This is a genomic window from Roseibium sp. MB-4, from assembly GCF_053005265.1.
Map to the genome: position 1 here is coordinate 1 of NZ_JBRKQB010000006.1, position 81,362 is coordinate 81,362.

The 81,362-nt window shown below is 56.4% G+C and carries 60 protein-coding genes; 39 read left to right on the forward strand and 21 right to left on the reverse strand.

Annotation, left to right across the window (positions count from 1 at the left end):
* Nucleotides 1-47 precede the first annotated feature (47 nt).
* From ACVDG4_RS23295 to ACVDG4_RS23305, 3 genes are all read right to left on the reverse strand, one after another.
* Nucleotides 48-599, reverse strand: a complete 552-nt coding sequence (locus tag ACVDG4_RS23295) for a TRAP transporter small permease subunit (protein ID WP_447236841.1) — start codon at nucleotides 597-599, stop codon at nucleotides 48-50.
* A 172-nt stretch (nucleotides 600-771) separates the two neighbouring features.
* The gene (locus ACVDG4_RS23300; RefSeq protein WP_447236842.1) at nucleotides 772-1,794 is read right to left on the reverse strand and encodes a TRAP transporter substrate-binding protein; all 1,023 of its coding nucleotides are present in this window, start codon (nucleotides 1,792-1,794) and stop codon (nucleotides 772-774) included.
* Between the two features lie 30 nt (nucleotides 1,795-1,824).
* On the reverse strand, nucleotides 1,825-2,391 hold the full coding sequence (locus ACVDG4_RS23305) for a gluconokinase (RefSeq protein WP_209002834.1): 567 nt from the start codon (nucleotides 2,389-2,391) through the stop codon (nucleotides 1,825-1,827).
* Nucleotides 2,392-2,502: 111 nt separating this feature from the next.
* Between ACVDG4_RS23305 and gntR the strand changes: the two genes are divergently transcribed.
* Nucleotides 2,503-3,516, forward strand: a complete 1,014-nt coding sequence (gene gntR / locus ACVDG4_RS23310) for an HTH-type transcriptional regulator GntR (RefSeq protein WP_447236843.1) — start codon at nucleotides 2,503-2,505, stop codon at nucleotides 3,514-3,516.
* A 164-nt stretch (nucleotides 3,517-3,680) separates the two neighbouring features.
* Here gntR and tviB read toward each other — a convergent pair whose 3' ends face one another.
* The 3 genes from tviB to pyrC all read right to left on the reverse strand — a co-directional run bounded on the left by tviB (nucleotide 3,681) and on the right by pyrC (nucleotide 7,302).
* Entirely contained in the window at nucleotides 3,681-4,964 is a 1,284-nt protein-coding gene (tviB, locus tag ACVDG4_RS23315; protein ID WP_447236844.1) for a Vi polysaccharide biosynthesis UDP-N-acetylglucosamine C-6 dehydrogenase TviB, read from the reverse strand.
* A gap of 7 nt (nucleotides 4,965-4,971) precedes the next feature.
* Nucleotides 4,972-5,985 carry an NAD-dependent epimerase/dehydratase family protein gene (locus ACVDG4_RS23320; protein ID WP_447236845.1) on the reverse strand — a complete coding sequence of 338 codons (1,014 nt, stop codon included), beginning with the start codon at nucleotides 5,983-5,985 and terminating at the stop codon, nucleotides 4,972-4,974.
* Between the two features lie 249 nt (nucleotides 5,986-6,234).
* Nucleotides 6,235-7,302 carry a dihydroorotase gene (pyrC, locus tag ACVDG4_RS23325; protein ID WP_447236846.1) on the reverse strand — a complete coding sequence of 356 codons (1,068 nt, stop codon included), beginning with the start codon at nucleotides 7,300-7,302 and terminating at the stop codon, nucleotides 6,235-6,237.
* A 367-nt stretch (nucleotides 7,303-7,669) separates the two neighbouring features.
* On the opposite strand from pyrC, the gene ACVDG4_RS23330 reads away from it, so the two are divergent.
* Entirely contained in the window at nucleotides 7,670-7,924 is a 255-nt protein-coding gene (locus tag ACVDG4_RS23330) for a type II toxin-antitoxin system CcdA family antitoxin (protein ID WP_447236847.1), read from the forward strand.
* A 111-nt stretch (nucleotides 7,925-8,035) separates the two neighbouring features.
* On the forward strand, nucleotides 8,036-8,200 hold the full coding sequence (locus tag ACVDG4_RS23335; RefSeq protein WP_447236896.1) for a CcdB family protein: 165 nt from the start codon (nucleotides 8,036-8,038) through the stop codon (nucleotides 8,198-8,200).
* A 107-nt stretch (nucleotides 8,201-8,307) separates the two neighbouring features.
* Here ACVDG4_RS23335 and ACVDG4_RS23340 read toward each other — a convergent pair whose 3' ends face one another.
* Nucleotides 8,308-9,195, reverse strand: a complete 888-nt coding sequence (locus ACVDG4_RS23340) for an MBL fold metallo-hydrolase (RefSeq protein ID WP_447236848.1) — start codon at nucleotides 9,193-9,195, stop codon at nucleotides 8,308-8,310.
* 394 nt (nucleotides 9,196-9,589) lie between these two features.
* Between ACVDG4_RS23340 and ACVDG4_RS23345 the strand changes: the two genes are divergently transcribed.
* The gene (locus tag ACVDG4_RS23345) at nucleotides 9,590-12,085 is read left to right on the forward strand and encodes a S8 family serine peptidase (protein WP_447236849.1); all 2,496 of its coding nucleotides are present in this window, start codon (nucleotides 9,590-9,592) and stop codon (nucleotides 12,083-12,085) included.
* A 283-nt stretch (nucleotides 12,086-12,368) separates the two neighbouring features.
* On the forward strand, nucleotides 12,369-14,219 hold the full coding sequence (locus ACVDG4_RS23350; protein WP_447236850.1) for a putative bifunctional diguanylate cyclase/phosphodiesterase: 1,851 nt from the start codon (nucleotides 12,369-12,371) through the stop codon (nucleotides 14,217-14,219).
* A 32-nt stretch (nucleotides 14,220-14,251) separates the two neighbouring features.
* On the opposite strand, the gene ACVDG4_RS23355 is transcribed toward ACVDG4_RS23350, so the two are convergent.
* Nucleotides 14,252-15,079 (reverse strand): methyltransferase domain-containing protein, encoded by an 828-nt coding sequence (locus tag ACVDG4_RS23355; RefSeq protein ID WP_447236851.1) that lies wholly within the window; start codon nucleotides 15,077-15,079, stop codon nucleotides 14,252-14,254.
* A 293-nt stretch (nucleotides 15,080-15,372) separates the two neighbouring features.
* Here ACVDG4_RS23355 and ACVDG4_RS23360 point away from each other — a divergent pair, with 293 nt between their 5' ends.
* The 4 genes from ACVDG4_RS23360 to ACVDG4_RS23375 all read left to right on the forward strand — a co-directional run bounded on the left by ACVDG4_RS23360 (nucleotide 15,373) and on the right by ACVDG4_RS23375 (nucleotide 19,572).
* On the forward strand, nucleotides 15,373-17,013 hold the full coding sequence (locus tag ACVDG4_RS23360) for a hypothetical protein (protein ID WP_447236852.1): 1,641 nt from the start codon (nucleotides 15,373-15,375) through the stop codon (nucleotides 17,011-17,013).
* A 189-nt stretch (nucleotides 17,014-17,202) separates the two neighbouring features.
* A complete protein-coding gene (locus ACVDG4_RS23365) occupies nucleotides 17,203-18,081 on the forward strand; it encodes an AraC family transcriptional regulator (protein ID WP_447236853.1) in 879 nt (292 codons plus the stop codon).
* A 132-nt stretch (nucleotides 18,082-18,213) separates the two neighbouring features.
* A complete protein-coding gene (locus ACVDG4_RS23370; RefSeq protein ID WP_447236854.1) occupies nucleotides 18,214-19,155 on the forward strand; it encodes an alpha/beta hydrolase in 942 nt (313 codons plus the stop codon).
* A 48-nt stretch (nucleotides 19,156-19,203) separates the two neighbouring features.
* Nucleotides 19,204-19,572, forward strand: coding sequence for a nuclear transport factor 2 family protein (locus ACVDG4_RS23375; RefSeq protein WP_447236855.1), 369 nt, complete (start codon nucleotides 19,204-19,206; stop codon nucleotides 19,570-19,572).
* 231 nt (nucleotides 19,573-19,803) lie between these two features.
* Here the strand turns inward: ACVDG4_RS23375 and ACVDG4_RS23380 are convergent, their stop codons facing one another.
* Entirely contained in the window at nucleotides 19,804-20,280 is a 477-nt protein-coding gene (locus ACVDG4_RS23380; protein ID WP_447236856.1) for an Lrp/AsnC family transcriptional regulator, read from the reverse strand.
* A 140-nt stretch (nucleotides 20,281-20,420) separates the two neighbouring features.
* Between ACVDG4_RS23380 and ACVDG4_RS23385 the strand changes: the two genes are divergently transcribed.
* A complete protein-coding gene (locus tag ACVDG4_RS23385) occupies nucleotides 20,421-21,380 on the forward strand; it encodes a pyridoxal-phosphate dependent enzyme (protein ID WP_447236857.1) in 960 nt (319 codons plus the stop codon).
* A 20-nt stretch (nucleotides 21,381-21,400) separates the two neighbouring features.
* Here the strand turns inward: ACVDG4_RS23385 and ACVDG4_RS23390 are convergent, their stop codons facing one another.
* Genes ACVDG4_RS23390 through ACVDG4_RS23400 form a run of 3 tightly spaced genes read right to left on the reverse strand, consistent with a single transcriptional unit; the run spans nucleotide 21,401 to nucleotide 25,079 of the window.
* Nucleotides 21,401-22,237, reverse strand: coding sequence for a glycosyltransferase family protein (locus tag ACVDG4_RS23390; RefSeq protein WP_447236858.1), 837 nt, complete (start codon nucleotides 22,235-22,237; stop codon nucleotides 21,401-21,403).
* Nucleotides 22,238-23,152 carry a glycosyltransferase family 2 protein gene (locus tag ACVDG4_RS23395; protein WP_447236859.1) on the reverse strand — a complete coding sequence of 305 codons (915 nt, stop codon included), beginning with the start codon at nucleotides 23,150-23,152 and terminating at the stop codon, nucleotides 22,238-22,240.
* A gap of 4 nt (nucleotides 23,153-23,156) precedes the next feature.
* Nucleotides 23,157-25,079, reverse strand: coding sequence for a hypothetical protein (locus tag ACVDG4_RS23400; RefSeq protein WP_447236860.1), 1,923 nt, complete (start codon nucleotides 25,077-25,079; stop codon nucleotides 23,157-23,159).
* A 194-nt stretch (nucleotides 25,080-25,273) separates the two neighbouring features.
* Here ACVDG4_RS23400 and ACVDG4_RS23405 point away from each other — a divergent pair, with 194 nt between their 5' ends.
* The 5 genes from ACVDG4_RS23405 (at nucleotide 25,274) to ACVDG4_RS23425 (ending at nucleotide 32,504) form a co-directional block, all read left to right on the forward strand.
* Complete coding sequence (locus tag ACVDG4_RS23405) at nucleotides 25,274-25,585, forward strand: helix-turn-helix domain-containing protein (RefSeq protein ID WP_447236861.1); 312 nt, start codon at nucleotides 25,274-25,276, stop codon at nucleotides 25,583-25,585.
* A gap of 551 nt (nucleotides 25,586-26,136) precedes the next feature.
* Nucleotides 26,137-28,557, forward strand: a complete 2,421-nt coding sequence (locus ACVDG4_RS23410; RefSeq protein ID WP_447236862.1) for a beta strand repeat-containing protein — start codon at nucleotides 26,137-26,139, stop codon at nucleotides 28,555-28,557.
* 192 nt (nucleotides 28,558-28,749) lie between these two features.
* Nucleotides 28,750-28,953: a DUF6447 family protein gene (locus ACVDG4_RS23415; RefSeq protein WP_447236863.1), complete on the forward strand. Its 204-nt coding sequence runs from the start codon at nucleotides 28,750-28,752 to the stop codon at nucleotides 28,951-28,953.
* Nucleotides 28,954-29,220: 267 nt separating this feature from the next.
* Nucleotides 29,221-30,507, forward strand: a complete 1,287-nt coding sequence (locus tag ACVDG4_RS23420) for a ChaN family lipoprotein (RefSeq protein WP_447236864.1) — start codon at nucleotides 29,221-29,223, stop codon at nucleotides 30,505-30,507.
* Complete coding sequence (locus ACVDG4_RS23425) at nucleotides 30,504-32,504, forward strand: M1 family metallopeptidase (RefSeq protein ID WP_447236865.1); 2,001 nt, start codon at nucleotides 30,504-30,506, stop codon at nucleotides 32,502-32,504. Before ACVDG4_RS23420 ends, ACVDG4_RS23425 begins: the two co-directional genes overlap by 4 nt.
* Nucleotides 32,505-32,584: 80 nt before the next feature.
* Here the strand turns inward: ACVDG4_RS23425 and ACVDG4_RS23430 are convergent, their stop codons facing one another.
* Both ACVDG4_RS23430 and ACVDG4_RS23435 read right to left on the reverse strand, forming a co-directional pair.
* Nucleotides 32,585-33,883, reverse strand: a complete 1,299-nt coding sequence (locus tag ACVDG4_RS23430) for an HlyD family type I secretion periplasmic adaptor subunit (protein WP_447236866.1) — start codon at nucleotides 33,881-33,883, stop codon at nucleotides 32,585-32,587.
* 12 nt (nucleotides 33,884-33,895) lie between these two features.
* Nucleotides 33,896-35,647 (reverse strand): type I secretion system permease/ATPase, encoded by a 1,752-nt coding sequence (locus ACVDG4_RS23435; protein WP_447236867.1) that lies wholly within the window; start codon nucleotides 35,645-35,647, stop codon nucleotides 33,896-33,898.
* Nucleotides 35,648-36,091: 444 nt separating this feature from the next.
* On the opposite strand from ACVDG4_RS23435, the gene ACVDG4_RS23440 reads away from it, so the two are divergent.
* From ACVDG4_RS23440 to ACVDG4_RS23495, 12 genes are all read left to right on the forward strand, one after another.
* Nucleotides 36,092-37,120: a hypothetical protein gene (locus ACVDG4_RS23440; RefSeq protein ID WP_447236868.1), complete on the forward strand. Its 1,029-nt coding sequence runs from the start codon at nucleotides 36,092-36,094 to the stop codon at nucleotides 37,118-37,120.
* Between the two features lie 250 nt (nucleotides 37,121-37,370).
* The gene (gene rfbC, locus ACVDG4_RS23445) at nucleotides 37,371-37,949 is read left to right on the forward strand and encodes a dTDP-4-dehydrorhamnose 3,5-epimerase (RefSeq protein ID WP_447236869.1); all 579 of its coding nucleotides are present in this window, start codon (nucleotides 37,371-37,373) and stop codon (nucleotides 37,947-37,949) included.
* Nucleotides 37,950-37,953: 4 nt separating this feature from the next.
* Nucleotides 37,954-38,850 (forward strand): dTDP-4-dehydrorhamnose reductase, encoded by an 897-nt coding sequence (gene rfbD, locus ACVDG4_RS23450; protein ID WP_447236870.1) that lies wholly within the window; start codon nucleotides 37,954-37,956, stop codon nucleotides 38,848-38,850.
* On the forward strand, nucleotides 38,850-39,731 hold the full coding sequence (gene rfbA / locus ACVDG4_RS23455; protein ID WP_447236871.1) for a glucose-1-phosphate thymidylyltransferase RfbA: 882 nt from the start codon (nucleotides 38,850-38,852) through the stop codon (nucleotides 39,729-39,731). Before rfbD ends, rfbA begins: the two co-directional genes overlap by 1 nt.
* Before the next feature lie 36 nt (nucleotides 39,732-39,767).
* Nucleotides 39,768-40,820, forward strand: coding sequence for a dTDP-glucose 4,6-dehydratase (gene rfbB, locus ACVDG4_RS23460; protein ID WP_447236872.1), 1,053 nt, complete (start codon nucleotides 39,768-39,770; stop codon nucleotides 40,818-40,820).
* A 211-nt stretch (nucleotides 40,821-41,031) separates the two neighbouring features.
* A complete protein-coding gene (locus ACVDG4_RS23465) occupies nucleotides 41,032-41,856 on the forward strand; it encodes an ABC transporter permease (protein WP_447236873.1) in 825 nt (274 codons plus the stop codon).
* Nucleotides 41,846-43,252 (forward strand): ABC transporter ATP-binding protein, encoded by a 1,407-nt coding sequence (locus tag ACVDG4_RS23470; protein ID WP_447236874.1) that lies wholly within the window; start codon nucleotides 41,846-41,848, stop codon nucleotides 43,250-43,252. The genes ACVDG4_RS23465 and ACVDG4_RS23470 overlap by 11 nt, the downstream gene beginning before the upstream one ends.
* Nucleotides 43,253-43,330: 78 nt before the next feature.
* Nucleotides 43,331-46,999, forward strand: a complete 3,669-nt coding sequence (locus ACVDG4_RS23475; RefSeq protein WP_447236875.1) for a rhamnan synthesis F family protein — start codon at nucleotides 43,331-43,333, stop codon at nucleotides 46,997-46,999.
* Nucleotides 46,996-47,982 (forward strand): NAD-dependent epimerase/dehydratase family protein, encoded by a 987-nt coding sequence (locus ACVDG4_RS23480; protein ID WP_447236876.1) that lies wholly within the window; start codon nucleotides 46,996-46,998, stop codon nucleotides 47,980-47,982. Before ACVDG4_RS23475 ends, ACVDG4_RS23480 begins: the two co-directional genes overlap by 4 nt.
* Entirely contained in the window at nucleotides 47,979-50,165 is a 2,187-nt protein-coding gene (locus ACVDG4_RS23485; protein ID WP_447236877.1) for a glycosyltransferase, read from the forward strand. The genes ACVDG4_RS23480 and ACVDG4_RS23485 overlap by 4 nt, the downstream gene beginning before the upstream one ends.
* Nucleotides 50,166-50,232: 67 nt before the next feature.
* Nucleotides 50,233-50,781, forward strand: coding sequence for an NUDIX domain-containing protein (locus ACVDG4_RS23490; protein WP_447236878.1), 549 nt, complete (start codon nucleotides 50,233-50,235; stop codon nucleotides 50,779-50,781).
* Nucleotides 50,782-51,122: 341 nt separating this feature from the next.
* Nucleotides 51,123-52,877, forward strand: a complete 1,755-nt coding sequence (locus ACVDG4_RS23495; protein ID WP_447236879.1) for a hypothetical protein — start codon at nucleotides 51,123-51,125, stop codon at nucleotides 52,875-52,877.
* Between the two features lie 221 nt (nucleotides 52,878-53,098).
* Here the strand turns inward: ACVDG4_RS23495 and ACVDG4_RS23500 are convergent, their stop codons facing one another.
* The gene (locus tag ACVDG4_RS23500; protein WP_447236880.1) at nucleotides 53,099-55,561 is read right to left on the reverse strand and encodes a hypothetical protein; all 2,463 of its coding nucleotides are present in this window, start codon (nucleotides 55,559-55,561) and stop codon (nucleotides 53,099-53,101) included.
* 517 nt (nucleotides 55,562-56,078) lie between these two features.
* Complete coding sequence (locus tag ACVDG4_RS23505; RefSeq protein ID WP_447236881.1) at nucleotides 56,079-57,962, reverse strand: nucleoside-diphosphate sugar epimerase/dehydratase; 1,884 nt, start codon at nucleotides 57,960-57,962, stop codon at nucleotides 56,079-56,081.
* A 163-nt stretch (nucleotides 57,963-58,125) separates the two neighbouring features.
* On the opposite strand from ACVDG4_RS23505, the gene ACVDG4_RS23510 reads away from it, so the two are divergent.
* From ACVDG4_RS23510 to repC, 5 genes are all read left to right on the forward strand, one after another.
* Entirely contained in the window at nucleotides 58,126-59,346 is a 1,221-nt protein-coding gene (locus ACVDG4_RS23510) for an O-antigen ligase family protein (protein WP_447236882.1), read from the forward strand.
* A gap of 79 nt (nucleotides 59,347-59,425) precedes the next feature.
* The gene (locus ACVDG4_RS23515; protein WP_447236883.1) at nucleotides 59,426-60,634 is read left to right on the forward strand and encodes a sugar transferase; all 1,209 of its coding nucleotides are present in this window, start codon (nucleotides 59,426-59,428) and stop codon (nucleotides 60,632-60,634) included.
* 563 nt (nucleotides 60,635-61,197) lie between these two features.
* Entirely contained in the window at nucleotides 61,198-62,412 is a 1,215-nt protein-coding gene (gene repA, locus ACVDG4_RS23520; protein ID WP_447236897.1) for a plasmid partitioning protein RepA, read from the forward strand.
* 85 nt (nucleotides 62,413-62,497) lie between these two features.
* Nucleotides 62,498-63,580: a plasmid partitioning protein RepB gene (gene repB, locus ACVDG4_RS23525; protein ID WP_447236884.1), complete on the forward strand. Its 1,083-nt coding sequence runs from the start codon at nucleotides 62,498-62,500 to the stop codon at nucleotides 63,578-63,580.
* A gap of 239 nt (nucleotides 63,581-63,819) precedes the next feature.
* Nucleotides 63,820-65,181 (forward strand): plasmid replication protein RepC, encoded by a 1,362-nt coding sequence (gene repC, locus ACVDG4_RS23530; protein ID WP_447236885.1) that lies wholly within the window; start codon nucleotides 63,820-63,822, stop codon nucleotides 65,179-65,181.
* Between the two features lie 94 nt (nucleotides 65,182-65,275).
* Here the strand turns inward: repC and ACVDG4_RS23535 are convergent, their stop codons facing one another.
* Nucleotides 65,276-65,632, reverse strand: coding sequence for a cupin domain-containing protein (locus tag ACVDG4_RS23535; RefSeq protein WP_447236886.1), 357 nt, complete (start codon nucleotides 65,630-65,632; stop codon nucleotides 65,276-65,278).
* 313 nt (nucleotides 65,633-65,945) lie between these two features.
* Between ACVDG4_RS23535 and ACVDG4_RS23540 the strand changes: the two genes are divergently transcribed.
* Entirely contained in the window at nucleotides 65,946-66,431 is a 486-nt protein-coding gene (locus ACVDG4_RS23540) for a nucleotidyltransferase family protein (protein ID WP_447236887.1), read from the forward strand.
* A gap of 6 nt (nucleotides 66,432-66,437) precedes the next feature.
* Entirely contained in the window at nucleotides 66,438-66,782 is a 345-nt protein-coding gene (locus tag ACVDG4_RS23545) for a HepT-like ribonuclease domain-containing protein (RefSeq protein ID WP_447236888.1), read from the forward strand.
* A gap of 59 nt (nucleotides 66,783-66,841) precedes the next feature.
* Here the strand turns inward: ACVDG4_RS23545 and ACVDG4_RS23550 are convergent, their stop codons facing one another.
* The 3 genes from ACVDG4_RS23550 to ACVDG4_RS23560 form a co-directional block, all read right to left on the reverse strand.
* Nucleotides 66,842-67,618, reverse strand: coding sequence for a substrate-binding periplasmic protein (locus tag ACVDG4_RS23550; RefSeq protein WP_420340767.1), 777 nt, complete (start codon nucleotides 67,616-67,618; stop codon nucleotides 66,842-66,844).
* Nucleotides 67,619-67,646: 28 nt separating this feature from the next.
* Nucleotides 67,647-70,076: an EAL domain-containing protein gene (locus ACVDG4_RS23555; protein ID WP_447236889.1), complete on the reverse strand. Its 2,430-nt coding sequence runs from the start codon at nucleotides 70,074-70,076 to the stop codon at nucleotides 67,647-67,649.
* Between the two features lie 412 nt (nucleotides 70,077-70,488).
* Entirely contained in the window at nucleotides 70,489-71,397 is a 909-nt protein-coding gene (locus ACVDG4_RS23560; RefSeq protein ID WP_447236890.1) for a LysR family transcriptional regulator, read from the reverse strand.
* Between the two features lie 104 nt (nucleotides 71,398-71,501).
* Between ACVDG4_RS23560 and ACVDG4_RS23565 the strand changes: the two genes are divergently transcribed.
* The 5 genes from ACVDG4_RS23565 to ACVDG4_RS23585 all read left to right on the forward strand — a co-directional run bounded on the left by ACVDG4_RS23565 (nucleotide 71,502) and on the right by ACVDG4_RS23585 (nucleotide 79,766).
* On the forward strand, nucleotides 71,502-72,269 hold the full coding sequence (locus tag ACVDG4_RS23565; protein ID WP_447236891.1) for an aldo/keto reductase: 768 nt from the start codon (nucleotides 71,502-71,504) through the stop codon (nucleotides 72,267-72,269).
* A gap of 201 nt (nucleotides 72,270-72,470) precedes the next feature.
* On the forward strand, nucleotides 72,471-73,793 hold the full coding sequence (locus ACVDG4_RS23570) for an MFS transporter (protein ID WP_447236892.1): 1,323 nt from the start codon (nucleotides 72,471-72,473) through the stop codon (nucleotides 73,791-73,793).
* Between the two features lie 151 nt (nucleotides 73,794-73,944).
* Entirely contained in the window at nucleotides 73,945-74,856 is a 912-nt protein-coding gene (locus ACVDG4_RS23575; RefSeq protein WP_447236893.1) for a LysR family transcriptional regulator, read from the forward strand.
* 501 nt (nucleotides 74,857-75,357) lie between these two features.
* Complete coding sequence (locus tag ACVDG4_RS23580) at nucleotides 75,358-76,554, forward strand: efflux RND transporter periplasmic adaptor subunit (protein WP_447236894.1); 1,197 nt, start codon at nucleotides 75,358-75,360, stop codon at nucleotides 76,552-76,554.
* Between the two features lie 32 nt (nucleotides 76,555-76,586).
* Nucleotides 76,587-79,766: an efflux RND transporter permease subunit gene (locus ACVDG4_RS23585; RefSeq protein ID WP_447236895.1), complete on the forward strand. Its 3,180-nt coding sequence runs from the start codon at nucleotides 76,587-76,589 to the stop codon at nucleotides 79,764-79,766.
* Between the two features lie 200 nt (nucleotides 79,767-79,966).
* Here ACVDG4_RS23585 and ACVDG4_RS23590 read toward each other — a convergent pair whose 3' ends face one another.
* The gene (locus tag ACVDG4_RS23590) at nucleotides 79,967-81,229 is read right to left on the reverse strand and encodes a TRAP transporter large permease (RefSeq protein ID WP_447236898.1); all 1,263 of its coding nucleotides are present in this window, start codon (nucleotides 81,227-81,229) and stop codon (nucleotides 79,967-79,969) included.
* Between the last annotated feature and the right edge of the window lie 133 nt (nucleotides 81,230-81,362).

Here is an 81,362-nt window from a genome sequence, read left to right on the forward strand (position 1 = left end):
CGTGCCGGTCTCAATTCCAAGACCTTGCAGGGAGCCAAAAAAATCGATCACTTGCGCCCCCTGGCGTAATTCACGGCAAGAATGAGAAATTGTACGGCCATCACGGCAAGCACGATGAGCAGGAAAACCTTGATCAGGCCGGGATAGACGGGGTCCCATGCACTTCCCGACCGCTCCAGCCGGAAACTGCCGTCGGGCCGGAACGCGGCCCTTTGGACCATCAGCCAGGCCGCCCAAGCGAAAACACCGCTGGAGAGCATGCAGATAACTGAGATGACGATGTCGAGTATCCGGCGTGCCCGGTCCGGCAAGGCATCGTAAATCAGCACAACACGGATGTGCCGGTCGCGCGCACTGCAATATAGACCGCCATAGAGAAACGCAGCGCCGCACAGAAAGATGGTTGTCTCATGCGCCCAAATGGTCGGGGCATTGAAGACGTAACGGAGCACCACTTCATTCAGCAAGATAAGCATGGACAATACGATGCCAAAGGCAAAGACCAGCCCGGTCTTGTCGATCCACCGACCCAAGATACCTGCTTCAGGTATGGCTCCGGGGTCCGGTTTTTCGTGCGATTTTTCCTCTGTGTCTGCCACGCTTGCCTCCCAGCTTTTTTGAGCAAATCGCGTTAAAAAGAGTCAGGTTTCGCTGCCACTCGGCTTTGCCTCGTACGCCAAACCTGAAGTAGCTTGAATTGAATGGAACGCGACACGCTATCGTATTGAGCGGCCGCCCGGAGGCGGCCGCTTGTTTTGATTGGGTTGGAGCTTATTGCATCAAGCCGTTTTCTTTCAGATACCCGGTCAACACGTCGTAGACCTTCTGGGCATTGTCAGAGCGAGCCGCGACTTTTGCCCACTCACCGGTTGCGATGGTCCGGAACTTTGCGCGCTCTTCCGCGGACCAGTCGGTTACAGTGATTTCGCCGCCAGCTTTCGCTTCCTCGACAGCTTTCAAATCCCGTTCCGCAAGTGCTGCCACCTGAGCAGTCGCAAAGTCGGCAACGCTTTCTTCAAGAACAGTTTTCAGATCTTCCGGAAGAGCATCCCATTTGGCCTTGTTCATGGAGATTTCGACCAATGGCATGGAATGGAAGCCCGGGTAGACCGGGTATGGGGCGACCTTGTGCATGCCCTGGGCATGGTTGGTCGAAAACACGGTGTAATCGGCCGCGTCGATCACGCCTTTGTCGAGGGCTGTGAAGACCTCGGAACCTGGAAGGTTCACCGGAGCAGCGCCTGCGGCTGCAAACACCTGTTGCACGAGCCCTTCCGGCGCCCGCATCTTGATGCCTTTGAGATCATCGACGCCATTCAGTGGCACTTTGGAAACAAATGCCTCCAGTCCCGGCGTGGTCGCACCGATGAAATGCAGGCCATAAGGACCCACCAGTTCATTCATCAGCTCGTTGCCGCCGCCTTGTGCCATGAAGGTGAACATCTCATCTGGAGAAGACCAGGCGCCGACCGGGTTTGCAATCAAACCAAAGGCGGGGTCCTTGCCAGCGAAGTAGGACGTGTCAGTGATATGGCCATCCAGAATGCCGGCTGCGATCGCGTCTTGTGTTTCGCTATGTGAAACGATGGATTCGACCGGCAGAAGTTCAATTTCGACCCGCCCGCCGGTGAGTTCCTTGACGGTCTCCGTCCAGCCTTGCTGAAGTTCAAAGTTCGGGTTGCCGGCCGGGTCTGAGGATTGGAACCGGAACGAGAAATCGGCCGCAAACGCGGCAGAGGTCAGTGCGCTGATAGCCACTGCGGTCAGTGCGGATTTTGTGAGATTCTTAAACATAATTCCTCCCATTGGTCTCTATCGCCTTGGTCAGTTGGCGACAGTGGTTTGAGGCGGCGCTATACGCCGCAGTCCTTCCAAGGCGCCATCAACAAGCTGATCGACGGGCCGTGAAATCTGAAGAGTGAAGCCGGTTTCGTCGTCATCAAGCGGCTCCAGAATGGCCAGCTGGCTATCGAGGAGCGTTTCGCCGGCAAAATGGCCCTGGCGATTGATGAGACGGTCCGCGATGAGGGCTCTGGATCCGTCCAAATGAACGAACCTGCACCCTGGCAACGAGTTTCGAAGGCGGTCACGGTAGGCGCGTTTCAGGCTGGAGCAGGCAACCACCGCACCGCCGGTGCAATAGAGTTGGAGCAGGGCCGCCATCGCGACGGCATCCAGCCAAGGCATTCGGTCGGCGTCCGTGAGCGCTTCGCCATTTGCCATTTTTTGCTTGTTCTCCAGAGTGTGAAAGTCGTCTGCTTCGACCATTCCAACGCCCAGGCGATCTGACAGGTTTAGCGCCAAGCGGCTTTTGCCCGCTCCACACACGCCCATCACGACAATCACACTTTCTTTTCCGCCCTTTGGCGACGCGCTCTGCATCTTTGTCATACCGCCTGTTTTCTGAGTTCATTCAATTGATAGCGCTAACATTTGTCAACAGGCGTTTTGTAAGTTAGTCTTGTCATGAAGCGTATTAGTGATCTTAAAAGGTTGTAATATTTGAAGAAAAACAAATTAAATATTTCAGATGTTGCGCGTGAAGCGGGCGTTAGCGCTATGACAGTTTCGCGGGCATTGCGGAATCCTGACAAGGTGTCGGAGAAAACGCGTTTGAGGATAAAAGCGGTTGTCGATCGCTTGGGATATGTGCCTGACCCCGCCGCAAGTGCTCTCGCTGCCGGCAAAACAAACGTCATCGGCGTCATCGTTCCTTCTGTGACCAACAACGTCTTTTCAGATGTGATGCGGGGGATTTATGAGGCCGCAGAAGGGTCCAAGTGGCAGATCCAGCTCGGGAATTCCCGCTACTCCCCTTTGGAAGAGGAAACACTTGTCCGGACGTTTTTGAGCCAGAAACCTGCAGGGCTAATCTTGTCCGGTCTTGATCAGTCTTCCGAAACGTCAAAGCTCTTGATGGGAGCTGACTGCCGTATCGTCCAAATCATGGAATGTGGCCCAGATCCTTATGACATGATGGTCGGATTTTCCCATGTGGATGCGTCAAGAGCAGCCACCCGGCATCTTTTGGAACAAGGATATGACCGTCCCGGGTACATCGCCGCGCGCCTCGATCCACGAAGTCAGCGCCGGCTGAAGGGCTTTAAGACCGAAGCGGAACTGGCTGGGGTTTACTCGGCAAACCGGGTGGTAACGACCCCGCGGCCCTCGACCGTGACCCTTGGATGCGAGCTCGTCGCGGATTTGCTCTCCAAGGCGCCAGATACAAATGCTGTGTTGTGCAACAATGACGACTTGGCACTTGGAGCTCTCTTTGAATGCCAGAGAAGGGGCGTGCGCATTCCTGAGGAATTCGGGATCTGTGGGTTCAATGATTTGGAGATGGTTGCCGCCGCCAATCCGTCCATTACCAGTGTGAGAACCTTCCGGTTGGACATGGGACGGATCGCATTTGAGAACCTCGTCGAAGCCCTGCAGGGAGCAGAGCCGCAGCAAAAAACAATCGATCTAGGTTTTGATGTGATCCCGCGGGGCAGTACTGAAAGGACTGCTTAGATTCGCGGCTATTGTTTCAACCAGTCACTCACCTGTCTGCTGGTCTTTTCTGAAGTGGGGCTCTGGTCGGAAAAACTGGCGTCACCGATCGATACCGCGACCGTCGCAATGGAGCGCGCATCTGTACCGACCCCATCTGCTGTGCCTCGGCAGCGCTTCAGAATTCAAAGCCGCAGGTCGGTTTCTTCGGCTGGGAACATGCATTTCAGGTCGTAGACCAGCGCACCGGGTTTGCCGAAGGCGCGGATCTTGTCGATGCCGAGGTCCTTGAAGGCCTGGTGGGCGACGGCAACAATGATGGCGTCGTAGGCGCCTTCCGCCGGGTGTTCCACGGGCTGGATGCCGTATTCGTCATGCGCAGCCGCTCCATCAACCCAGGGGTCATGGACATCCACGCTGACATTGTAGTCTTTCAGTTCTTCAAGAATTCCGGCAACGCCGGTGTTGCGAAGATCCGGACAGTTTTCCTTGAACGCGAGACCCATGACAAGAATTCTGGAACCGGTGACGGGCAAGGCCTTGCGGGTCATGGCCTTGACCATCTCGGAGACCACATAGGCGCCCATGCCATCATTCAGGCGCCGTCCGGCCAGGATGATCTCCGGGTGATAGCCGGTCGCCTGGGCTTTGTGCGTCAGGTAATAGGGGTCAACGCCAATGCAATGCCCGCCGACGAGGCCGGGACGGAAGGGCAGGAAATTCCACTTTGTTCCAGCCGCTTTCAGGACGGCTTCGGTATCGATATCCAGTCGGTTGAAGATGATGGCCAGCTCGTTGATGAGCGCGATGTTGAGATCCCGCTGCGTGTTCTCAATCACCTTGGCGGCTTCCGCGACTCGGATCGAGGGGGCCTTGTGGGTTCCGGCCGTGACAATCCCGGCATAGAGCTGATCGACGAAGTCGGCTGCCTCCAGTGTTGAGCCGGATGTGACCTTGCAGATCTGCGGCAAGCGGTGGGACTTGTCCCCCGGATTGATCCGCTCCGGGCTGTATCCTGCAAAGAAGTCTTCGTTGAACGTGAGACCGGACACACGCTCCAGCACCGGCACACAGTCTTCTTCCGTTGCGCCGGGATAAACGGTGCTTTCGTAGATCACCAGGTCGCCGGGCTTTAGAACCTTGCCGATGGTCTCGCTGGCACGGAGGAGGGGGCCGAGATCGGGCTGCTTATAAGCATCGATCGGCGTTGGCACCGTGACGATGTAGGTGTCGCACTCTGCCAGTTCCTGAGGATCGGAGGTAAAGCGCAGGTGTGTCGCAGCGATGAGGTCATCTTTCGAGACTTCGAGCGTCGTGTCGGTGCCTGCACTCAGCTGGACAATGCGCTCCGGATTGATATCAAACCCCATGACCGCGTGTGTCTTGCCGAATTCGGCGGCGAGCGGCAGGCCGACATAACCAAGGCCAATGACAGCAATTTTCGCCTGTTCCGGGGTCCGGTTCCTCATCTCAGCTTTAGACCTTGTAATAGTCGCGGTACCACTGCACGAACTTCGCAACGCCTTCGCGGAACGGTGTCTCGGGCTTGTAGCCGGTCAGGTCTTGCAGCAGCGTGGCATCGGCCCAGGTCGCCGGCACATCGCCTGTCTGCATCGGCATCAGGTTGCGAATGGCGTTCTTGCCGAGTTCATCTTCAATCGCTTCAATGAAATCGAGCAGGCGGACCTTGTCCGAGTTGCCGATGTTCACCACCCGATAGGGCGCAACGGGACTCAAATTGTCCGTTTTCGAGGCCGCCCCCTCGCTCCCTGGAACCGCATCCATCAGACCGCGTATGCCGCGCACCAGATCGGCCACATAGGTGAAGTCGCGGTACATCTCGCCGTGATTGTAGATGTCGATCGGCGTGCCTTCGAGGATCCCCTTGGTGAACTTGAAAAGCGCCATATCTGGGCGGCCCCAGGGGCCATAAACCGTGAAGAACCGGAACATGGTGATCGGGATTTGATGAATATGCGCCCAGGCATGCCCCATCGCCTCGTTCGCCTTTTTGGTCGCTGCGTAAATGGTCAGCGGCGTATCGGTTTTCTGGTTTTCATCGAACGGCATTTCAGTGTTCGCGCCATAAACCGAGCTGGTCGAGGCCATCAGCAGATGCTGAACATTGGCCGCGCGCGCAGCCTCCATGACGTTCAATGTGCCGACGACGTTGGCATCAACATAAGCGCGCGGGTTTTCCAGGCTGTAGCGCACCCCGGCCTGGGCCGCGAGGTGAACGATCACATCCGGTTTGAAATCCGTAATGCTTTCCGCAACAGACGTTGTGTCTTCGAGCTGCGCGATGGTTGAGGAGAATGTGCCGTGCTGATGGAGGATCTCGTGGCGGCGTTCCTTCAGCCGGACATCGTAGTAGTCCGTCAGGCCGTCAAAGCCGGCAACTTCCCAGCCTTCCTGTAACAACAGCTCGGCCAGATGAAAGCCGATAAAGCCGGCAGACCCAGTGATAAAGGCGCGTTTCTTTTGAAGCATGCTGTCTCTTTAAAGGTCTGCGTCCGGCGGGCAGGGCCGTGGGCGGTAAGAAGGGTGCCCGCCTTAGGTATTCACAGGATGCGGCGCTGTCCAGATCATTCCTCGGTACTGGCGGTGGAAATTCGGTTGCTGCCCCTTCTGGCCGGTAAAGGAGGGTGGCCTAAACACCAAAAAAGGACCCGGAGTGTCTGTCCGGATCCTTCCTTTTTCTGCGCTTAAAAACCCGTCGATTGTTTGGGCCGGCTAGCCTTAAGCAGCAGCCGCTGCGGCGACCGGTTCATGTTGCCAGTGAAGCGGGTAGCCGGGATCAAAGACGGTGACTGTGCCTTCCGGAAATTGGATCTTGTCTGGGAAGCTGACCGGATCTGCGCTTTTGAAAAGGCGGATGCGCCGCTCGTTTGGCGGCAGCTTGTAGAACGCCGGACCGTTCAGTGAGGCAAAGCCCTCCAGCTTGTCGAGCGCGCCGTCTTCTTCAAACACATGCGCCAGGCAGTTGATTGTATTGATTGACGAGAAAATGCCGGCGCAGCCGCAGGCGCTTTCCTTTGCCGTGTCGGTGTGCGGGGCAGAGTCGGTGCCAAGGAAGAACCGCGGGTCGCCGGACGTTGCCGCTTCGCGCAGGGCAAGACGGTGTTTTTCGCGCTTTGCCACCGGCAGGCAGTAATAATGCGGCTTGATCCCGCCGGCCAGAATGGCGTTGCGGTTAATGATCAGGTGGTGGGTGGTGATGGTCGCTGCGGTGCGCGCCTTTGCGGCCTTCACGAAGTCAATCGCATGGGACGTTGTGGCGTGTTCCAAAACGATGCGGAGCTCGGGAAACTTCTCTCGGATTGGCGACAGCACGCGTTCCAGGAAAACGGCTTCCCGGTCGAAGATGTCGATGTCTGAATCCGTGATCTCGCCGTGGACCAGCAGGGGGACATCTACCTCGCTCATGGTTTCCAGAACCGGGTAGATCTTTTCAAAGTCCCGGACGCCGTTTTCAGAATTCGTTGTCGCCCCGGACGGATAAAGCTTCAGCGCCGTGATCAACCCGCTTTCTGCGCCTTTGCGCACATCGGCCGGATCGGTGGCCTCGGTAAGGTACAGCGTCATCAGCGGATCGAAGCTGTGATCTGCCGGAAGCACGTTCAGGATGCGCTCCCGGTAGGCCTGCGCATGTTCGGTGCGCACGACCGGTGGTACCAGGTTGGGCATGATGATCGCACGCGCAAAATTCGCGCTTGTGTGCGGCAATACCGCTTCCAGCATGGCGCCATCGCGCAAGTGAAGATGCCAGTCGTCAGGTTGGCGGATTGTCAGCTCGGTCTGGGTCACTGAAGCGCCTCCGTGAGGTCGTTATTGTTGTCTGTCCGGCCGGCAGCAATGCCTTGGAGGCATCAAGGTCCGGCGCTTGTGCGGTACTGCGTCTTCTAAACACCATAACAGGCTGGCGGCACAAGGTGGCCGGTTCGAAATTTCATGCTCGATGGGATTGCGACGGGCCAATTGGATTTCAAAAGTGAGCCCTTTAGTGAGCATCGGGGTGGGTACTATATTGGTTTCTCGCCGATGAGGCGTGTTAGCCGTGGTCGCTGCTCCAAAAAAATTCCATAATCAGTTTTGAGCCGGTCCGCACTTGATAGACGTTTGTTGCACTACACATCCGTGATACACTTCTGTGGTACAAAGTGGAGTTCTTTATATGGGAACGTCGGCTCGAAGGAGCACATCTTTAAGGCTGAATGCTGAAACGCTTGATCAGGCAAAGGAACTTGGGATCAACGTGACAGCGGTCGCGGAAGATGCGCTGGAAAAAGCGGTCTCGGCGATGAAGCGTGAGATCTGGCTTGAAGAGAATGCAGACGGGTTTGACGCACAGCGTGAGTGGCACGAGCAGAATGGACACCCGCTGGCTGACATAATCGCGGGTCCAGCCGGTGCGGCATGGAAGAACTGAGCCGCTTTGATGTCGCGGAATACAAATTGTGTTCATGGTTGTTATCGAAAGCGACCTCCTACCGCCTGACCCGACGTGGTCTCTGTTCCTTTGCTCCCCGACTATCCAACGGTGAAATATCTCAACCCAGTACTGGAGCATGAAAGTAAGCGATTGGTTCTTGCAACCCGCCTGATTGCAGCCGTGCGACGGTCGAATTTGCGACGAGCCGGAAATCTCAAGGGTCAAGGTGAACTGATCACGCGTGCGATCGATGTTCTCATGTCCGGTATCTAACCCTGACGCTCGGTGTTTTAACGTTCCGATCAAAAACATTCCATAAGATAGATTATCGGCGCCGAGATGTTTGCAACGTTATTTGCCGTCCGGACATTGCACTGACATCACAAGAAATCGGTGTCGGCCCGATGCGCAGCGGCAACGGCATCGAGATTGGATTTATGAAACTCGCGGTAGAAGCTTTTCGTGTCTTCCGACATATCCGCAGGTAGAGAAACAAAGTCTTCAAGTTGAAAGCCCGAACGCTCGTGAAGCCCTTCAAGAGCTGCAGATGAAGCCGGCACTCGCCCAACAGCATCCCGTAGCTTGGTGAAGTAATCGATGTTGGCGGCGGCGACTTCCGGGTCAGCTGTTTGTCCATGGGCGAGAACCACATGGTTCGGATGCAAGTCGCGGATTTGCTTCAAGGACGTGCAGAGTTTGCGAAGATTGTCCGGCGATTGGTTCCAGACTTCCGGAATAGGATATTCGACAGCATCCACCGCAAGGCAGGTCCGTACTTCCGGTATCCAGACAGCAACATGGTCAGGCGTATGACCTGGCGTGTGCAAGAGCTCGAGCGTCAAGTCGCCCCCGTGAAGAGACATTGTGTTTCCCGAGAACGTTATCGTTGGTGGAACGATCTCGACATTCTTGAAACGGGGTTCCTCCGCCCGTTTTTCCGCCAGCATGTGTTTGGCGTCTGGATCACTCAAGCGTGCGACTGCAGCACTGTGCGCTATGATCGGTGTGTGAGGATCAAGCGCGGAATTGCCCCAAAAATGATCCCAGTCCATGTGCGAGTTGATCGTAATGAGTGGGCGATCGCCTATATGGGCAGACACAAGCTCCAATGCCCTGGCACATAAGGCGGGTGTTGCCAAAGTGTCCACGAGCACGTTGAATCTCTCCGTCACGACAAAAACGCAGTCGACCTCATCACCGGCTCGAATGACAATAATCCGCTCATCGAGACCCGGGTAGGTCGCAAGCTCAAGATCTGTTGTTGTCATGACCGTATCCACCTTTCGAGTTGAACAATTTGGACGGCGTTAACCAAAGGCAGCTTGGTCTACAAACTATACTGGTCCGCAGCTTCATCGAACCATGGAATTAGGCTTCAGGTGAAAAAAACCAGGGCCCGCCAACGCTCTTTGATAGGGGCACATTTATTCGTCTAGCTTCTCATTCTGGATGAAGAACGCGCGGCATACCTCAGGGGTAGTTTAAAATATTTCATGCAACTCGGAGAGAAATATTTCCTGTTCGCAACGCGAAAACTACAGGATCTGATCTCATTGTTTTCATCGAATAAATTCTTTTCCAGTTGAGCACATGAAGACTATTGACTGGATGCCACTTGTTCGAATTCTATCGCAATAAGGCTTTTGCATATTGGGGGGCAAAATGGCGATTCCAACAGATCCGCTATTCATAAATCAATGGTACTTGCGCAACACAACTGCGGGCGAATTCGATCTCAATATTGTCGATGTCTGGGACGATTATACGGGCACTGGCATTACGATCGCCGTGATCGATGATGGTGTTGAGGCCACCCACCCGGACTTGTCCGGCAATTACTCAACGGTCAAAGACTACGACCTGGCAAATTCCTCTGAGACGATCACGCTTGGGCCGTCTACTCAAATCGATCTCTTTGATGGTGATTTTCACGGGACGGCAGCAGCCGGGATACTTGGCGCAACGGCCAACAATAGCATCGGCGTTGCCGGTACTGCCTACGGCAGCACGATTTTCGGCATCAAACATGGTCAAAGCATAGCCGATGCAATCAACTTGATCTCTGGCCAGCTCTCGATTGGCGGTGTCGACCGGTCTGCCGAAGTCGTGAACATGAGCCTGGGCACACTCGATTCAACCAACTTCTTTGATCAGGAGATTTCGTCCATCGCAGAGACCAATGCGATGGTGTTTGGCGTTCAAAACGGGCGGGACAGCAAAGGGACTATCTACGTCAAATCTGCTGGCAATGAACGTCAGGTCGACGTCAACGGAATACCGGTTGTCACAGAAACCAATGCTGCAGCCTGGAATGCCACCATGCATTCCATTTCGGTCGCGGCCGTCCAGCGCACGGGAGCCGTTGACGATTATTCAACACCGGGATCATCGCTGTTGGTTTCTGCATTTGGCTCCCCAAGCCCCGGCCAGATCCAGACGACGGATGTGACCGGGAGTGGCGTGAACGGCGGATACACCGACGGGTCAGACTACACGACGGACTTCAACGGGACGTCAGCGGCCGCACCCCAAGTATCTGGTGTGGTTGCCCTGATGCTGCAGGCCAATGGAAATCTCGGTTGGCGGGATGTGCAAACCATTCTGGCGAATACGGCCCGCCATGTCGGGACTGATATTGGCGGCGGTGTCTCCGGGTTTGAACGAAATGCATGGACCTTTAATGGTGCGGACACCTGGAACGGGGGCGGGTTCCATTTTTCGCGTGATTACGGATTTGGTCTCGTCGATGCAAAGGCTGCCGTCAGGCTCGCCGAAACATGGGGAACGGTCTCTGCCACATCGCAAAACCAGGCCTCCACGAATATCGACCTTTTGAATTCCAACATCACCCTCACCGGAAACGGTGCCGTCGACTCACTTCAAGGAACGGCGTCGACCGTGGTCGAGATCGAGCATGTTCAGCTCAAGGTAAATTTCCTCCAGTGGTATGACTTGAACGATCTGGAGTTGCGGATTGTCGGACCGGATGGAACGACCAGCGTGGTGCTTGATAATGTCAGTGCCGATAACGATGAAACGGACACCAACAACACCGGCCAGTGGGACTATTTTTATACCAACGCGTTTCGCGGCATGACCAGCGAAGGCACCTGGACGGTGCAACTGATTGATCAGGACAGCGCGGTCACCTCCCCCATTAATATCGACAATGTGGAGCTGACCTTTCACGGATCCTCGGCCAGCGACGATGATGTCTACATCGTGACAAACGAGTTCTCCGACTTCGCGCCTCTGTCGAGCCACAGCACATCGTTCAACGATACAGCTGGAACCGACACACTCAATGCAGCGGCCGTCGACAGTGCAAGCATCGTCAATCTTCTTGCCGGCACAGGCACGCTGGACGGTATCGCGGTGTCCTTCAGCGGTATCGAGAACGTCTTCACCGGAGACGGCAATGATCAAGTGACCGGGAACGCCATCGCAAACGCGCTGAACTCGGGAAGAGGCGATGATACGCTGAACGGCGCCGGCGGCAACGACACCCTTGATGGGGGGGCCGGGACGGATACTGCCGCCTACACCGGCGGCCAGTCGGAGTATGTGATCTTCACTGGCTCTCAAGGGCAAACCGTGGTGCTGGACACCACAGCCAACCGTGACGGCAAGGACAGCTTGAGCAACATTGAAGCATTCGATTTTGGCGGGCAGTCCGTGACCCTTGCGAACGCCCTTGTGACACCGACAGACAGCGATAACAGCGCGTTTGAGGTCTACCGGTTCTTCAACACGTCGACCGGCTCCCATTTCTTCACCACCAGCCTGGATGAACGGAACGCAGTTATCGAAAACCTGGACGCGCTCAGCTTTGAAGGAAATGCTTTCGATTCAAACGTTACCCAGGCAAACGGAATGGCCGTTTACCGCTTTTTCAACCTGTCCAACGACGTGCATTTTTACACGATCAGTGCCGAAGAGGCGGCCGGATTGCGAACGAATGCCGCTTTTCGTGATGAAGGAGTTGCGTACTATGCGGCGTCCGACGATAGCTCCGGCGGCACTGCACTTTTCCGCTTTTTCAACACGCAGACCGGGAGCCATTTTTATACGACCTCGGAGGCGGAACGGGACAACATCATCGCGACCCTTGGGCAATACAACTTCGAGGGCGTCGCCTACTACGTCGACATCGCCTGATTGGTCTCTGACAAGAAGCGCGGGGATCGTCCCCGCGCTTGCAATAGAACCTGCTCGCTGTTGGTGAAGCCTGACATGATCTTCTGATGACGCCATAGGGATCGTTCTCCTATCAGCCTGATTTACATTAGAAATTCTCCCACCCATAACCACGAAATTACAACTTTTGTCTGATCTGATGAATTTGGCATATTCTGCAAGTTGAAGTGAGGCCATTTCTTTTGGCTGACCTGTAGGAAATGACAATTGCCTATTTAACCGGCAGTCTTCTAAGAGCCTGAAGATGGAAGGCTCATCCCCGATACCGCCTCAAATACTTGCCCAGATCAATGACAAGTCAGTCGAAGGACTTGCGCTCGCGCTTGCGTCCGATGCCGACGGCGCGGTCATGCATTTCCAATGGTGCAACAGCGCGTTCTGCAAGATCACCGGATATGACGCGGCCGAGGTTATTGGTCAGCGCGGCACGATCCTGATCGGCTCCAGTATGGATCAGGGCAATCACCTGATCATCATCGAAAAGCTGATGAACTGGGAGCATTTTTCGGTCAAGGCGCTTAACAACCGGAAAAACGGCGAGCAATACTGGCAGCGGATGAGCTGGACGCCCCTTTCCGATACGTCCACCGGCGACCGGTGGTGGCTGTGTTCGCTGATCGAGCTGGAGGACCAGGCCGGCCAGGAAGACACCGTCCGGCATCTGGAGCGGCCGGTCTCCGGTCGCGAAGCGCTGACAACCTATGTCGAAAAAATCGGGCATCTGGAGCGAGAAAACAACCGGCTGTTCCAGCTGGCCAAGAAGGTTGCCAAAGAGGCGAAGGAAGATGCGCTGACGGGTCTTTCCAACCGGCGGCATTTCGAGGTCGAGTTCAAGTCCTGGGTGTCCAACCTGAAAGGCGGCGGATCGGACTTTGCGGTGTTTTACATCGATCTGGACCGCTTCAAATCCGTCAACGACACGTTTGGGCATGATGCCGGCGACCGCCTTCTGATTTCCGTCGCCGAGATGCTTCGTAGGCTCACCAACGAGACGGATCTTGTCGCCCGCATCGGCGGGGATGAGTTCGTGGTCTTGCGTCCGCTCGGAGAGAGCGCACTGGACATCAGCAGTCTGGCGGATGCCATTGTTCAGGAAATGCATGCGCCGTTCGTGTTTGAAGGCAAATCCACTTTCTGCAGCGCCAGTGTCGGCGTTGCGATCGCAAACGCCAACATGGACGCGCCCGAGCGGGTGGTGAACGATGCGGACACGGCTCTTTACCACGCCAAAACCAACGGCAAGGGCCGCTGGTCTTTCTTCACAAAGGAGATGCATGCCGAGGCGATTGCCGCCAAGCGCCTTGTGTCCGATCTCCTGATTGCCTGCGAAAACCGCGAATTCGTGCCGTTCTTCCAGCCGCTCATCGACGCTGCGACCGGCACTATCGCCTCGGCCGAAGTGCTTGTCAGGTGGGCGCATCCGAGAATGGGCCTCTTACCGCCCGCTGCGTTTTTGGAAACGGCAGACAAGATGGGCATCTTGAAGCGGATTGACGAAATCGTCTTTGCGACGCTTCCTAAAAAACTGGCGCTGATTGATGGTGCTGGGGTCGATCTTCCAAGGGTTTCGATCAATGTTTCTGCCGGACGTTTGGCGGACCCGAACCTTATTCATGACATCAAACGCGTCGGCATTCCTCCCAAACGGCTCACGATCGAAATCCTGGAATCGGTTTATCTCGACCGGCTTGGCGATGTTGTGAACTGGACGCTCAGCGAGCTGAAAGAGCTGGGAGTGACCATCGCGCTCGATGACTTTGGCACTGGTCATGCCTCCGTGCAGGGACTTTTGAAAATCAATCCGGCGGTCCTCAAAATCGACCGGCAGTTCATACTGCCGATCGTGGAAGACCAGACCGCCCGCGAATTGATGGCCTCCATCATCGGCATCGGCAAGAGCCTTGGCATGAGCATTGTGGCAGAGGGCGTTGAAACGGAAGCGCATGCGCGCCTTGCCCGTGACATGGGCTGCGACCTCCTGCAAGGCTACCATTTTGGCCGGCCCATGCCCGCAACCGAGTTTCAGGATCTGCTGATTGAAACCAAGGGCCAGTTCTGGTCACCAGAGCCGGAGATTACGGGCAAGGTGTCTTGAGCGGTTAATAACGCGGCTGGAGGACCAGAACACTAAGCGCGCACGGCCGAGACAATGACTGAAGGTGTGGGCACCAGATGCCCGCCGTTGTCCGCTGTGCCTTCGTCTTGCACCCGGCGTGAAAGCGCGGCCCTGATCGCGGCTCGCCGGTCTTCCGGTTGTCCGCCCAAGAGGGACGCGGCGCGGACGGCTCCCTTGTCGAAGGCATCGAAGAGTTTGCCGGGAGAAGAGACAAACACCCGGCTTTGAAGCTCAAGCATCGCGATGCCGGTAAAGCCGGAGGCCATCAAAAGGGGCTCTGCGATCTCCTTGTCGGCGAACATATGCGCATCCGGTCCGTCCGGCAGGGTGACCGCCGGATCGCCAAGACGTCCAACGGCTTCAAAAAGCCAGCCAAAGGCACCGTTCGAGCCCTTTCCGCGCCAAATCGAAAAGGCAAGCCGTCCGCCGGGTTTCAAAACCCTGGCAACTTCCCGCAATCCTTTTTCCGGATCTGGAAAATGCGGCACGCCAAAGCCGATCGACACGGCATCAAAACTCTGGTCCGGGAAGGTCATGGCCATAACATCGCCTTCCACGAAAGTGGCGCCTGGCGCCATTCTTTGGGCGAGGTCAAGCATGGCCGGCGAGAAATCAAGCGCTGTCACCTCGGCTCCGCGTTTCAGAAGCTCGGCCGCAACAACCCCATGTCCCGTGCACAGATCCAGGGCCGTCAAGTCGGGGTCTGGAGCGACCGTTTCCGCGAGCACCTCAGCTGCCTGCCGGCTCGCAAGATCAAACCCTTCTGCGTAGCCTTGCGCGATGCCCGGATCCTGCCAGCCATCCCGCTCCATGCGTTCGAATGCATCCGTATTCGCCATTCGCCCCCTCCCTGGCTTGACTGAGCCTGCATGACGGCCAGCTGTATTGGGGTGTCGCAACGGAAGCTTATCGCTTTATGACACACGGCGGGAGTAAATATGTGAGACGCTGAAAACCCGATTTGATCGACGTCGTCTGTTCCACATGGTTTTCTTAGAGCTTCGTGAAAGCAAAGCTCCGATCCAACAAAATGTTGACCAATATTATTTAGCTGACTGCAAACAAACAGATTGTTCCGCTGCGGAATATGTGCCTCACTGAGGCCGGGACAGAGGAATAAATGGGGAAGTTCATGTCTGCAGCGGCTGATGGCGTTTTTGATATTTTTCGTTTTTTTAATACTCAGACCGGCACACATTTCTACACCGCCAGCGAAACAGAACGGAATACGGTTCAGACCACCCTGCCCCAATTCAATTTTGAAGGTAATTTGTTTGATTCCAATGCTTTGGAGGCAAACACGACCGGAGAAATACCTGTTTTCCGGTTCTTCAATACCCAAACGGGCACCCATTTCTATACGGCCAGCACCACAGAGCGTGACAGCATAATAGCCAACCTGCCTCAGTTTAATTTCGAAGGAACAGTATATCAGGCCTATTCAGACGCAGATATTGAGCGCGCACCGCTATACCGTTTTTTTAACACCCAAACAGGAACGCATTTCTACACAGCAAGTGAGACCGAACGCGCCAACGTGATTGCAAACTTGCCTCAGTTTAACTTTGAAGGGATCGCGTATTATGTTGGCGGTATCAATGCGGGCGTTCAGCTCGATCTTTCCAATGTCAACGCGACCTTCAGCGGCAACACTCTGACGGCGAACACGCAAACGACCAGCTCGTTTAAAATAGGGGGCGGCACTGCTGCACCCCAGGCTCCTGCGTCCCCCGGGCAGACCGATGGGTTTTCGCAGTCCACCCCGTTCTACAGCGTTACCGGGATCGACAGTTCCGATTACTTCGAGTTGATCACGACAAATGGTGGCGTTGCTGGCAGCGCGGGCAGTGGTAATGGCGGTGACGCCAATGCCGCGTTCCGGTTTGAGGTTGGAACCGATACATCCGCTGATGTCCTGAACCTCAGTTTGAAAGGCGGCGTCACAATCACCGGCGGCTCCGGTGGGGGCGCAACTTCCGGAACTGGTGGTGCAGGATCTTTCGCAGCCTTTATCTCCGGGTTCGAGACCGTAAACATTGCGTCGAATGGGACAACCGCCAACAGTTTTGCGGGTGGGTCCGGTGGTTTTTCCACGAACGGGTCGGATGGCGCAAACGGCTATGCACTCGGGTTCTCGGCCGGAACGACCAGGCTGGTCATCACTGGTACGCAAGACATCAACCTTGGCAATATCTCGCATCAAGGGGGATTGGTGGTTGATGGATCGGCCTTGACCGGAAAACTCACAATGGCCGGCAACCCAGATACCCCGGTTGCCGATACATTGATTGGCGGTGCGGGTGCCGACTTGCTGGAAGGTGCAGGTGCCGCCGACACACTCACCGGGAACGGTGGAGCGGATATTTTCCAGATATTTCTTGGCGACACCACAACATCGGCGTTTGACACGATCACAGACTGGAACGCGGGTGGCACGAGTGATTTTGTACGCTCAGCGAACATCGATGAGGTTGCCGGCGCATCGATAAACACAACCGGACTTGCTGGACTCATTGTGGCTGTGAGCAGCGGTGGCAAGGCAACTTTCGCGGCTGCCGACGATACATTCGCTGAAAAACTGGCGGTGCTGGACGCTGACGACACCAATGTTGGTATCCAGGAAGTGGTATTTTTCGAACATGGTGCCGACACCTACATTTTCTACGAAAACACCTTCGGTTCCGGCGACGAGCAGTTGATAAAGCTTACCGGTGTGACCGGGCTGTCGACACTCACCGAAAGCGGCTCGCTCGGCGACTTCTCGCTTGTCTAGTCAGAGCACCCGGCCCTTGCCGTAAAGCGGTTTCAGGCACTTCCGTACCGAATTGGGGAACTTGGTCTATTTTCGTGAGTCAGGAGGCAACTCGGCACAGCTGGCGAGCTGGGATGCATTTTCTCCGCTTCCTGACGCGTGGCATCATTTTCAGAACAGCGTAAACTGCCGGCCGAAGGAGGTGTGCTGGTGCCACGACGTTATGCCGAAATCTATCCGTCCCTGCCGCTTCTCAGCAGCGATGACATGGCGCATGTCTCGGCCGCCGCGCTGATGTCGGTGCGCTATTTCCGGGCCGAACCGGATACGATGCCGGAAGAAGTCTTTGCCGAACATCATGTGCTTCTGAACCTGTGCGAGACCCCGCACCGTGTGCAGAACTGGCGCGGCGGCGAACTACGCGACTTCACGTTTGAAAAGAACGAAATCGTCGTTACGCCCGCGGGTTTGCGGTCCGGGTGGCGATGGTTCGGCACCTCGGACGTCATCGTCGTGACCCTCGATCCGAAGAAGGTTGAGCGGTTCGCGCTGCATGAGCTGGGCCTTGTTCTCACCCATCAGCAGCTCGCCGATATGCCGCAGTTTCAGGATGCGGATCTCTGCGCCGCCGGTGTCATGCTGCGGGATGCGCTGGAAACCGATGATCTTTCCTCGGGCGTCATGTTTGAAGCGATGAGCCGGGTGTTTCTGGTGAAGCTGCTTCAAAAATACGGTCAGCAACAGGCCGAAGACCTGGCGCTGTCGGCGCGGTTTACCTCCGAGCATTACAAGAGGGTTCTCAGCTTCATCCGCGACAGGCTGGACCAAACGATTTCCGTGGAAGAGCTTGCGCAGGAAGCCGGCATGAGCGCGTCCCATTTTGCCCGTGTTTTCAAGGAAACGGTTGGCGAAACGCCGATGCAATATGTCCTCGCCTACCGGATCGAACAGGCGATCGGGATGATGCGGGATCCGAAACGGCCTCTTGGCGAAATCGCAATCGCATGCGGGTTTGCCGATCAGGCTCATTTCTCCCGGTCGTTCAAACAGGTGACTGGCCAAACACCGCGCCAGTACCGCGCGGCCTAGAGTCTTAGCCCTGACGTTTGGCCGAATCCTTCAAAAACAAAGCAGGCCTGTTCAAGTAATCCGGCGGGCCGAAGCGTATCTCCAATGTCATCGGGCGAAGGCGCCCAGAACATTGATTTTGGAGAGACCGATATGACCATCCGTTCCGTGACCACCGCAGCCCTGTTGATGGCCTCCACTTCCGCCATCGCGCAGGTTGAAACCCGCACCATCACCTTTGAAAACGAAGGCGCAATCCTTTCCGGCACGTTGTATCTGCCTGAAGAACATGACGGCACGGCCCTGCCGGCCGTGGTTGTCACCGGCGCCTGGACATCGGTTGAAGAACAGATGCCCTCCGTCTACGCCCATCAGATGGTTGCCCGCGGGTTCGCGGCCTTCACCTTTGACTTCCGCGGCTGGGGCAAATCAGGGGATTTGCCTGAAAATGTCCGTTTCGTTGAAAGCCCGGCGGCAAAAACCTCCGACATTCGCGCAGCCTTTGATGTTGTGGCGACGCTGCCCGAAGTCGATGCGACCCAGATCCACGGGCTCGGGATTTGTGCCTCGGCCGGATACATGGTGGATGCGGTCTCAGGGAACGGCACAGTCAAGTCCATCGGTCTTGTTGCCCCGTGGCTGCAAAATGCGGACCTTGTCGAGGCCGTGTATGGCGGTGCAAACGGTGTCGGCGCGCTGATCGAAGTCTCAAGGAATGCAGAAGCCAATGGCGGCCAGATCATCCCGGCGGCCGGCCCGGAAGGCGCTGAAGGCGTTTTGATGCCGATCGGCGGCTACTATTATGAGCAGGACCGCGGCGCGATCCCGGCATATGACAACAAGTGGAACCAGGCAGGCTGGGAAGGCTGGCTGACATATTATCCGGCCGATCATGCGGGTCGTCTCACCCATCCGCTCGCAATCGTGCATTCGGAAGCTGCGGCCATTCCTCAGGGCGTGAGGGCATTTTTGAGCGGCTTTGCAGGCAAAGCAACCTTGCAGATGCTGGAAGATGTCACCCAGTTCGACTTTTATGACAATCCGGAAGACGTGACTCGCGCCGCTGACGCGATGGCAGAGCATTTTCGCGGCTAAGGCCGGGCGGCGGCCCTAAAACACTTCACATTTTCAAGGATAAAGACCATGAAACTGACACTCCCAGCTGTTGCCGTTCTCTCCGCTCTTGCAACATCAGCGATAGCGGACGGCAAACTTCCTCCCGCAGGCAAACCGGAGGAAGCTGCGATCCGCACGCTTGTATCCTCGATCCCGCTTGCGGTTGACCGGGCGGCCTACGATCTCGCAGAAGCTGCCTTCGCGCCGGAGTTCGTCATCGACTACACCTCGCTTTGGGGCGGCGAACCAGCGACTATGACCCCGTCCGCGCTGATGGACGCCTGGCGCGGCATTGTTCCGGGTTTCGATGTCACCTGGCATGAACTCGGGCCTGTCTCCGTGACCGTCAACGGCGACATGGCAAGGGCCACAGCCTTTGTCGATGGCCGGCACTAGATTGACGGCGAGCTCTGGCGGCCGGTTGGCAATTATTACTGGGATCTGGAGCGGATCGAGGGCAGCTGGCTGGTCACCCGCATGGAATTCGACATGACCCAGGAAATCGGCGACCGCGCCCTGGCGGCGACCGCCATGGAGCGTGCCGCCTCGAAGAACTAGAACTCAAATCCCTTAAAAGTGCCGCTCTTCAACGAGCGGCGCTATTCCTATGTTGGTGTTTGGATCGAATTACTCTGAACTGTCCGTATCCAAAGGCACGTTCAGGCCAATTTTTTTGCGGCCCATGACAACGGAGGTACGGAAGCGGCGGACATTGGCATTTTGGAAGAACAGCCGATGGGTCAGTGCTTCGAATTCTGCCATGTCCTTGGCAATGCAGATCAGGCAGAAATCGGCCTCGCCGGTGACGTAATAGCATTGCTGGACTTGCGGCTCCTGCCGCGCCCGCTTGACGAAATCATCGATCTGGTCGAGCCGCTCGCGCTCCAACTCCACCATGATGATGAAGGTCATGGCTTGGCCGAGTTTAGCCCCGTCCAGAAGCGCCACCTCGCGCAGGACGAAGCCCCCTTCCCTCAGCGCTTTTAACCGCCGCTGCACTGAGGCAATCGAGACACCGCTCACGTGCGCCAGCTGTTCGAGGCCGGTACGGGCGTTGTCCTGCAAGGCGTTCAGGATCGAAATGTCCACCTGGTCGAGCTTCATGGCGTCTCTTGTGGTCTGAATACGGGAATATTTCTCATGAAACGCTAATCTTGTGAGGCGTTTCTATCAAGCGGATCAGGTATTTTTAACGGATGCAGACTTTATCGACCCGACTTGACTATAAACGCGCGGCCAGCCTGATGCCCGTTTGGGCCGATCCGGCCCCGACCCCGCTTCTGGAGCGGACCTATGCCCCGTGGACTGTCCTTATCAAGGACGAAACCGCACGCATGGGGCTCGGGGCGTTCAAGGCGCTTGGCGGGATCTATGCTGTTGCCAACCTGTGCCTCGGGACTGATGCTCCACGGGATGTGTCCCTCGAGACGATCTGCGCCGCGGCAACAGGAAAAACGTTTGTTTGTGCAAGTGCAGGAAACCATGGCATGGCTGTTGCCAGAGGTGCGAAGATTTTTGGCGCGGCTGCGCGGATCCATTTGTCAGATACAGTGCCAGAGAGTTTCGTGGCCCGGCTAGAAGCGGAAGGCGCGACGGTCATCCGCTCCGGTGCGACCTATGAAGAGAGCATTGAGGCGGCGATCAAAGATGCCGATGCAAACGGCTTCATTCACCTCGCTGACGGGTCCTGGCCAGGATACACAGAACCGCCGCGGCTGGTGATGGAAGGCTATACGGTTCTTGCGGAAGAAATGCGGGCCGTCTTTGAAGTGAGTGGTGACTGGCCGACGCATGTCTTTTTGCAGGCAGGTGTTGGCGGCATGGCTGCGGCCGTTGCCCAGATGGTCCGGAAAAACTGGGCCGTGCAGCCGGAGATCATCATCGTTGAACCGGAGGCCGCCCCGTGTCTGGATGAAGCGGTGAAGGCCGGGCGGGTGGTTGATGTGATCGGGCCTGTCTCAAACATGGGCCGTCTTGATTGCAAGACCGCGTCGATGCTGGCGTTTGAGATCCTTCAAGAGACAGCCGACACTTATATCCAGATCTCTGATGAAGAAGCGCAGACGGCTGCCGATGTGCTTGCAAAGCTTGATGTTTCAAAAACAACACCCTCCGGTGCGGCGGGATTTGCAGCCCTCCGGCAAATGGCCCTGCCGGTTTCCGCAAGGCCGCTGATCGTGGTCTCGGAAGGGGCTGTGACGTAAGCGCGTTGGCGCGCTGATCGTCAGAAAAGCTTGAAACCGTGCAGTTTGTAGAAGAGAAGCGCGGATTTGGCGAAGAGCTTGATGTGCGTCAACCCCTTGCGTGCGGCGTGGCCGCCCTCGTGGACGATCTGGATTGCCGGTACATAGGCGATACGGGTGATTTTTTCGGTTCGCAGGGCAAGATCAAAATCTTCGAAATAGAGAAAGTAGCGCGGATCAAACCCGCCAAGCTGCCGGTAGATATTCCCGCGAAACAACATGAAACACCCGCTGACGATCGGCGGATCCCAGAAAACGTCTTCGCCTGTTTCTTCGCTCATTTCATAGCGGGCAAGCCGGCCTGAAAAGAGGTTTTTCAGGAAAGCCGGCGCAAAGCCCCGCAACAGAAGATCGAACAGTGCCGGGTAACGCTTGCAAAGATATTGCCGCGTGCCGTCCGGCCAGCAGGCATGTGGTGTGATCAGGCCGCAGTCTTTGCACTCCTCCAGGAACTTCAATCCGTGTGTCAAAGCCTCTTCGGCCATTTCGATGTCCGGATTGAGCACGAGATGAAACGTGCCGGTCTCGCTGAGCACCAAATTGTGTGCGCGGCCGAAGCCAACATTTCCGTGTCCTTGCCGCAGGTCAAACGGTACTTCGTTGAGATTTGCGGCCAGTACTGGCGCGATCCCGTCCGTGTCACAGTTCTGGATGATGAAGATCTTGCAGTGGGAGGCATCCAATCGGTTCAGCGCCTTGGAAAGGCTTTGAAGCGTGGCACCGAGAACCTTGAGATCGGGCCGGTAAATCACCAGAGACACCGTCACCAGCGGGTTTTCCCCGCCCGCCGGATCCAGCGCTCCGCTCTCCCCTGTCATTTAGACCCGGCCCATCCGGCCGCGGACACCGTCCCAAATGCCGGACAGCATCATGCGCGAATGGGTCCAGCGTTTGGGTGCGGCAAGCGTGAAGAACACGAGCCGGTAGGCCATGCGGAACAAGAGGATCGGTGTCCAGATGTGCGGCAGCCAGGATTGGCGGATCAGCCAGACCGCGTTGCGCTGCTGGTAGTAATGCCGGACCGCGCTGTGGACCGGGACGCGCCGCCACAGGAACTGGATGTGATCGTCACCGAGGGCGTGTTCCATATGCGCGTCGAACACACCGTAGCTGATGTAGCCCATTTCGCGGGCCCGCAAACCCCACTCGATGTCGACATAGTCGATGAAAAGCTCATCAACCATATCGCCGACCTGATCGAACACTGTCATCGGTGTCAGGCTACCGGAGGCAATCAGGTAGTCCGTTTCGACGATCGTTTCCTTACCCGTGTTGACGCGGTGTTTCAGCCGCAGCCCCTTGCGATAAGGGAAGCAACCGGTATCGCCTTTGCGCGGATCGATATAATTCGCCCCGACCGCCGCAACGGTCTTGCCGTCTGTGCGCAGCTTCAGTTCCGCCGCGATCAGTTTGGCGACCATGTCCTTGGCCGGCAAGCTGTCCTGATCGAGCAGCAGAACGGAATCCGCATCGCGCTCGCGGGCCATTGCGATCCCGACATTTTGTGCATGGGCAATGCCGAAATTGTCGCCAAGAAGTTTGAGCGTTGCGTTGAAGTTGGTTGCCAGCGCGCTCAGGTCGGTATCAGAGCCATTGTCGACGATCACCAGGTCGTTCACCTGCGGAGCAATCCGTTCCAGCATGGCTGTGAGGGGGCCAAGATCCGGCTGGTATGTGACAACAACACCGCAGACCCGGGACAGGGCCCCGGGCACAGGAGACGTCTCAGTCATGAAATCAGGCCATGCCGTAATCTAGGAAGTCTTGATAGCTGCCGACCGTTGAAATCACGTGGCCTTCGTCCGTCACCCAACTGCGGGCATAGGTGTGGCTCGCCGAGTTGCCAATCGCCGACATGTCGATGATCACGAGCTCTGTCTGGAAATGTACAATCTCGATCGAATCGTTGTTGTGAATGAAGCTGGTGATGAAGTTGGTGACGCGCTGGTCGTAGTCCAGGATCTCGGCTCCGACCACAGAGACTGACGGAGCCTCTGGTAGAGAAGGCATATCCACGCCAGAAGATGGTGTGCCGCCAATCGTGTCCGAACCATCGGCCCCGTCTCCAAGCTCCTTCGAGCCCATATTTATTCCAGATACAGCCGCCAAGTCCGTGTCCAGATCTGGACCTTCCGAAACCACACTGGTTGCAACGTCCAGCTGGTCGAGAATTAGTTCGAAACCATCCCAGTCGAGTGTGGTTGAGACCATTTCCGAACCGAACGCGGAACCCGAGCTCAGCGTGTCCAGGACTTCAGCGACAACAAATTTGTCTTCGGTCGCCGGTTCAGAGCTTGCCTGCTGCTTGCTCTCTTCCTTGGAGGCCGCTGGCGTCGTTGAATCATCCGCCACTTTTTTCGCTGGTGCTGTTGCCTTCTCCTTCGTCTCGGACTGTACCTCGGCAGAATGTCCTGCAGACTGGTGTTTCTCGCCCGTGTCGGCTTGAACAGCAGTCCCGTCCTCCGCTGCAACCTCGGCCTGGCCATCAAACGCAACAGCCAAATCAGAGGTCAGATCCGCAAGATGGAGTTCGTAGTCGACGATCTCGGCGGTTTGCAGATCCAGCTCGCCGTTGAGATCGGCGAGGACCACTGGCCCGGCCTCCGCTGACGCGCTGATTTCAACGGCATGTTGGTCACCGTTCAGGCGGACGGTCTCAATGCCGGTCTCGGCCAGTTGGCGCAAAGCTGAATGCAGGCCCGCAATTGAAAATCCGGTTTCGCCGTCAGTCTGCTCGATCTCGGATTTGTTCTGGCCATAAAACCCGAAGCTGAAGGCGATGATGGCAAGGCTCGCCGAAACGGCCTGTGCGGCCGGAGACGCGGATGCAATCATTGCACTGAAGCTTGAGACCAGACGGTCGGAGCCGGACCGGTCCGCATCCGCAAAACTGACTGCCGTCTGTGCGGCCTGGTTGGCCACAGCGGTCTTGTCCGGGGCAAGGTCCGGAGCGGTGCCATCGATGTCTGTTGCTCCGATGTCTCCTGTGCCCGTATCGCTCTGATCCATCATCAAAAGCTGATCGACCGGAAGAATCATGTCCTCGGCAAGATCGCTGGCCGCTTCTGTCGCGCTGGCAATGTCGTCGGAGGCGAGATAGAGCGTCCAGATCAGGGCTGCGAGCAGTATCGATGGATGCAGGTGCACGCTTTTGTCGCGCAGCATCTTCGGACGGAAGCTGACAACGTTGCTGTTGTCGTCGGGCGCACGCAGGGCGGCGAGTTGCTTGACAAAGGTATCGATCAGGGTCGCGAAATCCGGCCCTTCCAGAAGCCCCGACAAGCCCGGGCTGTCGAGAAGATACCGGCCATCGGCGCGGGCAAGATGAACAAAGACATCGCCGTCTTCCCGGCAGAACACGAACCAGGGATCGTTCTCGTCGGTCACCCCGCGTCCGGTGGACAGCTTGATGCCCGCCTGAACCAGCAGCGATTCGACGCGGTAGAGATCTGCCAGTTCTTGGTTCGTCCAGTCACCTTCCGGGAAATTGTCTGCCGTTTCCGAAGGGCTGACCACAACCGTCCCGTCCACGGTGCTGCTGATCTGCGGCACTGGCATGACTTGCAGGTCCTGACAGGAAGCTGAGCCTTCAAGGTTTAGGCGGGACGTGTCGACGGTTGTTGACTGTATTTTGCCCGGGAAGGCAATGATTTCGACCATATGGCTGTCTCTATCCGTGATTTCGGCGGCACCCTACCGTTTCAGGGCCTTTTTCGTCCAGAGGAAATCACCTCTCACGGGACTGTGACCGAACAATGTCGACATAAATATCACAATTGCGCTGGATTTTGTACACCTTTTCCTGTACACATGGATGCATTGAGTAACAGAACCCTCGGGCAGGGCGGTCCATCATGCAGTTCCAGACAAACGCAAAAACAACGGACGACAAACGTCAAGAACTCCGTTTGCAGGCGGGTACATGGCTCAAGGCGGCCCGTGAAGAAGCCGGTCTGTCCCAGCGCGAGCTCGCCTCGAAAATGGGCGCTCTTTATTACACATTCATTTCGCAAATTGAGAGTGGCAAGGGCCGCTTGCCGGCAGATCGCTATGCTGTCTACGCAGAGGCGCTTGGGATCGACAGCCGTGAGTTCGCGATCAAAATGCTCGAGTTTTACGAGCCGACGACGCATCAACTCATTTTTAACCAAAAATCTGGCATTTAGTGCTTCAGCGCCGTTTGAGATAAAAGCTCCCTCAGACGGGTTGCGAATCGAATGTGCCACTGCTAATGGTGGCAAAAATTACGATGGCTCATCGAAAACGGTGGGTCTGAACGACCAGCCGGATCTCGCATCTGACATCACTCTGTCCCGCAGGATGATTAAAAACCTTTCACCTTTCAAAGAAAAATGTTAATTTCTTAGGCAATCACCCACTGCTTCCAGACATCTGGTCCTCATGGGTGGTGCTCAAAAAATCAAACACGCTTTGAGAGTGAATTGGGTCTTCTCCGGATCCGGTCCAATGCGCCTTTGCGGTAATTCTGCAACAGGCGTGTTTAATTCGGTAAGTGCTTTTAAATACTGCCGAATTTCTCCCAAAAAAATTGACTTTTCCCAAAAAAAATGCTTGTCACACATCCGGTACAGTGATAGCTGTACAGCAATCGCTGAACGGTCTGATTTGGCTGCGCAGCGATATGCGGTGGTCGGGGTTGATCACCCGGCGTACCAAGACGTGACGTCACAAAGTTAAGATCTTAGGAGAACGACAAATGTCTTTGTCATTTGACTCATCATTTTACCAGGCACAGCGCCCGGACGTGTATGACGCGTTCATCGCGACTGCCGGTTCGACTGGCCTGACCTGGGCTCAGTTCGCTCAGAACCACTACAACACATTCGGCCGTTTTGAAGGTTCCGACCCGTCGGCTTCCTTCGACACCAGCTACTACCTGGAAACATACCCGGACGTTGCTGCTGCTGGCGTCAACCCGTTTGACCACTTCCTGTCGAACGGTTCTCTGGAACAGCGCGTTCCTTACAACGACTTCCCGGCGTCTTCTTTCGTACCGGCGACCTACGCTGCTGCGAACCCGGATCTGGCCGCTGCTGGCCTCACCACTGACGGTCAGCTGTACCAGCACTGGGTCATCCATGGTCAGTTCGAAGGCCGTACAGGTGCACCGGACGTCTCCACGCCGAGCGCTGGTTCTACCTTCACGCTGACATCTGCTGTTGACACCATCACTGGTACCAACTTCGATGACACAATCAACGGTGTGATGGACAACGCAACTGCGTCCAACAACACCTTCTCGATTGTTGACACCATTGATGGCGCTGCTGGCACTGACACACTCAACGTCATCGTGAACGCTGCTGCTGCAAACGACGACGTTCCTGTTTCTGCAGTGACCAACGTTGAGCAGTTCTACGTCCGCAACATCACTGCTGTAGACGTTGACTTCAACGCTGCTGGTCAGACTGCTATCACACAGATCTGGAGTGACCGTTCTACCGGTTCTCTCGACATCGACGGCATGGCTGCTGGTGTAACTGTTGGTGTTCAGGGCGACGGCACAACTACCAACGCAAACGTCACCGCTGACTACGTTGCAACTGCTACCGCAGCTGCTCTCGCAGTCACAGGCGGCACCACAGCAGGTGCTGTTGACTTCGGCGGCGCTGGCCTCACATCTGCGACCATCACCGGCGTCGGCAACACTGCAAACACACTCGGCACGATCGACGTTGCAGGTGCAACCGCTGTGACTGTGACCTCTGCAGGTAACCTGACCACTGGCAACATCACAACGACCGGCACAAACGGTACGCTGACAGTTTCCGGCACAGGTGCAATCAACCTTGCAACGCTTGCTGCTGGTATCGACACTGTCGACGCTTCCGGCAACTCCGGCGGCTTCACCCTCATTCTCGACGGTGAAACAGACACCACTGTAACTGGTGGTACTGGCAACGACAGCTTCACCACTGGTGCTGCTCTCGGTACTGGTTCTGTCAATGCTGGCGACGGCACCGATACCCTGATCCAGGCTGCTACAGCTCACATCAACTCCACGACCCTGGGTGCGAAGTACACCAACTTCGAAACCCTTCAGGTCAACAACGGTGTCACCGTTGATCTGGACAACTACACCGGTTCTACATTGACCGCTGTTAACGTCCTTGAGACCGGTGGTGGTGCAACTGTCAACGACATGAACGCCACTCAGGGCGGCGCTGTTACCCTGCTTGGTGCAGCTAACGGTACCATCACACTCGGCATCTCCGGCGCAACAGGCGTTGGTCAGCTCGACACACTCGCAATCACCGTTTCTGACGGCGACACAACGACCAGCGAAAACATTGGTGCTTACACGCACACCTCGCTGGGTATCGAGACCCTGAACTTCACCGCGACCGATGACCTGACCATCAACTCGATGGCAGCGACCACCGGTGTGACCTCTCTGACGGTTACTGGTGCAGGCAATGCGTCCATCACAACTGGTGCAATGGCTGTTTCCGCTAACCTCGGTGTGGACTTCTCCGGTCTGACCGGTGCAAACACCTTCGACGCATCTGCTTCGACAGGTAACCCGTTTGCATTCACAGGTGGTTCTGGCGTTGACACAATTACCGATGGTGTGACAGGCGGCAACGTCTTGAACGGTGGCGCAGGCAACGACGTCATCACTCTGACCGACAAAACAGGTGGTTCTGCAACAACCACTGTTAACGGCGGTGCAGGTGCTGATGCCATCACCACCAACATGATCGGTAACACTGCTATCGACGCGATGCTGTTCCAGTACGCAGCTGGTGACTCTGTCTCCGACAGCTCCACCACCGGTATCAGCACGACGTTGACTGACACCATTGCGAACCTCGACGGTGCAACCTTGGCTGCTGCAGCTGGTGCGCAGGCTGAGTTCGATACAGAAGTTCAGGCAACTGCCGTTACCGCAGGTGCAACTGCTGTGAACTTCGGTGTAACGACCGTTACCAACGCTGGTGACTTCTTCGTCCACATCGCGAACGCAACCACCACCTACATCTATCAGGACACTGATGGCGACGGCATCATCGAATCCGGTGAATTCGCTGTGGCTCTGACAGGTATCCAGACAGATACTCTGCAGGCTGGTGACTTCACCGTCGCTGGTGGCGATCTGATCCTCGCAACCACATAATTGGTTGGATGGAAACAGTCTCCCTTTCGAGGGAAACGGAAACCCCGGCGCACCGCGCCGGGGTTTTTCTTTTGTTGGTTTGAGATGGAACTTGGCCAAGCCCATTGAACTTCTTGTCCAATGAACTTATGCCATAGTTGAGATATCCAGGCGCCGCCTCTGGGATCGGTGATCAATGTTTAGGAAAAGAAAATGAGTGAACAACCAGCAGGAAAAGTCACAATCGACGGCCGGGAGTATGCCGTGTCTGACCTCTCTCAGGATGCGCTGAACCAGCTGTCGTCCATGACGGTCGTGGATCGCAAGATCGGTGAGCTGCAGCAGCAGATTGCGATTTACCAGACAGCGCGCAACGCCTACGCCCAGGCCCTCGCCGCGGCCCTGCCGAAAGACTAAGTTTCTTAAAGCGCCCGATTGGGCACATAGTCAGTCTTAAAGACCCCTCCCTGCGAATTGCGGTGAGGGGTTTTTCTTTGCGGTCCGCCGGGCGTTTCGATGCCTGGCTCAAATCTGCACGCCCTTGTGTATCGTAACAGGTGCACTGCCTTTTCGGGGATACAGGCAACTGGTGCCACCTTTACAAAATGGCTGGCCGGTGTTGTCAGGCGCCAGAACCGCTTCTCGAATGGTGTTAAAGTGTATCCTCGACCCGGAGACCAGGTGATGATCACGTTGAGAAAACGATCCAGTCTCTTTTATCGGATTGCCATCGGAACCTTTGCCCTTGTGGTGCTTGGACTGACGGTGTTCACATCCGATCCGGGCGCGCAGGCCGAAGCTGAGCAACAAGCGGTCGATACCGCTCTTGAATCAGAGCTCTGCCGGGATGTGGGGCAGTGGGTGGTGCCGTCTTCAAAGACTGAACTCACGAACCGGGACGTGCTCGCGAAGGCAGTCGAATCGCGGGTCGTTCTGCTCGGGGAAACCCACACCTCAAAGGAAGATCATCTTTGGCAGCTGCAGACCCTGGCAGGGCTTTATGCCTTGACGCCGGAGCTGGTGATCGGGTTTGAGGCCTTTCCACGCAGCGTGCAGCCGGTACTTGATGACTGGTCCGCCGGGAAACTGTCCGAAGACGACTTTTTGCGCGAGACGAATTGGGCTGAGGTCTGGGGCTATGATGCGGATCTTTATATGCCTTTGTTTGAGTTTGCCCGGCAGAACCGCATTCCGATGGTTGCGCTCAACGTCGACCGTGGCCTGGTCTCCCGGGTTGGCCGGAACGGTTGGGACGCAGTGCCTGAGGATGAACGCGAGGGGATCACCAACCCCGCAGCGGCACGACCAGCCTATTCGGAGAGCCTTGCCTCGGTCTATCTCGCCGCCGCTGCCCATCGGCGCGATGCATCTGAAGAAGTTCAGACCGTGGAAGATGTTCTTGGAACGGAAGGCTTTCAGAACTTTGTCGATGCGCAGCTGACATGGGATCGCGCTATGGCGGAAGCTTTGGCGCTGTCTGCCGAGGCGAATCCAGCGGCTGTTGTGGTCGGGATTGTCGGGCGCGGGCATGTGGAGCGCGGCTTCGGTATCCCGCATCAGCTGGCGGATCTGGGAATATCTGCCGTAACGTCGCTTGTGCCGGTCGATCGTGACCGGGCCTGCGCCGGGTTGGAGCTGGATGTGGCAGACGCGGTTTTCCTGGTCGAGGACCGGGGGAATAATGCGCCCGTTCCGAACCGTCCACGCCTGGGAGTGGCCATTCAACCGGGGCCCGATGGCGGGCTGTTGCTGAGCGAAGTGGCCGCTGGAAGCATCGCGGAGGCCGCGGACTTGAGCGCAGGCGACATCGTCTTGAGCGCCGCCGGAGCAGAGCTGAAGACCCCGTCCGACCTGGTGGAGATCATTCAGCGCCAGGCACCGGGCACGTGGTTGCCGCTTGATATCGACCGGAACGGGGAGCGCCTGACGCTGATTGCAAAGTTTCCCTCTGATCGGGAAAGCGTTCAGTGATCCGCCCCCTTCAAATCGCGCTCGCTGTTTTCCTGTGTCTGACCGGCACAGTCGTTGCCAAAGACCGCGCGAAGCTGCCGCATTACGACATTACCGCTGAGCTTGATCCAGAAACTGGCGCGTTGAGCGTCGAGGTTACGATCACTGGAGTTGACGGCGGGCCACTTGCCCTCCGCCGGGCGGACTGGCTGACTATCGAAAAGGTCGCCGTCGCGGGGAGTGCACATGCTTTCACCCCGCAGCAACGAGGCTTTATCGTTCCACTCTCCGGTGTTGGACCACACGAATTGGTCATCAGCGCGAGCGGCACAATCCCGGCGCTGGCCTCCGGCGGCCGACGCAGTGGAGCCGGATCGGCGGTCTCAGGTGCGGACGGCGTATTCCTGTCTGGTTACAGCGGCTGGTTTCCTTGGGACGGGTCGGCACCGTTTTCCTACCGCCTGAGCGTCTCGGTACCGACGGGGACCAAGGCCGTCTCGCCCGGCAAGATATTGCAAGAAACTGAAACGGCGGGCAGCTACACTGCGGTCTTTGCGTCGGAAAAAGCCTTTGAGGCCCCGTCCCTGTTTGCAGGCCCCTATGAAATAGGTGAGCGAGACGTCGGCGGCATTCGGGTGCGGACCTACTTTCCTACGGAAATAGCTGGGTTTTCAGATGACTATCTGGACGCTGCGGGGCGCTATCTCACTCGCTTCAGCGCGGGAATCGGACCTTATCTTTATGAAGACTTTCATATCATTTCCTCGCCGCTGCCCGTCGGTTTGGCCTTTGTCAATCTGACATATATCGGCGAGATGATCGTTCCCCTGCCCTTCATGAAAGGCCGGTCGCTGGCCCACGAAGTCCTGCACAATTGGTGGGGCAACGGGGTCTATGTCGATTATCCGAGCGGCAACTGGTCGGAAGGCCTCACCACCTTCATGGCGGATTATGGGCTGGCAAAGGATCAAGGGCCTGAGGCTGCCAAAACCATGCGGCTGCAATGGCTTCGTGATTATGCGGCCTTGCCGGAAAGCCGGGATGAGCGCGTCCGGGATTTCATCGGAAAAGAGCATCAGGCCGCGCAAATCATTGGCTACAACAAGGCCGCTTTTCTGTTTCACATGCTGCAAATGGAAATCGGCCAAGAGAGGTTTGCAAAAGGGCTTCAGCAGTTCTGGTCTGACTACAGGTATGAAATGGCCAGCTGGTCAAACATGAAAAGCGTTTTTGAAACGGTCTCAGATAAGGACCTGACTGCCTTTTTCGATCAATGGCTGGATCGCGTTGGCGCCCCCGAGCTGACACTTGCCGAGGTTCAAACGGAGCAAATGGGCGACGACTACCTGACAAGGGTGACCATCCGGCAAAGCACGCCGGCCTATTCGCTCTTGGTGCCGGTGGAGCTGGAAACGCTGTCGGAAACAATACGGGAACTAAAGCGGCTTGATGGACCGGAAGCCGTCTTTGAGTTTCAGACCGGAGAACCGGTCAAAAGTGTACATGTTGATCCGGACTTTGACCTGTTCCGCCGACTGCTTCCCGGCGAGACAATGCCGATTATGCGTGACATCACGCTCGCACCCAGCGTCACAATGCTCAGCCTGTATGATGATGGGCTAGCGGATCAGGCGTTAAGTCTCGCAAATGGTCTTATGGACCGCGGATGGACTGCGGAAATTGTTGCAGAAGCACCTGATCTCACACAGGCGGGTTCACGTCCGTTGATCGTTGTGGGGGAGCCCACAGAACTGGCGGAATTTGTGGAAGACAATGCAATCGCTCCGGTTCCAGACAACGTGGCAGTAGGGGCATTGACCGCCTGGGCGGCCCGGTCGCCGGTAGGAGCCCCTGTCCTCCTCATTGCGGCGGACGATGCCGAGACCTTACGGTCTGCGCGCCGGTCTCTCCGGCACTATGGGCGGCAAAGTTATGTGGTTTTGAGCGGCGGCAAAGCCCCTCAAAGAGGTATCTGGCCCGTGGCCTCAAGCCCACTGATGAAAAAAGTGACGAAATAAGGCATCTCTGACCACAAACAAAAAACGGCGGCCAAGGGCCACCGTTTTGAGCTCTCAATGTCGTGAGCCATCCGCGCGGCTTATTCTTCGCGCAAGCTCTTCCAGATCGCATCCGTGATCGGAGAGATCATGTAATCGACCACCGTACGCTCACCGGAAGTGATCAACACATCAGCGGGCATACCGGCGCTGAGGCGGCCGCGGACATCCTCGGGTAGCGAATCTTTGCTAACCTGAACGCGGGCGAGATAATAAGGGCTCTGCCGTGTGTCTTCTGGGGTGATAGTGCCTCTAGAAACGGTCAGCACTTCGCCTTCAATGATCGGCATCAGCCGTGACGGGAAGGAGGTGAACTTCACTTCCGCAGTCAAACCCTCGGACACACTGTCGATGTCCAGCGGCTGGACGCGAGCGTTGATGATCATCTCATCCGTGTCCGGAACGATCTCAAGCAGCGTCTGGCCGCGCTGGATTACAAAACCGTTCAGCTTAATGTTCTGAGCGACACCGTCGATTGGCGCGCGGATCTTGGTCCGGTCCAAAATATCCTGAGCGACCTTGCTCTGTTCACGCAGTTCCTGGATCTGGCCGTAGATTTCCTTGTATTCGGTCGAAGCGCGCTCCCGGAATTCCTGGCGCGTTTGCAGCATCTGGAATTCGGTTTCGCCGATTGATTTTTCGACCTTAGCAATCTCGGTGTCCATGCTGGCAACGAAGGCTTTTACCTCGATGTATTCGTCTTCATAGGTGGCAAAGAGGTTCTTCTGGATCGAACCGCTTTCCAGACCTTCTCTCAGGCGATCAAGACGCCCAAGCAGAACTTTTGCGCGGGCTTCAAAGGCTTCTTTCTGTTCGCCGAGACCGAGTTTTTCGCGTTTCAACTGATCCACGCGGTTGGTCAGGATATCCTGCTGGGATTTCAAGATAGAGGTCCGGTCGTCGAATATCCGTTGCTGGTCTGCGACCGCATCGACGACTTCCGGTGTTTTGTCGGCGAGCAGCGACTCTTTGAACTCAATGTGGTCTTCCAGATTGCGTTCGGCCTTCAGCCGCGCCTCTACAGCTTCAGCGATCCGCAGGCGGATCGTGACGACCTGAAGGTTGGCGCGCGCCTCAACGTCGCGCAGTTCGATCAGCACATCGCCTGCCTTGACCACCTGGCCTTCGGCGACGTCCTTTTTCATGACGATGCCGCCTTCCAGGTGCTGGACTTCGCGGCGGTTCGCCTCGACCTCGACTTCTCCGGAGGCGATGACAGCTTTGTCGAGCTTGGCGATCGCCGCCCATGCACCGACGACGCCGAACGTCAGAAGGATCGTCGCGTAGCCCGCAATGATGAACGGCCTCGGATTCGCGCTTGCTTTCCGTTTTTGTTTCATGGTCATCACTCTTTACGCCGGCTTTTGGGCCGGAACCTTGACCTGGCCAACCGGAACAGTGGCGGGTGTTGCCGCCGGTTGCGGGGCTTGTGCATTTCCGGCTGCGGCCGGCTTGAAGAGTTCTTGAGGCGTGGTGAAAGCCTGCATCTGACCTTCGCGCATCACCAGAACCCGGTCACATATGGCAAGGAGATTTGTTTTATGTGTGACGAGCACAACTGTGATCTTCTGCTCTTTCATCGCCTTGATGGCTTCCAGAAGCGCGTTTTCACCATCGCTATCGAGGTTTGAATTCGGCTCGTCGAGAATCATAATTCGCGGCATGCCGAACATCGCCCGTGCCAGACCAACACGTTGGCGCTGACCGCCGGATAGCTGCTGTCCATTGTCCCCGACCTGGGTTTCGTACCCGTCCGGCAAGCGCAGGATCATGTCGTGCACACCGGCAAGCTGAGCGGCCTTGACAACCTCTTCGGATTCGCCGCCGGTGAAGCGGGAAATGTTTTCCGCGATCGTGCCGGCGAACAGTCGGACTTCCTGTGGCAGGTAGCCGAGATGTTGGCCAAGCTGGTCTGCGTTCCAGTGGGCAATGTCCGCGCCGTCGATCCGGACTGTACCGACAGCTGCCGGCCAAACACCAACGAGGTGGCGGATCAAGCTCGATTTACCAGATCCAGACGGCCCGATAACCGCGATAGTTTCGCCAGGGTTGATCTGAAAGTTGAGGTTCTTCAGAAATGCAGTGCGAGTGCCCGGGAGAACCGAAGACAGGTTTTCAGCATTGATGACGCCTTTTGGGTCCGGCAGCTCGGTGCGCTGCTCATCACCGGGGACAGAGTCGAACAGGCCTTTGAGGCGGGCATGGGCCTGCCGGGCGGCAACGAACGTCTTCCACTGCTGGACGCCCTGTTCGACCGGCTGAAGCGCGCGGCCCATCATGATCGACGCAGCAATCATGATGCCGGGGGAAATTTCCTGCTTGATTGCGAGATAACCACCAAGACCCAGAATGGCGGACTGGATGGTCATCCGGAAGAACTTCTGGAAGGTCAGGATCGCGCCGGCTTTGTCGCTGGCATCGGCCTGCGCGCCGAGCACGGAGCCGTGGCGGTCCCGCCAGCGGTCACCGAGGGCTTTTTCCATACCCATCGCTCGGATGACTTCGGCGTTTTGAAGAACGGCGCCAGCAAACTGGTTGGCGCCCTGGGACGCCGTGTTCGCGTCCTTCAAAGGCTTTCTGGTTGCAAACTCGTTGATGATGGCGAGTGCAAAGATGATCAGTGCCCCGCCAAGTGCGACGAAGCCAAGCCACGGATGGAAAATAAAACAAACCGCAATGAAGACCGGTGTCCACGGTGCATCGAAGAAAGCCAGGATGCCTGTGCCGGTCAAAAACTCGCGGATCTTGTCGCCGTCAGCCAGAATGAATTCGGCGCCAGCTTTCGGGTTGGAGAGGCGCAGCTTGACCGCACGGCTGAACAATGACTCGGAAAGGACGTTGTCAAACTGCTGACCGGCGCGCACGAGCATGCGCGAGCGAATGAATTCAAGAACGCCATAAATGATCAACAGGAATAGGATGATGATCGAGATCATCAGAAGCGTTGTTTCGTTACGACTTCCCAAGACCCGATCGTAGATCTGCAACATGTAGATCGGCGAAGCGAACAACAGCATGTTGATGCAAAAACTGAAGACGAAAGTTGTGAAAATAATGGCTCGAAATTTGCCGTAAGCGGCCTGGAGCGGTGTCTTCGATACCATTTGGGTTCCTAATTTTGCTTCGCTGAAGAAACGTACCATATTCGGCGCCAAATTGCCGAAATCAATTTGCCGACGTTCTTATAAGATTAAATGTGGCAATGCAATGAAAGCACCGGCGGGTTTCGTATGGTCTCAAGAATTAGTATTGGTTGTGACTGTAAAGTGACTGTCGCCGGGTCAATCAACGCGCCAGCTCTCCTGACACTGTTTAAGACGCGCCAAAACCCGGGTTGTTGCCCCTCTCTTGAGTATGTGAAAAGGGTTAACAGAAGGGTTAATGCGCGCAATCGGAAACCCTACAGCTTGAGGTATTCCACGCTTGCAATCTCGTTGCAGTTTGCTGACAGTCCTTTTGACATGGAATGCGCTTGGGTTTGTAATGCTCGCGTGACTGGGCTGTGACTGCGCCGGGGTTGTCAATTTCCGGGGGTATGGAGTCTCAACATGGCAACAAATTATTACTTGAATACGTCGGAAGACACCATCGATGGCGATGAGCTGACGCTCTACAATCTGATTATGGACTATCGGGGGACGCTCGGTTTGAGCACCATTCCCCTCTCCGCCGGGCTTACGGCGACCGCCGGACGGCATGTGCTGGATACCGTCTACAACACCGGCGCCTATGAGGGGCATTCCTGGAGCGACGCGCCTTATAGCAGCTCCGATTCAAGCACCTACACCAATATGTGGGATGCACCCACCCGTATCGGAACAAGTTACACCAGCAATGGCTATGAAATCAGCACCGGTTATGTCGGATCCTTTGTGACCAACACGATCATGACGGCTGCCAACGCTTTGGCGAATTGGCAATCATCCTCCGGGCACAATGATGTCATCACCAATCAATCGCCTTGGCTGCAGGATTGGCTTGCGATTGGTATCGGCATGCACAAGGGCGTTGCGCATGTCTGGTTCGGGCACGCCACAGATCCGGGCGGAACACCGACGATCGATACATCTGTTTCCGATTCCGGTTCGGAAACCTTTGTCACTCTGCCTGTCGATACCGCCGATGCAGATGGTAGCCCTTATCAAATCTATCGATTTTACAACACGCTGACGGGCTCGCACTTCTTCACTACCAGCATTGAAGAGCGCAATTCGGTCATCACCAACACTCCGACTATGACCTATGAGGGCAATGCATTTGATTCAAACGCGACAGAAACGGGCGGCGGTGCGGCAGTTTATCGGTTCTATAATAACTCAAACGGTATACATTTTTACACAGCTAGTGCTGACGAAGCGGCGAACATTCGCAATAACCTGCCGCAATTCGTAGATGAGGGCATTGTCTACTATGCCAGCCTGACAGCTGATGGCGGCGGCACAGCTCTTTACCGGTTTCTGAATACCCAGAACGGGTCGCATTTTTATACGACTTCGGAAACCGAACGCGACAACACCATCGCGACCCTTGGCCATTACACGTATGAGGGCGTCGCCTATTACGTTGATCTGGCTTAAGCGCCACGAGACAATTAGTGTCGGCGGCCGTTGTTGAGTAAAAACAAAATGGCGAATCCCGCATTCGGTTGACGGAAACCGCGAAATTCGTTGACCTCACCCCGTGATCATCGTATGCGATGGCCGCAAAATCCGATGATCACCGAAGGCTCATAATAGTTGGTTTATTCGGTTGGTAGACACCGGACACTAGCACATCTTGTCCCAATGGCCTTTTGAATATCCCAATTCAGGTGAGCGACCTTTAGATATGAGCGGAAACGTCACACTCATTCATCCACGCCGTTTTGGTGACGATCGTGGCTGGTTTACCGAAAGCTACAACAAGCAAAAGCTGGAGCCGCTCGGGATTGCCTGTGACTTCGTTCAGGACAATCACTCGCTGTCCGTGCCGACCGGGACACTGCGCGGCCTTCATTTCCAGACGCCACCCTTTGCGCAAGACAAGCTTGTGCGCTGCATCCGGGGCAAGATCTTTGATGTCGCCGTCGACATCCGCAAGGGCTCGCCGACCTATGGCAAATGGATTGGCGTGGAACTGTCTGCGGAAAACGGCGATCAGTTGCTGGTTCCCGCTGGTTATGCCCACGGTTTCGTGACGCTGGAAGATAACACCGAGGTGACCTACAAGGTCTCCAACTACTATGCCCCGCACAACGATGCTGGGCTGATGTGGAGTGATGCCGATATCGGCATCGACTGGCCGCTCGCTGATGGAGCCGAGCCGATCCTCAGCGGCAAGGACACGAAGCATCCAGGGCTTGCCGACTTCGACTCTCCGTTCGACTACGACGGCACTCCGATGACCCTTGTCGAGATCGAGCCGTAAGATCATGACGAGAATTTTGATCACGGGCGGAACGGGCCAGGTTGGCGGCTCTTTGGCCAAGCTGGATTGGCCGGACGGCACTGAATTGGTCTTGCCCTCCCGCTCTGAACTCGATCTCAGCTCCGCCGATCAGATCAGCGGTTATGTCCGTGCTGGCGGGTTTGATGCGATCATCAGCTCCGGTGCCTATACAGCGGTCGACAAGGCCGAAGACGATCTTTTGACCGCGTTCAAGGTCAACGGTCTGGCCGCGGCCGCCTTTGCAGAGGCTGCAAAAGAGCTCGACATTCCGCTGGTTCATATCTCCACGGACTATGTCTTTGATGGCGGCAAGACCGGCCGCTACGTCGAGACAGATCCGATTGACCCGCAAGGTGTCTATGGCGCGTCGAAAGCGGCCGGGGAACTTGCGATCCAGTCCTCAGGCTGCCGACATGTGATCCTGCGCACCGCCTGGGTGTTTTCCGCAATTGGCGCCAACTTCGTCAAGACGATGATCCGCCTGGCCGACCGGCCGCAACTCAGTGTGGTGGACGATCAGACCGGTTGCCCGACCGCAGCACCTGACATTGCCCGGGCCGCTCAGGCGATCATCCTGCGCCAGCTCAAGGAAAAAGACGCACCAAGCGGAGTCTACCATTACTGCGGCGATGAGGCTGTGACCTGGTTCGGCTTTGCCTCGGAAATCTTCCGTCTCCTAGAGGCGCGTGGCCTGGCTGTTCCAGCCGTCGCTCCGATCCCGACCAAGGACTATCCGACACCAGCCAAACGCCCGGCGAATTCCGCGTTGGACACGTCCAGGCTGACCCAAGATTTTGGCATTGAGCCCTGTCAATGGCGCGCCGCCTTGGCCAGCACCGTTGAGGAACTGATGGGCGACGAACAAGAAGGTTTATCGTGATGAAGGGTATTATTCTCGCAGGCGGGTCCGGCACCCGGCTTCATCCGGCAACGCTCGCGGTCAACAAACAGCTGATGACCATTTACGACAAGCCGATGATCTATTATCCGCTGTCGGTTCTGATGCTCGCCAAGATCCGCGAGATCTTGATCATCTCCTCGCCGGAGTTCATCGACAGCTATAAGCGCCTTTTCGGTGATGGCAGCCAGCTGGGCCTTAAGATCTCTTATAAAATCCAGCCGAGCCCGGATGGACTGGCGCAGGCCTTCACGCTCGGCGAAGAATTCATTGGCGATGATGATGTGGCGCTGATCCTCGGCGACAACATCTATTATGGTGCCGGCCTGACCACTTTGCTCGATCGCGCCACCAGCCGCACCGAAGGCGCTACAGTCTTTGCCTATGAAGTCGACGATCCGGAGCGCTACGGCGTGGCGGAACTTGATTCAGAAGGTCGGGCAATCTCGCTGGAAGAAAAGCCGGCCCAGCCGAAGTCGCGGCTCGCGGTGACGGGTCTTTATTTCTACGACAACAAGGTCGTGGACTACGCCAAGAACCTGAAGCCGTCGGCGCGCGGGGAATACGAGATCACCGATCTCAACCGGATCTACATGGAAGCGGGCAATCTCTTCGTGGAGCGTATGTCCCGTGGCTACGCCTGGCTCGACACCGGCACCCATGACAGCCTTCTGGAAGCGGGCGAGTTCGTGCGCACCATCCAGAAGCGGCAGGGTCTTAACGTCGCTTGTATTGAGGAGATCTCCTATCTCAACGGCTGGATGACAAAGGACGAGCTTTTGAAATTCGCCGAGATGTTCCAGAAGACAGCCTACGGCAAATATCTCAAGAAGGTTGCGGATGACGGAACGACTGCGCTTTAAAGCCACCATCGAGATTTAAGGGTTTCAGGTAAAATCATGACGCGTGTAATTGTCACCGGCGGTGCCGGCTTCATCGGATCCGCAGTGGTCCGCCATCTTGTCCGCAATGTCGGGGCTGAGGTCCTGACCATCGACAAGCTGACCTATGCCGGCAATCTGGATTCCTTGCGTGAGGTCGACAATGCGCCGAACCACAAGTTCCTGAAGGAAGACATCTGCGCCGGGCCGGAGATGATCCAGGCGGTGGCCGAGTTCCAGCCGGACTACATCATGCATCTTGCGGCCGAAAGCCATGTGGATCGCTCGATCACCGGCGCTGCCGAGTTCGTTCAGACCAACGTGGTCGGCACAATGGCGATGCTAGAAGCCGCGCGCGCCTACTGGAACAGCCTGGAAGGCGAAAAGAAAGACACCTTCCGCTTCCTGCACGTCTCCACCGATGAAGTCTACGGATCGCTCGGCGACGATGGCCTCTTCAAGGAAACCACCCCATACGATCCGTCCTCACCCTACTCTGCCTCCAAGGCCGCGAGTGATCATTTGGCGATCGCCTGGCATCGGACCTATGGCCTTCCGGTGGTCCTCTCCAACTGCTCCAACAATTACGGCCCGTATCACTTCCCGGAAAAACTCATTCCGCTGATGATCCTGAACGCGCTCGACGGTAAGCCGCTGCCGATCTACGGCACGGGCATGAATGTGCGCGACTGGCTCTATGTTGATGATCACGCAAAGGCGCTTTACACGATCGTCTCCAAGGGTCGTCTTGGCGAGAAATACAATGTTGGCGGGCGCAACGAGCGCACCAATCTCGACGTGGTCAAGACGATTTGCGCGATCCTCGACAAGCACAGCCCAAAGACCGCGCCGCACGAACGCCTGATCACCTACGTCGAAGACCGCCCGGGCCACGATGCGCGCTATGCGATCGATGCGACCAAACTGGAAACCGAACTTGGCTGGCGCGCGGAAGAAAACTTCGATACTGGCATTGAGAAGACCATCAAGTGGTATCTGGAAAACGACTGGTGGTGGGGCCCGCTCCGCAACAAGGTCTACTCCGGAACACGCCTTGGACTGGTGAAGTAATCCGGGCCAACAGACAGACTTTCAAGAATGGCGGATGGCAACATGCTTCCGCCATTTTGCAAATCTAGTGGCTGCGCCATAGCCGGAAACGGGTCGTGCCATCGGAACATACTTGAGATCTTCCGATTGATACCGTATTCCGCGCAGAACCCGCATAAACTACGAAAACAGTCCGAATGAAACTGATAAAAAAATCTCCAGGAACTGGTGAATGACCTTGGCAGGCAAGACCACACCAGCAAGCAAATTCAATCAATATATGAATATTGCTGCACCACTGTTCCAAAGGGACATGCTGGGCCGTTACCGCGGTTCCGTCATGGGGCTCGCGTGGACGTTCTTTGTTCCGCTCCTGATGCTGGCCATCTTCACTTTCATGTTCGGTACGGTCTTCCAAATGCGATGGGCGGCCAAGGGGGCGCCGGCAACCGACGGTACTCTTGGATTTGCGTTGACCCTTTTTATCGGATTGATCACGCACAGTTTTATTTCGGAGGTCATTACCCGGGCGCCGAGCATCATTGTCTCTAACGCCAATATGGTGAAGCGTCTGGTCTTTCCGCTTGAGATTTTTCCGGTAATGGTCGTTTCTACCGCACTGCTTCAGTACTTCGTCGGATTGTTTATTTTCCTGGCGTTTAAGCTGTTTGTGACCGGGTCAATATCAATTGGCACTCTCTGGCTGCCGGTTATCATACTCCCGTTTACAATTCTGTTGTGTGGCATTTCGTGGTTGATTGCAGGCGCATCGGTGTATCTTCGCGATATCGGCCAGCTTATGGGCCTTGCGGCGACCGTTCTGCTGTTTATGTCGCCTGTTTTCTATCCGCTCTCGATGCTGCCGGACCATCTTTGGCCGATATTTATGTTCAATCCGCTGACCTTCATCATTGAGCAGTCCCGCCACGTGGTCTTCACCGGCACGGCGCCGGATTGGACGGGGCTTGCCATTTATTATGTTGTTTCGCTTGGCGTCGCTGCCGCCGGTTTTGCCGCGTTCCAGCGCATGAGACGAGGATTTTCCGATGTCCTCTGACACCAAAAAACAAAACGTCATCGAAGTCTCCGGACTGACGAAAAAGTTCCGTCTGTACACTCGCCAGATCCACCGGCTTGCCGAGTTGGTCAGCTTTGGTAAGCGCAAGTATCATACGCGCTTCACTGCACTGGAAAGCGTGTCTTTCAACGTCGCCAAGGGGGAGGCAGTCGGCATCATCGGCCGCAACGGTTCTGGAAAATCAACGCTGTTGCAATTGATCTGCGGCACGCTGACGCCGACCGAAGGCAACGTCAATATTCATGGTCGGGTGGCCGCTCTTCTGGAGCTCGGCGCAGGTTTCAACCCCGATTTCACCGGCCGGGAAAATGTCTATCTTAACGCCGCTTTGTACGGGCTGAGCAAGGCAGAAATCGATGATCGGTTCGAAGATATTGTCGCCTTTGCTGATATTGGCCAGTTTATTGAACAGCCTGTTAAGACATATTCCAGCGGAATGTTCGTGCGTTTGGCGTTTGCAGTTATTGCCCATGTCGACGCCGACATTCTGGTGATTGATGAAGCTTTGGCGGTAGGTGACGCCGCTTTCGGCCAGAAATGCATGCGGTATTTGAGAAAATTTCGCGAAAACGGCACGATCCTCTTTGTTAGCCACGATACTGCGGCCGTCATTGGTCTTTGTGACAGGGCGATCTGGCTGGATGGCGGTGAACTCAAGGCGGAAGGCAGCGCCAAGGCGGTCTGCGAACTCTATTTCGGCGAAATGTTCCAGGATGATGCTCAACCGTCCGAGGAAGCTGACAGCGGTGCAACAGGCGATGAAAAAAACGCTTCTGCCTCGGACGACAGGCTGATTGTGCCTCCGGAAGACTGGATTGACAGCCGTAGCGGCTGGGTGAATGCCAGCAATTTGCGCAACGATCTGGAGGTTTTTGCCTTCAAGGAGAACAACGGTGGCGATTTTGGTGCGGGGGGCGCCCGGATAACCGATGTTCGGTTTACCGACCCGCAAGGCAAGCCATACCGCTGGATCATCGGTGGTGAAGAGACGATCCTGTCCTGCGAAATCAAGGCGGAAAAGGATCTGGATCAACCGATCGTTGGCTTCTATATCAAGGACCGGCTCGGCCAGGCGCTCTTTGGCGACAACACATACCTAACCACGTCTCAGGAAAACGGCACGTCAAGTGTCAGTATCAAGGCCGGCACAACCTTCTCTGCGAAGTTTCGCTTCCCGATGCCGGTCTTGCCAAAAGGATCTTACGTGATCGCCGTTGCTGTGGCGGACGGAACCCAGGAAGACCACGTGCAGCATCACTGGATGCATGATGCATTGATCTTCAAATCGCACTCAAGCCAGACCGTTAGTGGGCTTATGGGAATTCCGATGCTGGATATTTCTTTGGTCACAGCCAATGGCAATCCCGGCGATTAGTCTTTAAAAGCGCATGAGATCTTAAGCTGTGCTGTGGTTTGCACGGATTTTCAGAGCGCGTGGAACTTGAGCAACACAATGACAAAACCGGCCGGATCTTCTTCCGAAGGCAGCACAACACTTTGGCAGGCTATCTGTGCCAGCAAACGAGGACTGGACCCGGCCCTGACAATCCCGGAACGGTTGGTGTTTCCGGATTCCTGGGCCGGACATCTGCCGTTTGCTGCCTGGATTATGGCGGTGTCCGAACCGCGCCGCTTTGTTGAACTCGGTGTTCACACCGGCAATTCTTACTGCACCTTTGCACAATCAGTTATGAAGTATCAGTTGAACACCGAGTGTTTCGGCATTGATCACTGGTTCGGCGACGAGCAAGCCGGTCTTTATGGGGAAGATGTTTATGCGGATCTGAAATCCTGGCACGATCCGAGGTTCGGCCATTTCTCGCGTCTTCTACGTATGAGCTTTGCTGACGGCTTGGCCCATATTGACGACAGCAGTGTCGATCTCCTGCACATTGATGGTCTGCATACCTATGAAGCCGTGCGCGAAGATTTCGAGACCTACCTGCCGAAGATGAGCGACCGTTGTATCGTTCTTTTCCACGATACCAATGTGTACCGCGAAGATTTTGGGGTCTGGCAGTATTTCCAGGAAATCAAGGCCAAATGCCCGACTTTCGAATTCCTGCATTCCAATGGCCTTGGCGTGGCGTACACCGGCAGCCAGCCATTGGAAAAGCTTGATCCGCTGCTCGCGTTGTTGTTCAGCAGTGCCAATGATGACGACACTGTCGCAACGGTGCGGGGTTACTTCTCGCTTTTGGGCGATGCCCATATCCGTGCCATCCGCCTGGATGACAAGCAGCGCTGGGGCGAGGACATCCTCGACCGGCTGCATGAGACCAATCTTCAATTGGGTGCCATGACTCGGGACCGGGATGCTCTGTTGCAGGAGCAACAAGGTTTGAAGCCAAAGGCTCTGAAGTGGGACCGGCTCGCTATCAACACCGGCGGTTCAATCAGTCTTGATCTCCAGGAAATCAACGACGCGTTGAACTTGCTTTACAATGCCGGTAATCCGCAGGCGCTTCAGGATCGCGCCATCCTCAAACGCCAGTTTGCCAACCTCATACAGTCCGGCACCATCAACGCAAATTACAAGGAGCTTGCGCTCCGGGCGGGCAAGCGCCTTCAGTCAAAGATCTTCGGAAAACTGGTCGGGGTGCCGAACATCGAAACTGATCCGGCGATCGAAGCGATACGCGTCAGCGGGCTGTTTGATGAGACCTTCTATGCGCTGACAGATCAGGCAATATCCGCAGGGCAAGATCCACTCGAACATTATTTGCAGACTGGGGAAGATCAGCGTCAGGCCCCCTCTCTGTTCTTTGATCCAGACTATTATGCCCGTCGCAATCCGGATGTTGCCAAAACTGGATTCGGACTCCTTCGTCATTTTGTCCTGTATGGCCAGGCAGAAGGCCGCAACTGTGTGGCACCTGCAAAACGGATGACACTCCCGGCTGTGCCGAACACGGGAAGAGCCCGGATATTGCTGCTCATCGAACCAGAGCTTTCAGCGGCAGAAATGGATTTTGCGCTTAACCTTGTGAAAGAATTGAACGCGGTGAAAGACGTCATCGTTTTGCTTCAGCCAGACGACAAACAGGCAAAGACTTTCACAAATAATGAAGTTACGGTCGTCGAGCTTCCTAAAGAGGAGGACATGCAAGCTGTGGACCGGAACGAGGTTCTGGCGCGTATTGTCACGGAGTTCCATCCTGAGTTTGCGATTGTCTCATCTTTGAAAAGCCGGATAAATGTCCGAGGACTGGCAGCAGCTGGTCTGGGTGTTGTGCAGCTCGTTGATCAATTCTCATCTTCTGTTCGTCCGTTCGGAAGTGCATATGAATTCTTGCCTTGGGCGCACCGGCTTGTATTCCCATCCAAAACCGTAGCCGCGTCTTTTGAGGTCGAGCATCCTTATCTGTCGCGCCGCCAGAAGGACATTCTCGCCCTTCCGGCTCTTGAAAACCCGGATGGGCAGCAACCGGCTGCAGAACCCGCGTTGCAAGCCCGCATCCGTGCAGGGACGGAAAGCAATGATTTTATTGTCATTGGTTCTGGTGATCTTGAGCTTCAATCTGGAATTGAAACATTCCTGGCTTTAGCCGTGAAGGCAGGTACGACCACGCCGGGAGGACGACAGCTGAAGTTCGTCTGGCTCACGGACAGGCCGGCCGATGTCGGAAGTGCTTATTCTGCAATGGTTGCAGAGCAAATCCGGAGAGGTGGACTTGAAGACCGTTGCCGGATCGTAAGCGCAGGCACAGCAATTGAAACGGGTATAAAGCTGGCCGATGCTTTCGTCCTGACAGCCCCGATCGATGCGATGTCGAGAATAGCGGTCTCCGCCGCGCGTGCTGGCAAACCCGTACTTTGTTTTGAAAGCGGCAGCAGTATTGCGGATGTATTGTCTTCTGAACCAACGACTGCAGGTCTTGTCTCGCCGTATCTTGATCTCGACGCGCTAATCGCATCAATGCATCGCCTTGCCGATGACACAGATATCTATGAGTCTACTTCAAGAAGCTGCAAGGATCTGGCGCAGAGCCATTTGGATTTAGGCGCATACGCCGAAAAACTCATCCAGATCGGCGTGCAAGCAATGCAAGATGCTGAACTGATCGACAAAGATTATCAGCTGATCCGCGGCGCAGAGCCTCCTGCATTTAGGGACGATGTTTTTGGCGGTAGCAATTCCGCAGACAAATATCCTCAGGATTTTTTGCATACGTATCTCTTGCGGTCCCGCGTTTCCCGGGCTGTCGGGGCAAAGTTTATACCGACCGATCTGCGAAGACCTCTCGTCGGGTTTAATCCACTGATCTACTTCGAAGACCAAATGGGCCCTGACAACCCTCGAGATCCTCTGGCAGACTGGCTTGAGAACGGTAAGAAAAGCGGCCGCTGGACCCATAACGTTATTTCGCTTCCGGGGAAAAAACCCGAACCGGCGGAACTTAAAACCCTGTTGCATGGGCATTTTTATTATGTCGATCTGATTGATGATTTTCTGGATCGGCTTCAGAAGAACGCCAGCAAGGTCGATGTTGTCATTACGGTGCCTGATGAGCAGCGGGCAGATTACTCAATGCAGGCTTTGTCGAATGCCGACCTGGCCGGAACGGTCTCGGTAGAGGTAGTGCGGAATGCCGGGCGGGATATTGGCCCGTTCCTGAGCGGGCTCGACCAAAATCTTTTGCAACAATACGATGTAATCGGTCATGTCCACGGCAAGAAATCCCCGCATGTGGACGCGGCCATGGGAGATACATGGCGCAACTTTCTTTGGGAACATCTTATCGGTGGGCAAAATGCGGCGGCGGATGCCTGTCTTGCGGCCTTTCAAGCCGATCCAGAACTTGGTTTGGTGTTCCCTGAAGATCCGCATCTGGTCGGCTGGGACAAGAACTTTGAGATTGGTGAAGATCTTGCGAGAAAAATGGGTCGGACTCTGCCATTGCCGAATTCCTTTGAATGGCCCGTGGGAACGATGTTTTGGGCCCGCCGCGATGCGCTGAAGCCGTTGTTTGATCTTCGCCTCCGCTGGGAGGATTACCCGCTTGAGCCGTTGCCGGAAGACGGTACGCTCTTGCATGCCATCGAACGTGTCATGCCGTTTGCTGTTGAACAGGCAGGATTTGGTTACGCCACAACCCATTTGCCTGAGGTTCAGCGATGAGTGTGCACCTGATCCTCGGCGGGTGCGGGTTTATCGGCCGCCACGTTGCGCTGGCCTTGCACCAGCGCGGAGATACCGTGATCCTTGCTGATGTCGTCGAACCGTCAGACGACATGCGCACGGTGTTGCCGGCCGAATTCCGCAAGGTGGGTGAGAGCCCGGTCGACTGGATGAGGCTGGTCGACGGTGTCGATGCGATTCACCATTACGCCTGGACGACGATTCCGGCGACAGCGGATGCCGATCCGGTTACGGATCTTGATGCGAACCTACGTGAGATGGTTTCCCTTTTGGAAATCCTGCGTGCCCGCAAGGCGGCCGGGATCAATACCAAGGTGATCTTTTCCTCGTCCGGCGGAACGGTCTACGGACCGATCACCCGCACGCCAGTGGATGAAGAGCATCCGTTCAATCCGACCAACGCCTACGGCGCGTCGAAAGCGGCTGCGGAGATCTATCTTGGTTATTACCGCAAGTCGCATGATGTCGACTGCCGGATCGCGCGGATCTCAAATCCTTATGGTGCAGGCCAGAACCCGGCAAAACGCCAGGGCGCGGCCAGCACGTTTATCTTTCAGGCGCTCGATGGAAAGCCGATTTCCATCTGGGGCGATGGCAGCGTGGTGCGCGATTACATCCATATCGCGGATCTGGCCGCCGCCATGGTTGCTCTGACCGATGCACCGGAAGATGCAATCTCAGCAGCAGGCCAACCGGTGTTCAACATAGGCAGCGGGGCAGGCGTCTCCTTGAATGAGATCCTGGACGTCCTGCGCAATGACCTGGACCTGGAGCCTATCGTGACCTATCAGGACGGCCGCAGTTTCGACATTCCGGTCAGCGTCCTTGATATCTCAAAAGCACGGTCTGTTCTGAATTGGCAACCTAGCCTGACGTTCCCTGAAGGATATGCGCGCATGCTGTCTGATCTGCGCCAGTCTTCCACCCTATTTTCGACCCTGCTGGACCCAGCTGATCAATGACGAAATCCACCTCTGCCACTCCCTTGGTTTCGGTTGTGATGCCGGTCTACAATCACGCGCATTATGTGGCCGAAGCCTTGATGTCGATTGTGAAGCAGGATTGGCGTCCCCTGGAAATCATCGTCATTGACGATGGCTCGAAGGATGACAGCCTTGATGTTTTGAAACGGACGGTCGACGGGCTGGAGACCGAAGATGGCCTCACAATCCATATGAGCGGCCGGGAGAACAAGGGCGCCCATTACACAATCAATGAAGGGCTTGCGAAAGCCACGGGTGAGTATCTCGCGATCCTGAATTCGGACGACTATTTCCTCCCCGGCCGGATTCGCCGGTGTGTCGAAACGGCCATGGCACACAAGGCTAGGTTTGTCTGCACGTATGTGGACCCAATCGACGATGACGGGAAGCCCTTGCCGGCCGATCACCGTTGGCGGCATTGGTATTCCGACCTGAAAATGCAGGAGCTGGACCAAGCGCCGAACATCTCGTCACTGCTGTTGCGTTACAACATAGGTGTGTCGACCGGAAACTTTGTTTTTCACCGCTCGTTGATGGAAGACATCGGTGTTTTTGAGAATTACCGTTATGCGCACGATCTCGATTTTATGCTACGGGCGAGCGCGGTAGAAGAACCGGTGCTGATCCGTGACAGGCTCTATGCGTACCGGGTCCATGCCACAAATACGATCGGCGAAAGCGACGATCTGATCACGAACGAAGTTGCGAATATTATTTGGAAATACCTGAAAAGCGCTGCTGAAAACCCGCCGGCTAATCCGATAGCTCCGGCTATTGACCGCGATTGTTATTCACTTGCCGTCGTACCCTGGCCGCCGCACCTAGAAAAGGCAGTGGCAAGCCTGATGTACGATCCGGACATCTTAAATGCGAAGAGGGCTTCTGACAGTTCCGGTGCTGCAGCTCCTTTGTTGTCCCGGTCTCCGGGTGCAGAGCGAAAGAAACCTGTCCTAACCTTGATCAGCCATGAGCTCAGCCGGACCGGTGCTCCCGTACTTCTGAGGGACGTTGCCTCCGCACTTCATCGGATGGGAGCAGCAACCAAGGTAATCAGCCTCGGTGATGGTCCACTGATCGATGACTACGCCAAAATGAACAGTCCGGTCGTGACCGACGGACGGTTGTCCCGATTGCTGCGCCGGGCCGGCAATTTTCTTCAGCGGCTGTCAAACGATCCGCGAATTCCGAGCTTCATGAAACCTCTACTGTCGCTGTCCTCGCGTGTGGCTGGGGGTACTGGTGCCCGGCTCCGGTTGTGGCGCTACAGGTCCAAAATTTCCGGCAAGGGCCCACTCTTGATCAATTCTTTCGCCAGCTGGCCGTTGGCGCTGCCGCTTCTTGAAAAATGGTCCGGCCCGGCCTTCTGGTACATTCACGAAACCTATGAACCTTCGCTTGTTATGCGGTCTGGCAAAATGCTGGCGCGGTTGGAAGCGCGGTCCAAGGCGGGCAATCTGACGTTCCTTTTCGGCTCGGACGCAACACGCCAGAAATGGGCGGACGAGGGTTATGACGGCGAAGTCTTTTATTGGAGCGGCTTCGACAAGACATGCGGCCGCCCCGATGGGTTTGCCGAAACAGATGCTGCCGGCGGCAAGCCGGTGATCTTGTCGGTCCAGTCGACGGGCCCGCGCAAGGGCACCCGTAGCCTGATTGAAGCCTTTGCGCTTGGCCGGAAAAACGGCTGGATCCCCTTGGACGCGGAACTTCACATCATCGGGGCGCATTCGCCGGCGATGAATGCGCTGAGCCGGGATCTGCTGGTTCGCGTGCTTCAGGACGACCTGCGCGGCAGTGTTCAGTTGATCCCGAACCTGCCGCCGGATGAGCTGGCGGCGCACTATGCAGGTGCCTCAGTCTATGTGCAGTCTTCGACTATGGAATGTCTGCCGCTTGCACTGTTGAACGCCATGGCCTTTGGCATGCCGATCGTCTCCACCGATGCGGATGGGTGCCGGGAAGCGATCCTGGATGGCAAGACGGGGCGTCTTGTGCCGCCGCGCCAGCCGGAAATGCTGGCGGATGCCCTGGGCCAGCTGCTGACGGACAGACAGCTGGCCGGTCAATACGGACAGGCAGCCCGGGTCTTGTTCGATGACAAGTTTGCGCTGGAGGTCACTGCCGAAAAACTCATGCAGCGAATTACCGGGGCGGCGGCTTAAAGCCGCGTCGAACGTTGCTAGGGACCCGCCCGTCTGATGATCGCCGCTGCAGCACTTGGATTTGCACATGAGCATGATCCGCAAGCTTTCCCGCAAGACCGTCTACAAGAACCGGTGGATGCAGGTTCACGTGGACGCGGTGCGGTTTCCGGATGGATCGGACGGCATCTATGGCGTTGTCGACAAGCCGGATTTCGCGCTGATCATCCCTCGGCATGACGATGGCCGGTTTCAGCTTGTTGAGCAATACCGCTACCCGGTTGGCGGCCGGTATTGGGAGTTTCCGCAAGGATCCTGGGAGAGCGTACAGAGCGCGGATCTTGAACAGGTGGCGCTTGGCGAATTGGAAGAGGAAACCGGTTTCAAGGCCACGTCCCTGACGAAGCTTGGCCATCTCTTCGAAGCCTATGGCTTTTCCAATCAGGGATTTGACGTCTATCTCGCCGAAGGGCTGACGCTCGGCGAGGCCAGCCGCGAGAATACCGAGCAGGATATGGAAACGGCTGCATTCACCCGCGCAGAGATCACCAACATGATCCGCTCAGGCGACATCAAGGACGCCCCAACGGTCGCCGCGCTTGGTCTCTTCAGCTTGTCTGAACAATCCGGAGCATAAGCCCGTTCCGGTTGGGGCGCCTTTCGAGTGGCTCACTCAAGCGGCGTATCGCGGCTGGCCAGGCCTTGTGACCTGCCGCGGCCAATCCGGCCCATGGCCTGCATTCCTACCAGCCTGCCTCTCCGGCCCTGAGCGTGGGCCGTATCATGTTCCAAGCTTTGGGCGGCCGCTTTGCGGCGCCCGGGATGATGAGCTGCAAAAAGGGGCGAGAGCCATCTATTCACAGCCATTGCTCCTGCGAAAACTACGAATATTCCGTTAAGTAAATTCGTGATCCAAAGCACAGAATAATACCGGTATTCGTGTACTCTCCTATTGTATTCCAAACATAGGAGGAGAAAATGCCGAACACAAATACACCAACAGACGAAGACGATTATGTATCCGGCACAAAAGGTGCAGATGTTCTGACGGGTGGGGCAGGTAAAGACCAGTTCTCATTCCACACAGACTACCCGAACGACTTCAATAGAGAGACGCTCGATGATGGTGACCGGATCACCGATTACGAGTTCGAAGAAGAGATCGACATCACGGGTGTGCGGCTCGGACCGAGAAACGTCACGCTTGAATATGACGCCACCAACAATCAGACGCGGCTTAAGCTTGACCTCGACAAAGACGGGACTGTTGACCGCACGATCATTCTTGATGGAGACAAGCGCGGCCAGCTTCAGGTCGATGCCAATTGCTGCACGACCCCGACAACAACGATCAAAATCAAACAGGCCGCACAAACCAGCGTGACATATGTCGAACCGGAGGTGACCGAGGCGACGATGATCGATCTGGAAGACATCGGCTTCCATGAAGGCACGGATGGTCTCGACATCATTTTTGCACTTGCGGGCAATGATGTTGTCTTTGCCGCAGCCGGAGCCGACACGATCATCGGCGGTGATGGCGACGACACGTTGAATGGTGGCGACGGGCCGGATCTGATCGGCGGTGGCCGTGGCAACGACACACTGAATGGCGATGCCGGTGATGACGAGCTTCATGGCGGCATTGGCAACGACACCTTGAACGGCGGTGCGGACAATGACTACCTGGCCGGTGAAGAAGGAGCAGATACGCTGAACGGCGGAACCGGCAACGATACGCTGCGCGGAGGTGCCGATGCCGATACGCTGACGGGTGGTGAAGGCGACGACACTTTCGTGTTCTTGGACGGCGATATCGCCGCTGGTGAAAAGATCACCGACTACGAATACGGCGAGAAAATCGATATCGGCGGCATCTCGAATGCGAACCAAGTCAAGCTGACAGCCAACGGCACCGGGTCGACCCTTGAGATGGACCTGGATAACGACGGAACGTTCGAAACGCAGCTTGGTCTTGATGGCGTAACCGGCGGCACGATCATTGTTCTACCGAATGAAGGCGGCCTGCGGATCTTGAACCAGCAAGCTGGAACCGACGGCCACGACAAACTCTATGACACGGGCCTTGCCTCCTATGTGGTCGGCGGCGCGGGCAACGATATCTACTATGCCCAAGGGTCGGTCAACGATGTCTTTGTCGATGATTGCAACGATCTTATTGCTGTCGGCGACTTCGGTGAACGGGATCTTTTGCGGGATATTGAGTTTGTGAAGTTCGAAGACGGCCTGTTTGCAATTGCGGACTACAGCTGTGATCCAGTCTCGGACACGGGCACTTCGGAAATCTTCCGCTTCTTCAACACCGAAACTGGCACACATTTCTTCACGGCAAGTGCGGAGGAAAAGGACTATGTGATCGCCAACAATGAGGCAATGAGCTTCGAAGGCGCTGTGTTCAGCACCGACGCCAACGCCGACACAGGCATCGCCGTTTACCGGTTCTTCAACACGGACTCAGGCACGCATTTCTACACAGCGAGCGCGGATGAGCGGTTGAACCTTATCGAAAACAGCCCGTCACTCAATTATGAAGGCATTGCCTACTACGCTTTTGCGGAAGACAATGGCTCCAACACCGAGCTGTTCCGGTTCTTCAACACGGAAACCGGCGGGCACGTCTATACCGCAAACCCAGAAGAACGCGAGAGCATTAACACCAATCTCCCGCAGTTCAATGATGAAGGCGTCGCCTACTATGTCGACTTCGTCTGATAGGATTGATTAGACGAACGTTTCCTTAGCCATTCTGGCCTCCGGGCCAGATGGCTGATGATTTTCTTTAATTATGTTTCCTTTTTTCGCCCGAGCGGCAATCACCATTGTCATCTGTTAAGCCGGCCCGACTCTCCTGCATCAATAGCGCAGTTAAGCGTAGTCAAAGGACAAAGCCGTCGCCGCCTTTGCAAGCGGCAACGAGCCGGGCCTAAGCCTTCCTAGAAGCTGTATTCTACGAAGTCCGTATTGCTGAAAGCCTGGATGCCGGCGAGCGAGGTGACTGTGTCGAATGTATACAGTTGATCCCTGTTTGCGGTGGTGCTCCAGTCAGTGTCGTACCACAGTTCGCCTCTGCCGGTCGTCGAGTTGTGGACAAGGACATAGGCTGCGACAGCGGACCCGGTGTTGTTGGTCATGTCGCTCGTCGATTGGGATGTCTGCAGTTCAATCACCGTGTTGGCAGCTCCGCCGCCGATCGTGGTGATGCTCGAGACATTGGTGATGTAGTCCGCAGTGCTGAGGGTCGCACCAGCCTGTGTGGCAGTGGTGTTGCCAAAATCGATCTGGTTCAGGCCGATCTTGTCGGTACCAACGGTAAAGTCGGTGATCCGGTCCACGGAGTTGTTGTAATGCGCGTGTCGGAACTGATCCGCTCCGCCGTTCCCCGTCAAGACGTCGGCACCGCCCAGACCATAGATAATGTCTGCTCCCGAACCGCCCTGGATCGTATCGGCGCTGGCGGAACCGGCGATCCGCAAAACGCCTGTAAAGCTGCTGGCATCTGCATTCACCCCGGACGAGAAGCCGTAGACTTGCTGTCCATTGGCAAGCGACGTGCCGGCTTCTGCATTGATCGTCAATGCGTGTGACCCAGAGATATTTACATTCGCCACGTTGGTGTTTTCGATGCCGTATGAATTGTCGGTTGTCGATGTACCCTTGATCAGGTTCGCGTTTGTTTGGGTTCCCGATTCAAGCGTGCTGCTCAGATTGAGTGTCGAGACATTTGTTTCCAGGCCGATTGCTGACACATCGTTGTTGTTGTTGTTTGCTGTGATCGCCACTTCGCCATTGGTTGCGCTGGTTGCTCTGAGTTCAAGATTTGCAGTCGTGCCAGCCGCATTCCCGGTCAGGCGCAAACCTTCATCTCCGCCATATGTAATATCCGCGGAAATCGCGATTGAATCGCTGCTCTCAATACCCGACATGGTCGCCCGGTTGGTCGTCGCCGCGGTACTGAAGAGGAAGGAATTGATGCTGGTGAAGTTGGATGCTGTAAAGCTCCTCGCTCCACCAATATCTTCCAGTACCTCGAAGTTTGTCGCGGAATTGACCGTCGACGCAGTGAGCGTGTTGATATTCGTCGTCGCCAGAGTATCGGTCCCACCGTTGCCGTTGAGCGTGGTGGCCGAGCTTACAGTGTTGTTCGCAAGCAAAACGCGATCGTTCGCGCTGCCGCCGGTAAACGAGAAACCGGTTTGTGTGGATCCCGACGCATCGATGTTGAGGGCCCCGGTGAAGGTGCTTGCATTGACAGTGGTCAAGCCCGCGAAATTCTGATTCTCGGCCAGCGTAAGTGCGGCGTCACCGGATATGTTGACGGTGGTTAGTGTCATCCCGCCATTTCCGAGTGACACATTGGATTCCGCTGTGGAACTCGTGATGTTGGCAACTTCAAAGGAACTGTCTGTGTTTCCCGAAGCATCCGTGGTGCTGAACGTTGCAGCTTGCGTCGTGGACCCCGCTCCGTTGAGTTCCAGCGTAAACGCATCTGTGGTGCCTGTTCGGGTGCCGCTGAAATGTACCTGCATGAGGCCCAATGTTGTCGTCATGGCAGCGGTCGCACCGCTGTCGACATTGATGAACCGGCTGACGCTACCGCCGGTGCCCGTTGAACTTAAATCCGTAACTGTGGTCTCGCCTTGAATGTTCTGAAAGTTCCAAATGAATGCATTTGCTGACGTAGACTGGTTGGTAACAAAGAAATTCTCGACACCTGTTGATACGGAATCAACAGTATTGCCATCGGTGCTGGTGACCAAAACGGTCATGGAATCTGTACCAGTGTTCCCGGACAAAATATCAGCATTTGAGTAGGTTGTCGCATTTCCGGTCGGATCGTAACGTCCGGTATATGCATCGTCTCCCGTCGTGCCAGATGTATCTTGTGATGGGGAAGCTGCATCAGGTGTGTCGGTGTTCGTGGTTAGTACGATCGTGTTGACGACGGGCTCACCACCCGTAGGGCTGATAAAGTAGGCTTGGCCCTCGTTTGTTGCGTTTAGCGTTGTTGTTAGGATGTTGATTTCTGTTTGGTTCGACGAGTAGACGTGCCCGTTGAGCGCTGGCACGAACAACCTAAACACACCAGAGGTGTATCCGAGTTCGGCACTTTCGCCACGACTGACATACCAAGCGGCATCCAGTTGTTTGACCCAACCTGTTGTCGGCAGAACGGACTGCTCAAAATCATCTGCCGTAAACAAGTACCGGCCAGATTCCGGATTGAACCAACGTTCAACGCCAACCAATCCTGTTGCGGCAGTTGTGATCGCATCAAACGCTTTACCCTCGTTCAGCCAAGTAGGATTCTGTGCTGCAATTGCGGCGCGTTCCGCATCACCGGATGCGAAGTAATGTGATCCGGTTAACGGATTAAAAAAACGATAGATCGCAGTCATGTTGCCCCCAAGAATTCAGTATTTCCGCTTGTGTTTTGAGGAAGTGAGGGCGTCAAAACCACCATTGTTTGAACTAATTAACGTCTGAAGCCCCTAATACATTTCCGGAATTACTTTACGTTAAAAAAAGTAGGGAGTCAGAAAAATTTTCTAAAAATAGATTCAAATTAGGAATCAGATTCAAAATATTGAAAAATGCAAAAAAAAATTTCAAATATTGCGATGCGATAAAATCGTTTTTTATTCAAAGAAAAATGAAAATATTCTGGTGTTTAATCGAACAATATCAGTCTCTTGGGTCAAAATATCGTATTGCAATATTTTTGTGTTCGGTCGGAATATTTCATCTAAATAAAGTCATTATTGACTGAGTTTCTTGATAATACTTTTCATGCGTTTGACAGCAGAAAACGGGGACGGCGTCGCGGAAGTCCTAAGTCGGCAAACTAAGTTTTGGTGCTCGCTGCAATTGTCGGCAGGTGTAGGGAGGCGACGCAGTAATCGGGAAATTTGCGGACTATGCTTGTTTGCGTTCCAGCTTGTCGTTGGTCAGGGTTGGAACGATGGTTGAGAGGTGCGCAACGCTTAAGGGCACATCGCCGTTTGACGCAGCCGCCTGAAGGTCCGTGACCAGGGTGGTGATCGTCTTCAGTTCCATCTGGTTGGCGGTTGCCACGATCACGCCGTCCGCGCCAGAGGGCAGGTTTTCCTCATTGCTCTCAAACAGCTCCTCGAACAGCTTTTCGCCAGGCCGAAGGCCCGTAAAGGCAAGGTCGATGTCCTTCTCCGGCTTCAGGCCTGCGAGCGAGATCAGGATCTTGGCAAGATCGGTGATCTTGACCGGTTCGCCCATGTCGAGGACATAGATCCGGCCGCGCTGGTTGGAATTGTCGACGCTGAAGGCGGCCGCCTGCAGGACCAGCTCGGAGGCTTCCGGGATGGTCATGAAGTAGCGGCGCATGTCCGGGTGCGTGATGGTCACCGGCCCGCCCGCTTCAATCTGCTGGCGGAAGAGCGGAATGACGGAGCCGTTGGATCCCAGAACATTGCCAAAGCGCACGGTGATGAAGCGGGTGCAGGTGCCGGACACATCGAGCGCCTGACAGTAGACTTCCGCGGCCCGTTTGGTCGCCCCCATGATGCTGGTTGGCTTGACGGCCTTGTCCGTGGAAATCAGGACGAACCCTTCCGACTTCGCAGCAACGGCGGCATCTGCGACGTTCCGGGTGCCGATGATGTTGGTCTGGATGGCTTCCAGCGGATTGTCTTCGACCAGCGGCACGTGTTTCAGCGCAGCGGCGTGGAAGATGATGGCTGGTTTCTCAAACTGGATGACGTCAAAGATCCGCTGGCGGTCGCGGACATCGGCGATCACAGCGCTGCGTGAGAGCTCGGGCGCCCTGCCCTGCACTTCCTGATCGATCTTGTAGAGCGCGAATTCGGAGTTCTCCAGGAGCACGAGCCGGGCGGGATTGTATTTCAGGATCTGGCGGACGACCTCGGACCCGATGCTGCCGCCGGCGCCGGTCACCAGAATGGTGCGCCCGCTGATCAGGTCGCTCATCCGGCTGGTGTCGAGCTTGACTGGCGGACGGCCAAGCAGATCGTCGATGGTAAGTTCGGAAAAATCCGGTTCGCTGAGATCAAGCGGCCTTGGCGTGGCGCGCTTCACCGGGATGCCGAGATCTGCGGCGGATTGTGTCAGAGCCTTGGTGAAATCGGCCGGTGGCCGGGGTGTGACGGACAGGATTGCCTCAACAGGCGTACCCGAGCGCTCCAGCCGCTTGGCGAGATCGGAAAGCTCATCGACGTTGCCGAGGATCGGAATGCCGCGGATGCTGTGTCCGCTCTTGGCGGAATTGGCACAAATCAGACCGTGGACCTTGTAAAGGCCCGAGCGCTCCAGCTGGTGCGTGCGGATCGCCTGCTCCGCATCGCGCACATGACCGGCGAGGAGAACATGCTTGATGCCCTCCGGCGGTTTGCCGAGACCACCAAGACGTCCAAGCCCGCCATCCTTGTGGGCCCGGTAGGCAAGACGCGGAGCGCCAATCAGTACCACCATGACAAACCAGGTGATGACCGGCACGGACCGCGGCAGGGCTTCCAGACGGGTGATCAAAAAGAGCACCAGAACGAAGATCACGATGCTGATCAGCGAGGCGACAACAATTGCTCTGAGATCGGCGAGCGAGGCGAAGCGCCAGAGCCCCCGGCCGAGGCCCATGAACTTGAAAACGATTGCCGAGATGGCGACGAAAATTGCAATCCATGCGGCGACTGTCGGCGCTGGTGGCAAATAGTCGATGCCGTATCGCGCAACGAGAGCGGCAAACAGCGCCAGTCCAGACATGAACGCGTCATGGAGAATGGCAATCAGTCTTTTGTTCAAAAAGTTCATGCTGTTTGTACGCAACTCAACGTGGATACTCCTGCGTCGGCTAACACCATACCGGAAAGAATGCAATTTGCCTTGGTGTGGCCCGCATATTTTGCTAATCAGAACGGGCTTTCCGGTTTTACGGATTACCTGGCGCGATTAATCAAAGTTTGAAACCGGATAGATGAACGTTTCCAGATATTTAAACCTCAATACCGTTGTTGTGACAATCTTCGCAACACCGTTTTTGATGGTTCTATCGCGCAACATTGCTACGCCCATTTTTGTTTTGGTCGCCGCGTTTTTGCTGCTGAGCGCGGCGAATGATCGGGGTCTCAAAGCGGTGCTGCAGTCCGGCATAAGCACAGGCCGAAGCCCGGCCGCGCTCCTGTTTGGAGTTCTTGTGGTCTTCATGGGCCTGTCGGTTGGTTGGTCGACATCGGTTGAACGGAGCCTCGAGACAACGGTGCATTTTGCCGGAAATCTGGCACTTTTTGGTCTCTGTGTTGCTGCGCTCACAGTCTGTGCGTCCGCTCTATTGATCAGGTCCATACTTTTTCCCCTTGCGATCATCGGGACGGCTTTGTTTGTCGTTTCTGAAGTCATTTTCGGAACGCCTGTGCGCGCCCTCGTCGGGGCTTCTCCGGAAGTTTTCCGCATGAACCGTGCGGCCGTCGCGCTGGTCCTGATGCTACCGTTTGTGCTTTACGCACTGCCCCAGGCGAAAAAGGCGCCGGGTTTGCGGTTGGCAGCGCTGCTGACCGTCGGCGTGGCAGCTTTCATGTCGGACAGTGAGACGGCAAAATTGGCGTTCATCGCCGCAATTCTGCTGCTGCCAGTGTTTGTTTTCCTGAAAGACAAGGGCATCTGGTTTCTTGGGATTTTGACGCTCGGCACATTCATCCTGATGCCGGTGATCTCGCCGCATGTGATGTCGCTGATCCCGGATGTTCTGGCAAGCCGCCTCCCCTATGGCTCCGTCGGGATCCGGGCGGACATCTGGACCGCGTTTTCCAGCCTGATCAGCAACCAATTCTTCCTTGGCCACGGCGTCGATGCCAGCTATATGGCGGCGGTCGATTACAAGGACCTGGATATTGCAGCGCCGTTTTTGGGCTGGGGCCACCCGCACAATTTTGCAATCCAGGTCTGGTATGAGCTTGGGGTGATCGGTGTGGGGCTCTTTGCGGCGCTGATCTTTCTGTTTTTCCGCGCGCTCCGCGCCGTGCCCGTGGATCTGCTCCCCGCTGTACTCTCCACCGTTGCGGCGGTCTGGACAGTTGCGCTGGTGAGCCACGGCGCTTGGCAGGCCTGGTGGTGGTGTCTGGTGGGCCTGGTCAGCGTCTTGTGGCTGATCGAGCTGAAGTGCAGGCACGGGGGTGAAGCGCCCGAGAGCGATACCTGATCGACGGCAGCATAATGAATATGACTGCGGGAGCGCTGAACGGGCCCGCGGACTTGTAGGTGGCCGGAAGGGCGTTAAAGTGAAGTATGTGATCACCGGGGCATCCGGTTTTGTCGGCCGCCAGCTCCTGAAACGTTTGACGGCCAAAGGGCATCAGGTCGTTGCCATCGGACGCACACCGCCGAGCGTAAACACTTTAGATCCGCAAGTCAGTTTTGCCGGCTATGACGACTTGCCGGCGGTTGCTTCTGGGGCGGACTGCTTTTTGAACCTTGCAGCGGTCAACAACGATGCTGATGCGAGCGAAGAAAGCTTTTTCAAGGTCAATGCCGAGCTTCCACAACAGCTCGCCGCGCAAGCCAAGGCCGCTGACGTGCGGGTCTTTGTCAATTTCTCCAGCTTTCACGCCCTTTCAGACGGACCGGAGACCCCGTATGCCCGCAGCAAACGGGCGGGCGCTGACGCGCTTGAGCAGACAGCGGATGTGAAAGCGCTCAATCTTTACCTCCCAGCCGTCTATGGTGACGATTTCGCCGGCAAGCTTGCGGTCTTGAAGAAACTGCCGGGTTTTTTGCGCACAGCCGGGTTCGCGGTCGTCTCGGCTCTCGCGCCGGTGGTTCATGTCGACCGGATTGCGGCGTTTGTGGGTAAGGACCTCACAACGTTTGCCTCTGATGAGCCGGTCTTGCTGTCGGACAACAAGGACGACAACCTGGTCTACCGGTTTGGCCACAAGCTGATCGACATCGGTTTTGCGCTGGCCGTCATCCTCATTTTCTGGTGGCTCTTGCTGATCGTCTGGGTTCTGGTCAAAACCGGCTCGGCCGGTCCGGGTATTTTTGCCCAGGAGCGGGTTGGAAAGGGCGGCAAGGTTTTCACCTGCTACAAGTTCCGGACCATGGGCAAGGACACGCGCCAGGCCGGAACCCATGAGATTTCAGAAAGCGCGGTGACCCCGATCGGTGCGTTCCTGCGCAAGACCAAGATTGACGAACTCCCGCAGGTCTGGAACATCCTCAAAGGGGAACTCAGTCTGGTGGGCCCCCGCCCCTGTCTTCCCGTTCAGGAAGAACTTATCGCAGAACGCACCAAGCGAGGTGTGCTGGACATCCTGCCGGGAATCACGGGATTCGCGCAGATCCAGGGCGTTGATATGAGCCATCCGGTATGTCTTGCGCGAAAAGACGCCGAATATATTGCCCGCCGCGGACTGATATTTGACCTCAAAATCATCCTGGGGACTTTCATCGGCAAGGGCCAGGGTGACCGGACCGCAAAAAGCAATTGATTTCAATTCTCTAACGGCGATTCTACTGTTGGAAAAGGGCATTGAAACAGCGCGGAAGACACTGTGAAGTTCCTCGCGAAGGGTTACTTGGCAGATCTTACGAGGACCTCCCACGCTTTGCGTTAATCTCTTGTTAACCTTAAAAAACTTGACGTTAACAACGTTCCCCGGCTTTATCTACGCCAACGGTTCCTGAATTGACGGTTTTGCCGTAACTGGGGATCGTGGGCGCTGACAACAGTCCATGGCGTTGATCGCCGTTGCCGCATTTTGCGAATCTGCCGATACTGCGCAAAATTGACGGCTCAAGACTGTGAGGAGCACAAACGCGCAGCGGTAATCTGCGCAAGCCCCCTCCCCGCCCGGTCGTGATCCGGACAGTTTCCGGATCGATGAAGAGATGATTTTGGGCCAAGGCAGGATGCTGCGGCCAGGAGGAAAATGGAAAACCGGCTGCAGCAGTCATCCCACGGCCATGCGCTAAGGGCACAACCAGTCGAACATTTCCGTTTTTCGATAAAGCCGGCTCGCCCGGGTTTAAGGCAAGGATTGACAACACGATGATGGCTGCCGACCAACAAATTGCGCAAGACGCCGAACAGTTGTCTGTTCAGCTCGGGGAGCTGCGTGCCCGCCTCTTCCCGCCGTCGAGCTTGAAAGTAATGCGCTCGTTCACCTCAGGTGAGGCTGCAAAGCTGATCGGTGTCTCCGATGGGTATCTGCGCCAGTTGGCTCTGTCCGGCGATGGCCCCTCCCCGGCAACGGATGACCGCGGCCGCCGCAGCTACACACTTGCCGACATCAACGCCCTTAGAAGCCATCTCGCCAGCCAGCATGAGCCGGGCAGCACGAAGGCGCGCAGCTATGTCCGCCACCGGGATTCGGAGCGCGGCGAACACTGCCAGGTGATTGCGGTCACCAACTTCAAGGGTGGCAGCGGCAAGACCACGACCTCAACGCATCTTGCCCAGTATCTTGCCATTCGTGGCTACCGGGTTCTGGCGGTGGATCTTGACCCGCAGGCCTCCCTCTCCTCCCTGTTCGGCTATCAGCCGGAACTGGATCTCACCGGCAACGATACGATCTATGGGGCAATCCGTTATGATGCGGAGCGCGTGCCGCTCGAGCAGATCATCCGCAAGACCTATGTCGACGGGCTGGATCTGGTGCCGGGCAATCTGGAGCTCCAGGAGTTCGAACACACGACACCGCAGTATCTGGCAAACCGGCCGGCCGGCTCCGACCCGCAGGAGCTGTTCTTTGCCCGGGTCCAGACGGCGCTGAAGTCTGTCGAAGACAATTACGACGTTGTGGTGCTCGACTGCCCGCCGCAGCTTGGCTACCTCACCCTCGGCGCTTTGTGTGCGGCGAGTTCCGTGATCGTCACCGTGCACCCGCAAATGCTCGATGTGGCCTCCATGAGCCAGTTCCTGTTCATGACATCGGATCTCCTCTCCGTTGTCCGGGAAGCCGGCGGCACGCTCAATTTCGATTTCCTGCGCTATCTGGTCACCCGCTATGAGCCGCAGGACGGCCCACAGACCCAGATAGCAGGGTTCTTGCGTGCGCAATTTGGCGACCGGGTTCTGACCGCTCCCATGGTAAAGTCGACGGCGATTTCCGATGCGGGGCTGACAAAACAGACGCTGTACGAGGTTGGCCGGGAGAACTTCACCCGCGCCACCTATGACCGGGCGATGGAGTCGTTGACAGCTGTCAACTCCGAGATCGAAACCCTGATGCTCACAGCCTGGGGCCGTGCGGAGGCAGGGAAATGAACGTTTCTGAAAAACTTATCCACGGTCACCGGGGCGGCCTTACACTGAGGCTGCTTGATCCAATTCGTCCGGAGACACTGTGGCCATGACCAAACGCAAGGACCGCCTCAAAGCCCTGTTTGCTGGTGAGCCGGAAACCGCACCGGCGGAGAGTGCGGCTGCGCCCGCTCCGGTACAGCCGCAAGAAGCCCGGCATGAGAAGAAGGCGGTGCCTGCCGCCCCTGCCCCCGCTCCCAAGAGCGATCCTGTCAGCGAGCGCCCACGCTCGGCCTCCGGCGCTGTGAAAGCCATGGGGCTGTCGCTCGGGCAAATGGCGCAGGAGCTGAAAGAACAGTCTGGCGAGCGGGTGGTGACACTCGATCCGTCGCACATTGAGCCGTCGCCCGTCGCCGATCGTTTGACCGTAGAAGCCCACCTTGATGCGGGATTTGCGGAACTGAAAGCCAGCCTTGAAAGCCGGGGTCAACAGGTTCCGGTTCTTGTGCGCCGTCATTCCGATGCCGCCAAGCGCGCGGACGGCTGGTACCAGGCCGCATATGGCCACCGGCGGATCCGAGCTGCCAAGGAACTCGGTATCAATGTCCTGGCAATCGTCCGGGACCTTGATGATGATGCCCTGATCCTGGCGCAAGGCAAAGAGAACGCCGAGCGGCGGGATCTGTCCTTCATTGAGCGCGCTTTCTTCGCCCGCTCGCTGATCGATCATGGATTTGAGCGCTCCCTTGTTCAGGACGCGCTCGGAGTCCACAAAACGGAAATGACCCGGCTCTTGCAGGTCGCCGACAAGGTTCCCTACCCGATCGCCAAGGCTGTTGGGCCGGCGCCCAAGGCCGGCCGCCCACGCTGGCACCAGCTTGCCGAGATGTTCGACGGCGAGGCTGCAGAAGTCATTGCCCGTGACGAAATCACTTCTGAGGTGTTTCTGGCCTGTGATTCCGATCAGCGGTTCCAGCGCCTGTTCACACGGCTTGGAAAACGGAAATCGAAGCCGGTCCAAAAACAGACGATCAAAAGCCGGTCCGGCAAGCCGATCGCCGACATCAAGGGCTCGACCATCCAGCTCGCCAAGGCGGCCCCGGATGGCTTCGCGCACTATCTCGCCAAACAGCTACCGGATCTTTTGGCGGCGTTCGAGGCGGACAAGAACAAGGAGCTGCCGGACGGCTGAATTTAAGGCCGGTTGACAGCTGTCAACTTTCAGAAAGCGGAACTGCCGCGCTGAAGGATTTGGAAACAAGGAAGGGAAGGAAACAAGGCAAGAAAAAAGGCCCCCAAAGCAAATTGCTCCGGAAGCCCTCTTTGTATGTAGCAATCTGAGAGAATCACTTCCGCCCAAAATTGTCAAGACTTGAGACCCTGTTTTGCGACCGGGAACGCCTTTTCATTGCCTTTTTGAAGGTGATGGACATGACGGATCGTATTGCAACGACGCCTTTTGGCGGCGGACCCTTTTCTATTGCCTTGTTCAAGGCACATGAGAAACTTGATGCCGACCGCGCAGCTCTCAAAATTTCCGGCAACCGGACCGGCAAAACGGACAAATGGCAGTTCCTGCGCGCCCTGACAGAAGCTCGCGACGTCTATGGCCTGTCTGACCGGGCGATCACGGTTCTGGAGGCTCTCCTGAGCTTTCATCCGGAAAAGGAACTGGATGGGTCCGAAGACATCATCGTCTTTCCATCGAATGCCGAACTTTCCTTGCGCACCCGGGGCATGTCCGCGCCGACCCTGCGCCGGCATATCGCAACGTTGGTCAAAACGGGTCTTCTGCTGCGCAAAGACAGCGCGAATGGCAAGCGTTTCGCCCGCAAAGGGCCGGGCGGTGAGGTGCGTGATGCCTTTGGCTTTAACCTAGCCCCAGCCGCTCTGATGGCCCCTGAAGTCTTCGAGCACGCCGAGGCAGCACGTGCCCATGCTGCGGAAGTCCGAAAGGTCAGGGCGGAGATCACGCTGCATCTCCGGGACATTTCAAAGATGATCGAAGCCGCTTTCGAGGACGGGCAGGGCTCGCGCAGCCCAGCACTCTGGCTGGGCTTTACCGAAGAGCTCAAAGGGCTCTCCGGCCGCGTTGCGCGTCACAGCGCTCTCGGCGATCACAAGCAGCGCTGTGACGGTCTGGTGCGCTTACGGGCCCGCGTTGAAAGCGCGTTCGTGGCTGGAATGGACGAGGCGGATTTGCGCGAAAGAGACTGCGAAGAAGCATCTGCACAAACCGGGGATATCTCTCATTTAAAATCAAGAATGAGCGGCAACGACGCTCGTAATGAGCGCCACATTCAGAATTCAAACAAAGACGACTCATTTGAACATTACTCAGAAAAAAATGAAACGGATGATCGTGCAGCCGACATCAGCCAACGGCAAGACCTTAATCATGGTAGACCGGAAGCCGGGCAGGGGTACTATCAAGAGACCGAAGCGCATGAAATCCGGGGAAGCGCCAAGGGAGATCCCGAGCAAGTCTCCCTCGGAGATATGAAGCGGGCATGTCCATCGTTTGCCGATTATGCGCTCGAAGGTCTGGGTAACTGGTCCGATGCCAGAAAAGCAGCCGAGTTGATCCGGCCAATGCTCGGGATTTCGAAAGACGCCTGGCTGCGGGCGCAGCAGCATATGGGTCCGGCCGGGGCAATCGTGACGATGGCGTATCTGGTGGAACGGGCGGAGGAGATCAAATCCGCTGGCGGATATCTGCGTGTTCTCAGCGAGAAGGCGGAAGCCGGGAAATTCCGGCTCCGGCCAATGCTGGACTCTCTCATGAACCGGTGAGGGCAGGGGCGGCCAAGTGAGAGTTGACAGCTGTCAACAAACGAGCGGGTTCGGGTCCCTTTGGCGCATAAGGTACTGTGGTCAGTTTAGAAAATCAGATCCGGGGTTTGGGTGCCGGCTCGACACCGGAATCGCCGGTGTTTGGAACGCCCTTAGGCTCAATGAGCAAGACCTTGGTTTCTTCTTCGGCGCGCGGCCGGTGGACAACGCCTTTCGGCACAATGAAGAGCTCCCCGGCTTTCACCACATGCGGGTCCTGGCCTTCGATGTCCATGACCATCTCACCCTCAAGGACGAGGAAAAAGTCGTCGGTGTCCTCATGCTGGTGAAAGGGAAACTCTCCCTTGAACTTCACCACCATCACATCGTTGCTGTTGTAATCTGCGACAACGTGCGGATCCCAATGAGTGGCAAACATGGAGAGCTTGTCGGAGAGATTGATGGGTTTCATATCGGTCCGTCCTGTGAACTGCCAAGAAGGGCAGGGGCTATCTGTCTTCAACGCGCCCACGGTACTTCAATCCATCCGGACCTGTCTTGAACGTTTGTGCGGGGATTGCGGGGTTAATCTGGATGTCAGGCATGTTCTACTGTGTCCCACATCCCCGGGTTCAAGGCGGGGAATTCAGGAATGTCGATCGCTCCCACCAATTCCACGAACCACAGAGGCGAGTTGACAGCTGTCAACTTTGAAATTGCCTTGAAAAAGGGCCGACATACGTGGTAATGTGCATTTGTGCACAAATTAACAAATGGTAGTTTCCATGTCAGTGCAAAATACCTCCAAACTTGTCTCCGGCAGTGCCGAAACCGCGTTCTTGTCTGCCCGGGTGCCGGTGCCGCTGAAAAACCGGTTCAAGGCGCTGGCCGCGGAGCGCGGGGCCAAGGTGCAGGATTTGCTTCAGCAGATCGTCCAGGATTACGTGGAAGACCAGTCAGCCGGCTCGCTCGCAGCGACCGATGTCATTGCCCGGTTGAGGGGCGTGCGCGGGGACCTGGAAGGGCAGGGGATCGGCCATCTCTATCTGTTCGGCTCTCTCGCCCGGGGCGAGGCTGAGGCCGGCAGCGACATCGACTTGAGTTACGAACCGAAAGAAGGCGCGCAATTGTCTCTGTTTGATCTTGCGCGTTTGAAGGATGTTCTGGAGACCGCGCTCGACATGCCTGGCCGGGTGGATCTGGCGCCGCGCGCCCGTCTTGCTCCGCATGTGGCCGAGGCTGCTGCCAACGATGAACTCCGGATTTTCTGAAGCGCCATGCGTGATGCTCGCCACCGGCTGGAAGACATCCAGCGCGCCATTCTCGACATTCGCACGTTTGTCGCGGACCTCGATCAGGCAGCCTTCCTGAAAACGCCTCTGGAGGACCGCAAGACGTTCCGCGCCGTGACGGCCTGCCTTCAGGAAATCGGCGAGGCTGTGAAGGCGTTGCCGCCCGAAGTCACAACCCGCCATCCGGATATTCCCTGGCGGCTGATTGCCGGAATGCGCGATCACATCGCCCATGAGTACTTCCGCGTCGACGCAGATATCATCTGGGCAACGATCGAAAGCGGCGAATTGGAAGCGCTTTTGGACGCGGTTAGTGACGAACTGAAGTGACCGCTGACCGGTCACGGAACATGCTCAGAAGCCAATCCGAAGCACACAAAAGTGTGGCCTTAGGAGTCGATCCCATAACGCTGAAGGATCCGGGCATGGGTGCCGTCGTCGACCATCGTGTCAAACACCGATTGCAGGAGATCGACGAGGTCATCGGGCGTTTGGTGGTGAAGCGCGAGATAGAGTTCGCCGCGGTCGAGTTCATAGACGGTTTCATACTCATCCAGGGCGACATCACGGGTTTGCAACGCCCAACGGGTCACTCTGGTTTCATAGGAGATCGCATCTACACGGCCGGCGATGAGCTTGCGGAAATTCTGATCGTTTGACAGCACCGCTTCGATCCGGTCGTCCGGAACACCCTTTGCCTGCAAAAGCAACTGCCCGATATCGTCCTTGACCACCCCGATCCGCAAGTCTGCCAGTTCCTGAACGGTCTGGATCTTCAGATTTCTGCTCTTTTTGGCAATCAGCCCCACGACTGTCGGAACAAAGGGTCCGACCCATTTGAACAGGCTTTCACGGTCCGGTGTGCGGGTCGTCGAGAAGAGGGCATGCCCGGACCGCTGGAGGGTGAGATTGTAGCCGCGCGCCCATGGCAGGAGGGAGATGTCGGATCGGCTGTGACCGGAGGCTGTCCGGTTGAAGATCTCTTCCATGATCTCAACGCTGAGCCCCATGAGCTCGCCCCCCACTTGGTAATTGTAGGGGGGGTACTCTTCCGTCATCACCTTGAGGCCACCAAGGTCGGAACTTGCCCGGGACAAGCGGAGCGAGGGCAGGGGCGCCAACACAGCCATGCCTGCCAGAACGGTCCGTCTTGTCACTGCCTTCATCTGTTGCCCCTTGTCGGTGACATGGTTTTCAGTACGGCCGGGCTTCCAGCTCTTTCAGGTCCGGCAAGGCGTATCTGCTTGACCGGCTTTTCAAAGGCCCGTTAAGCCAAACATCAAGCGGCTTGGCCTCTCCAAAGAGGAAACCCTGACCAAACTTTACATTCCGTTGTGTCAAGCTGCCAAGTTGTTCTTCGGTTTCGATGCCCTCGGCAATCACGGTCAGATCAAGCTTCTCCGCCAGGCCGACAATGGCTTCAACAAGTGGCGCGGTCTTGCCGGACGCATCTTTGTTGGAGATATCTCCAAGCCCTTGAACAAACGACCGGTCGATCTTGACCGTATCAACATGCAGGCGGTTCATGTAGCTGAGCGATGAAAAACCGGTCCCAAAATCATCGAGTGCCAGTGCACATCCGAGTTTCCGGATGTCCTCGATCAGCCCGTCCAGATCGGCGCTGTTCTGCATCAAGGTTGTTTCGGTGATTTCGAGTACCAAGCGGTCGCCTACCAGATCATGTTGCGCTAGGTACCGGGCCAAAGTGTCCGGCAGTTCCCGTCTGAACTGGGCCGCCGACAGGTTGAGCGTCACATAGGCGTCGTGCCAATCAGGTTGCTGCTCAAGCTCTTTGAGTGCCCGCATGCCGAGCCGCAAGACCCGGTCGCCGATTTCCAGAATGCTGCCGGTCTGTTCTGCAACCGTGATGTACTCTCGAGGCGGCAAGATGCCCATGTCCGGGTGCACGAGCCGCAAAAGGCCCTCGAACCCGACGATGCTCCGCTCGTTGAGATGAACGATGGGCTGGTAGTAAAGCTCAAACCAATCATGTTTCAGAGCCTCGGAAATGAGCTCCTTGACTTCCAATTGGCGTGCGGCTTCCTGGCCGAACTGGACATCAAAGACACAATGTCCGTTCCGTCCGCTGCCCTTTTGGCGGTACATGGCGACGTCGGAGGTTTGCAACAGATCGTCCGCCGTATCCGCATTTTCCGGATAATAGGATATCCCGATACTGGCAGAAATCTGCAGTTGGCGACCGGAAAGGCTGATCGGTTGCTTCAGGACCTGGTTGATACGTGTTGCAAGGTCGACAGCGCGCGCGCGCACATCGCCACCGGACAGCAAGATGGCGAACTCATCGCCGCCAAATCGGCCGAAACAATCATCCGTTTTCAAGAGCTTGGACACTCTTTGTGTGACCAGCTTTAGCACCTGGTCACCGGCAAAGTGACCGAGATTGTCATTGACCCATTTGAAGTTATCGAGATCAAAGAACAGAACGGAGATCTCATGGTCCGCATCGGCTGCGTCGATCGCCTCGTTCATCCGGTGCGTGAAGCCGTGCCGGTTCAGCAAACCGGTCAGGAAATCCGTTCGCGCCTGATGGAGGATCTTCGCTTCTGCGGCTTTCAATTGACAGATGTCGGCCATGACGGAGAGCGACTGCCGGCCGGTCGAACTCTTGTCGAAATCTCGGATTTCGGTGATCAGAACATCCAGCGGCGATCCGTCGGCCCTGATGAAAACCGAGGTGATTTCAAAAGACATGTGCTCTGCTGAGAAGAGCCGCTTGCGGCTGTCGAGATATTCCTCGGTGCAATCGGGCTGAAGAAACTCTCTAAACTTGCGGCCTATAACGGCTTCCCGCGCGTACCCCGTGGCGCTCAGCCAATAATCGGAGACGTTCAGGATCCGGTCTTCATGGTCAATGGAGTAAAGCATCACCGGCGTGTTGTGATACAGGAACGCCAGGCGCTTGTTTGCCTTCAACAGCTTGGCTTCGTCCTTGTCGAGGCTGTCCTGCATCTCGTTAAAGGCTTCGGTGACGCTGCCGAATTCATCTGATGAGGACCAATCCACCCGTTTGCGGGTTCCCGACCGATGCGTTGTCTCGATGGCCTCATTCAGCCGGCTTAAGGGTCGGTTGATCATGACGCGGTTGGCAAGCAGGGCAACGATAAGAACAGAAATTGTCGAAACAACAAACAAAATGGCAGGGTAGGCAACCTGTTCGATGGCGGCACTCCGCAGGCGTTCCGACATGAACCAGACGTTCAGTGTGCCGACATTGTAGTCGTTCTCATCAATGACGTGGATAATGTCCTTTGAGAACAGGGTTCCGCCTTCTTGCAAGGCCGGGTTGCTGTCATCGGCGTTTGAAAAGAACGCGAGCCGGTTGTTGGTATCATCCAGAACTTCAATGCTGAAAATGTCTGGCTCAGTGGCGATGGCCGCCGTCCATTTTTTCAGATTTTCGTCGTCGAAATCCCAGATCAGCTTGCTGAGGACTTTGCTGTTGACGTCAACGAGAACCTGCTGTTTCGCGACCATTTCACGTTCAAGGGTGTCTTTGGTGACAACAAAAAACAACAGCAAAAGCGGGCCGTTCACGGCAATCAACGTTGCGAGCATAATGACGAGAAATTTTCGCTGCGTTGATCCCCAGATGTACCCGAGCATTTTCGAAATAGATCCCTGTTTCGATCTAGGAAGCCATCAACTCCTTAAAATACTAGAGCACAATGGGCTATGTATTTGAATAACTTATTAATGCCCCGGGTAACTTCAAGCCGAGTTGATTTAGAGTTGAAGGGTGGCTTGATCCTGCCTTTGGAGAGCGAGCAGGGAATGTCGCACTTTGATCAATTAGATACCGGAAAAATCACGTGTAACAGGATCCGCTGCAATTGATGCTTGAAAGCAGGCGGCGATCATGGCGCGGCCTTGTTGGGATGACGTCGGGTCTTGCAGCCAGTTTATGGATATGCACCAACTGGAGCTCGCGGCTGGATGACTTCTGATGCAGCTCTCACCGACCCTCCCAGTTGACAGCTGTCAACGGCTATCTCTCTGATTTATATTCGGTTTCAAGTCAGATCATCCCCGGGATGTTTCGCAAGCCACCTTCAAGTGCATCAACAAAAGCAGTCAGCCGCCGTGGCTGATAGCGTGCCGGGAGGTAGGCAAGGTTCACATCGAGCGTTGCCGCGCGCCATTCTGGAAACAAATCGACCAGTTCGCCTGATCCGAGTTCCCCGGCGATAAACCAACGCGGCAACACAGCTGCTCCGAGACCGGAAAGTGCTGCGTGTTTGAGCGACATTATGTTGTTCGTTGACAGTTTGGCCGTCACCTTCAAATCGCATTGGTCACCATCTGGATCTGACAGCCTGATCTTTGCCCCTTCAAAGGGTGTCAGGGTCACAAACGGGATCTTGCGCGTCTCAACTGGTCGAGCATGGCGCACCTGTTCGGCGATCGAGGGAGTGCCGACGACCATTCTTTCAACCTCTCCCAAACGCCGGACGATGAGCGTATCATCAGGAATAGGTCCAATCTTGATCCACAGGTCACAGCCGATCTCGGCAAAGCGTATCGGTTCGTCCTGCAAATGCCAGTTCACCGTGACCTCGGGATGGGATGCCTGAAAACCGATTGCAATATCGGCAAGGTGAAGCTGCCCGAGCGCCACCGGGGCCACGATCCGCAGCGGACCGCGGAGGATCTCGGTGTCGCTGGCATATTGCTCTTCCAGCGCGGACCACCCTGTCACTAACTCGCGCGCATCTTTCAGCAGCGCAAACCCCGTTTCAGTCAAAGCCAGGGAGTGGGTCGTACGGCGGGCAAGCTGGACACCAAGGCGTTCTTCGAGGTCTTTCAGTTGCCGGCTAGCGGAGCCCTGCGACATCCCCAAATCACGCGCCGCGCCACTGATAGACCCCTTTTCTGCAATGCGGATAAAGGTTTCAAGAAGCGCAAGGCGGTCTAGCGGTTTGCTCATGCGTAATATGAATAATAGATAGCGGTATAAACTGTCTACAGGATAACTCTGAATTCGATCATCTTTCTCCGCATCAGCAAAGACCTCTGCAAAGGAGACTTCAGATGACCAATAGAACCTATGAAATCGCCAGTGGCCTGACAGTAAACCGGCTCGGATACGGCGCCATGCGCCTCACCGATCAGCCAAGCAATTTCGGCCCTTATCCAAAGTGGGAGCAGGGTCTTGCGCTCCTGCGCCGTGCTGCGGATCTCGGCGTCAATTTCTTCGACAGCGCTTGGGCCTACGGCCCGGAGTTTGCCGACCGCATTGTTGGTGAAGGGCTTGAGAGCCGGCAGGTGGTGCTCGCCACCAAGGGTGGGGTGGACAAACCGGAGCCGGGCAGGATCGTGGTCGATGGCCGACGCGATACGCTGTTGCGTCAGGTGGACCGCGCGCTTGTCAACCTGCGCCGGGACCGGATTGATCTGTTCCAGCTTCACCGCGTCGACCCGCAAACACCGATTGAGACCTCCATCGCTGCACTTGCAGAGGCGCAAGCAGACGGGCGTATCGGCCAAATCGGCGTTTCCAACGTCTCCCGGGCCCAACTTGACCGCGCTCTTTCGGTTGCGCCAATCGCAAGCGTGCAGAACCGGTTCAACATGGATGAAGCCGATGCGGACGGCCTGGTCGACTATACAGCCAGCAAAGGCATCGCCTTCATTCCATATGGTCCATTGGGCGCGCATCCGATGCGCCAGGGCGCAAAAATTGCGCCAAAACAAGCGCTCGCGTGGCTCTTGAAGCGCTCCCCCAACATCGTGGTGATCCCCGGTACGACATCAACCCAACATCTGGAAGAGAACTGGGCTGCTTGGGATCTCGTTTGATCTCAGAAACCCGGGAACCGTCATGGATCAGGCCAGTCAAGTCTGGCGTTGACCGCCGGATTTCTGCTTCAGTACGGAGGCGGAACCTCCGGCGGGGTCTTGAGACAGGTGAATTCCAGTCGCGTTGATTTTCTGATCCGGTGTGCGACCATCCGCTGACGAGCAAGAAGTTGATGGTCCGGAAGAGGCAGGCGTTCCGACATGGTAGATACCGTTTCCGATTTGACGCCGTCGCGGATGCCGTCGATCCTGCCCATTCTCTCGGTGAACTTTGTCGGGACGCTCGGCTTTTCAATTGTCGTCCCCTTCATGGTGTTTCTTGTGACCGACTGGGGCGGCAACGCGCTGGTTTATGGCCTGATCGCCTCGACTTATTCTGCATTTCAACTCATTGGCGCACCGATCCTCGGCAGATGGTCGGATCAGATTGGCAGGCGCAAGGTGCTGCTGGTCAGCCAACTGGGCACACTTGTGTCCTGGATTGTGTTCCTTATTGCCTTTTATCTGCCGACCGACGCGATCGTCAGCATCGACACAGCTCTTTTGGGGCAATTCACTCTCACCTTGCCGCTGGTCGTTCTGTTTTTTGCCCGGGCGGCGGATGGTTTGACCGGTGGAAACGTTTCCGTGGCCAACGCCTACTTGGCTGATATCACCGATGAGGAACACCGGACGGCGGATTTCGGCCTCATGGCCATGTCAACAAATGCGGGATTCATTCTCGGACCGGCTCTGGCGGGGCTTTTGGGGGCGACGGTTCTTGGTGAGATGCTGCCCGTTCTTGCCGCGCTGCTCATTTCTGTCGTTGCGAGTTTGTTGATTTTCTTTGGCCTGAAAGAGAGCAGAGCCGAGACGCTGGAGAACAAACCGGGGCTTTCGAACGCGTGCAAGGTTTTTGGCCAGGAGACCAAGGAAGTCTACCGGTTGAAGGGATGCGACGAGACAGCCACCACGTCCATTCTTCAACTCCCCATGATGCCTCGGCTGATGGCGGTGAACTTTCTGGTCATGCTCGGCTTCAGCTTCTTTTACATTGCCTTTCCGGTGCACGCCGCAACACAACTTGAATGGTCGGTCACGGACACCGGCGTGTTCTTCGCTGTGCTCAGTTTTTGCATGATGATGGTTCAAGGGCCGTTGTTGTCACGGATCTCGGGGAAGACGCCGCAGGGCCTGTTGATCACTGGCGGCGGCCTCGTGCTGGCGTTCGGGTTTGTGCTGCTGTTCTGGGACAACCTTTTGAGTATCTACGTGGCCGCCCTTTGTATTGCTCTGGGAAATGGGCTGATGTGGCCGACCTTCACCGCGGTCTTGTCAAAGTTTGCCGGGGAAACCTATCAGGGTGCCGTCCAGGGGTTTGCAAGCAGTCTGGGGGCCGCGGCCAGTATTGTTGGGCTTATCGGCGGCGGGTTGCTTTATGACTGGGCGACATCCTGGGTGTTCTGGATCGCAGCAGGGATCATTGCTGCTGCCGCTCTGTTTGCTCTGGCAATTCCCGAGGCTGAACACCACTCGGATCCGTGAATTACCTCATGATTTCAAACTGACTGGCGTGATAGTGAGTAGGGTGGAGTGCATTTGCGCTTGTCTTCCGCTAGGGGGCGTCAGTTGCAATTCAGGTGACATCCTCACTAGGCTGCAGTTGCCTTAACTCTGTCTCTTCAGTGGGAGCTCAATGAAAAATCTCAACGAACTCCGAGTTTTCGTTCAAGTTGCCCAAACCGAAAACTTTGCCGGTGCGGCAAGGGTGTTGGGCATGACCACATCAGCGGTTTCAAAGGCTGTTCAGCGTCTTGAAGCGGAAATCGGTGCCAAGCTTTTCACAAGAACAACACGATCTGTCACGCTCACGGTGGAAGGGATCAGGTTCCTGAACGGTGCGAGGCAGCTTTTGAACGATGCGGACGCTCTCAAAGAGGAGTTCGCCGACAGCCTTGCGCAGCCGCGTGGCAGGCTTGTGATATCAGCGCCAGCGGTCTTTGGCCGGGTTTGGCTGACGGAGCGGGTTCTGACTTTCATGTGCCGCTATCAGGAAGTGGACGTTGAGTTGAAGTTCGAAGACCGTCAAGTTGATCTCGGCACGGAAGGGATCGACATTGCCATTCGGATCGGTGCGCTGGGGGACAGCGCCAATCTGATGGCACGGAAGCTGTTTGAGGATCGCACGTATACATGTGTGTCGCCGCTATACATTGAAAGGTTCGGGCGGCCGGAGACACTCGATGATCTCGCCCATCACCGCGGCATTCATTACCGGGTTCAAAACACCGGGCTTTTGTTTCCATTCCTTTTTGAAGACGCTGGTGAAGTTGTCCGGAGAACACTCGATCCGGTTCTGATCGGCAACAGTGTGGATGCCTTGCGTCAGGCCGCTGAGAAGGGGATTGGCATCGCGCAACTGCCGAGTTTCTTGGCGCTTGAGTCCTTTGCCTCCGGAAAACTGGTGGAAGTGCTGGAGCACAAGCGTCTCAACAATTTCCCGTATTCGATCATCTATCTGAACCGCCAACTGGTGGCGCCCCGCGTGCGCGCCTTTGTGGACTTCCTGATCGAACAACCTCCAAATTTTGAAGAGCTTGTCTCCTAGTATTGGAAATGGCGTTCGCCCAATTGCGTCTTTTTGGGAAACATTGCGCGTCCTGGTGAGCCGCTAGCCGGCTTTAGCGGTCAGCGCCATATCAGCCCAACCAGGACCAGTTTTCTAAGGATATGGCCATGTTTCTCAATCAGGACAGTTTTACAAGTATGAACGAGTACGAGGCGTTCGTTGCCCGGTTTCTGCCGGATCCGCGAATGGAAAAGCCGTCTCGTCGGTCACGTTCCAAGGCACAAGCTCTGCATTTTCGGGATCTGTTCCGACGCAAATGAATTGAGATACGGCGCGATTGTTGACCCGGGAACCAAGCGGTTTCCGGGTTTTTTGTATCTCACGACAAGGGCACATGAACTCTTGCCCGGTACTGCAGAAAGGATTGTGTCTTATCAGGAAACACTGAGCGTCTTGGCGTCCCGCTAATCAGATCAGCCATCCGTTCCCATTTCCTTTTCCATGCACGGGGTATGGCCCCGAGTGACGAAGGAGATCGGAATGCCAAAATCCAGCACACTCTTTACCGGGGTTGCCTTGGCCGTGTTCTACGGCGGCATTGCCTGGTACGCAGGAGAGCGGGTCAGCAACATGTCCTTTGTGGCACCTGTTGAAGCGTCCGCCTCAGCAACCCAAGCGCCGCCGCCTGTTGTTGACGTTGTGGCGGCAGAAACACGATCCATCACGGAATGGGACGAGTTCAGCGGCCGGTTTGAAGCCATTGACGAAGTCGCGATAAGGGCGCGGGTTTCCGGATACCTCGATGCGATTCACTTTGAGCCGGGCGACATCGTGGAAAAAGGCGACCTCCTCTTCACCATCGATCCGCGTCCGTTCGAGACGGCGCTGGCAGAAGCCGAAGCAAGGCTCGGCGAAGCGAGAGCTGCCGCAAACCTGGCGGAAAAGGAACTTCAACGCGCACGGCGTTTGACTGACAATGGTCATACGAGCCAGTCGGTTCTTGACGAACGCATTCACGAGTCTGAACGGGCTGCAGCAAGTATTGCAGCGGCCGAAGCGGCCGTTTCCCGGGCAAAACTGGATCTTGGTTTCACACAGATTCACGCCCCGGTGACAGGCCGGATCTCGGATGATTTTGTCAGCCCTGGCAACCTGATTGCCGCTGGTGCGAACGCGCAAAGTCTGACCGAGATCGTCTCCCTCAACCCGATCCATTTCGTGTTCGATGCGACAGAGCAGCAATACCTTGAGTACATGCGCGCCGCCTCTGCATCGAGCTTGAGGGAAATGGCCGGACAGACGCCGGTTGCTGTGCGGCTTGTTGACGAACCGGAGTTCACTCATTCGGGTGAAATCGACTTCATCGACAACCGCATTGACCGGTCCACAGGGACCATCCGCGGGCGTGCCGTGTTTGAAAATTCCGACGGAGTTTTGACACCCGGCATGTTTGGCCGGCTGCGCCTGGCAACAGCCGAGGATGCAATCCGGGTCCTTATCCCGGAGCGCGCCATCGGTTCCGACCAGACCACGAAGTTCGTCTGGGTGGTTGATGACGTGGGCACTGTTTCCCGCAGGAGCATCACGCTCGGTGATCGCTACGCGGGCGCACGTGTCGTTGAAGGACTTTCAGCAGGTGAACAAGTGGTCGTCTCCGGTCTGCACATGGTGGGACCGGGCGCACAGGTGACTGCCCGTTCGAGTGAAGAACCGACGGTTCAGGTGGCGAAACGCTAGCAGCGTTTCGTCATTCAGGTGAGGACAAGACAATGAAACTTCCGCAATTTTTCATCGACCGGCCGATTTTCGCCGTTGTGCTGTCGGCTTTCATCACAATTGTTGGCGCGCTCAGCTATTTTACGCTGCCGATTGCCCAGTACCCGGAGGTGGCGCCGCCGACCGTGCAGGTCCGGGCCCAATATCCTGGTGCATCAGCTGAAACCATTGCCCAGACTGTGGCAACGCCTCTTGAACAACAGATCAACGGCGTGGAAGGCATGCTGTATCTGTCGTCGCAGGCAACCGGTGACGGCAATCTGACAGTGACCGTGACCTTTGAACTCGGCACCGATCTCGATGCCGCGCAGGTTCTGGTGCAGAACCGGGTGTCGATCGCTGAACCGCGGCTTCCTGAAGAGGTCCAGCGGCTTGGCGTGATCACACAGAAGGCATCGCCGGACCTGTTGTTGGTCGTGCACATGTTCTCGCCGGACGGCTCGCGCGACGACCTCTACATCACCAATGCCGCACAGCGGGTCCGGGACGAACTGACCCGTTTGGGCGGTGTCGGGGACATCACCATTTTTGGTGCCCGCGATTATGCCATGCGGGTTTGGCTTGACCCGGAACGGATCGCGGCGCTGGAGCTGACACCTGGCGAGGTGCTGACCGCCTTGCGCAGCCAGAATGCACAGATTGCATCCGGCCTTTTGAATCAGCAGCCGTCACCTTCCGCATCAGCGTTTGAGTTGTCTGTTCAGACCACGGGGCGTTTGGCCGACCCGGAAGAGTTTGAGCGGATTATCGTCAAACGCGGCGAGGAAGGGCGTATTGTCCGCCTTGGCGACGTTGGCCGTGTTGAGCTTGGCGCAGCCGATTACACGACCCGTGCTTATCTCGACCGCAACCAGGCGGTCGCAATGGTTGTCAATCAGCGGCCGGGGACGAATGCCCTGGCAACCGCTGAGGAGGTGCTAAGCACGGTTGAAAGGCTCAGCCAGGAATTTCCCGAAGGCCTCGCCTACGACGTTATCTACAATCCGACTGAGTTCATTCAGGCGTCGATCGACGCGGTGGTCGCCACGATGATCGAAGCGGTGCTGCTGGTTGTTGCCGTTGTTCTTCTGTTCCTGGGAACGTGGCGCGCTGCCGTGACACCGATCCTTGCGATCCCAGTCTCGCTTGTCGGTACCTTTGCAGTGATGTCCGCCCTTGGGTACTCGATCAACAATCTGTCGCTGTTCGGTCTCGTGCTGGCGGTCGGCATTGTGGTCGATGATGCCATCATCGTGGTGGAAGGCATCGAAAAACACATCCGCGATGGCCTGTCACCGCGTGACGCGGCCCGCAAGACCATGCAGGAAGTCTCCGGTGCATTGATCGCAACGTCACTGGTTCTGGCGGCTGTGTTCATCCCGACAGCGGCGGTTGCCGGCATCTCGGGCGAATTCTATCGTCAGTTTGCGGTTACCATCACGGTTGCCACCGCCATCTCGCTGTTCGTTTCACTGACATTGTCTCCAGCGCTTGCCAGCTTGCTGCTGCGGCCGCATGGAAAGCAGAAGCCTGGCCTCTTCATGAGGCCGGTGGTTTGGGCGCTTTCAAAGTTTGATCGCGGCTTTGACCGGTTGTCTTCCGGCTATGCGGCAACAACGAAACGTCTGGTGCGTGCACCACTGATCATGCTCAGTCTCTTTGGTGGATTGCTGCTGATGACTGATCATCAGTTCAACCAGGTGCCCGCCGGCTTCATTCCGGAACAGGACCAGGGATATTACATCACGGTGGTTCAATTGCCCCCCGGTGCTTCGCTGGAACGCACGGATACGGTTGTTCGCCGCGCGGTCGATGAGCTTCTGGACATCGACGGCGTTGAGAATGCTGCCGTGTTTGCCGGCTTCAACGGTGCCACTTTCACGACGGAATCGAACACGGGTGTGATCTTCTTCACCACCACACCGTTCGACGAGCGCGAGGAAAAAGGCATCGTTGCCGAGGACGTGCTTTCTGAGGCCCGGCAACGCATGGCTGGCCTGAATGATGCAGCAATTTTTGTGATCGCTCCTCCGCCCGTGCGCGGAATTGGAACCGGCGGTGGCTTCAAGATGATGCTGCAAGACACCGGCAATGTTGGTCCTGCCGCACTGGAACAGGCCGCTCGTGCCCTGTCGGCAGAAGCCAACGCGGATCCTGACCTTGTTGCAGTCTTCTCGCTCTATTCAACGGGTACGCCGCGTGTTTGGGCCGAGATCGACCGTGAACGGGCCGAGATGCTGAACGTACCTGTTGCTGCCGTCAACGAAGCATTGGAGGTCTATCTCGGGTCGGCCTATGTCAACGACTTCAATCTGTTCGGCCGCACCTACCGGGTGATCGCTCAAGCCGATGCCTCGTTCCGTGAAACTGCGGATGATGTCGCCCGGTTGAGAACACGGTCCGACGATGGCGCCATGGTACCGCTTGGCGCGGTTGCCACGTTCGAAAACACCACGGGCCCACTGCGCCAGCCGCGATACAACCTGTATCCCGCCGCCGCAGTTCAGGGACAAGCAATGCCAGGTGTGTCCTCCGCCGAGGCGCTGGAGAAAATGGAGGTAATCGCAGAGCGCGTGCTGCCCGCAGGTGTCTCTTACGAGTGGACCGAGTTGAGTTATCAGGAGAAAAACACGGATGACACGGCGTTGCTCGTCTTCGGTTTCGCGGTGCTGTTCGTCTTCCTGGTGCTTGCGGCCCAGTATGAGAGCCTTGCTCTGCCCCTGGCCGTCATCCTGATCGTTCCCATGGTTCTGTTGTCCGCGATCACGGGCATCTGGCTGGCCGGGCTCGACAACAACATTCTGGTTCAGATCGGCTTTGTTGTTCTGGTGGCCTTGGCATCGAAGAACGCCATTCTGATCGTCGAGTTTGCCCGCCAGGCGGAAACGGACGGACTGTCACGTTGGGATGCTGCCGTGCATGCTGCACAGACCAGGCTGCGGCCGATCGTGATGACCTCGCTGGCGTTCATTCTCGGCGTGGTTCCGTTGATGCTGGCGACAGGTGCCGGTGCTGAAATGCGCCAGTCATTGGGAACCTCGGTGTTCTCCGGAATGCTCGGCGTGACCCTGTTCGGTCTGTTGTTTACGCCCGTCTTTTACGTCGTGGTGCGAGGCTTGGAAGACCGGATCGCAGGCTTGCGCGGAAAGGCGACCGGGGCAGGGAGCGAAGAAACACAGCAACACGGCGTCTGATATCCTCACCTGCAGACGCCCCCGGAGAGCGCGGTTCATAGCCGCGCTCTTCATCATTTTGATCGCCACTCTTGGACCTGCGGTGCTTCAACTGTCTTCAAGATCAGCGTTTACCGCCGGTCATGTCGTGCGTTTAACACTGGGATCAGGGCGCCGGGTCAAAGGCTGGGGTCCGAATGTGGCCGGTCCCAGCCCCTGCCTCATCGTCCGGTGATGCCCGGGAAGAAAAGCAGAAGCCCAACGGCCAGCACCTGCATGGCGATAAACGGCAGGAGTGATTTGAATATCGTTGCCAGCGAGATATCCGGCGGTGCCACGCTTTTCAGATAAAAGGCGGCTGGTCCGAACGGCGGCGACAAGAAGGACACCTGCATGTTCATGCAAAACAGCACGCCAAACCAGACCGGGTCATAACCGAGCTCGGTAATGATCGGCACGAAGATCGGCATCGTCAAAAGCGCAATTCCGACCCAGTCGAGGAACATGCCAAGGACAAACAGGATCAGCATCATGAAGAGCAGGATCAGGGTCGGATTGTCTGAAATGCCTGAGATTAGTGCGGAAACGAATTTGATGCCGCCCATGAGGTTGAACACACCAACCAGCGCGCTCGCTCCAATGCCAATCCATACAATCATCCCAACGGTTTGAAGGGTTTGTAAGGCTGCACCTTTCAGAAGCTGAAGCGTGAATTCACCGCGGATAACTGTCGAGAGAAGCACACCGGCCACTCCAACGGCCGACGCTTCCGTAACGCTGGCAATGCCGCCATAGATCGAGCCGAGAACACCAGCGACGACTAGAAGGGGCAGGAACAGTCCCTTTAACAGGCGTATTTTTTCAGCTTTCGAGACCGGATCACCCTGGGGTATCGGCGCAAGAGCCGGATTGAGATAGGCGCGGATCAAGACGTAGGTGACATAAAACCCGGCCAGCATCAGACCTGGCACAAAGGAAGCGGTGAACAGGTCGCCGACAGACACATTGGCAGTCAGGCCGTAGATGATCAGAACAATGGACGGCGGAACCATGGTTCCAAGAGCGCCGCCAGCACAGACAACCCCGATGGCCAGATGCTTGTCATAACCAAGCCGGAGCATTTGGGGCAGGGCGACCAGACCAAGCAATACCACTTCGCCGCCGATGATGCCGCTCATGGCCGCCAGGATCACCGCGACGATGATGGTCTGGATCGCAACCCCGCCTCGCAGGCGGCCTCCAACCAGCTTCATTGCGTCGAACAAATCCCGCGCGATGCCGGACCGGTCGAGGATCGCGGCCATCAGCACGAACATGGGAACGGAAACAAAAACGAAAGACGAAACGAAGGAGAAGACGCGGCTTGTGATCAACGGCACGACCATCGGGCCGAACCAGCCGAGTGCGAATATCAGCGCGACCAGAAGTGTCACAAAGGCAAGCGGGATGCCGGAGACAAGAAGCACCAGCAACATGGCGAACATAAACAGCGTGCCGGTCTCAATTCCAAGACCTTGCAGGGAGCCAAAAAAATCGATCACTTGCGCCCCCTGGCGTAATTCACGGCAAGAATGAGAAATTGTACGGCCATCACGGCAAGCACGATGAGCAGGAAAA

What these genes read in the sequence shown, in the direction of transcription:
- ACVDG4_RS23300 (WP_447236842.1), bottom strand. Translation starts at nt 1,794, where the DNA reads ATGTTTAAGAATCTCACAAAATCCGCACTGACCGCAGTGGCTATCAGC.
- ACVDG4_RS23305 (WP_209002834.1), bottom strand. Translation starts at nt 2,391, where the DNA reads ATGACAAAGATGCAGAGCGCGTCGCCAAAGGGCGGAAAAGAAAGTGTG.
- tviB (WP_447236844.1), bottom strand. Translation starts at nt 4,964, where the DNA reads ATGAGGAACCGGACCCCGGAACAGGCGAAAATTGCTGTCATTGGCCTT.
- ACVDG4_RS23320 (WP_447236845.1), bottom strand. Translation starts at nt 5,985, where the DNA reads ATGCTTCAAAAGAAACGCGCCTTTATCACTGGGTCTGCCGGCTTTATC.
- ACVDG4_RS23330 (WP_447236847.1), top strand. Translation starts at nt 7,670, where the DNA reads ATGGGAACGTCGGCTCGAAGGAGCACATCTTTAAGGCTGAATGCTGAA.
- ACVDG4_RS23340 (WP_447236848.1), bottom strand. Translation starts at nt 9,195, where the DNA reads ATGACAACAACAGATCTTGAGCTTGCGACCTACCCGGGTCTCGATGAG.
- ACVDG4_RS23345 (WP_447236849.1), top strand. Translation starts at nt 9,590, where the DNA reads ATGGCGATTCCAACAGATCCGCTATTCATAAATCAATGGTACTTGCGC.
- ACVDG4_RS23350 (WP_447236850.1), top strand. Translation starts at nt 12,369, where the DNA reads ATGGAAGGCTCATCCCCGATACCGCCTCAAATACTTGCCCAGATCAAT.
- ACVDG4_RS23355 (WP_447236851.1), bottom strand. Translation starts at nt 15,079, where the DNA reads ATGGCGAATACGGATGCATTCGAACGCATGGAGCGGGATGGCTGGCAG.
- ACVDG4_RS23360 (WP_447236852.1), top strand. Translation starts at nt 15,373, where the DNA reads ATGTCTGCAGCGGCTGATGGCGTTTTTGATATTTTTCGTTTTTTTAAT.
- ACVDG4_RS23370 (WP_447236854.1), top strand. Translation starts at nt 18,214, where the DNA reads ATGACCATCCGTTCCGTGACCACCGCAGCCCTGTTGATGGCCTCCACT.
- ACVDG4_RS23375 (WP_447236855.1), top strand. Translation starts at nt 19,204, where the DNA reads ATGAAACTGACACTCCCAGCTGTTGCCGTTCTCTCCGCTCTTGCAACA.
- ACVDG4_RS23380 (WP_447236856.1), bottom strand. Translation starts at nt 20,280, where the DNA reads ATGAAGCTCGACCAGGTGGACATTTCGATCCTGAACGCCTTGCAGGAC.
- ACVDG4_RS23385 (WP_447236857.1), top strand. Translation starts at nt 20,421, where the DNA reads ATGCCCGTTTGGGCCGATCCGGCCCCGACCCCGCTTCTGGAGCGGACC.
- ACVDG4_RS23390 (WP_447236858.1), bottom strand. Translation starts at nt 22,237, where the DNA reads ATGACAGGGGAGAGCGGAGCGCTGGATCCGGCGGGCGGGGAAAACCCG.
- ACVDG4_RS23395 (WP_447236859.1), bottom strand. Translation starts at nt 23,152, where the DNA reads ATGACTGAGACGTCTCCTGTGCCCGGGGCCCTGTCCCGGGTCTGCGGT.
- ACVDG4_RS23400 (WP_447236860.1), bottom strand. Translation starts at nt 25,079, where the DNA reads ATGGTCGAAATCATTGCCTTCCCGGGCAAAATACAGTCAACAACCGTC.
- ACVDG4_RS23405 (WP_447236861.1), top strand. Translation starts at nt 25,274, where the DNA reads ATGCAGTTCCAGACAAACGCAAAAACAACGGACGACAAACGTCAAGAA.
- ACVDG4_RS23410 (WP_447236862.1), top strand. Translation starts at nt 26,137, where the DNA reads ATGTCTTTGTCATTTGACTCATCATTTTACCAGGCACAGCGCCCGGAC.
- ACVDG4_RS23415 (WP_447236863.1), top strand. Translation starts at nt 28,750, where the DNA reads ATGAGTGAACAACCAGCAGGAAAAGTCACAATCGACGGCCGGGAGTAT.
- ACVDG4_RS23420 (WP_447236864.1), top strand. Translation starts at nt 29,221, where the DNA reads ATGATCACGTTGAGAAAACGATCCAGTCTCTTTTATCGGATTGCCATC.
- ACVDG4_RS23430 (WP_447236866.1), bottom strand. Translation starts at nt 33,883, where the DNA reads ATGAAACAAAAACGGAAAGCAAGCGCGAATCCGAGGCCGTTCATCATT.
- ACVDG4_RS23435 (WP_447236867.1), bottom strand. Translation starts at nt 35,647, where the DNA reads ATGGTATCGAAGACACCGCTCCAGGCCGCTTACGGCAAATTTCGAGCC.
- ACVDG4_RS23440 (WP_447236868.1), top strand. Translation starts at nt 36,092, where the DNA reads ATGGCAACAAATTATTACTTGAATACGTCGGAAGACACCATCGATGGC.
- rfbC (WP_447236869.1), top strand. Translation starts at nt 37,371, where the DNA reads ATGAGCGGAAACGTCACACTCATTCATCCACGCCGTTTTGGTGACGAT.
- rfbD (WP_447236870.1), top strand. Translation starts at nt 37,954, where the DNA reads ATGACGAGAATTTTGATCACGGGCGGAACGGGCCAGGTTGGCGGCTCT.
- rfbA (WP_447236871.1), top strand. Translation starts at nt 38,850, where the DNA reads ATGAAGGGTATTATTCTCGCAGGCGGGTCCGGCACCCGGCTTCATCCG.
- rfbB (WP_447236872.1), top strand. Translation starts at nt 39,768, where the DNA reads ATGACGCGTGTAATTGTCACCGGCGGTGCCGGCTTCATCGGATCCGCA.
- ACVDG4_RS23465 (WP_447236873.1), top strand. Translation starts at nt 41,032, where the DNA reads ATGACCTTGGCAGGCAAGACCACACCAGCAAGCAAATTCAATCAATAT.
- ACVDG4_RS23470 (WP_447236874.1), top strand. Translation starts at nt 41,846, where the DNA reads ATGTCCTCTGACACCAAAAAACAAAACGTCATCGAAGTCTCCGGACTG.
- ACVDG4_RS23475 (WP_447236875.1), top strand. Translation starts at nt 43,331, where the DNA reads ATGACAAAACCGGCCGGATCTTCTTCCGAAGGCAGCACAACACTTTGG.
- ACVDG4_RS23480 (WP_447236876.1), top strand. Translation starts at nt 46,996, where the DNA reads ATGAGTGTGCACCTGATCCTCGGCGGGTGCGGGTTTATCGGCCGCCAC.
- ACVDG4_RS23485 (WP_447236877.1), top strand. Translation starts at nt 47,979, where the DNA reads ATGACGAAATCCACCTCTGCCACTCCCTTGGTTTCGGTTGTGATGCCG.
- ACVDG4_RS23490 (WP_447236878.1), top strand. Translation starts at nt 50,233, where the DNA reads ATGAGCATGATCCGCAAGCTTTCCCGCAAGACCGTCTACAAGAACCGG.
- ACVDG4_RS23495 (WP_447236879.1), top strand. Translation starts at nt 51,123, where the DNA reads ATGCCGAACACAAATACACCAACAGACGAAGACGATTATGTATCCGGC.
- ACVDG4_RS23500 (WP_447236880.1), bottom strand. Translation starts at nt 55,561, where the DNA reads ATGACTGCGATCTATCGTTTTTTTAATCCGTTAACCGGATCACATTAC.
- ACVDG4_RS23505 (WP_447236881.1), bottom strand. Translation starts at nt 57,962, where the DNA reads ATGAACTTTTTGAACAAAAGACTGATTGCCATTCTCCATGACGCGTTC.
- ACVDG4_RS23510 (WP_447236882.1), top strand. Translation starts at nt 58,126, where the DNA reads ATGAACGTTTCCAGATATTTAAACCTCAATACCGTTGTTGTGACAATC.
- repA (WP_447236897.1), top strand. Translation starts at nt 61,198, where the DNA reads ATGGCTGCCGACCAACAAATTGCGCAAGACGCCGAACAGTTGTCTGTT.
- repB (WP_447236884.1), top strand. Translation starts at nt 62,498, where the DNA reads ATGACCAAACGCAAGGACCGCCTCAAAGCCCTGTTTGCTGGTGAGCCG.
- repC (WP_447236885.1), top strand. Translation starts at nt 63,820, where the DNA reads ATGACGGATCGTATTGCAACGACGCCTTTTGGCGGCGGACCCTTTTCT.
- ACVDG4_RS23535 (WP_447236886.1), bottom strand. Translation starts at nt 65,632, where the DNA reads ATGAAACCCATCAATCTCTCCGACAAGCTCTCCATGTTTGCCACTCAT.
- ACVDG4_RS23540 (WP_447236887.1), top strand. Translation starts at nt 65,946, where the DNA reads ATGTCAGTGCAAAATACCTCCAAACTTGTCTCCGGCAGTGCCGAAACC.
- ACVDG4_RS23545 (WP_447236888.1), top strand. Translation starts at nt 66,438, where the DNA reads ATGCGTGATGCTCGCCACCGGCTGGAAGACATCCAGCGCGCCATTCTC.
- ACVDG4_RS23550 (WP_420340767.1), bottom strand. Translation starts at nt 67,618, where the DNA reads ATGAAGGCAGTGACAAGACGGACCGTTCTGGCAGGCATGGCTGTGTTG.
- ACVDG4_RS23555 (WP_447236889.1), bottom strand. Translation starts at nt 70,076, where the DNA reads ATGCTCGGGTACATCTGGGGATCAACGCAGCGAAAATTTCTCGTCATT.
- ACVDG4_RS23560 (WP_447236890.1), bottom strand. Translation starts at nt 71,397, where the DNA reads ATGAGCAAACCGCTAGACCGCCTTGCGCTTCTTGAAACCTTTATCCGC.
- ACVDG4_RS23565 (WP_447236891.1), top strand. Translation starts at nt 71,502, where the DNA reads ATGACCAATAGAACCTATGAAATCGCCAGTGGCCTGACAGTAAACCGG.
- ACVDG4_RS23570 (WP_447236892.1), top strand. Translation starts at nt 72,471, where the DNA reads ATGGTAGATACCGTTTCCGATTTGACGCCGTCGCGGATGCCGTCGATC.
- ACVDG4_RS23575 (WP_447236893.1), top strand. Translation starts at nt 73,945, where the DNA reads ATGAAAAATCTCAACGAACTCCGAGTTTTCGTTCAAGTTGCCCAAACC.
- ACVDG4_RS23580 (WP_447236894.1), top strand. Translation starts at nt 75,358, where the DNA reads ATGCCAAAATCCAGCACACTCTTTACCGGGGTTGCCTTGGCCGTGTTC.
- ACVDG4_RS23585 (WP_447236895.1), top strand. Translation starts at nt 76,587, where the DNA reads ATGAAACTTCCGCAATTTTTCATCGACCGGCCGATTTTCGCCGTTGTG.
- ACVDG4_RS23590 (WP_447236898.1), bottom strand. Translation starts at nt 81,229, where the DNA reads ATGTTCGCCATGTTGCTGGTGCTTCTTGTCTCCGGCATCCCGCTTGCC.